This is a genomic window from Spirosoma arcticum (genome assembly GCF_054779955.1).
The window spans coordinates 57,672-166,609 of sequence record NZ_BAAGXG010000013.1 but is presented as its reverse complement, the minus strand read 5'-3'; the positions used below and the strand labels follow the sequence as shown (position 1 = coordinate 166,609).

The window sequence follows — 108,938 nt, the reverse complement described above, 5'->3', positions numbered from 1 at the left end:
AGCCAGGTAAATATAGGCTCAAACGGTGGTTTACTGTTCTCATGCGTTTTTCTGGGTTCGTTCGCCCGCGAACTCGGTGGCGGTTGGGCTGAAAACGCTGACTTTGCGGCTTGCTGCCTGTCGCCCGTGACCTGCCTTACTTATTCTTCTATGTCAAAAAGCCCCTGCTCTTTCAATTTGGCTGTGTAATCTTCCAATGACAACGGGCAGTTTGCCAAATCCATGAAATCAGACTTTTCTAATTTACATTGTCTTTTCATCTGTCCGATCAGCGAATCCCCCAATTCCTTCTCACCGTGACTGATTTTTGTGTATAGTACTACCTTTCCATTATGACGAAACTCCAGATACTTATGGTCATCACTTCGGCTTGAAGAATCTTCAAAGCCTTTCTTCTTCAAATTTTTGTACGTCTGTTTTGCGTCAAGCGTGGGCATGGGTATCAACTTGTTTGATTAAGGCGTTCAGGATTGTTTTTATGGACTGAAGCCGTTTTGTCAGTTCGGCATCGGGCAATGAATTGTAGCGATTGTAGATATACTCAAACTCCTCCGCAAAACTTTGCTCTGCTTCTTCTATTGTTGATCCAGTTCCAACTAAGTCGAGTATTTCACAAGTCATGACATGGTAATCATCCTCTTTTTCGAGCAAGCACCTAAGTGGGCCAAATAGCCTGTAAGTATGTGAGTTGGAGATAATCACATCGGGGGCAAGTGATAGTGATGCCTGCTTGTCAGAATATTCTTCAATAGTTTTTGAATTAACTTTTTTGTCGCCACGATAAGTGGTAACTACCTTTTTAAAACTGACCTCCTGAATTGTTTCTAACTCTTTATTTTCGATCAGAGGTGTTACCAGCTGGTCACGAACCTCTTTAGCAAATGGTCGAATAATATAAAGCGGGATAATATTATCCTTGCCCTCCTTCTGTTTTACATCGACAACATTTACGGGTGAGCCGCCAAAACTGTTAACAAAGTTGTAGAGACCGTCAACAACTTCATTGCGACGGTATGCATCTGGATACAGTTCTCTGACTTTTACAAAGTTTCCTTTTCCAGAAGCCTCAACTAATTCATCAAATTTTTGCCGAACCAATTCACGTTGATTATCAACATCGCCATTAAGAGTTAACTGACGGCGGGGGGTAAATGAGAATTGAGGGACAGCACTGCCAGCTTTAAAGCCAATAAGTTCTATCTTAAAGTTATTTAAATCAATTGTGGAGCCTTCCGAAACATTGACTTTAGCAAGCGTTTGGAGTAAAATTTGAAGGTTTTTAGCTATTTCGACTAAATAGTCAACCGGGAGAGAGTTGTACTTACCAACCTCTCCGCTCACCTGTAAATTAATGGTTTCTTTATCTTGCTCGGACATACAGGGTTAACAAATCTGGGCTATTATTTGTCGTCAAAAGTACAAAAATCAGGCCAGCTACTTGTCGTATGCAAGCTGATCTTGCCCTGTCGGGGCGTTCACCCTGTCGCAAAAACCGGCCCCGCAAACAAAACCTGCCCAACCGAAGCGTTCGCTCTGTCAGCCGAGACCCGGAAGTGGAAGCCTAAACCTGCCTGACCGGGGCGTTCAAATTGTCGCACGAAACCCGCCTTGTAAGCCTGAACGCGCCAAACGCCCAAGTGCAACCTGTCGCAGGTGACCTGGAAATGGAAGCCCGGCATTGACCATCACCCAACGCCCCAGGGGGCTGATGGTGAGCGAGTCACTTGACTGAACAACAGCCGCTTGCACCTTTACACCCCCTGAAGGTTGGGCTGAAAAGTCTCCTTCGGGGCGAGCATCTTGTCAGTGGTGACCACCCCACGCGGAGCGCACACAACGCACGGTCCAAGTCCTTTTATGCCGACAGGCGAAGCTCAACAACGCACAGTCAACTTCTTCTACCGAGCCTTGTCAGACCTTGACTGTCGGGACGCGCGCCCTGTCGCAAGAAACCCGCCCCGCAGACCTAAACCTGCCCAACCGGGGCGTTCAAATTGTCAGCCGAGACCCGGAAATGGAAGCCAAAACTTGCCCACGCGGGGCGTTCAAACTGTCGCAGGTGACCCGCCGAGCGCACACGGCTTATTGCGCTCACCCAACAGATTATTGTGCGCAACATCGCGACATGGCAATCTACTGAAGATCACCTACCTTTCGTGTCGCAAAAGACCAATCAACCTGGTGGTGCGCTGAATGGCTTGTAAAGAAATCGAGTAGCTACCATACTTCCTACTGACTTGCGTAAGATATTAATTAGACGGTATTTACAGCCTGCTGTGCAGCGCGTTTGGGATATAGACGGGTATCCCAATTACTTCTTCGGCGAGGACAAAAACCTCTATCGAATTACGGCGCGGGGTGAACTCCGACGCAATCCGCGCCACCTGAAAGGCTATACACTGGGCTATGTGCTGAAAAGCCGCTTCTATAGCTATGCACAGCTACGTCCGTTGCTACACCGGCACGGAAATACAGATCATCCAATGGTGATTTGACTGTACTGATGTTGTCGGCGGTTGATGACTACCTGTTGACTTCCACCATCAACTCACCAAATACCTTATCCCGCACCTGCAAACTATCAATTACAGCTCAAACGTGATGCCCTGTGCCAGCGGCATAGTCGTGCCGTAGTTAATAGTGTTCGTTTGTCGGCGCATGTAGGCTTTCCAGGCGTCGGAGCCGGATTCGCGGCCCCCGCCCGTTTCTTTTTCGCCCCCAAACGCCCCGCCAATCTCAGCCCCCGACGTGCCGATGTTGACGTTGGCAATGCCGCAGTCGGAGCCGCTCACGGCCAGAAACCGCTCGGCTTCGCGCATGTTCAGCGTGAAAATAGCTGACGACAAGCCCTGCGGTACGCTGTTTTGCTGCACAAGAGCATCGTCTAAGGTGGTGTACCGGAGCATGTACAGAATGGGGGCAAACGTTTCGCGCTGCACCACCGCCCAGTGGTTTTCAGCTTCGGCAATGCACGGCCGCACGTAGCAGCCCGACTCGAAACCCAGTCCCTCTACCAAGCCCGGCTCCACCACAAACCGCCCGCCGGACGCCCGGATTTCGGCTACGGCCGCCTGATAAGCACCGACTGCCTGTTTGTCAATTACGGGTCCAACGTGAAACGACTCGTCCAGCGGACTGCCGATGCGGAGTTGCGCATACGCTTTTTTGAGCCGTTCTTTCACGTCTTCGTAAATGCTTTCCTGCACAATGATCCGGCGGGTGGTCGTGCAGCGCTGCCCGGCCGTACCCACCGCACCGAACACGATGGCCGGAATGGCTAAATCCAGATCGGCATGATCAGAAACGATGATGGCGTTGTTACCGCCCAGTTCGAGCAAACTCCGGCCTAATCGGCTGGCTACGGCTTCGGCTACGGCTTTGCCCATGCGGGTGCTGCCCGTTGCCGACACAAGCGTCACGCGCGGATCGCGGGCCAGCCACTCCCCCGCGTCGCGCCCACCCGTAACCAAGCAGGATACGCCCTCGGGCACGTCGTTGTTGCGCAGCACGTCGCCAATGATCTGCTGGCAGGCTAAGGCCGTCAGGGGTGTTTTTTCGGAGGGCTTCCACACGCAGACATCGCCACAAACCCAGGCCAGCATGGCATTCCACGACCAGACGGCCACCGGAAAATTGAAGGCCGAGATAATGCCAACGATGCCCAGCGGGTGCCACTGCTCCAGCATCCGGTGGGCGGGGCGTTCGGAGTGCATCGACAAGCCGTACAACTGGCGCGACTGGCCCACGGCGAAATCACAGATGTCAATAATTTCCTGCACTTCGCCCAGCCCTTCTTGGAGCGATTTTCCCATTTCGTAGCTGACGAGTGTGCCGAGTTCCCGTTTGTAACGCCGGAACTGCTCGCCCATCTGCCGGACAATTTCACCCCGACGAGGGGCTGGTACGAGCCGCCACTCGGCAAAGGCAGCCTGTGCCGTTTCAATAACGCGGTCATAGTCGGCGCGGGTCGATACGTTGACGCGGGCAATGAGCTGACCATCGGCGGGAGAAAACGAATCAATCGTTTTGTGCGTACCGGCGGGCGCATCCGTAGGCCAAAACTGCTGACCCGTGCTGGTGCCGGGCTTAACGGGCTGGGTGGGCAGGGGAAGAATGGACTGCATACAATTGAACTGTGGTTCGTTGGTAAAAAACAAAGCTACCCGCCTTCCCGAAAAGAATAGGCACGCATACGCAAACTTTTTGGTTGTATATGGGTTGAGAATAGGACTATTCACGGTCAATAAAATCAAACAACGTTATGAACAGCAAGCAAATCATACCCCTGCTCATTGCAGGAATCGCTCTGGTAAGTTTGCGCGGACTTGCACAAACCACCCCAACCGGAGCAGCTACGTCCACAACTTATCCCACGGGAGCCGTTGTCTCCGACTCCCAGCCAACGCCAAACGCATCGCGCAGAAACAACCGAATGACGAAACGTAACAAGCGCAATACCAGCACATCTGATGCAGAAAAAGCCAAGTACAGTCAGAGTTCGACCAGCAATGGCACGGCGGTCAATAACAGCAACTCGACAAATTACAACAGCAACAACGCAACAAATCCTGCTACAGGCGTTGGTAGCGCAACGGCAACCACGGGTACGAACCCCTCCTCCAAACCACCTCGCCGGTAGTATCGGGTAGGCTGGCACTGAGCGGGCGCGGATTCAGACAGTCAGATGGATTGATACTAACAGAAAGGTGTGCAGAGCCAACCGGTATGTTTAGCTGGTCGGCCCTGCTTTTTATTTACACGTTATGTATAGTACACAATTGCGGAATGACCGAATGCACACCGATTTTTTGATTTTCTGCTATATTTGGCCTACTTAAACCAGTCTGCGTGAAACGTCAGTCATCCTTAGTGCCTGAAAGTATTCTGATCGAAAAGCTTACCCAGCGCGATCAGCAGGCCTTTCAGTGGCTCTACGATCAGTATTCGTCGGCTCTGTACGGGGTCGTCCTGCGCATTGTGCGCGATGAGGAGCAAGCACAAGATGTGCTGCAGGATATTTTCGTTAAAATCTGGAAAAATTTAGATGCGTATGACGCCAGTAAAGGCCGATTATTCACCTGGATGCTCAATGTGTCCAGAAATACAGCTATTGATGCCTTACGGGCCCGTAAGGCGCAACCCTCCAGTGCAATCCGAACCGACGAAGACAACGTACATATCATCGACCGGCAGTATAACACACAGCAGCCTAATCCAGAACACATTGGTGTTCAAGAGATTGTAAGCCAACTACGACCAGAACGGAAGCAGCTAATCGACTTGGTTTATTTTGCCGGTTACACGCATGAGGAAGCCGCCGAAGAGTTGAAACTACCCCTCGGTACGGTGAAGACCCGAATTCGGGCCGCCTTGCAGGAACTAAAGCAATTATTTAAATCATGAACGTAACGGAGTATATAGCTTCCGGCATTTTGGAGTCTTACGTCATGGGTGCGGTAAGCGACCAGGAGCGACGTGAGGTCGAATGCCTGTCGTCTGTCTATCCGGAAGTCCGGACTGAGCTTGATGAGCTGTCGGCTGCACTCGAAAATTACGCAATGCTTCAAAGCGTTGAACCACCGGCTGCGCTAAAAACGCGGTTAATGGAGCAACTCGACTTTAACGAATCGAATCAAACGGTTGTCCGGCCTATGCCGGTTGTCCGCAATTCCGATTTCACCTACCGCAGCACCTGGATCGTAGCCGCATCGGTGGGCTTGTTAGTGCTTACTTTTTCGTTTTTTCTGCTTTCCCAACTGCGCTCCAACCAAAACACAATGGCCTCGCTCCGAACGGTCAATGGGTCACTTCAGTCGGAACTTCGCCAACTGCGCGATTTTCAGGTTTATAGCGAACAGCGTCTGGCCATTTTGCAGAAACCCGGTATGCGCGTCATCGAACTGCGGGGTAATGAGAAAGCACCTAAAGGCGATATGTTTGTGTATTGGAACACCCAGACCAAGCAGGTGAGCGTTGATATAAAATCGTTGCCCAAGCTCCCTGCCAACCAGCAGTATCAGCTTTGGTCGCTTGTGGATGGTAAACCGGTGGATGCGGGTGTGTTTGAAGCAGACACGACCAATCCAGTACAGGCACTACAACGTCTGAACCGCTCAATCAGCCGCGCCGATGCCTTCGCCGTCACGGTTGAAAAGCGGGGCGGCAGCCCAACGCCCACCCTCTCAACGCTGCTGGCATTGACGCCGGTCGATGCCTGAACGGCTTTTCCTTTGTATTTGTTTATGAGGTATTGGCGAACGACAGTTCAGCGACTGTGGAGCTGAACTGTCGTTCGCTAATACCTTTGTGCATTCTTCATCCATCAACAACAAACGAATGAAATATACCCTGCTTTTGTTGCTGCCCGCCTGGTTAGCATCGGGCGTTGCTTTGTTAAATGCATGCCAGTCGAGCGCGTCGGATCAGGCTGCGGCCACCTCAACAAATTTGGTTGACGATACCCCGCCGGGCGGACGCCGGGTCGTGAAAACCAACGCCGAGTGGAAAAAACTGCTCACAGCCGATCAGTATGCCGTACTCCGTGATCACGGCACCGAGCGGGCGGGTAGCAGTCCTCTGAACGATAATCATGAGCATGGTACATTCCTGTGCGCCGGTTGCCGCAATCCGCTGTTCTCGTCCGACACGAAATTTGACTCTGGTACAGGCTGGCCAAGTTTCTACGCCCCCATCGCCAAAAATGCGGTTAAGGAAGACCGCGACGTCAGCTACGGTATGGCACGCACCGAAATTCTCTGCAACGTTTGCGGAGGCCACTTAGGTCACGTTTTCGACGATGGCCCAAAACCAACTGGTCTCAGGTATTGCATGAACGGGGTGGCTATGACGTTTCAGAAGAAATAAGTTAAAAGAGTCGTAAGTCGTAACAGTCATAAGTGGCTGACGCGAGCAACTATTGTCGTCAGCCACTTATGACTGTTAAGACTTACTGACTTACGACTATTTTAACCGGTTCACAATCAGCCGGGTTGCTCACGCGACCCGGTTTTTGTGTATCAGATCGGCTTAAAATGCGTTATATTTGAAGCCAGACCACGGCAAGAACGAGTAATTAACGGCTCCGTAACGTAGCACCGTTTGGGGTGTTCAGGATTTTATTGATTAGATCGCATGAGTGAATATAGGGAGCGATTCCGCGCCGTTCGACACGCTTTTGGCACGTTCCGGCGACGAATTCGACAACGCCGGGCGCAATTTGGTGATGTCAGACGCGGAGTTGGCCGACATCTTTACCGCCAAACGGCTAAAATAGCGGGCGAAGAACGAGTTAGTTCATGGACAGCCTCGTACCGACAATACCGTAACCGGCTGCGCTCACTTGTTCACCAGTACATTTCCCCCCAATCGTGGTACTATCCGTACCTGAAAAACGGCACAAGATTTTTTCTGGCCGGGACGCTGTTGCTTGGCGTCTACGTCTTTATCCTCAATTATAACTTCCTGTACTTAACGGGGGCGATGCCCAGCGTGGAAGAACTGCGCAACCCCAAGCTGAATCAGGCCTCCGAAATCTACTCGCAGGATGGCATCATGATCGGCAAGTTCTACGCTGAAAACCGAACGCCCATTAAGTTCGAGAATATTCCTAAGCCACTCATCGACGCCCTGATTGCGACCGAAGACGTGCGCTTTTATAACCATAGCGGCATTGATCCACGGGCTATTGGCCGGGCCGCCATTAGTTTAGGCCGCGACGGGGGCGGTTCTACCATTACGCAGCAGTTTGCTAAAAACCTGTTTAAAACCCGCCGGAAAAACAACACCGGCCTGTTAAACCGGATTCCGTTCGTCAGAAAGATCGTTTACAAATCGAAAGAGTGGCTGATGGCACTCAAACTCGAACGCAATTTCACGAAGCAGGAGATCATCACGTACTATTTCAACACGGTCGATTTTGGCAGCAATGCGTTTGGGTTAAAAACAGCCGCCCGGACGTTTTTCAACAAGGAACCCGACAGCCTGAACGTGCAGGAGGGCGCGGTGCTGGTCGGCCTGCAGAAAGCAACGACAAATTATAACCCACTCCGAAATCCGGACCGGTCGAAAGAACGCCGAAACGTGGTGATTGGCCAGATGGCTAAGTATGACTATCTGACCAAGGCCCAGGCCGACTCCATTAGTGCACTGCCGTTAGTAACCGATTTCACGCCCGAAAATCCGTATTCAGGTCCGGCCAGCTACCTCAAAAACGCGGTGCAGGACTACGTGGAGAAATGGGGCCAGGAAAACGGGTATGATCTTAACACCAGCGGCCTGCGCATTTTCACCACCATCGACTCGCGGATGCAGACGTACGCCGAGCAGGCCACAGGCGAGAAAATGAAACAGTTGCAGCGTACATTCGACAACCACTGGCGCGGGCGCAACCCCTGGACCGATGAGGATGGCAATGAACTGCCGGGGTTCATCGACTCCGTAGCCCAGCGCACCGAACGGTATAAGTCGCTGTCCCGCCGGTTCAAAGATTTGTACCCCGATTCGGTTATGTACTACATGAAGAACAAAAAGTACAAGATGCGGGTGTTTACCTGGGATAATAAGCGCGGTTATGACTCAACCGAAATGACGCCCTACGATTCCATTGCTTATTACAAACACTTTTTGCAGTCGGGGATGGTGGCGATGGACCCGCACACGGGCTACATCCGGGCGTGGGTTGGTGGGCTGGACTACGATTATTTCAAGTATGACCACGTGAAGCAGGGACGCCGTCAGCCCGGTTCGACCTTCAAGCCGTTCGTGTACACGGCCGCCATCGACGACACGCTCATCAACCTCAGCCCCTGCGACCGGATTCAGGACCGGCCCTTCCGGAAAGAGTACCGCGAAAACGGCGAAGATAAAGTGTGGGAACCGCGTAACTCAACCGGCTACTACACCTACTCGCGCATGACCCTACGCCGGGCATTGGCTCGCTCGGTCAACTCCATAACGGCCCAGCTTACCGACGACGTAGGGCCCGAACGTGTGGCCGAGTACGCACACCGGATGGGCATAAAAAGTCGGCTCGACGCCGTACCATCCATCGGGTTAGGGTCGTCGGACGTGTCGCTGTATGAGTTGGTGGGTGCCTATTGCACGTTTGTCAATGATGGTGAAGCCATTGAGCCGTTGATTGTGCAGCGCATCGAAGACCGTGATGGAAACCCCATTGAGACGTTTATCCCGAAGAAACGGCGGGCCATCAGCGAAGAGACCGCGTTTTTGATGCGGTATATGCTACAGGGCGGCTTACAGGAATCGGGGGGTACGTCGCAGAATTTGTGGTCGTTCGATCTGTTCAAAAACCGGAATGAGATGGGCGCTAAAACCGGCACTACCTCCAATAACTCGGATGGCTGGTTCGTCGGGCTGTCGAACAACTTAGTGGTTGGCGCGTGGGTTGGTGGCGACGACCGCAGCATTCACTTCCGCTCGACGGATTTGGGAGAAGGGGCCAAAACGGCCATGCCGCTGGTGGGGCGTTTTCTGGAGAAAGTCTACGCCGACCCGAAATTCAAAAATCTACAGGGACCGTTTCCGAAGCCCACGATTCCAATCAACAAAGAATACATGAACTGCGGTTACTCCGGTGATGAGGAAGAAAGCGAGGAATCGGATTCAACCAGCACGCTGGACGAAGTGACCGACTCGACCTTTGTGCCAACCGCCCCGGCCCCCGACCAGATCCCTCCGTCCGACACGACGGGGACGCAATAAAATCAGTCGAAATCGCACATTACAAGGTAAACTTCTTACGCTGCGGTGACGGTAAAAACCGGCGTTTCCTCAAAGCGCGAAGCAATCACCAGCTCGATGCCACGTGTGTGCGGGGTGAATAAGTCCGTGAGTAGTTGCGGGCAATTATTATCCTTCGATAAGTGCGACAGCAGCACGTGACTCATGTGAGCAGGCTTATGCGCTATGAATAAATCCAACGCCTGCTGATTGGACAAGTGACCTTTACCGCCCCGGATTCGCTGTTTCAGGAAGTGGGGGTAACGTCCGCCCTCTAACAACTGCGCGTCATAATTAGCCTCTAGAAAGGCCGCATGGCATTGGCTGAAATGGTCGATGAGGGGTTGGCAGGGCGCACCAATGTCAGTAAACACCCCTACGGTAACGCCCTGATACGTGATTAGAAAGCTGTGCGGGTCGGCGGCATCGTGCAGTTTGGGAAATGCACGAATGCAAAGCTCACCAATCCATACCGGCTCATACCCCTGCAACGGGCGGATGGGAAACCGCTGCAGGGGTATGAGCGACTGATGGAGTGTTCTGGGCGTAATGTAAACCGGCAATCGGTATTTCTTAGCCAGCCCGGCAATACCTCTGATGTGATCAGAATGCTCGTGCGAAACAAAAATGGCCTTTACCGTTTGGAGGGATAGTCCCAGCCGCTGCATTCGCTTTTCGGTTTCCCGGCAGGAGATACCCGCGTCGATCAAAACGGCTTCGTGTTCGTTACCCACATAGTAGCAATTGCCGTTGCTGCCCGAATTTAAGGAAGTAATAGAAAGTGGCATCGTGGTACAAGGTAACGAATTTCAGGGCTTGTTAACAGCGAAAATTCGCATTCGGCAAGTAGTTTTTCATACCTCGCAGATGTCACTACTCGTACAATAGCCACCTACTTCCCCATGGCCTGTTTATGGCCGCCGTCTCGGCCGGGTCATAATTTAAAAAAGACCGCAGAAAATCAGAAGCTTTGAGATATGAAGCTTATCCAGTATGGTACAATTTCTTAAAAATAGCCACTGAATGGAAAGTAACCTGTTGATTTGTTTCTATATTTGATCTTACTCGTATTGAATGGTTTGAGTAAGATCAGCCGCAACTTAAATAGAATATTGACACAAAACAGCAATCAATGAAACACCAGTACTTCCTCTTTATCTTCATTGTCTTTTTCCAAGTTAGTTGCAGCAAACGCGCTACAGTTCAATTCATGCAAAAAAAGCCAGAACTTACTTCTGCTGACGTGCTGACAGAAATTATGCTCGTCAACAAATCACCACGGATTGTCTTACGAGTTCCAGACACGCGTAAGGGGGTAACGAATACTCAGGGGACCGGTGTGGTGAACCCGGTAGTTATTAAACAAACTGGCAACGGTAGATCAGCCGCTAAAACTCAGTCTATTGAGTCACAGTATGATGAAACATCCCTTTACAATTCTATAGAAAAGCAACTGTTTAAGGAAGGTTTCAGCGTCCGGGACCGGGGGCTGTTTAACGAAGTGCTGGATGGTAGCGGTAGCGTTGATTATTCCAAAATAAGTGTGCTCACTAACACCGATCTGATTCTTGAACTTGTTCGGCTTGATAACCCAGTCGGCTATACAACAAATGTTTGCTATACTGACTCAGATAATCAGCAAAGGCTTATCAGTGAATACCGTGATATGCGAGGTGCATCCGTAGAGTTCAAATTAGTGCACGTAAAGACAAACGAGATCGTTGGCTCATACAAGATTCATTACACACCCTGTTTAGAAGGATGTCGGGGAGTATACAAAAAAGGGGGATCCCGGGGAGTTTTCACAAACTCCCCGTGGCTGAAACCTGGAGAAAAGGCACAACTCAATAGGTTAGATCGGAAAGCCTATCAGAGACTTGATCAGGACGATTTAGAAGTGTTCATGGCTGATGCCACCCACCAGTTAGTGAAAACCATGCGTTAATACTCAAAGTGTAACCTTTATGAAGCAACAATTACTATCTGCATTTTTCTTTTTCGGTCTAACATACACACTTTACGCACAGGACGCTATATACACTGCGAATGGTAACCGACTCAATAACGCCCAACTGACGAACATTACCGAAGACCGTGTTACGTTCACTGTGCAACAAAGTGATAAGCTGAGTACTCACAACTTTCAGCGCCAGAATGTGCTCATTGCTTTCAGGAAAGGCAATTTCTTAATAGTTAATGAGCTAAGCTCTGATTTGGATAAAGCCAAACAGGAACTGCAAACGTTCCTGACAACGACCGTATGGAAGGATAAAGACTACCTAATACAAGCGGTTCCGTTTAAGGTGATCTCTGCAAAGATCTCGTACGAAAACGATGCTATTGTTAACTACGTAACGGACGACAAAAAATCAGCGTCAATTTCTAAGGGCGAACTGATCGCTATTTTTTACAGTGATGGCCGTCACAGTTTAATAAGAGAAGCTTCTGAAGCAACCCCAATATTGGCTGGTGTTAACAAGCAGGACATTGGAGTTTCTAGTGGACAAACTACTTCAGCTAAATCAGCAGCCGTATCGCCTTCCTCAGGACAGCAGCCAGCTACTCAAAAAGAGTCTCAGGCACTTAAACCATCTTTACCCGTAAATGAGCAGGCCTCAGAGACGGGTCCACGATCTAAAGAAGCAGCTCCCGCGCCCCAGGTAAATAAGCTGGTTCTCAGTGACGAACAGTTTCAATACTATCGCCAGAAGGCGCTGGATAAAGTGGAAGAATTTGCTTCCTACCTGAAAATCATCGCGAGCAAATCCTTTTCTGATTATGACAGAAATCAGGCTATCGACCAAGCTGTAAGATTGTTCATGCCAGCTTCTACCATGGAGGTTACGTCCAAGAGTCAACCAGGCGCCCGCCGGTATCCCATACGAACGTACTTGACTAACTTGAAGAGGCTTAATTATAAGTCTGTTGATATTGAATGGACCGAAATACAATACCTTAAAGAATTGTCTCAAGCCGTCGACGGCAACTATTATGGAGTCATCACTGGCCAGCAAACGTTCATAGGCTACGGAACAAACACTCAATATAGTGATGTAACCCAGAAAAATGTTCGTGTTAAGTTGGAGCGCTACACCAAGACCGAAGATGGCCTGGACAATGTAAAATGGGGGTTACTGCTGGGTTCCATTGGCGTGTCGGCTCAACAAGCACCATGAGTACGATTAAGGCAGTAATAATCTGGCTGTTCATTATTCCGCTTCTGGTTCAGGCACAGCAGGCAGACTCTTTGTGCCTCCGGGTACGGGGGGTGTTGATCGATTATGCTACTCACAATCCGCTGGATAATGGCCGATTATTTGCAAAAACCGCTAATGGTAGGGTTACTGTGAGCACTAACGGGGATTCTGGTCAATTTTCAGGTATGCTACCTTGCGGAACGACTGCCTTAGTTGTCGAACGAACTGGTTACCGCTCTCAAATCATTCCCGTTCGGCTTTCAGCAAGCGTAAATGCCCAAACTGTTATGGTTGTGATTCCGCTATTGCCCGTTGACAAGCAAAACCACGATACACCTTACCTTCAAACTGAGCAAACAAGCTATGTACAGCAAGACAGCGCTGCTATCCAATCCAACCAGGATAGTAATCACGTTCAGCACAGTACATTTCTGGTTGCCGATGCCATTCTGAACAAACCACTTCCGGCCACTGTCTGCTTCTTCTACACAAAAACAGGGGAAAAGCGATGCTTAAGCACTAACTCGAAAGGTTGGTTTAATTTTGATTTCAATCAGAAGGACATTGTTGCTGTAGAGGTTAGCTCTATTGGTTATCAGCCTTATGCGGGAAATTTAATCGTGGAGCAGTTGGATGGACGTTCGTTACAGCATCAAATACGGATGCAACGTGAATTAACATTGCTCTCCGTTCGAGCACCGGAGGCAACTCAATGCGAACTTCGTACGAAGACCAAAACGATTCCTTTGTTATCCATACCAGAGGCCCAGGGTCAGTATGCATTATACGACTTAGTACCAGGCGCCTATGAGTTGATTGTCAGTTATCACGAAAGGGTAGTTCGGCAATCAGTTCAACTGGAAGCAGGCCTAAACTTTTTCACCGTTACACAACCTCGTACTGGCACGATAAATACATTGGCTAACAGCGAGGCAACAGTGCCTAAAGTCATGGCTGCTGAAATGACCGCTAGACCAACTCTGTCGCTACCCGATACTATTCCTATGATCTATTTCGAGCAGGGGAGCTATCAACTGCGTATAGACTCGCAGAATGTGTTGAGACAAGTTGCCAGCTATATGAAAAGTCACCCAGCTTATGTGCTCCAAATTACGGGGCATACGGACAACGTTGGTAACCCCCAAATCAACCAGAGTCTGTCAAAGTACCGGGCCCTCGTCACGGCTACTTTTCTAACCAGGCAGGGCGTTTCGGATAGGCAGCTTACTAAGGATGGAGTAGGAAGTAGTCAGCCAATGGCACCTAACGATATAGAAACAAATAGAGCCCTTAACCGGCGGGTTTCTTTAAAATTAACCACTGCTCAATGAGAAAACTTTACTTACCAAAATACCTTTCCTGGCTTGTCTTTTCGCTTAGCGTAACTATTGGGTGCCACCAGGAACCGATATTATCTGCTTCGGCTATTCCACTAACGTGCCAGATCTACGGTGTTGAGAACGTAGACGAAGGAATTCGTGATACGACTACCTATTCATACACCGCTTTTGGTCATTTGAGAGAAAGTGCCTACCGTCAGTGGGTTAATAATTTCTTGACAATTAGTACAAAACAGGATTTTACTTACGACGATAACCACTTCTTAATAACGCAAGTCGACCAAACGACAACCTATACATCCGGTGGTGGTCGAACACAGAATAATAAGGCTTATTCCTATACCTATAATAACGGGCAGATCCAGCAGATAAAGACAACCGATGCTCTATCAGGGCAGGTAATCGACACTAAAGAGTACATCTATTTTGATGGAAAGCTAAAAACGTACACCGAAACCGAAGAGCAAAAAAAAGCTACCTGGGTCTATACATTTGATCAAACAGGTGAGCTAACGCAGCTTATAGGTCCAGGTGCAATGTCAGCCGTTGTGACCAATGGGAAGATTACAAAAAAAACGCTACAAGGCGGTACAATTATCACTTATGAGTTTGATAGTCAAGGTCAGTTAATGAAAGAAACTACCACTTCTAATACCACTCAAACGGAGCGTACGTATGCCTATGACGAGGCTCCATATTGGAACAAAACACAACTTCTGTTACGAGGAATTCCAGCGCCTGATCTGGGTGGTCATACGTTCGTTCATAACGTTGAAAGGGCCACAATCACAAGTACCCAAAACGGCCGTGTCGTTCAGAATAAAAAATTTAATTATCAGCGAACGTACAACAAAGCCGGCTATCCTCTTGGCTATGGTAGAGATGATGGGGCTCGGCAAAATATCATTTACGCTAACTGCCTATGAAAAAGACATTTACTTACTTATTACTGATTATAGCGGTGGCTGGAACACCAGTATTGGCGCAAAAAAACGTCAAGAAAATTTATGTTGCCCGTGTGAACAATAGCGACACGACTATCACCAGACGCGATAGAGATGAAATTACCTTCCAGGCTAAGAGCACCATCACTAATCTGCTCGAATTATTGTCTCTTTTAACATCTACCATTCCGAACGAACCAGAACGGGATAAAATTATCAAAGACAGTTATCTGCCCAATTCTGCTCAGATATTTTACAATGATGCCGTTGTCATAGAAGACGACATTAATCCGACCCGTGTAATATCAAAAAACACTACCGATCTATCCGTAGATCGTTATCTCAAAAATCTGGTCATATTCTACTCTAAGGCTGACACATCAACAATCAAATTCACCAGGGTAGTTACCTCTTCTCTTATTGAGGGCAAATCTTATCTTTATGTCAAGGTGTTCTTTACATCGGTGTTTAGCGGTAAATACAACGATCAGAACAACAATCAGGTTGATGTATCTTATCAGCCGGTGCAACGTGTAGCCGAATTAAGAGCCGAAAAAGCAGGTGGAAGGTGGCGTACGTTCATTGTGCGTCTGGGTTTTCTACAGCCAGATGAAAGATTAACGAATGAAACGAAGCCAGTCATCTCGAACAACTCTGGCCCTAAACAACCCATCAAGGGTAAGCTTTTTCTTTACCGAAGCACGGGAAACACTTCAGATTCTGTAGCTGCTAAATGGGATAAGAACTGGCTCAATATAGTCCGTTCGACCACTGACAATATACCAGTCGGCTTCTATCAACATCGCAAAATTGACAATACCAGTCAGGCTTACGTAAGCATTACGCTGACGAATAAAGACCGGTTACTCGCGTTCAGGCAACCTAATGGCTCAATACTTGCCTTCGGCCAGGTGGTTTCCTCCAATCGATTACTGGCTTGGCTTCAAATTGCAACGGGCGTGGTTGCCTTAGGGGCAAGTTATGCGGGTTACAACTCGCTCCAGAATAGTTACAAAGTGTATAGCGACCGGATAACGACTCTCAATTCCGAGTACGCTATCTGGCAAACATTGACGCAACAACCGGGTGGCAACCCAGCAATTCCCATGACTTTTGGAAGTTACGCTAAGCCGGGTATTTATGCGGTCTATGGGGGGGGCGTATCCGGTAGCGCTCTGCTCGTCAATGGTATAAGGCAGTTAGTGAGGGCAGGGAAATTGAAGAAACAAGCGAGAAAATAAGCCGCTTGATAAGCATATACGAATTAACGTCAAATGAATAGATCAATAAACCGACTCTGTCTGACTGTGATAATCTCCATCATCAGTCTGGTTCTGACAGAAGCGCAAACCGTAACTCTTTACAATGGCGATCCAGCCGGTAATCCAGCCGATGCCTTCGACGGTAACGTGTTTCAGGCAGGAACTCAATTTGGTGATGCATCTATTTATGCCGTATTGGGTGGCGGGGCTAAATCGTTCCAGATTGTATCACCGGGAGAAAGCTTAACTAAAACAGTATCGTCAACTGGATTCTTTACCATACGGCCAACCAGCAACATGGTGGTTGATAATACCAAAATTTTCAGTTTCTCCGGTACGGTTACCGGCTCAGTTGCCATAACGGTTAAGCAGTTGGGCATCGGTTTAGTCGATGTTAACGTGAAAGAGGCAACGCCGGGAGCAGAAATTACCGTTTCTTACGCCACAGGTGCCGGTACATTCCCAGCAGAGCTTGCGGCTGGGAAATTTAAAGTACAATTATTGGATGCTACCGGTAGATTTCTCAATGATCTGCTGAACTCAGCCGATCAGTACGCCGGGCAGGAGAAGGCTGGGGCCAGCCGAGGTGGTCTGCGATCCATTAAAGCAACAATTCCCGCGAACACAGCTCCCGGAACATACCGGGTTCGGGTCATAACCCAAGGCTTAACAACGCCCGTGAGTGGCACGTCAAGTAGTTCATTCATTGTTCGGGACAACACACCTATCATTAATGCGGGCAGCATCGGGACAGGCAGTTTCTGCGCTGGTACAAGCGTATCATTTCCATACTCAACCACGGGAACATTTCCGTCTGGCAACCAATTCAAGGTCCAATTAGTCAATGCGGATGGTACCACATTCCAGGACTTATCCGGAACAAGTCTTACCTCACCAATTCAAGCCACACTGCCTGCTATGCTATCTGCGGGATCGTACCGTTTTCGCATAGCTGCTACAGCAACGAATGTAGCAAGCGCCACCAGTGTAATCAACGTGTCAACCCTGCCAACAATGACCATCTCGGGGAGTTCGACAATCACTACTGGCGCAACGGCTCCCGTTCAATTGACTTTCACGGGAACACCACCCTGGTCATTTACCTACACAGACAACAACGTTGCACGTGCAGCCTCATCATCAGGTAGTTCTGTTACAGTCAGCCCAACCTTTCAGTCTACAACCACGTACGACAAATCATTTATAACAGGGTTCCGGGACAGTGGTTGTGGCACCAGTGGTCTGATTAGTGGATCGGCCCAGATTACCGTTAGGCAAGTAACAATAACCACTGGATCACTGTCCGGTAGTTATTGTCCCGGCAGTGTGGTATCAGTGCCGTTCACAGTCAGCAGTCCTTTGCCAGCTAATGTCATTTATCAGGTACAGATTTCGGATAACAATGGTAATTTCCAGAACGGGCCGTTCATTGGTAGTAGTACAGGAACAAGCTCCGTAACCGCCACGATTCCGCAAACGCTGGCACCCGGTACGGGCTACAGGTTGCGCATTGTCCCTTCTAACTTTGGGTCAGTCGAGTACGTAGTCGGTTCACTGACGATCAGCCGACCTGATGCGCCTAAAGTAACAAATCTGTCTATTTGTTCAGAAGCAACAACGGCCCCGCTGAGTGCTATGGGTACTAACTTGAAGTGGTACACAACCAGTACCAGTTCGCAATCGCTGACCAGCGCGCCTGCACCATCCAGTAATCAATCCAATCTCTACTATGTCAGCCAAACGATAGATGGCTGCGAAAGTACACGCCAACCGATATCGGTATCAGTCGTTGCTGCCCCTGCCGCCCCAATGGTCAGTAGCGTTTCGCTTTGCCAGGGTGGTCAGGGACAATTCTCGACCTCGATTCCCGGCATACTTTGGTACACAGCCCCTACGAGTGGAACAGGATTGGCACAACCACCTACACTTAACAGTCAGACTGCTGGGGAACAGACGGTTTACGTCTCGCAGACAATTAATGGCTGTGAAAGCTCGCGTACTGCCGTGAAAGCCACAGTGTATCCCATTCCGGCAGCACCAACTGTACAAGCGCAGAGTCCACTATGCCAGTTTTCTACCGCCAACTCCCTGACAGCGACCGGATCGGCCCTGACTTGGTACGATCAATCGGGTAAACTACCGGGAGCACCGATACCCAACACGTCGCTTTCAGGAACACTCTCTTATTCCGTCAGCCAGTCCGCTAACACCTGCGAGAGTGCCCGCGCAGCAGTTAGCGTGGTTGTTACGCCTGCTCCGGCCCTGCCAGTTGCCAGTTCTGGGCGATACTGCGTGGGCGAAACTCCCCGCTCATTGAGCGCAACGGGTTCCAACCTGAAATGGTATACATCATTGACGGGAGGTGCGGGTTCATCTGCGTCACCTACCTTCTCTACCCAAACTGCCGATGTGTTAACCTACTACGTTTCGCAAACTGACGCCAATAACTGCGAAAGCCTGCGCTCACCCGTGTCTGTATCGGTTATTGCTGCCCCTGCCGCCCCAACGGTCAGTAGCGTTGCGCTCTGTCAGGGTGCCCAGGGACAGTTCTCAACCTCAATTCCCGGCGCACTCTGGTATACAGCTGCTACGGGTGGAGCCCCATCTTCTCAGCCCCCGGTAGTGAATAATCAGACTGCCGGAGAACAGACTTTTTATGTTTCGCAGACGGTCAATGGCTGTGAAAGCCCGCGCGCTGCCGTGAAAGCTACGATCTACCCAATTCCACCCGTGCCAACCGTACAGACAGCATCCTTGTGTCAAAATACTATTCCAAGCCCCCTAACAGCAACCGGATCAGCTTTAACATGGTATGGCCAGTCGGGTAAGTTAGCCGGTGCCCCTACTCCTACTACGTCATCACCAGGAACGCAGTCCTATTCCGTCAGCCAGACGGCCAATGGTTGCGAAAGTACACGCGCAACCATTAGTGTAATTATTTTACCTGCGCCAGTTACGCCATTAGCCAGTTCCGTACGCTACTGTGTTGAAGAGACCGCCCGCCCGCTTTCGGCAACGGCTTTAACAGGCAACACTATAAAATGGCACACGGCTGCATCGGGCGGACCGTCTACGGTTGATTCTCCCAGCTTTTTTACGGTAGAGCCTAAGATCTATACGTTTTATGTAACGCAAACTGATGCCAACAACTGCGAAAGCCCACGTTTGCCGGTATCGATATCCGTCGTCGCGGCTCCTTCTGCGCCGACGGTCACAGCCAATCAGGTTGTTTGTCAATCGGCTACGGTAGGTCAGCTAACAGCGAGTCCGAATACCGGCCTGATCTGGCAAGGGCCGGGTATTACGAGTAACGGTGAAACGGCACCGATACCGAGTACGTCCCAGCCTGGCACCTTTACGTATCTTGTTGCTCAGAGAGCCGGTAGTTGCACAAGTCCAACTTCGCAGATCGTCTTCACCGTTCGCCCGACACCAGCTAAACCCGTAACCCAATCGACAGCTACCTTCTGCATTGGTACAACGGGTACGCCACTTTCCGCTACCGCAGCAGGTCAGTTAACATGGTACACTAATGCTGACCGTAGCGGCCCGTCCTTGGCTCAGGTAATTCCGAACACCAGTCAGGCGAACATAACCACGTACTACGTCACCCAGAAAGATGGCAATAACTGTGAAAGTCAACTTAGTGAAGTGCAGGTCCGCGTATCGGCAAAGGCAACAGCCCGGCTTACGGGTGACGGTACCGTAAACCCCGGCGATAGTACGGCCATTCGGGTACGATTCACTGGTGATGGCCCCTGGTCATTCACGAACTGGAATGGACAAGTAATCAACACCGCCGACTCGCTTTACGTAATTTGGGAAAAACCAACGACAACCCGAACGTATGTCATAACGAATTTGAACAGTGCTTGTGGCACAGGCGATATCCGCAACAGCTACACATTGACGGTATTAACACCCTTGGGTACTCAATCGGTAATAGAACCGCTGGTACTCAACGCCTATCCTAATCCAGTCACTGGCGATCTGTTCGTAGATTGGCGTTCCCCAACAAAACAACCCATTACGCTTCAACTCATCGATGCAACGGGCAAAATTATTGAGCAGGTCAACCGGTCAATTACCAGCGGTTCACAAACCGAACGTTTTCAGATGAGCAGTCAGCCTCCCGGAATGTATATTCTCAATGTAACGACAACTAACAATGGGAAACTGACACGTCGGATTTTGAAGCAATAGATTACCCATCACTGCCTCTTACATTCAAAAACAACTTCAGTAAGTTCTCTCACACAATCTAAATTTTTTGTAATATGCTAAGTTTCAAGGAGTTTACTTTTCCGCCAGCAGGGCAAGACAATCAAAGGCCATTTGATCCTTCTACACCTACAAAGAAGTTTTGGCTGTATACAAAAAAGAATGAAATGAATTTCGGAATCACATTACCAGGGCTTTGTGAAACCACCGGTTACTCAACGCAAATGTTAGCATTTTTTGGTGTCCTAATCTTAGAGATTGTTCCCACCGTATATGGAATAGCCCAAGGCCTTCTCTGGCAAGCTGTAGTTGCTTCCATTTTTGTAGATATTTTTTTTGCTGTAGTTGCACATTGGTGGCATTATGATATCCTTAGAGCAAAAAATCAATTAGTGATTACTAATGATTCAATAGAGAGTCAAAATCTTAGACGCCAAATTAACAAACACTCCTTTTACACTAATCTGTTTTATTTTCTCATTTTCGTTTCAGGATGTATTAAGTTCTTTTTCTTCTATAAAGCCTACGTATTCTTTGACGCTATAGCAGGTGGAGCGTTAGTCTGTTATTTATTAGGAGCTTTGCTTCACATTACTTACACAGGCTACTTTTTATACACCTCAAGGTTCCATTGGTTCATGCACAATGAATTCAGAAAGTACCTGAATACAAATGCGGAAAGATTTGCAACGCATCAGCCAAATCCTCAGCCAATACAAACAAGTGGTGCAAACATTCAATTTAACACTTTAACAAAAGGTCTTCATAAAATTTATAAAACGTCTGATGGTCAACATTATTTTGAGACATTCGGCATATTGACTGATAAAGAGCTGTCCGAATTTGTAAAAGCGCAACAAAATCCAATAGCACGAGATGTAATAGCAAGGGAGGGGTTATCACAACAACTTTTGAATTTAGGCTTGATAAACGCTGGAGCAGTAAACTTAAGAAATGCAACTAATGGTATAACCAATAATGCCACTTCAAACACTGTTACTGTAATACCAAGCACAAATAACTGAATTCAGTTAACATTCACACTTATGAAACAAATTTTCAGTTACATAACCACTATAATTTCTCTTGTGTTTTGTGATGTCATAATTATTGGATGTGGCAATTCAGGAACAGCTACAGAAAGGATAGATATCAAGATCATTTTTACGGACATACCATCTACGGTCAGTGATGAATCTGGCAAACTGTCTGATGATGCACGCTTTCTGCTAAGTGGTCTAGAAGCCGATCAAAACAAGTGCAAACGTGCCTTTATTCTCAATCCTAAACTTGTACGTCCTGATTTGCACATAGATACTTCTATAAGTACTAAAATAGAAAGATCTTCAATTGCTGCTGCAACATCAACAAGGGATTTCAAACTTGTTCAGCAAAACCTCGAGGAATTGACTTTACCTGATCCAATTTTACAAAAGTCTACTTCCAAAGTAAAGGCAGATAGTTTATTTAATCACTATGTGTTAACCGAGGCAGCTCAAGATTCTCTGCTTATTCTCTTTGAGGAAAAAGCACCTGATTCACTAAAGATTAATGGTAAACGATATAAAGTTTTAGCTAACAGTGGTGAGGTTAGGAACAAAATACTTTCTGTTTTATGTCAGAACCCGAAAGCTTCTTTCGCTTTATTAATTAACCCTCCAGTGATAGAGTCCAAGCCAACGCTTACACTCAGTTTAGAAGTAAATGAGCCGGACTGCCAATCCGGAAAAATAACTTTAACAACTACAGGTGGAGACGGTAGTCCAATCACTTTTAGGAGCCAAGGTCTGAGCAGTAGTCAGAAGGATAATGAATTTGTCATACCTAAAGTGCAACGTAATGGTAAAACGTTCACGTTCCTCGCCACACAAAATGGTGTTGTGGCAAAAGTTGATTATACTACTAAGTGTGTATTTCTTCCTCCACCGCCCCCAAGAAGGCCAATTAGTAATCGTAGTACATTTGGCAATGTCGATAATGGTGATCTATCTATGATAAAAAATAGCGAAGGGTGTGACATCTGCACTCGCTATTATAGTGCCACCGATAAGCTTGGGCGCACTCGACAGGTTACAGAGAAAAACTCAACGTTTTGCTGCCCTTGTGGAAAGACAATTGAGATGAGAGGCCGTACCTACCGCATGGAATGCGATGGAACCGGTAGCAATAGACTTGCACTGGTGGAGTAAAACTGAAAGTCAGTTACGCGTTAAGCGTGATAAATGTGTCACCTGTAACTATATCTGAACGGTTAATTAATCAACTGTACGTTCTAATAATGAGTCCAAACTAATCTGTCCATGAAACGTCTACTCCTATTTTTGCTCTTGTTTGCTTCGAGTGTATTGTCGTTCGCTCAGGTTCATGTACGAGGTTATTATCGAAAGAATGGCACGTACGTCCAATCACACCAACGAACGCGCCCGAACCACACGGTGACAGACAATTACAGCTATCCCGGCAATCACAACCCGAATAAAGGACGGATTACAGGTGGTTCGGTTGAGACCCGTAGTCCTGCGATTTCAACGCCAACAGACTACGGTAATTATATGCCCACCCAGGACACCCCTACTGAATCCAGTACATTGAGGAGAGACAGTAAACCTTTTTCTCCACCCAATGCACTACTAAGTTCAGAACAACTATACGCCGTAGTAGAACCTAATACTGCTTTAAAAGCAGAACCGACTTACACGGCTAATTCAAAATATGCAATACCTAAGGGGACAGTTGTAAAGGTCTCGAAGTACAACGAAAATTATTACTTAGCCGAGGTTGACGGGCGTAACGGATACATATGCACTTGCCAAGTAAAAAAGACGTTTGCTCAGTTAACAGATCAATAAACGCCAAAATGCAAATAGCTCCCTACCGCCTTGTTACATGGGTTGAAGGAGCTATTTGCACTCGTACAATTCACTACAGTCAGTTCTCTCCTATTTCCCCATCACCTGTTTGATGGCGGTTGTTTCGGCGGGGTCATAGGGCGTTCCGTCCTGCTTGTAGACTTCGTGAAACCAGACCGCCGGTTCACGACCGTTGATGTAGGGTTTCTGCCAGCTATCCCACGGCAGAAACGTCTGGGTTTTACCCGCCACGAAGCCCCAATTTATCATGCCGACTTTCACCTTTTTAGCAATGGGCAGGTGCGTTTGAAACTTGCTGTCGACGCCCCGTGCCATAAACTCGGTGCAAATCACCGGGCGACCCATCTTCTGCAATACCGGAATTATTTTTTCGAGCGCATCTGCCGTCGAATACTGGTGGAAGGTGATGATGTCGGAGTTCTCGAACTGCACTTTTTCCATCGGCGTCCACTTGGCCGGGTTGCTCCAATCGTGGCCATCCCAGAGAATCCACGGACCCGACGTTAGCGGCTGAGTCGCTCCGGCCGAACGGCACCACTGGAACACCTGCGGCAACAGACCCGTGATGATGGCGACCTTTTTGGCGTTGTCGAGTTCGATTTTCTTTTCGTTTTTACCGTAATTATTGTCGTTGCAGTTATCAGGCTCGTTCCAGGTGTCCCAGGCTAAAATGCGTTTGTCGTTTTTAAACGCCCCGACCACGCCCTTCACGTAGGCTTCCAGACGCGGATACTGCGATACGTCGGTGAGGGCGTCGGCACCGGGGCTTTGTACCCAGCCCGAGTTGTGAATGCCCGGCACGGGGTCGCGCTGCTTGCCGAGTTTGGGAAACGGGTCCCAGCACGAATCGAACAGCACCAGCATGGGCCGGATTTTGTGTTTGGCGCAGATGCTCAGAAACTCGTCTAAGCGCTTGGTAAAGCCCTGCGGGTCCTGCCAGAGCAAGTCGTGCAGAAACACGCGCATAGTGTTCATACCGATGCTTTCGGCCATGGCCAGCTCTTTGTCAATGGTCTTCGGGTCGAAGGTCTCGGCCTGAAACATCTCCAGTTCGTTGATGGCGTTGGCGGGGGCGTAGTTGGACCCAACCAGAAACGGTTCTTTGGCGTACCAGGCATTGGCTTTTTCAGACGACCAGCGCCCCGGACCGTTCGGCGCTCCGGCCGGTCCGCCGATGCGGGTCTGCGCCAGCGTGACGGTGGAAATAAACAGAAAGACTAAAAACGAAAAGCGTTTCATACGTGGGCAAATGAAGTTGAAAGGTTGTTTATTGACTAAAGACAATTTTCCTTTTGACAGGATTAAACAGGATTTGTTACTTTGTAATCCTGTCGGAAAAACTACTACTTGACCACCGAGAACCGGTACTCTGTCGTCTGTCTGTACGTCTGACCGGGTTTCAGGATTGTACTCGGATAGGTTGGGTGGTTGGGCGAGTCGGGGTAGTGCTGTGTTTCGAGGGCGAAGGCTTCGCGGTAGTTGGTGGCCTTGCCATACTTACCCGTATCGTTGCCGGTAAAGAAATTGCCGCCGTAAAACTGCAAAGCTGGTTCGGTCGTCAGCACTTCCATTTTGATACCCGATTTGTCACCCGTGATTTCTCCGGCTTTTGTCATCGCCGGATTATTCTTTTTCAATACCCAGTTGTGGTCGTAGCCTCCACCGAATGTTAGCTGTTCGTTTTTCTCGTTCACCCGCGACCCAATGGCCGTTGGCTTCCGAAAATCGAACGGCGTTCCGGCCACCGGCACCGGTTCGCCCTGCGGAATGAGACCCTTGTCCACGATTGAATACCGGTCGGCGTCGATCATCAGCACGTGGTTGTTGATGGTGCCGCTTGCTTCGCCGTTCAGGTTAAAAAAGCCGTGACTCGTCGGGTTGTAGGGCGTGGCTTTGTCGGTCGTCGCTGAATAGTCGATGCGCAGGGCGTTGTCGTCCGTGAGCGAGTAAGTTACTTTCGTCGTTACCGTGCCGGGAAAACCGCCTTCGCCGTCTTTCGATACGTACGTCAGTTCGAGCGTTTTATCGCCGGACTGTTTGGCATCCCAGACGTGGGTGTGGAAACCGCTCGGTCCGCTGTGGAGTGTATTACCGTTATTGTTGAGTTCAGTCTGGTAGGTCTTGCCATCGAGCGTGAATTTACCCTTCGCAATCCGGTTGCCAAACCGCCCAACGATGGGTCCGTAGAACGGTTCGTTGGCTTTCTGGTAGGCAGCAACACTGGCAAAACCCGGCACAACGTCGGTTTGCTTACCCATTTTATCAGGCATCAGCAGTCCCACAATCCGGGCACCGTAATTGCTGATAGCGACTTGAATAGCGTCATTCTTCAAGATAAACAGTTCCGCCTTCTTGCCGTTCACCTCACCCGCGAACGAACCTGGGTCTGGAAGTTTTGCGCCGATCATGGCCGTCGTATCGCCGGTGGCAACGGCGATGGAGTCGGTTGCTTTCTGTTCGGTTTTGTTGGTTGGTCCGCAGCCGTTGAGACTGATAAGTACGGCAAGGGCAGCCGGGAAAACGAGTTTGTACATTGAGGGTAGGGGTTGTCTATCAAAAAACGATTTATATCCCGCGTTTATTCGCCCGGCACTGGCATGGGTGTTTTGGGCATTGGCTTACCAAAGTTGGGCGTACCATCAGCATTCCACGCAAAGGGCTGAATGTGCGGAGCGCGTTTGTTGCCGCAGCCGTCCGTAGCCGAGGGATTGGCGTGGTAAATCATCCAGTCCTGATTAGCCGAGCGAAAGAACCCACCGTGGCCAGGTGCCCACACCCCGTTTTCAGAAGCCTGCGTAAACACGGGCTGCTGGCTTTTTGTCCAGCTTTTAGGGTCGGTCAGGTCGCCCGTGCCGGTGTAAGTCAGCAAGCCCATGCAGTAGTCGAGCCAGCAGGCGTTGGCCGAGTACACGATGAACAGTTTATCGTCGTGGCGCAGGAACTCCGGTCCTTCGTTGACTAAGATTACGGGTGGTTCACCATTTTTCTGCCATTCAACGGGCGTTGCGCCGTGCTGCTCCCACGGCAGATCGGGCTGCGAAATCTTGACCCGGTCGCCGTCCAGCGTCCACGGATTTTTGAGTTTGGCAATGTAAATATCCTGCCGCCCATTGGTGGGTCCCTCCCATCCCGACCAGGCCGCGTAGAGCTGACCGTTATACTCCATCACCGACATGTCGATTTCCCAATGGTTTGCTGCATCGCCAATCTTGCCTTTCATTATCCACTCGCCCTGCATGGGATCGGGCGATGGATTTTCGATGACCCATACCCGGTGGCTGAGGTTGTTGAGCGAGTCCGCTGAGAAGTAAACGTACCACTTACCGTTGAACGAATGGATTTCGGGTGCCCACAGTTCTTTGGAATAAGGTTGCCCGGCCGGGGGCGTGTAGATCACCTTGCTCTCGGCGGTGGCGAGGTCGGCCATGTTGCGGGTTTTCCAGAGCGTCAGGTTGCGGCCGGTGGTGTTCATATAATAATACCAACCGTCTTTTTGCAGCACCCACGGGTCCGGACCAGACGACTTGATGGGGTTCGTGAAGGTGCGCTGCGCCAGGAGCGGGACAGCGGGCAGGCTAAGCAACAGGAGTAAATAGAAAAAGCGTTTCATGGGTAAAGGGAGAGTGCAGTATAATTAAGAAGCAGAAATTGACTGAATTCTCACCGGTTGAAGAAGTCAGCGGGCAGCGGAAGGGTCGCAACGTACGGTTTACACGTCCCGCCATTGGGTTTGAGCGCCACTTCCAGCAGGCTATTCGTCGCGGGCAACAGCAGCAACTGTGAGGAGTAATTAGGGCATGGCGTATTGTTAGCTTCGGGCACGGGAACCGGAGCGACCAGTTGAGTCCACGGGCCACGTCTCCCATTTTGCACCATCACAATCCGACCATTATCGGCAGTTACTTTCCCGGCCGCGTCCATTACCATCTGCCCCACCACGATCAGACTGCCATTGGGAGCCACCGCAACCGAAGGCGCATGGGCAAAATGCTGGCCCTTATCCGATTCAATACGGGTGCCGGGGTCGGTGGGGTTACCCCAGTCGAGACCATCGTTCGAGAACCGAATGTACACGTCGCAGCCCAGTCCGCAGATTTCGTAGACCATCGCGTACGTTTTGTCGGGCAGTTGCCGGACGATGGCCATGCCGGGGCGTATTTTTTGGTTAGGCGTGTCGGGCAGAGCTACGTCGCGCACTTCCGCCCCCCATGTCAGGCCACCATCGGTCGATACTTTGTGCGCCAGCAATTGATTGAATCCGTCCGTCCTGTACTGCTCCGTCGAATAATAGGCCACTAACTGCCCCTTCGCATCGACCATGAACTCCGGCTCCCACAGGCCGACGCTTCCCGTCACAAGCGTAGCATGAGCCTGCCACGACTGGCCTCCGTCCGTGCTGCGCCGGATCTTGATAGCCGCATCGCAGCGCGGATCGCGGGGGCACCCCATCGACGGCGACCAGAACAGCGTACCCGCCGGAAACTGACCCAGCGGCTGCGGAAACTCCCAAAGCCCATTGCAACAGTGCCAGGCGCTGGATTCGTCCTGCACCGTTGCCAGCGGTTGCCACGTTTGACCGTTGTCGTCGCTGGTGAATAGAGCCGCGTGTATATCGTTGGTATCGAATGAGGTCAGCAACCGACCCGGAGTCATCCCGGCAGGCTGGTGTTGCAGTTGAATCGTACGCGGGTAAAACGCCTGCTGATTCGCCAGCAACCGGGGCGGAGACGGTTGGGCAGAGGGCAGAGAAGGCGTTTGCGCGGGCGTTTCCTCGCTTTTGTTACAGGCGAGCAGCACAACCAGCACAAACGACCAGCCAAGTGTTCGGGAGTGATTCATCAGGCAACGGGTAGTTGCCGGTGAAAGACAAAATTGGCGTTGTTTATCCCTTTACAGCTTCTCCCGGCTCGAAACAGTGGTGACCGAAGCAGGCGTCGGGGTTGGCGTCTTAGGTTCCTCAACGGGCGGAACAGGAGTTAGGCCGGGGGCGTTGCGTTTGCTGCCGAAGAGCCGGTTGAACGAACGGGTGTACAGAAAACTCAGCCCACCACCCGTCGAAATTGTGCTGTTAAGGCTATTTTGGCTCAGTACACTCTGCTGATTCCGGTTGTACACTTTGGCCCGCAGCCGACCGTCGGGGGTGATAAAATACTCAAGAGTCCATTCACCGAGCAGACTGGCTGCGTTAGTCTGGCTTTGCCCATACGTAAATCCACCGTCGCGGCTAATGCGGAGCCGGTCGTTCAGGAGCCGGTACGAAAATCGCAACTGGAGATTGTTGAGCAGGTTTTCGTTCTGAATGCTACCCGTGAACCCACCAAACGACACGCCAACGTCCAAGTTCTCGCTCAGGTTCGATGCTAACCGGCTGATCTGGTTTGAGAGCAACTCACTCACGCTGTTGGCCACGCCCGTGTTCACCTGCCCCTGATCGAACAGGCCCGCTCCCTCCGGCAGCAACTGATTGAACAGCAGCACACTGCTAACCTGCCGGGTCAGTTCCTGCTCGTTGCTCTGAAGCCGGGCCTCAAATGCCGTAACCGCCTGCCGAAACTCGGACGACGACGGGTACTCTTTCACATCCAGGTCGTAGTTGATGGCGGGCGAACCTAAATCACCGTTGAGTTTGATGAGTAGATTGACTGGATACCGACGCGTCTGATCAGCACTTTTGGTCGCGTTCGAAGTTGATCCGTTGGCCAGCAGCGGAGCCAGCGAGGTGTATTGGGTGTACGCGGCCGTTACGTCCAGCAACGCGCCGTACGGGTCGCCGGTCCAGGTAATGCGGCTATTGGGCTGAATCTGAAACCGTTTATTGATAATATTCTGGAACGTGAAGGTGTAGTCGCCTTTCAGAATCTCGTAGTTGCCCGTCATCGTAAAATCACCCTTCGTATCCACCTTCATGCCCAGCCGTCCCTGTCCGTAGGCTTTAATGATATCGCCAGTCTGACGGTCCAACTGGATTTCGCAGTAGGCATCCGGTGTAATGTCGAAGTTAAAATCCATCTGAATCCTCGACAGGTCGATCTCGGATGCCGTCGTGACCCGGCCTGGATTGGTCTGGGTTGACCGGGCATCGGGATCAGCCGTACTGGCCGTTTGACCGGTCGATCTATCCCGGCGATTAACGAATCGAATCTTGTCATCGGAAGCGACGGATGTAGCGCCATCCAGTGGAATATAAATCCGGGTTCCTCGGTTACTGGCAACGTTGGCGCGAATCACTAAGTTATCGATGGGGCCATAGAGTTCGGCCTTCCCCGTCACCACGGCCTGCCCGTAGAACAACTCATTGTCTTTGGCCGTCGTGTTCAGAATTCGGAAGCTTTTAAAATCAGCGTCGAAGCCCAGCGTAAAGTACCGGAATCCGTCGTGGTAAACACCCCCGCGCAGTTGAGCCGTGTTGCCTTCGGGGTCGCGCAGGACCAGCCGCCGGGTGATGATTTCGTTTTCGCCGAAGTACACGGTATCATCGAACGCAAAGTCGGCCTTCAGGTAATCGAACCGCCCACGCCCGCCCCGCACGGCCACCTCACCAACAAGCACCGGAGCCGAGGGCGTACCCGAAACGGCCACCGTACCCGCAGCCGTGCCGCCGAGGTTCGAGAATAGCCCCGTCGTAAACGGCTCCAGCGTGTTTAGATCGGCGTTGTTGAGGTTTGCCGTCAGCGCCAGTGGGTTCGTTTTTCGCTGGGGGGTGTAGTTACCCGCCAGCGTCACCACGTCCGCGCCATTGCGGTTCACGTTCGCGTCGACGTTGAGCCGTTTTGTTACCTGATCCCACTCAACCCGACCCCGCACGTCGCCAATCAGCGTCTTCTCATACGACAGGTCGCGCACCAGCAGTTGACTCTCAATGATGGGGGTCTGATACACGTCGCGAACCGACAGCTTGCCGTTCAGCGTTCCGCCGAGAGTGGTATTGAGCACCGGATTCAGGGATTCGAGCAGGAAGTTGCGGGCTTCGAGGTTCAGGCTCTGCACCGAGTCGGGCGAGAGTTTTCCCGAAGCCAGAATAACCTGGTTCTGATTTAGTACCGACAGGTTCAGGATGGTGTATTCGTCACCAACTTTCCGGACAATACTCTGCGGATTAAGCACCCAGTCGCCATCCAGCACCCGCAGGTCCGACCGACGGAAGCTCAGGTCGATGGCGTCGCCCTTAAAGCGCAGTTCACCGTTCAGATCGGCCCGATTGGGGCTGTTGGCCTGCTCAATGCTGCTTGTGAACGTGATATGATCAACATCCCACGAGGCTTCGGCCTGCAAATTACGCGTTGGCACGAGTGAACTCAGCGCCTGCCGCTGCGACGATAGAATCGCCGACGCCAGCACGGACTCGCCATAAGTTTGTTTAGAGGTCGTCAAATCCAGATCGCTCGGCCCAAATCCCAGCGTCCCAAACCGCATGGAGTCCGTTTTGACGGTAGCCGTCAGGAATTGCGTATTGTCGGCCGTGAAACGCCCCTCCACCCGCGTTTGGGGAGCCACGTAAACCGACGGGTCCAGAAACGTGAGCAACGGGCGGGCGTCTTTAGCAAGAAATTGATAATCAACTCCGTAGCGCTGGATCAGTGCATCCGACTGCTGCCGTTTCTGATCGTAGTACGTTTTCATCCTGGCCGCATCACCCGCAAAAAAAAGTCCGTATTCCCGCGCCAGCCGGGTCAGGTCGCTAACGGTCTGCCGGGGCTTGAAGTTACCCTGTAGGCGGGCCGTCAGAAAATCGGAGTCGAAGTCAAAATACCGCTGTGTACCCAGCGAGTCGGACGCTGTAGCTGAGCCGCTAATGCCGCTCGTCTGCCGTTCGATAGACGATACGATCGAGAGCGTATCGATGGATAGATTGCGTCCGTTCAGGCTCACGGTGGCATTACGAAAGTACGCATTGCCCACGATGTCATCGAGTTTATTACCGTCTAACTGCACATCCAGATTCGTGCGAATCGCTAATGAATCGGTCAGGTAGCCCAGTGCCCGCAGATCGGCGTGCTGCACCGCACCGCGCAGATCGAAGCGATTGCGGGGGCCACGCAGATCAAATTCACCATCGACGGCGAACGCCAGATTAGGGTCGCGCAGATCGACGTGTCCGTGGAAGAACGCTTTTTGCAGGTTCCCTTCGAGCGTCACGCCCCGGTAGTCGTATCCTTGCCAACCAAACCGGCCGAGCCGCCCATCAACGTCTACACTGGCCCGTTCCAAATCAGTACCCCGGCCCACGATACGGCCCTCACCATCGAGTTTGCCAAACTGGTCGGGCCGGTCAATCAGTTGACCAAGATCAAGGTTTTCGCCCCGTACCGTCGCTGCGTAAGTCGTCTGGTCAGGCTGGTTGGCCCATTTAAGTGCTAAATCACCCGCTACGGTACCGATAGCCGTACGGAACTGGCCTTTGGTCTTGAAATCATCGAATGCCCCGGCAAACGTCGCGTTAAACGCGACCGTACCTAATTTCTGAATCGTGTGATTAAACGACGTGTCGGGGTAGTACTGCCGGATATCGGCCATTGTCACAACCGAGGGCGTAAACGCAAAATCAACCGTTGTTTTGTCAATGTCGGGCAGTCCCTTCCACGCCATGTCGCCCGTCAGCCGACTGCGGCCGTTGGTGCCAAAGCGCAGGTCGGTATTGCGGAGCCGGAAGTTCTCAACGGTACCCGTGAAAATACCGCTCAGCAACCAGGTTTCATTAAGGCCGCGCAGGTAGCTTGAGAAGTAGCCAAGGTCTTTCGACCGCACTTCACTGTCGCGGAGCATGGCCCGCATGACCACCCGACTGTTAAAATGCCCAAATGCGGATGGGCGGTCGTAGAAAAACGTCAGTTCATGGCGAATCACCGAGTTGCCGATATGGGCGTACAGCTTCGCCAGTTTCATGTTGGTATTGCAGTACAGAAAATCCGTGTCCAACTGGCGAATTTTCAGGCGCGAATCCCGGTCCACGCCCGACAAGCCCTTAACGTCGAACGCAACCGTGTCGCCCAAAACGAGCAGATTTTTAACGTCCGCGTTGAGATGCTGGAGCGTAAAGTGGTTGTAATCAAAGTTTTTGGCGTTGCGCATGAACGGTTCACGCGGATCGTGGAGCGTGTAGGTGCCTTCGGCTAAGGTCACGCGGGCCACCGTGAAGGGAACGTTCTGATTGGGTACGCTGGGCTTGGTCGGGTCGGAGGTAAGTTCCTGAATGCGGGCAATGAACTCGTCGAGGTTGGTGTCGCCGGTCTTCGGATTCTTAATCATCCGCACGTCGGGCCGGTAGAGCACTACCTCATCTAAATGCAGATTATGCGCCGATGAGTCGATGAGGTTTTGCAGGTTATAATCCGCATCGAGCCGCCCGACCGTAATCATCGACCGTCCTTCCCGGTCTTTGATGCGCACGCCTTCGAGCGTCAGCGAGTCGAACCACTTAATCGAAACGCCGTCGATGGCAACCGGAAACTGGAGTTTGTCGGATACCCGCCGGGCCACTTCCTGCGCAATGCGCGTCTGCACCGCCGGAATTTGCAGACTCAGCAATACACCCAGCGTCAGCACGGCTACCGTCAGAAAGAGGTAGAGCAGCGTTTTAAGAACTATGGCGAAAAGCTGACGCATCCAGGGCGGAAAGGCCTAATTTACAACAATTACGGAAAAATAAACGCAGTTTGGACCACTAACGAAGGGAACGGTTTAGTAACCGGTTCCATTATATACCCTACAGAATTCCTCCTTCAATAGTTTTAATACGGTGACTATTTTAGCCATTGAGTCTTCCTGCGACGAAACGTCGGCGGCTGTTCTGACGGACGGGCACATGCGGGCGAACGTCGTGGCTACGCAGTTGATCCATGAACAGTACGGGGGCGTGGTGCCCGAATTAGCATCGCGGGCGCATCAGCAGCATATTCTGCCCGTTGTGGAACGTGCCCTGTCCGACGCAAAAACAGCAAAATCAGACTTGTCGGCCATTGCCTTCACGCGGGGGCCGGGTTTGCTGGGGTCGCTGCTGGTGGGTACCTCGTTTGCTAAAGCAATGGCGCTGGGTCTGAACATTCCACTCATCGAGGTCAACCACATGCAGGCCCACGTACTGGCTCATTTCATTGACGCGCCCCACCCGACGTTTCCATTTCTGTGCCTGACCGTCAGCGGGGGCCATACGCAAATCGTGCGCGTTGATGGACCGCTCGACATGACCATCATTGGCCAAACGCAGGACGACGCCGTGGGCGAAGCCTTTGATAAGTCGGCCAAACTGCTGGGGCTGCCCTACCCCGGCGGGCCGCTCATCGACAAGTACGCCCAGGGTGGTAATCCGCTGGCGTATCGGTTTCCAATGGGCGACATGCCGGAGTTGAATTTCTCCTTTAGCGGCATTAAAACGGCCATTCTATATTTCCTGCGCGACAATACAAAAGCCAACCCGGATTTCATTGCGCAGCATTTGCCCGATATTTGCGCCAGCATTCAGCACACGCTGGTCCAGATGCTCCTGACAAAACTAAAACGGGCGGCCCGCGAAACGGGCATCCGCGAAATTGCCATTGCGGGGGGTGTATCGGCCAACAGCGGTCTGCGCACCACCCTGACGCAGCTCGGCGCTGAACAGGGCTGGACCGTGTATATCCCGCGTTTTGAGTACTGCACCGACAACGCGGCCATGATTGCAATGGCCGCCCGGTTCAAGTACGAGCAGGGAACGTTTACGCCCCAAACCGTTAGTCCGATGCCGAGAATGAGTATATGAGTAAGTTGGTCAGTTAGCCAGTCACTGACCGACTCACTGACCCACCGACTGACTAACTTACTGACTATGCTAACCCTCTCCCACCTCTACATTTACCCCATCAAATCGCTCGGCGGCATCTCCGTATCCGAAGCGGTTGTTGAGGAGAAAGGCTTCCGGCACGACCGGCGGTTTATGCTCGTTACGCCCTCCGGCGATTTTATGACCCAGCGGACCAACCACCACATGGCCCTGATCGACGTAGCTATCGACCCAGACCAGACACTGCGCGTGTGGCACCGCCACCGGCCCGACAACGTACTGGTTCTGCCACTGACCGTTTCGCCGGACGCAGCGGACGAGGCCCTATCCGTGTCGATCTGGGACGACGAGAATGTACCGGCCTCCTTGGTCAGCCTGGAAGCCGACCGCTGGTTCTCGGACGCGCTGGGCAAACCCTGCCGATTAGTTTTTATGCCCGACAGCACCCGTCGGCCCGTTGATCCAGCCTACGACCATCCCGACGCCCAGGGCCGACCATCGGCGGTTAGTTTTGCCGATGGCTACCCGTATCTGCTTATCGGGCAGGCCTCGCTCAACGATCTCAACCAGCGGTTGCCACAGCCCATCGCGATGGCTCGGTTCCGGCCCAATGTGGTTGTTAGTGGGAGCTTGCCCTATGACGAGGACGCCTGGCAGCAGTTCAGGATTGGCGATATGAATTTTTACGGAGTGAAACCCTGCGCCCGTTGTGTACTAACCACGATTGACCCCGCAACGGGGCAGAAAGGCCAGGAACCACTCCACACACTGGCGCAGTACCGGCGGTGGAAACACAAAATCCTCTTTGGCCAGAACGTGCTGGCCGACGCAAACACGAACGGCCGGTTGCGGGTTGGTCAGGCAGTGGAGATCATCAGCCGGGTTGAGCCGTGGCTGGTCCCATCCGCAATAGAGACTCATTAGAAACGTACTTGCTGTGCTCACGTCTGTTCGTACTGCTTATTACCTGAGTCTTCCCGTCGTGATGGGTGCTGTTCTCTCCAATCGGATGGCAACCCGGCTGTCCGACGTTGCGCCCGTTCACTGGGCCACGCCCATTGTGCTGGCACTGGCCGTATTCGTTATTTACACTACCGACCGGCTGTTAGACATCCGGCAGCCGAACCGCCCACCCACCAACCGCCACCGGTTTCACCATCGGTATACTACATTACTCTGGTGCGTAGTGGCTGGAGCAACCGCGTTGGGGTTGATCCTGACGTTTTTCCTGCCGGGCAGCGTTATCAGGTTTGGATTCGTGCTGGGTGGCATCTGTGGGGCCTACGTCGTGACCGTATTTCGGCTTCCGGCGTGGCATCCGGCTCTATTGCTGAAAGAGCCGTTGGTTGCCTTACTTTTTTCGGCGGGAATCTGGGGCAGCGTGTGGGTACAGCGGCCGGTGGTAAGCGGCATCGAGATTACCGAAGCGCTTATGTTCGTTGGCATTGCCTTTCAGAATCTGATTTTATTTGACGTGATGGAGAAACGGGAATTATTAGGCGTAACTCATTCCGGCGCAGCAACGTTTTCATTAGCGACCGCCTGGGGCGACGAACGCTGCGACACCCTCCTGCGCTGGCTGACCTTCGGCGTAATAGCCAGTGGGTTTGTGCTGTGCTTCGTCATTACCAATCGTTTCGCCCAACGGTCGGCCCTGATGCTGGGGCTGATGAGTCTGGCGCTCTACGGTATCCAGCGCTATCCGGCTTACTTTCTCAAACACGAACGCTACCGCTGGCTCGGCGACGGCGTGTTCTGGCTCCCGGCGCTGGTGTTGTAGTAGTCAGTGAGTTGGTCAGTCATTGACTCACTGACTGACCAACTCATCTCCCCGCCATCAGCTTAGCCTTCACCGTCTCTTTAACCTCGCGCTGGGTTAAGATATTGAGCAGGATTTCGGTCATGTACGCTCGTTTATTAAAGACGATATCATGGCGATTTTCGGGCAGCAGAAACTGCTTCACGCGGGCGTTAACCAATTGTTTCTGGGCGAACAGCACATTGGTTGGGTAAACCAGCTCATCGCGCTGACCATGAAGCATAGTAATGTTGGCCCTGATCTTGGGCCAGTCGGGCAAAATTGCTTCCAGTGCCTGCCGGTGGGCTAACTTCTCATCATTAGCCAGCCGTAATAACGTCGGCACGACCCAGCGGATCAGAGGGCTGTCGGCAAAGTAGCTGATTGGGTAAGTGCGCTCCAGACCGGGACCCAGCGCCGATGATACAAACAGCACATGATTGACCCGGCCGGGATTATTCATCGCCAGCCGCGCCGACACCGACCCACCGTACGACGAGCCGACGATCAGTAGAAATGGAGCTTTCTTGTACCGGTTAATGAGCGGCTGCAGGAATGCAGCCTGCCGCACAATCGACGTTTCGACCCAGCCGAAGTCCGAATAGCCGTAGCCCGGCCGGTCGACGGCCACCAGCCGGGCGCGGTTCAGTAGTGTCGTGTCTTTGAAAAACGCATTGAAGAAAGACAAAGAACTCGGAGCGCCGTGTACGAACAGAACCACCGGCAGTATCGAATCACTGGGCGACGTAGTTTCCATGAATCGGATTGTGCGCGGCTCCGATTCCCCGGTGGGATCGGCAATCCGGTAGCGGTGAATGGACGGACGAATGCGCTGCCCTTTAAATTCGGTGATTAGTTCTCCGTCGGTTTGGCGAAAATCGATGAACCAGGCAACGCTCAGCGTGCCGATTGCCCCTATCAATAACGTGAGTGAAGTCCAGCGGAGGACGCGTAAAAAAAGCTGCATAGCTGAATTGTGTACAGCTATAACTGCAAATTATCGGCCAAAGGTTTTAGAAGAAGCCGAAAGGTTCGTATCCGGGAAACAGTTGTGTATAGTGAAGCGTTTTAGGAGAAACTCAAGGACACAACGGTTATGAACGAACAAACAAGCGCCCCGCAAATCAGCGAAACCGACCTGGACCGCCCGAACCCGGCCAGCCCTGGTAATACCGACATCAGTTCATTCGCCACCCGACAGGAAACACTCGATGGCTTACAGGCCAATGACGCCGAGAAAATGACAACCGACGAAGCGAATGAACTGAGCACCGACGAAGGCGAATAACGTTTTCTAAGTTCAGGCGTGTGTTCGCGAACGCAACGCGGGCACTCCGACGTATATCATTTATTTTAGACCCTAAAGCAACTGATTTACAACCGTTGGGAACCTGAAAGGAAATAGACAATAAACTTTTTCGAGTTATCGGCTTGCATCGACACGCCAAACCGCCTACTTTTGTGCCACGATAAAAGAAAACAGCAACACGGTCCGCCGTTGCGGTTGACTGACAATCGAAATGGTTCGGTAGTTCAGTTGGTTAGAATACCTGCCTGTCACGCAGGGGGTCGCGGGTTCGAGTCCCGTCCGGACCGCCAACAAAAAAGCACTTATCATTTCTGGTAAGTGCTTTTATCAGTTTAGGGGTGTCTTTGCTATTCGTCTTCCTTTTCTTCAGTCTTCTTCTTGGCTTTGTTCGGGTCGCGCTTCACGACTAATTCGCCATCTTTTAGCCGCTTCGAAACGGCAATGAACGGGCCGGAGACGATCTGTTCGCCCGGTTTCAGGCCCGACACAATTTCGATGTTCTCAAAATCGCTGATGCCGGTTTTCACCTCGCGCCGGGTTGCTTTGCCACCCACGTTCACAAACACGATCTCTTTAACTTTCTCTTTCTTTTCGGGCTGATCGGCCGGTTTTTCGTCAACCGATCCGTTTTGTCTATCTTCGTCTTGAGGGGTGTCCGTCTCGGAACCGCGTGTGGTCACGGCTGCAATCGGTACAGCCAATACGCCCGGCTTCCGGTCGGTGATGATCTCGACGGAGGCCGTCATGCCCGGCTTAAACGGATAGCCTTTCTTGCCTCTATCGGCCAGCAGGTCGGCGTATGAGTTGTTCAGTATTTTCACCTTCACCTCAAACTCGGTCACTGCATCGGTCGAGAGAGCGGCAGCGGCCCCCGACGAACTCGTCAGGCCATTGGCCGTATTGGCAATTTCATAAACGACGCCTTTGAACTTGCGCCCGGCGGTGGTGTACGAGTCCACTTCAATATCGGCGGTGTCGCCCAAGTTAGCCCGCACAATGTCGTTTTCGTTGACGTTGACGCGCACTTCCATGTTTTGCAGGTTGGCAATGCGCATAATCTCCGTACCGGCCATTTGCGACGTACCCACGACGCGCTCACCCAATTCGACGTTCAGCTTAGACACTGTTCCATTGACAGGGGCATAAATTGTTGTCTTGCGCAGGTTTTCGCTGGCATCGCGCAAACCCGCCTGCGAACTTTGAATGTTGAACTGAGCCGCCCGCACGTTGGCGCGGGACGCTTCCACTTCCTGCTTCGCCACGTTGTAGTTGGCTTCGCTGGTCTCGAAATCAGCCGATGATATAACCTTATCGGCCAATAGTTTACGATTGCGCTCGAAGTCGGCTTTGGCCCGAATCAGCCGCGCTTCGGACTGCGAAACGGATGCTTTCGACTGCTCCAACTGCGCCCTGCTGGAGTTGACCGTAGCCTGTGCCCGCGAAAACAGCGACTCATAGTTGTCGGGCCGGATACGAACGAGCAGTTGCCCGGCCTTAACTGGATCGCCTTCGTTGACATAAAGGCCAATGATTTCGCCCGATACGTCGGGACTGATTTTAACTTCTACCTGCGGCTGAACGCGCCCCGACGCCGTAACCCGCTCGGTAATGTCGGCACGTTTGACAAGGGCAAAATCCACTTCGGTCGATTTTGGCTTACCAATTATGCCTGTTTGCTTAGCGGCTACCAATCCCCCCACGAGCAAAACGACGAGTCCACCCAGTATCCACCAAATTCGGTTTGATTTCTTTTTCATAATCGTGAATGAGCGAATGAGTGAATGAGTGAATTAAACTAAACAGCTATCGCACCAGCAATTATTCGCTAATTCACTCATTTGCTCATTGACCATTAAAAGCCAAGCGGTTTGTTTTGGTAAAAATCTAAAATTTTGGTTCGGAATACGTAATCATACTTGGCCTGCACCAAACTGGCACGGGCGCGATCGAGATTCGTTTTGGCAATGCTATAATCGGTTGCGTTGATGGCACCGGCGTTTAACCGGCTTTCAGCGACCTGAAACGCCCGCTCCAGCGATGCTACCTGCGCCTGCGTAGCCCGGTATCGGTTGGCTCCGGCCCGCATGTTGGTGTAGGCCGTTTCAATCTGCTGGCGTAAGGTCAGACGCGTGTTCATGGCAGTAAGTTCGGCATTCTGCTGCTGAATTTTAGCCGTTGTAATCCGGTTCCGCGACAAGTTACCCTGAAAAATAGGCACCCGCAAAAACAGCGAGAGCGACTGGTTGAAATTGTTGCGAAGCTGGTCGATATACGTAACATCAAGCGTATTGAAACCGGGCGAAGCTCCGTACACAGGCTGCTGAGCACCATTTTGATCCGTGAAGTAAGCCACAATCTGCTGCGATTGCTGAATTGTCCCGTTGGGCACTTGTTGCTGGTTAGCCGCGCTGGAATAAATACTACTCAGGTTACCGTTCAAACTCAGTGTTGGATATAGCCCCCCTTTTGCCACCTGAACGCCCAATGCGGCACTTTTGACCCGCAAATCAGCCCCTTTTACCTCAGGCAGGCTGCCAACGGCTACGTCGAAGATTTGCTGAACTGACTCAGCGTAAAGATTTAAATTAGGATCGGGCACAACGATGGGTTCTACCTCGAACGCCTGATTGATCGGTACATTCATCGACTGAAGCAATGACACTTTCGCCAGATCGAGCGTATTCTGCGCGTTCACAATGTCCAGTTCGTTATTGGCCAGCGTTGCCTGGAGTTCCAGCAGGTTTGCTTCGGGAAGTGAGCCAGCATTCACCAATTTTTGGGTTCGCTCGATCTGCGCTCGTGCCACGTCAGCCTGACGCTGGGCAATTATCAGTTGTTCCGTACCGGTCAGCGCGTTCAGGTAGTTTTGCGCCACCGTCAGCGACACATTATTGTTAGTAGCCGTTAACTCCTGCTGACCCGCCTGAAGGGCTAATTCGTTTTGCTTAACGGTATTGCGCAAAGCCATGCCGTTATACAGCGTTGCCGACGCGTTCAGTTGGTAACTACCCGACAGGATTGTCTGCTGCACAAAATCATTATTCTGTATGTTAATGCTTCGTCCCCCGTTGAGACCCTGATTGGCCTGGAAATTGGTCGTTGGCAGCAGATTCAACCGCGACTGGCGCAATTGCAAATCGCTGTTGGCAACGGTCAACTGCCCCTGCCGAATCTGAATGTTGTTCTGCCGGGCGATGTCAATGCATTGCTGTAAACCTAACCGGGTCGATGCGTTTGCCCCGACACCGGGCGATACCACGCCGGGCGACACCACCGCGCCGGGACTGGGTGTTCCGTTATTTTGCGCGTTTGCCGATATAGTAACCGTCAGCAACACGGCTACCACTACCCGAGTCTGTTTCCACGCCAATTGCATATTCATCATTTTTTGATAGTTCAATGTTACAAACTTACCTTCGGCCCGGCTACCGTTTTAGGATAAACGGCGCAAACAGAGCATGTTTTTGGTTTATAATTCGGATACACTGGCGGAAACTGATTTTCAACTTTTCGCCAGCGACCGTGCCTTTCGATACGGTGATGGCCTGTTTGAAACAGTCCGCTACGAACGGAACCGGGTTTGGTTTTGGCCCGCTCACTACGCCCGCCTAACGGCGGGCATGAAGGCGCTACACCTCAATTTACCACCTGACGTCAACGAAGTCACTGTCCATCAGTTGATTACGAACCTACTGGCGGCTAACCATCTGAACGATCAACCCGCCCGCGTTAAAATTCAGGTTTGGCGACAGACCGGTGGGCTTTATACGCCGACAACTAACGAGGCCAACATCCTGATAACGGTCCAGCCGGGGCGCCCTTTTTCCATCACCGAACGGGCCAGTGTGGGCATCTACAAAGATACTCGCCTAACGTATTCGCCGTACTCCGCTTTCAAAACGTTGAGTTCACTTCCCTACGTGATGGCGGGTATAGCGAAAATAGAACAGGGTTTAGACGACGTTATTCTGCTCAATGCCAGCCCGGACGATTACCTCGCCGAATGTCAGGCGTCCAACTTGTTTTGGTTCAATAACGGCGTACTCTACACACCCGCCATCGAGACGGGTTGTGTAAACGGCATCATGCGCCAACACATTTTGCGAATAGCGGCTTCCGTCGGGCAAGCGGTCGACGCTGGATTTCACAAGTCCCACGTGCTGTCATTGGCCGAAGCCGTTTTTTGCTGTAATGTGAGCGGCATCCAATGGATTCGGTCCATCGAAACCATAGGCACCTACCCTGCCGGTCACCAACGAGCCGATGCGCTCTTTACAGGACTGCTTTAGCGGGTACCAGCCAGCCGTCTTTCAGCCGCACCACGCGCGAACCATATTCAGCGTTCAGCTCGGAGTGGGTCACCTGCACAATGGTGACGCCGTCTTTCTGGTTCAGCTCGCGAAACAGTTCCATGATGTCGCGGGCCTGATCGGAGTGCAGATTTCCGGTGGGTTCGTCGGCAAAAATGACGCTTGGCTTAGCCGCTAAGGCGCGGGCAATACCAACGATCTGCTGCTGCCCACCCGATAGCTGTGCGGGAAACAGATCTTTTTTAGCCACCATGTTGAAGCGGTCGAGCAGTTCGGCCACGCGGCTTTTGCGCTCCGATCCGCCAACGCCTTTGTAAAGCAGGGGCGTTTCGATGTTTTCGTACACCGTCAGTTCGTCGATCAGGTGATAAGCCTGGAACACGAAGCCAATCTGCGTCCGGTGGAGTTCGGTACGTCGTTTCTCGGTTAGCTTCTGCACGGGCTGATCCTCGAACAAATATTCGCCTTCGGAGGGTTCTTCAAGCAGGCCCAAAATGTGCAGCAGCGTGGACTTACCCGATCCCGATGGTCCCATGATGGACACAAACTCGCCCTGCATGATGTCGAGGTCGATGTTGCGCAGGACGTAAACCCGACCGAACCCGGCGGGGTAAAACTTAGCGACGTTGCGGAGTTGAATCATAATTAGTTAATTTTGAAAGCGAATCTGCACCGTAAAAATGAGCAGTGTACGTACATTTTCCGGCAGTACCGAGGCACGTCGGTTGCGGTTCTCAAGGTCATCGACGAGAATCAGCAGCAATACATCAAGTGCCGTGCCACCTTTTGTTTGTGTCTGTCTGCCAGTAACTTACTTACACTATCACCTTTTAGCAGCGTCCGATAGCGGACAATAGATACGACAAAACCGGACACTTTTTCACCTGCGGATGCAACACTGTCGCCTTCTTTCACATCTTCTTCTAAAACGTTAACTCCCTTTTAGTCATGAAAGCACTACCCCTCCTATTTATTTTGTTCACGGCCAACCCAAACAGCGCTGACTGGAAGAAAGATCGCGCCGTTTCCAGTTTCCAGGGTCTGAACGTCAGCAGCGGCATCGACGTATACCTGACGCAGGGCAGTTCCGAAAAACTGACGTTCGACGTGAAAGGCATTGATGAAGATGCCGTTAAGAGCGAGGTTCGCAACGGCGTCCTCCGGCTTTACATCGACCGCAAAGGTGCAAATTTGAACTGGGGCCGCAACACCTCCGTGAAAGCGTACGTAACGTTTCGCCAGCTAAACGACCTGCGGGCGGGGGGCGGCTCCGACGTGCTGGGGCAGGGAACGCTGTCGTTCGGCGACCTGAACGTGGAAGCGGGGGGTGGCTCAGAGGTGACGTTAACGCTTAAAGCCGACAAACTGAACGCATCGGCATCGGGCGGAGCCGACCTGAAATTAGACGGTTCGGCCCGGACGCTCAATGCAGATAGCTCCGGCGGTTCCGACCTCGATGCCCGCAAGCTGACCGTTGATGTCTGCAACGCCAACTCATCGGGCGGCTCGGAAGCATACGTTAACGCAACCCGTGAATTAAGCATGAAAGCGTCGGGCGGCTCGGATATCTACTATTACGGTTCGGCTAAGGTAATTGCGAAAAGCGAATCCGGCGGGTCAGACATCACGCACAGAAATTAAAGAGCGAAAGAGTGAATGAGTGAAAGAGCGACAAAATTATTCAATTGCTCATTCACTCTTTCGCTCATTCACTCTTTCGCTCATTCACCCTTTCGCTCCATTGACACCAACCATCGGCATCCTTGGCGGAGGACAGCTTGGCCTCATGCTCCTACAGGCGGCCATCGACTGGAATCTCCGCGTTCACGTTCTTGACTCTGACGCGGAAGCGCCCTGCCGCACCCTCTGCACCCAGTTCACCCAAGGTTCACTGACCGACTACGACACCGTTTATCAGTTTGGGCAGGGCGTCGACGTGCTGACCATCGAGATTGAGCGGGTCAACGTCGACGCCCTGGACGCCCTCCAACGCGAGGGTAAACGCGTGTTTCCCCAACCATCCGTGATTCGCGTCATTCAGGACAAGCGACTGCAAAAACAGTTTTACCGCGATCACGGCCTGCCCACCGCCGACTTCGTACTGACCGACAACCAGGCCGACGTAGCCCGAGTGGAAGCCGGTTTTTTTCCCGCCTTTCATAAACTCGGCCGCGATGGGTACGATGGGCGGGGCGTTCAGCGAATTGATTCCGTTGCCGATGTTGGGAAGGCCTTCGACGCACCGGGCGTTCTGGAACGCGCCGTCGATTTCGAGAAAGAGCTCGCCGTTATCGTAGCCCGCAACGAACGGGGTGAGATGCAGACCTTCCCGACCGTGGAGATGGTATTTCACCCCGAACTTAATTTAGTCGATTATCTCTTTGCCCCCGCCGAACTTACCCAACAAATCAATCAGCAGGCGCAGGACATTGCCCGCCGGACGGCTGATGCGCTGGGAATTGTAGGGCTGCTGGCGGTTGAACTGTTTCTGGATAAGGCCGGTAACGTATTGATTAACGAAGTAGCCCCGCGCCCGCACAATAGCGGCCACCACACCATGCGGGCCAACGTTACGTCGCAGTTTGAGCAGCACTGGCGGGCGATCCTGAACTACCCACTGGGCGACACAACCGCCTACCAACCGGCCGCTATGGTCAACCTTCTCGGCGAAGACGGTCACACCGGCCCGGCCGTTTATGAAGGACTGGAAACGCTGCTGACCCTGCCCGGTGTTTTTCCGTTTCTCTACGGCAAAGCCCTCACCAAACCGTTCCGCAAAATGGGCCACGTCACGGTGATGGATGATTCACTTGATACATTGGGGGAGAAAGTTGAGCGCGTGAAGGCGGGTATTCGGGTGATCTCTACGTAGAAACCACATTCATCAGCGTTCCGATGCCGTCGATGGTGATGCTGATTTCATCGCCGGACCGAAGCGTGAAGTCGTCGGGCGGGACGATACCGGTGCCGGTCATCAGGTAGCAGCCATCGGGAAACGAGCATTCGCGAAACAGAAACGACACGAGTTCGGTATGCTGGCGTTTCATCTGACTAATGGCGATGCTGCCGGTAAAAACGGCCTGGTATTCACGGATAATTTCGAGCCGGATCTGCGTCTCGGGCGCGATGGGTGCTTCGGGCACGTACAGGCAGGGGCCGAGGGCCGCACTGCCATCGTACGTTTTGGCCTGAGGCAGGTAAAGCGGATTTTCGCCTTCGATACTGCGTGAACTCATGTCGTTGCCGCAAGTGTAGCCCACTATTTTCCCTCCCGACGTAATAAACAGCGTCAACTCCGGCTCCGGTACGTTCCAGTCCGAGTCGGCCCGGATGCGGACGTGGGCACCTGGTCCCACAACGCGTTCGGCGGTGGATTTAAAAAACAATTCGGGCCGCTCTGCGTCGTACACCCGGTCGTAAAAGTTATCCCCTCCTGATTTTTTGGATTCTTCCATGCGGGCGTCGCGGCTGCGCAGGTACGTTACGCCCGACGCCCATACTTCCTGGTGACCAATAGGAGCGAGCGGCTGGGTTTCGGTCCAGGCCCGGTACTCGTCGGAGGGTGATGCGTCGGCTAAGCGTTGCTCCAAAAAATCATATAAATCGTCGCGGTTAACTAAGGTATCCCAATTGTCGGATAAGGCGAGGTAAAATTGGGTCGGTCCGTCGTTACGGTGTGATTCGACGACGATACCAGAGCGGGTTTTGTAGAGTTTCATAATCGGGTTCAGAAAAATTTTTCAATGATACACTTGTTTTACGTAAAAGTATTATCGTAATATTGCGATTGATATGGGACTGACGAAAACTGAAATATTCACCGACCACCAAAACCGGGTGGGCGATCTGGCAAAAGCCTTCGCGCATCCGGCGCGGGTGGCGATCCTGCAACTGTTAGCCGAGCGCAAAGCCTGTGTCTGTGGCGACCTTGTCGACGAGTTACCGCTGGCGCAGGCGACCGTTTCGCAACACTTGAAAGAACTCAAGCGCATCGGTATTATCAAAGGCGATATTGACCCGCCCCGCGTCTGCTACTGCATCAACGAACCGGTTTGGAACGAAGCCCGGCAACTCTTCGGGCAGGTGTTCGACGCGTTCGTGATTGCAGGAAACTGCTGCTGACTTTTTTTACCCAAATCAATCGTATTATTACAATAAACCAATAAACTCATGAATACTGCTGAAGAACTTAAAGAAATCGTCCGCCAGAAGTACGGCGAGATTGCCCAAAGCGACACTCAAGGCGTTGCCGTTGATTGCGGCTGCGGCCCATCGTCCTGCTGCGGACCCTCCAGTCCGGGACCTGCCAACACGGATACGACTTACACCATTCTGATGAATGATGAGTACGCTACCATCAAGGGATATTCAGCCGAGGCCGATCTGGGGCTAGGCTGTGGGTTGCCGACACAGTTTGCCCAAATTAAACCCGGCGACGTGGTGGTTGACCTCGGTTCGGGCGCCGGTAACGATTGTTTTGTGGCTCGCGCCGAAACAGGCGAAACTGGCCGTGTGATTGGTCTCGACATGACGCCTGCCATGATCGACCGCGCTCGTAAAAACGCTAAAACGCTCGGCTACACCAACGTCGAATTTGTGTACGGCGACATCGAAGACATGCCCATGCCCGATAACCTCGCCGACGTAGTGGTAAGTAACTGTGTGATGAATCTCGTGCCGGACAAGCAAAAAGCGTTCGCTGAGACGTACCGGATTCTAAAGCCGGGTGGTCATTTCAGTATCTCCGATATTGTCTTGATTGGCGAACTACCCGCCGGGTTGCAGCAGGACGCCGAACTCTACGCCGGGTGCGTGTCGGGGGCCATTCAGCAGGATGAGTACTTGCGTATCGTGGCCGAAGCGGGTTTCAAAAACGTGCTAATTCAGAAACAGAAAGTAATTAGCCTGCCCCAAGAATTACTGCTCAACTACCTGACGGCGGATGAAATTCAGGCCTATCAACAGGCCGGACGGGGCATTTTCAGCATTACCGTATTCGCCAGGAAATAATTTATGAAGCGAATCTTAGTACTCTGCACCGGCAATTCCACGCGTAGCCAAATGGCCCACGGTTACCTACAGCAATTTGCGCAGGGCCAGGCCGAGGTGCTCAGCGCGGGGGTTGAAACGCACGGGCTGAACCCGAAAGCAGTGCAGGTGATGGTCGAGGATGGGGTCGACATCGGCCACCATACGTCTAACGTAGTCGATGAATACGCCGGTTTGTCCATTGACTATGTTATCACCGTTTGCGACAGTGCCGCTGAGCGCTGCCCAGTCTGGATTGGCCGCACCCACCGGACGCACCACAACTTCACCGACCCATCCAAAGCCACTGGACCCCCCGACGAAGTGACGGCGTCGTACCGGGCCGTGCGCGACGAAATCAAGGCATTCAGCCAGCGCTTTATTAACGAACACATCGGGTGATAACTGAACCAGCCAACCGAACCACCAACAGTCCAACGCCCCGTCTGTCCTTTTTGGACCGCTACCTCACGCTCTGGATATTCGGGGCGATGGCGGTGGGCGTAGCAATTGGGTATCTGTTCCCCCAAACCGAAGGGTTTATCAACCAGTTCAACGTTGGCACAACGAACGTGCCGCTGGCCGTTGGTCTGGTGCTGATGATGTATCCGCCTTTAGCCAAAGTACGGTACGAGGAACTGCCAAAAGTGTTCAGCAACCCGAAGATTCTGGGTCTTTCGTTAGCGCAGAACTGGGTTGTCGGTCCGCTGCTGATGTTTGGGCTGGCGGTTATTTTCCTACCCGACAAACCCGAATACATGACCGGTCTGATTATGATTGGCATTGCCCGGTGCATTGCGATGGTCATTGTCTGGAACGACCTGGCCAAAGGCGACCGGCTCTATGCAGCCGGGTTAGTGGCCTTCAACAGCATTTTCCAAGTCTTATTTTATTCAATCTATGCGTACGTGTTCATTACCGTACTACCGCCCCTGCTGGGTTTGAAAGGCTACGACGTGAACATTACCATTGGCGAAGTGGCGTGGAGCGTATTCATTTACCTTGGCATTCCATTTCTGGCAGGCATGATTTCCCGCTTCGTACTAACGCGGCTATTCAGCATACAATGGTACGAGCAAACGTTTCTGACCGCCGTTAGCCCCATCACCCTCATCGCGCTCCTGTTCACCATCGTGGTCATGTTCAGCTTAAAAGGCGGGATGATTGTCGCCATTCCGCTCGACGTATTGCGGATTGCTCTGCCGTTGACCATATATTTTGTGATCATGTTTTTCTCAGCTTTCTACCTATCCAAGCGGGCCGGAGCCGACTACGCCAAATCGACCTCGCTGGCCTTTACGGCTGCGGGCAACAACTTTGAACTGGGCATTGCCGTCGCTATCGCTGTATTCGGCATCCATTCGGGGGCTGCTTTTGCGGCTGTCGTGGGGCCGCTCATTGAGGTACCCGTGCTCATTTTGATGGTCAACTTCGCGTTGAAGCAGCAGGCTACTTTTTCTGCTCGAAACCAGTTATCTTAGTAGGCTATGAACTACTAAACATGCTGCAAAAAACCCGAGGTATTGCTCTCAGCTACATTCGTTACCGCGAAACGTCCATTATTGCCCGTGTTTATACCGAAGAGTTTGGTTTGCAAAGCTACATTGTCAACAGCGTCCGCACGGCCAAGAGCAAAAACAACCGCATTGCCCTGTTTCAGCCGCTGACGCTGCTGGAGATGGTCGTTTACTACAAAAACGACCGCGATCTACACCGGATGTCGGAAGTGAAAACCAGCCACCCCTTCCAGAGTTTACCGTTTGAAGTAGCCAAATCGACCATTGCGATGTTCGTGACGGAGATGCTCAACAAAGTACTGAAAGAAGAAGCGGGCAGCCCACCGCTATTCCGCTTCCTGGTCGAGTCGGTGCTGTTTTTGGAGGAAGCCCGTCAGCATTACGAGAATTTCCACCTCGCTTTTCTGCTCAAGCTGTCGTTTTTTCTGGGCTTCGGACCCGAAAACGCCCGCGAGTTTGAGAGCCAGCTTCGCGAAAACTCGTATCCATTCCTGCCCGACGACGAGATGGAAACGGCGCTTAACATCATGCTGCGCCAGCCACTGGGTTCGCCCATTAGACTGGCCCGTGCGTCCCGCAACGACCTTTTAGACGCTTTAGTAGCGTACTATCAGATTCATCTGGACTCCATCGGCGAGGTAAAGTCGCTGCCGGTACTGCGCGAAGTGCTGGGGTAAAGTTCTGTCAACTCGTCCTCAATCAACGACGGATTACTCGGCGACCGGGCTGCTTTCCGCCACAACGGGCGTTTCGCGGATGAACTTCGTGTAAAAACCCCCACCAATTAGTACCATTGTCCCAGCGACGACGATGGGCAAATAAACGTTGATCGTGTCCATATAGGCGGCAATGACGGGTGGCAGGGCGAAAGCCGCCGACAGCACTGACTGGTTGATGCCTAATGTCCGGCCCTGCTCGGCCGGACTGCCACTCTGCGAAACCAGGGCCGTCGAGTTAGGCGAGGTCAGCCCCTGAAACAAGGCCATAAACGGCACCACCAAATACAGCTGCCAACTCTCATTGGGCAGCAAAAACAGCCACAGCGCCAGCCCAAGGCCGAACACGCTGAACCGCAGAATTTGCGCCGGTGCGTAGGTGTTGGCCACTCGCCGAACAACCGTTCCCTGCATCAGCGCGATCCACAAGCCGACGTAGGCGAAATAGCGGCCAATGTGCGTCTGGTCGAAGTCGAAAACCTTAATCAGAATAACCTGGAAAAACTGCGTGTAGAAGTTAAAGCCGAGGGCGTAGAAAAACACGCCTAAGAACAGGATGCGTAGGCGAAAATCACCGAAGGCAGCCCGCAGGTTCTGGACGCCCGTCAGCATTGTGACCCGGCGGTTAATGGGCGTTTTCAGCGTTTCGCGAAACATAAAAATCACCAGTCCGATGTTGAGCAGCGACAGACCCGCAGCCGCCAGGAAGGGCGTTGTGAAGTTGAACCACGACACCGTATTCGGGTTCGCCAATTCGCCCCCCAGTGCCGGGCCAATGATGAACCCGATGCCAAAAGCCACGCCAATTAAGCCGAAGTTTTTGGTGCGCGATTTGTCATCACTGATGTCGGCAATGGCCGACTGGATGACGGAAATGTTAGCGCCACCAATGCCGTAGATCGTGCGGCTCACAAACAGCAGCGGTACGTTTTTGAGGTAAATTCCCAACGCAAAAACCAAGTAACCCACCAGCGTCAGCACCAGCGAACCCAGCAGCACTTTCTTGCGGCCATGCCGGTCCGAGAGGGCACCCAGCAACGGACCGCTAAAGAACCCGGCGATGGAAAATACGGCGATGAGTACGCCCAGTAGCAGCGTTCGCTGATCCTCGGAATAGCTAACGGGCAAAAAATCGGATTCGGGCCGGAGCAACAGCGGGGCAATAATTGGATTGGCAATGCCGACGCCCACCAGATCCAGAAATACGGTGAAAATGATGGTAAACAACCGCCGTCGGTTAGCGGCTGACTGAGCAGGGTCGGGTGGATTCATGAAGTCGCCTGTCGGAGATGCTCAAAGGATAACTGCCGCCACCCCCGAACGGTTACGAATGATTTTTTTTTGTTGAATGATTAAACGATGCGCTCCTCTATCTGTCCGATCAAAAGGATTTAAGTCCGTTGAACTGCCTTGACAATTAAAACTTTAGCTATATTTCATCCGTTCTCAGTTCGGACGTTTGTCATTTCTGATTCCACTTATAGAACTTGCGCGAATTAATCGTATAGTATTCTCAACTGAACGAAACAGCTACCCATGATCGTCTGGAATGCCGACACAGCCCGTCACCTGCTTGCCCGTACGTTGTTCGGTTACAGCCGTGGCAATCTTGGAAAAGCACTTTCGTATAGCTCAGTCGACGCATTCGTCGATGGCGAGTTATTGGCCGACCTGCCCACGCCCGAACCTCCCGGCACCTGGGTTACGGAAACACCCGTTCCCAACAACGGCTCGGTCGATGGACAGCGGTATGCCGCCCTCACCGCCTGGTGGCTCAACCGGATGCTGACCGAAGGCACGTCGATGCGCGAGAAGATGGTGCTCTTCTGGCATAATCACTTCGTGTCGGACCGGGCCAAAGTGAATTATCCGCAGCACATGTACCAGCAGAATGCGCTGTTCCGGCAGCATGCGTTCGGCGATTTCCGGCAGTTTACCAAAGACGTGACCATCGACCCGGCCATGCTCATATACCTCGATGGGCGGCAGAGCAACAAGAACGCGCCCAACGAAAATTACGGCCGCGAACTGATGGAGTTGTTCACCCTCGGCATTGGCAACTACACCGAAACGGACGTGAAACAGGCCGCCCTGGCCCTGACCGGCTGGCGCGTCGATGGGCTGAAATCGGTCTTTAACAAAGCCGGTTTCGCCGATGTCTCCAAAACATTTCTGGGACAAACGGGCAACTTCACCTACACTGACATTGTCGACATCATTCTGACTAAAGACGCAACTGCTGAGTTTATCTGCCGGAAGCTTTACAAGGAGTTTGTGTTCTACAAACCCAACGACGCGTTTGTGAAACAGATGGCGACCGAGTTACGCACAGCCAACTACAACCTGCGGACGGTCCTGCGTTTCCTGCTCACCTCCGACGAGTTTTACAAACCCGAATATCGGGGCGCCAAAATCAAAAATCCGGTTGAACTGGCCGTTGGCTCGCTTAAGTTCCTCGACATCGCCAAACCAGATTTCGCCTACGTAGCCGATACCGGGCGCATTCTACAGCAGTACCTGTTCTACCCGCCCGACGTGGCGGGGTGGCCGGGTCAGCGCGACTGGATCAGTTCCAACACCTACCCGGCGCGGGGCGGCTACTCCGATTCGTTAGTGAACGGCCGCCGGGCTAATGGTCAGAACCTATCGTTCAGGGTAGTACCACTCGATTTCGCCCGCAGCTTCAAAAGTGCGGAGAACGCCCCCCAGTTCGTCAACGATGTCAGCAACCTGATGCTGGTGGTTCCACCCACGGCCACGAAAAGTAAACTGCTGTTAGACACGCTTTTAGACGGCACCGTTGCCGCCAACTGGTCGACCAACACGCCAATGGCCGACGTTCGCATCCAGAAATTCCTGAAGGCGCTCATGCGGCTGCCGGAGTATCAACTCACCTAATTAATTAGTGAATGAGTGAATTGGTGAATGAGCGAATCGATTCGCGGGATGTATCCACTAATTCGCTCATTTATCAATTCACTCATTGACCATGAACCGCAACGACTTTCTACGACAATTGGGATTGCTGACCGGTGGGGTGGCCTTCGGGGTGCAGGGTATGCCGGTGCGGGCCTACGCTCACAACCCGCTGATGCTCGATCTGGACGGGACCAATGGCAATATCCTGGTGCTGGTGCAGCTCTCGGGTGGTAATGATGGGCTGAATACGGTGGTGCCGTTCGAGAATGACATCTACTACCAGAAACGCCCGACCATCGCCATCCCGAAGGATAAAGTACTGAAACTAACGGGGCAGATGGGGCTGAATCCGGCCATGAGTGCGTTTCAGGAATTGTACGGCGACGGTCAGCTAAGCATTGTGCAGAACGTTGGCTATCAATCGCCCAACCGGTCGCACTTCCGTTCGACCGACATCTGGCTATCGGGTTCCGACGCCAACGTGTATGAAGACGAAGGCTGGGTGGGACGGTACCTGACCAAAAAGTTTCCGGCCTATCCCCTCACGCTACCCGAGCAGCCGTTGGCCGTTCAGTTGGGATCGGTGGAGTCGATGCTGCTGCAAAGTCAGGCCGGGTCAATGGGGACCGTGTTCGACAACCCCAACGCATTTTACGAGCTGGTGAAAGGCTCCAGCGCCGATACTGACGCCATCCCGAATACCGCTGCGGGTGAGGAACTGAAGTTTCTAAAGCAGATTGCGGCTCAATCGATTCAGTACTCGGATATCATCAAGAAAAAGGCCGACATCGGCAAAAATGTCGTAACCTACCCGAATACGGGACTCGGCAGGCAATTAGCCATTGTAGCCGAACTCATTGCCGGAGGACTGACAACGCCCGTGTACCTGACAACGATTGGTGGTTTCGACACCCACGCCAACCAGGTCACGGCGGGGAACACGATCAGCGGTCAGCACGCCACGCTGCTTAAAACTGTGGCCGACGCAGTGGCGGCTTTTACTAAAGACTTAGCCAAGCAAAACCTCGGCGACCGCGTGACGGTGATGACGTTTTCGGAGTTTGGCCGACGCCTGAACCAGAACGGCACCACCGGCACCGACCACGGCACGGCGGCTCCCCTGTTTGTGGTGGGTAAAACCGTGCGGGGCGGCATCGTTGGGATGACCCCCGATCTAAAGGACCTCGATGGTAGCGGTGATGTAAAGTTTAAAAACGACTTCCGGCAGGTGTACGCCAGCGTCCTGCGCGACCACCTCGGCGTGGATGCCGCCACGACGCAGGGTATTTTGGGCCGGGAATTTGAGACACTGCCCATCTTCCGTCAGTCACCCGCTCTGGTTGTGACGGAAGGCACGTTCGCGCTCAGCCAAAACGCACCCAATCCCTTCGTGGACGCGACCGAAATTCAGTTTACGCTCAACCAGGCGCAGAACGTCCGCCTGACGGTGTATGACCTGCAGGGCCGCGAACTCAGCATCCTGCGCGAAGGCCGGTTCGACGCGGGAAACTATATAGTGCCGGTTAGTGGGGCTGGTATGTCGGCGGGGCACTACCTGTACAGCCTGCAAACCGACAGCGGCCGGGCCGTGAAGCGGATGGTGAAAGGGTAATTCGTTATCTTTACTGAAAAGCAACAAGGACTATGGTAGCAGTCGACAATTTGGCGGAGTACCTGCTGGCGCAGATCAAAACGCAGGATGTGGTACGGGTAGCGGCTTCGGAAGCTGAGTACTTAGATATTGCCCCAGAATTTCCGGGGAAGTTAGAATACCACAACGGCGAAATTATAGCGATGAGTTTAGCAACAGCCTTCCACGAGTTAATCGTGTTGTCCATTGGTCGTTTATTGGCTAATTATTATTTCGACAAAGATTTTCTGGTTACGAGCAGCAATGCCGGACTTCAGATACTCCGGCCGAACGGTAATTATTACCAGCCCGATCTGATGGTGACGCAGGGCGAATGGGTTTTCAAGCCAAACTCTGCCTGCATCATCACGAATCCGTATCTGCTGGTCGAAGTGCTGTCTCCATCGACCATGAAGTACGACAAGGAGGATAAGCTGGAATATTATAAAGACCTGCCGAGCCTGAAATACGTTGTGTATGCTGCTCAAAACCGGCCTTATCTAACAATTTACGAGCGCACCGATCAGCCCGACGTCTGGCTCAATACGGATTACCGAACCCTCGACAGCGTTGCCAAACTCGGCGACCTAACCCTGCCGCTGAGCGAGATCTACCACAAAATTAAGTTTCCCGCAAACCAATAAGGCGGCCCATCTCTTATTGGTTTATGAATCAGGAAAAGCAATTTCACGACTTACCCCCCCGCCGTCAGGAGCAACTGATGGCCTTCGACCGGCTGCTGACCATCATGGACGAACTGCGCGAGCAGTGTCCCTGGGACCGCAAACAAACGCTGGAAAGCCTGCGCCACCTGACCATCGAAGAAACCTACGAACTCTCCGATGCCATTCTCGAAAATGACCTGCCCGAAATCCGCAAAGAACTTGGTGATATTCAACTACACCTGATTTTCTACGCCAAAATCGCGTCAGAAATGGATCGCAGTGCAAGTGGCTGGTTCGACATGGCCGACGTGCTGAATGGCATTTGTAACAAGCTCATCAGCCGCCATCCGCACATCTACGCCGACGCCAATGGCAGTAAAGTCGTTGCCGAAACCGAAGCACAGGTGAAAGCTAATTGGGAGCAACTTAAACTTAAAGAGGGTAATAAGTCCGTGCTGGGTGGCGTACCGGGATCGTTGCCTGCGCTGGTAAAGGCCATGCGGATTCAGGAGAAGGCGCGGGGCGCGGGCTTCGACTGGGACGAGAAACAACGGGTTTGGGAAAAGGTCGAAGAAGAAATGCAGGAGTTCAAAGCCGAATTTAATGCAGACATGGGCGAACCTGTTAATCAGCAACGGGCTGAGGGCGAATTTGGCGATTTGCTGTTCTCGCTCGTCAACTACGCCCGCTTCATCGACCTTAATCCCGAAACCGCGCTCGAACGCACAAACAAAAAATTCATCAAACGCTTTCAGTACATTGAAGAGCAGGCCAAAGCCAACGGCACCACACTGGCCGAAATGACACTGGCCGAAATGGACGTGTACTGGAACGAAGCGAAAACAGTCTGAACCAAGATTTGCAGGATTAGATTGGTAAATAGGATTAAACAAAATTTCGCGTTGCGTCAGCAATCCTGTTCAATCAATCTAATCATGCAAATCCTGGTTCAGGCACCTATTTTATATGAGGATTGCATTTATCACGGACCTCCACATCGGGGCTGAGGGCGAAAAACCGATGGGCGTCGATGTCCGGCAGAATTTTTTGCAGGCGCTGGGCTATCTGGAATATATACGCCCGAACTGTCTTGTCGTAGGTGGCGATATTTGTTACTCAGCGGGTGACCCGGCTATTTACACCTGGGTGAAGGAGTTGCTGAACGCGCTGCCATTTCCGCACTACGTTATTTCGGGGAACCATGATGATTCGGCAATGCTGGCCGAAATCTTCAACAAAACCCACGACCTCACTGGTGCTGAATTATACTACGCCCTGCCACTGGAAGGCCACCCGGCCTTGTTTCTGGACTCATCGAAGGGCACCCTGTCGAAGGCTCAGTGGACGTGGTTGCGCGAGTACCTCTTAGCCCTGCGCGACAATAACCTGCTCCTGTTCATGCACCACCCACCCCTACCCGCCGACGTCGAGTTTATGGATACGCAGTACCCATTTCGGCAGAGTGAGGAATTTCTTGAGTTGGTGCGCGACCTGCCCTGCCACCTTACAGTCGTTTGCGGCCATTACCACGTCGACAAAGTTGTGCAGCGCGGGAACCTGCTGGCCTTACTAACCCCCTCGACTTTCTATCAACTGAAACACGATACGCCCGGCTTCGCCGTCGACCATTACCGCATCGGCATCCGCGAAATCAACCTGACCTCCCACGGCACCACCAGCACCGTGCATTACGTAAAATAACGATTTTCTTCCTGTCAACTAAAGGCGAACGTCTTGTCTACCTCTGTTCATCCGGCTGAAGGTAGGTTAGCGGAGTGCAGAAATGGGTACGGCGTCCATGTCGGTGAATTCTTTGTTCTCGCCCGCCATACCCCAAATGAATGAGTAATTGCTGGTGCCGCAGCCGGAGTGAATAGACCAGGGCGGAGAGATAATAGCCTGCCGGTCAGCTACAATCAGGTGACGCGTTTCGGTCGGTTGACCCATCAGGTGAACCACGCGCTGGTCGGTGGGCAGGTCGAAATAGAGGTAAGCTTCCGACCGCCGGTCGTGGGTGTGGGCGGGCATCGTGTTCCAGACACTACCAGGTTTAAGCACCGTCAGGCCCATGACCAACTGGCAGCTTTCCACCCCGTCGTTGTGAATGTATTTGTAAATGGTCCGTTGATTCACCGTCTCCGGGCTACCCATATCAACCGGCGTGGCCTCCGCGCTGGTCATCAGCCGGGTTGGGCATGACCGATGCGCCGGAGTCGAGAGCCAGTAAAACTGCGCGGGCTGGTTGAGGTCGCTACTGCCGAACGAAACGGTTTCGCAGCCCTGCCCTACGTACAGGCAATCGAGCTTAGCCAGGTCGTAAGCGACGCCCCCGGCCGTAACGGTGCCGGAACCGCCTACGTTGATAATACCAATCTCACGCCGTTGCAGAAAGAAATTGGCCTTTAGTTCGCCGTAATTGAGTAAGTCGAGGGACTGTTGGGTCGGCATGACCCCGCCAAGAAACATCCGGTCGTAGTGGCTGTAGGTAGCCGTTACCTGCCCGGGCTGAAATATTGTTTCGATGAGAAATTCGTCGCGCAACTGCGCTGTATTGGCCAAAGGCAGCGCCAGGGGGCTGCTGGCGTAGCGTTGTTCCGCTTCGGACAAAGACGGGTTAACCTGGCCGTTGGCGGCTGTTGGCTGGGCTGATGAGATCATGGCAAGATTGGGTTAAGGTTGAGTTGGGGATTCACTACTATTACCGCATGGAATAGTTCGGCGCTTCTTTCTGAATCTGGATGTCGTGGGGGTGGCTTTCACGAACACCGGCGGAGGTAATCTTCACAAATTTGGCCTGCTGCAACGCGGGAATGTCGATGGTTCCGCAGTAACCCATGCCCGCTTTCAGGCCGCCAACCATCTGATAAACAATCTCTGAGACTTTCCCTTTAATTGGTACACGACCAACGATACCTTCCGGCACGAGCTTTTTAATATCGTCCTCAGCGTCCTGGAAGTAGCGGTCTTTGGAGCCGTCTTCCATCGCTTCCACCGACCCCATACCCCGGTACGTTTTAAACCGGCGTCCTTCGTAGAGCACCACTTCGCCGGGTGCTTCTTCGGTGCCAGCCAGCAGCGAGCCAATCATCACCGTGCTGGCCCCGCCCGCGAGTGCTTTGGTGATGTCGCCCGAGAAACGGATGCCGCCGTCGGCAATGACCGGAACGCCCGTGCCCTGCAACGCTTTGGCCGATTCATACACGGCCGTCAACTGCGGCATTCCAATCCCGGCAATGATGCGCGTGGTACAGATGCTGCCCGGTCCCACGCCCACTTTCACGGCGTCGGCCCCGGCGTCGGCGAGGGCTTTGGCCCCTTCGCCCGTGGCTACGTTACCGGCAATGACCTGTAGCTTGGGGAACTGCTGTTTAATGCCCCGCACCGCGTCGATAACGCCCTTTGAGTGACCATGCGCCGTATCGACGCTAATTACATCGACGCCCGCTTTGACGAGGGCCTCGATACGGCGGTGCAGGTCGGGGGTAACGCCCACGGCGGCACCCACACGTAACCGGCCCAATTCGTCTTTGCTGGCGTTGGGGTGGCTCTTCTTCTTTAAAATATCTTTGTACGTAATCAGCCCGACCAACTGATACTCATTGTTGACGATGGGCAGTTTCTCGATGCGGTACTGCTGCAGAATGCTCTCGGCTTCTTCGAGCGTTAGTCCTTCCCGCGCCGTAATGAGGTTGTTTCGGGTCATAATGCCGGTAACGGGCTGCGACAGATCACTCTGAAAACGCAGATCGCGGTTGGTCAGGATACCCACCAGTTTATTGCCATCGTCCACAACCGGAATGCCACCGATTTTGAACTCGCGCATAATTTTGAGCGCATCGGCGAGGGTGGCCGTTTCGAGGAGCGTAATGGGGTCGATAATCATTCCGCTCTCCGAGCGTTTGACCTTACGGACCTGATCGGCCTGAGCTTCCACGCTCATGTTTTTGTGAATAATGCCAATACCGCCTTCCTGCGCCATGGCAATAGCCAATGCAGATTCGGTAACGGTGTCCATTGCCGCCGACAGAAGCGGAATGTTCAGTTGAATGGTGCGGGTAAGCTGGGTGACGGTTACCGTGTCACGCGGGAGAACTTCCGAATAGGCGGGCAGAAGCAGTACGTCGTCGTAGGTGAGAGCCTCGTAGAGAAACTTGCTGGTATCTAAGCTCATGGCAAATAAACAGGGGAGGTTATTTGCCGGACAAAAGTACGCAGAAAATCTGAACCGGGATTAGTCTGATTAGAATGATTAACCAAGATTCTGGAAGTTATGATTGAATCCTGAAAATCAGTTTAATCAGTCTAATCCTGGTCCTAAATCAATTTGATGCTGATGGCTTTCCCACTGGCACCGACGCTGAATTTGCAGTCGCCAAACTTGGGAGCCGACATCACCGGTTTGAAATTATTGCTGAATCCGTAGGGTTCCTTGGGAATACCGAACATGCGCTTGTCCATTTTGCCGTTGCCGTTTTCGTCGTGATACACCGCAATGGCGTAGTCGCCCGGCTCGACCGAAAACAGCGTTTGAACGGATTTGCTGCCTGCATTTACTTTTTTGCTGTCGGCGGGTTTGCCTTCGGGAAAGTCTTTTACGGAACGAAATAAAGCAACGTAAACGGCCCCTTTCGATACACGAAGGTTCTGAATGTCAACCGTCAAACTGATTTTTTTGGGCGAAGCTGGGGGAGCCGACAAAGACGCGAACAAGCTGAGTATCGAAAGGAAATGGAGCATAGACTAAAGGTTTCTGTAAAAACGGATTTATCTTGCAATTATGATAGCCCAATCGCCCCCGCCACCAAAACGATGGATCACCAAACCGTTTCCTGATTCAACGGAACAACGGACGGCTATTGAGTCGCTGACGGGTTCGCTCGGTATCAGTCCATTTTTGGCGGCTCTGTTAGTGCAGCGGGGTGTGCATAGCTACGACGACGCCCGGACGTTTTTCCGGCCCGAAATCGGTCATCTGCACGATCCATTCGGGATGAAGGATATGGACCGGGCCATTCTGCGCCTGAAATTGGCTATGACCCCCGGACGGGCCGAAAAAATCTTGATTTACGGTGATTATGATGTAGATGGTACAACCTCGGTAGCTTTAGTGTATGGCTTCCTGAAAAACTACCACCCGCACATCGACCATTACATCCCGGATCGCTATAAAGAAGGATACGGCATCTCGCAACAGGGCATCCGGTGGGCGGCCGATAATGGTTTCTCCCTCATTATTGCCCTCGACTGCGGCATCAAGTCGGTGGAGCGCGTGGCCGAAGCCAAAGCGCTGGGTATCGACTTCATCATCTGCGACCACCACCGCCCCGGCGACCAACTGCCCGACGCAGCGGCCGTGCTTGATCCTAAACGTGACGACTGCCAGTATCCGTACAAAGAACTGAGCGGCTGTGGCGTCGGGTTTAAACTGCTGCACGCGTTTTGTTTGCACAACGGCATACCACTGAGTGAGTTGTACCCGTACCTCGATCTGGTAGCCGTCAGTATCGCTTCGGATATTGTACCGATCACCGGCGAGAACCGCGTGATGGCCTACTACGGCTTAAAATACCTTAACGCAACACCGCGTACCGGCCTGAAAGCGTTAATCAAAATAGCGGGTTTTTCGCAGGAACTGACGATCACGAATCTGGTATTCGGCCTGGGGCCGCGCATCAATGCCGCCGGTCGGATAAAACACGCCAAAGCGGCTGTGCATTTGCTGCTGGCGGAGTCGGACGTGGAAGCCGACGATTTTGCGATGGCCATTAACAAGCACAACAACGACCGCAAGACGTTCGACAGCAGCATGACCGAACAGGCACTGGACATGATTCGGCAAAGCGAGACGATGCGCAGCGCTAAATCGACGGTGCTCTTCGACGCCACCTGGCACAAAGGCGTCATTGGGATCGTGGCGTCGCGGTGCATCGAGCATTTTCACCGCCCCACCATCATCCTGACGCAATCGCACGACAAGGCAGCCGGGTCGGCGCGGTCGGTGCCGGGCTTCGACGTGTACGAAGCCATTGAAGAATGCGCCGATTTGCTGGAGCAGTTCGGTGGGCACACCTTCGCGGCTGGCATGACGATGGCTGTGGCTAATATTGATGCGTTTCGGTTAAAGTTTGAGGCCGTCGTGTCGCGCCGGATCAAAGAGGAAGACCTGACGCCGTTGATCGACATTGACCTGCCCGTGGATTTCAGCGAGATCGACGCCAAATTTGTCCGGATTCTAAAGCAGATGGGGCCGTTTGGACCGCACAACCCACAACCGACGTTCATGACGGAGGATGTTTACCTGGTAAACGAGCCGATCATCATGAAAGATAAACATTTGAAGATCAACGTGCGCCAGAGCCGGACCGGGCACACCATGACGGCGGTGGGTTTCGGTTTCGCCCACTGTGCCGGGCAGTTGCAGGCGGGTAAACCGTTCTCGATTTGCTACCAGGTAGAGCAGAATTTTTACAACGGCAACGTATCCCTACAGTTGATGCTGAAAGATATTCGGTGCGACTGATTAATTATGATTCTAAGAACCGAAAATCTAATCAAAAAATACGGGTCGCGGTTAGTTAACAACAACGTGTCGTATCAGGTTGAAACGGGCGAAATCGTGGGGCTTCTCGGTCCAAATGGCGCTGGTAAAACCACGTCGTTCTACATGGCCGTTGGCTTAGTAAAGCCCAACAGTGGCAAGGTTTTTATCGACGACAAAGACGTAACCGACCTGCCCATGTATAAGCGGGCACGGCTCGGTTTAGGCTATCTGGCGCAGGAAGCGTCCGTTTTCCGGGACTTATCCGTTGAAGAGAACGTGTTGGCGGTGCTGGAAATGACGGATTTGCCCAAGAAAGAGCAAAAGGAGAAAGTTGAGCAATTGCTGGAGGAATTCAGCCTCACGCACGTGCGCAAGAGCAAGGGCAAGGTGCTCTCCGGGGGTGAACGGCGACGCACCGAAATTGCCCGCGCGCTGGCGGTTGACCCCAAATTCATTCTCTTAGACGAGCCTTTCGCGGGCGTCGACCCGATTGCCGTTGAGGATATTCAGAGCATCGTCGCCAAGCTCAAGCACCGTAACATTGGCATCCTCATCACCGACCACAACGTCAACGAAACGCTGTCCATCACCGACCGGGCGTATCTGCTCTTCGAAGGGAAAATTCTGAAACAGGGGTCCGCCGAAGACTTGGCCAACGACGAGCAGGTCCGGCGACTGTATTTGGGACAGAATTTCGAGCTAAAGCGTAAGGTGTAACCGCCTGCCTTGCCCATCGCAACGGGTAGGTGTGTAGTGTGCTCAATAAAGTTTTTACCGTTCGTACAGAAGTAAGGAGGTTTGTTAGCCGGCGCTAATTAGTATTACGAAGTATCCCAATCTTCGTAATACTAACGCTTCAGTTATGAACAAACTTGCTACCATTCGGGCGCTCGGTTGGTTAATCGGCTTGCTCCTGCTCTTCTCCTGGAACCTACAGGCGGAAGTGAACCCGGACCGAATTGCTCCCCCTCATCCGGTTCAGTCTAATAAGACCTTCAAGTTACTAACTCCGGCTGACGACCTTCCCCCGCTCAGCGGGACAGCCACCGTTGGGGTACTTTTTAGCTACCCCTTGCCCGACTTGCTGCCTTTCGAAGGCATCAACCGCACGGTCAGCGTCTCCGTGACGGGGCTGCCCGCCAACGGGCTGCGCTTGGGTGGGGTCGGCTCGGCGTTTAGCATCGCGGGCACGCCTGTCACAGCGGGGGTGATGAGCTTGACCTGGGTCAACACCGAAACTGTCGGCGGCAGCGGCCGCACCGCCTGGCGAGCTATCACCATCACGGTCAACCCTCCGCTTCCCCCCATCAGCCTGACGGCCACCGTTGGGGTGCTCTTTACCAGCGTGCCGCTGCCCTTCCTGATACCTTTAGAAGGCACGACCTCCGTCACTGTAACGGGGCTGCCCGCCAACGGACTGAGCCAAAAGGCAGGCTCCTCCGCTGGGTCGATCATCGGGGGGACGCCCCTCACCTCCGGCGTGATGAATCTGACCTTAGTCAACTCCCAAACGCCCAGTGGCAACACCGCTTGGCGAGCCATTACCATCACCGTTAACCCTCCGCTTCCCCCGCTCAGCGGGACAGCCACCGTTGGGGTGCTTTTTAGCTTCAATTTGCCTTTCCTGATACCCTTGGAAGGCACGACCTCCGTCACTGTAACGGGGCTGCCCGCCAACGGGCTGAGGGTTCAAACTGGTCCGACCATCGGGGGGACGCCCCTCACCTCCGGCGTGATGAATCTGACCTTAGTCAACTCCCAAACGCCCAGCGGCAACACCGCCTGGCGAGCTATCACCATCACGGTCAACCCTCCGCTTCCCCCCATCAGCCTGACGGCCACCGTTGGGGTGCTCTTTACCAGCGTGCCGCTGCCCTTCCTGATACCTTTAGAAGGCACGACCTCCGTCACTGTAACGGGGCTGCCCGCCAACGGACTGAGCCAAAAGGCAGGCTCCTCCGCTGGGTCGATCATCGGGGGGACGCCCCTCACCTCCGGCGTGATGAATCTGACCCTGGTCAACTCCCAAACGCCCAGCGGCAACACCGCCTGGCGAGCCATTACCATCACGGTTAACCCTCCGCTTCCCCCGCTCAGCGGGACAGCCACCGTTGGGGTGCTTTTTAGCTTCAATTTGCCTTTCCTGATACCCTTGGAAGGCACGACCTCCGTCACTGTAACGGGGCTGCCCGCCAACGGGCTGAGGGTTCAAACTGGTCCGACCATCGGGGGGACGCCCCTCACCTCCGGCGTGATGAATCTGACCTTGGTCAACTCCCAAACGCCCAGCGGCAACACCGCCTGGCGAGCTATTACCCTCACCGTTAACCCCGCACCGGGGACACCACCAACGAACAGTCCACCCGTTGCGCCCGGCATTCCCAGTCAGATGGCAACGGTTGGCGTGGCCTTCAGCTATACGGTACCAGCCTTTACTGATCCCGACGCAGGCCAGACGTTGACCTACTCGGTTGCGGGCTTGCCTGACAACGGGTTGAGCTTCAACCCGGCCACGCGCGTCATCAGTGGCACGCCCTCGACCTCGGGCACCTTAGGGGTGACCATCACCGCCAACGACGGCAACGGCGGCTCGGCTTCAGCCAGCTTCACCATCACCATCAGTCCGGCACCAGGGGGCGCTCTGACGCTGCTGGCTCCGACCTACAACTGCGCTACGGGAGCGTTTACCTTCAACACCAGTGGGGGCGACGGCTCCCCCATTACCTTTGCCGCTATTGGCATCACCAGTCCGACGACTAATCCCAACCAATTCGTCGATGTGGGTCTGCGCACCGCTGCCGATGCGCCCCTGATTACGCTGTCGGCCAATCAGAACGGCACACTCGTGACCTACGTGTGGAACATCCGCGCTCAATGCCCAGTCGGGCCAGGCACTCCACCCGTCAATCCACCCAGTGGTGCGCTCACGCTGCTGGCCCCGACCTACAACTGCCAAACGGGTGCGTTTACCTTTAACACCAGCGGGGGGGATGGTAGTGCTATTACATTCTCGGCCATCGGCATCACCGGGCCAACAACCAACCCCAACCAGTTTGTCGATATCGGGTTGCGCACAGCGGCTGACGCACCCTTAATCACGCTGTTGGCCACTCAAAACGGCACAACTGTGACCTATGTGTGGAACATCCGCGCTCAGTGCCCGGTCAGTCCGGGTACTCCGCCCGTCAACCCACCAACAGGTTCTGCTTTAACCTTACTGGCGCCGACTTACAACTGCGCTACGGGGGCCTTCACCTTCAACACCAGCGGAGGCAACGCCACCCCCATTGAGTACCGGGCCGTGCCGGGCATCACCGACTGGACGACCAACCCCAACCAGTTTGTCGATGAAGGCTCACGAACGGCCAGCGACGTACAGCCCTTCCTGTTACAGGCCCGTCAGGGCGGGGTGGTTACCACCTTAGTCTGGGATCTAAAAGCGGCCTGTGGTCGGGCGCGACTGGGGGCGGCTGAGCCGGAGCGTAGCCTGCGGGTGGTGGTGCTGGGCAACCCGGTGGTGGGCGAGACGGTGCCCGTTGAGGTGAGTGGGGCTGAAGGCCAGCCCTTGCGGGTGTCGGTGACCAACGCACAGGGTCGGCCGGTGAGTGAGGAGCGCATTGATCAGGCGGCTGCTACTGAGCGGGTGCGGGTAAAGCTGGGCCGTTCAGCGGGCGTGTATCTACTTCAGGTCAGCAGCCCCGACCAAACCAAGGTCGTGCGGGTGCTAAAGACTGAATAACAGAACACCCGGCACACAACGTACGAAAAAGCCCGCATCATCAGGATGCGGGCTTTTTCGTACCCAGATTACATAATTAACTACTTATTTGTCAGCAGTATAATCTACAGATTCTGTAGGTAAGAGACTTTTGTTTGCCATTTTGCTACGCTTAATAAATGGATAGCAAATTTTTGTCAGTGAAAGTCTGATTTAATCATATAATAGACTACACTTGCCGCAGTCTTAACAACCCAAACCTTTTGACAGACATGCAAAAGATATACACGCTTCGGGCAATCGGCTGGTTAGTCAGCCTGATGTTCTTCACAACCAGCCTGTACGCGCAGGTGAGAACCCGGCACATACCGTCGGGCGGTACCGCACTCAACCAGTTTGGTGCGTTTGGTGCGCAGTCAGCCATTACTACATTAGAACTGGCCAGTGTTGATGCCACCCGACTGATAGCTGAAGATCAGCGGGAGCAAAAAAACGGCCGCCCACCCAGAGTCGCCGTTCCGCAGGATGCCAGTGTGGATGTTCGTAGTTCCGGGACGGTTTCGGAACGCAACGGATATCGAGTGTATCAGTTTGAAATACGGTCGCCGGGGGCGGGCGCGTTGAGCGCCAAGTTCGACCGGCTTCAATTAGCCGAAGGCGCGCAGGTATTCCTGTATAACGCGTCTCAAACGGACCTGATCGGACCGATTACCAGTCAGCAGAACATCAGCAGTGGTAATTTCAGCACAGGCCACGTTGTTGGCGACCGGCTCATCATTGAGCTTCAGGAGCCCATTGCTGTAGCCGGGCAGAGTCAGTTGCATGTGGTGAGCGTCTCTAATTTCTATAACCCCAGAGGACCATTTGGCGGTTTACGCCCTGCCGGTGCCTGCGAAAATAACCAGGCTTGTTTCCCGGCCTACCAGTCAGAGGCTGAAGGGGTGGCACTCATTCGGGTCGACGCCGGCGCGTTAGGCACATTTATTTGTACGGGGGCAACCGTCAACGACGCCCGGCAAAGTTTCCGCTCGTTTTTCCTGACTGCCTTCCACTGCATCGACTTCGATGCCGATCAGACTATTGACGCTAATGAGTCCGGTTCAACACCGAACTGGGTTTTTTACTTTAAATACCAGAGTCCAGACTGCGTAGCGAACACCGACGACAATGTGTACGTAACCATCAGCGGGGCAACGTATCGCGCGGGTGGTGCCGCTTCGGACTTCAACCTGCTGGAGTTAAATGCGCAGGCACCCCAAAGCGAAAACATCTCGTTCCTGGGCTGGGACCGCAGCAGTGCTTTATCCAGTACTACGTTTGGCATTCACCACCCCAATGGCTCTCTGAAAAAGATTTCATTTGGCGGGGCTACCACAACCGTGGGCGTTACCTATGGGCCAGGGGGGTACAACACCGGTGCCGGCACGTCGTTTCTACAGCTTAGCTGGAACGACGGCGTCACCGAAGGCGGATCGTCCGGTTCGCCCCTGTTCGACGTGACGTCCCGGCGTATCGTTGGTCAGTTACTGGGTGGTTCGTCGTTTTGTACACCCCCTTCGGCTCAGAATGCCCCCGATCAGTACGGTCGGTTCTTCACGTCCTGGACGGGGGGCGGCACTGCCTCGACCCGGTTGAGCAACTGGCTGGACCCAACGGGCATCAGCGGCAACACGACCAATCTGGCCGTACCTACCGTTAGCGGACCCGCGGCTTTTACCAACACCGGCTCGTTTGCCCTTAACACGCTCGACGCGTCGATCACATCATGGTCCATCGTTGGCGTAAATGGCCTTGCTTTTACGGCCGCCAGCGGTTCGGGGAATGTTGCTAACCTTACATCCGTTGGCAATGCGTCGAACGTGGTTATTCGGTTCACGGTCAACGCGGGGCAGAGTTATGCCGTCGAGTTTACCAAAACGTTTAACGTCACCACAGCCGCGCCCACTAACACGCCCCCATCGCCACCCGCCGGTGGCATTCCGAATCAAACGGCTACCGTAGGCGCGGCTTTCTCCTATCAGGTGCCCGCCTTCACCGACCCGGATGCGGGCCAAACATTGACCTACTCCGTAACGGGTTTGCCCGCCAACGGGTTGAGCTTTAATGCAGGCACCCGCACCGTCTCGGGTACGCCCTCGGCTTCGGGTACGGTGGGCGTGACCGTAACGGCCAACGATGGCAACGGCGGCACGGCTTCCTCCAGCTTCACCATCACGGTCAATGCAGCCCCGGTGGTGCCACCAGCCAACACGGCCCCAACCGTAGCCAGCGCCATTGCCCCCCAGTCGGGTACGGTGGGCGTGGGCTTCAGCTTCAGCATCCCGCCCGGCACCTTCACCGACGCTGAAACGCCCGGCAGTTTGGCCATCTCGGTGGGTCCTCTACCACCGGGGCTGAGCGCGTCGGGGGGGCTTATTACCGGCACCCCTTCCGCATCGGGCGTCAGCACGGTGACCGTCACGGCGACGGATCCGGGTAGTCTCTCCGTCAGCACCACCTTCCAGTTGACCATTGATCCGGCCCCAGTGGTGCCACCGGCTAACACGGCCCCCACCGTGGCCAGCGCCATTGCCCCCCAGTCAGGTACGGTGGGCGTAGGCTTCAGCTTCACCATTCCGGCCAGCACCTTCACCGACGCTGAAACGCCGGGCAGTCTGGTTGTATCGGTAAGTGGCTTGCCAGCGGGACTGAGTGCATCGGGTAGCGTCATCAGCGGTACCCCGTCGGCATCGGGCGTAAGCACGGTAACGGTGACAGCCACCGATCCGGGCAGCCTGTCGGTCAGCACCACCTTCCAGTTGACCATCAATCCGGCTTCGGTGGTGGTGCCCCCTACGGGACCCTTCAGCATTACGGGCGTGACGACGATCAGTTGTACGACGCTTTCGGCGGGTCAGCGGCAGGTCAGTTTTACCCCCCAGTACGCGGGGGCCAACGGGCAGCCCATCTCTTTCTCGGTGGCCAACGAACTATCGCCCACTACGGCACCGGGTCCCTACACGCTCAATTTGTTTACCGACAACCCAACGATTACGCTGAAGGCCACCCAGAGCGGCACGGCGGGCGAAGCCAGTTTTGCCTACAATTGGTTAGCGGCTTGTGGTGGGGTTACTCCCCCAGCCAATCAGGCTCCAGTGGTGGCCAACAGCATACCGGCCCAATCGGGTACGGTGGGTGTAGGCTTCAACTACACCATTCCACCCGGTACCTTCTCTGATCCGAACGGCGATGCGCTGACGGTGTCGGTGGCTGGTTTGCCAGTGGGACTGAGTGCATCGGGTAGCGTCATCAGCGGTACCCCGTCGGCATCGGGCGTAAGCACGGTAACGGTGACAGCCACCGATCCGGGCAGCCTGTCGGTCAGCACCACCTTCCAGTTGACCATCAATCCGGCTTCGGTGGTGGTGCCCCCTACGGGACCCTTCAGCATTACGGGCGTGACGACGATCAGTTGTACGACGCTTTCGGCGGGTCAGCGGCAGGTCAGTTTCACGCCCCAGTATGCGGGGGTCAACGGGCAACCCATCTCTTTCTCGGTGGCCAACGAACTATCGCCCACTACGGCACCGGGTCCCTACACGCTTAATTTGTTTACCGACAACCCAACGATTACGCTGAAGGCCACCCAGAGCGGCACAGCGGGGGAAGCCAGTTTTGCCTACAATTGGTTGGCGGCCTGTGGCGGGGGGAGCACACCACCAACTCCCGGCTCATTCGCTATCACAGGTGTAACGACAATCAGTTGCACGACGCTTTCGGCGGGTCAGCGGCAGGTCAGTTTCACGCCCCAGTACGCAGGAACCACCGGTCAGCCCATTAGCTTCTCGGTGGCCAACGAGCTGTTGCCCACCACGGCACCAGGTCCCTATACGCTTAATTTGTTCACCGACAACCCCATCATTACGCTGAAGGCCACCCAGAGTGGCACGGCGGGGGAAGCCAGCTTCGCCTACAACTGGTTGGTGGCCTGTAATTCGGGGAGTGCCAGAATAGCAGCTTCAGCGGGCCGTGAAATGTCTCTGAGCGTGTCGGTGCTGGGTAACCCGGCGGTGAGCGAGACGGTTCAGGTTGAAGTACGCGGTGCCGAGGGCCAGCCGTTGCGGGTGTCGGTGGTCAACCTTCAGGGAGGCTTACTGACCGAGGAGCGTATTGAACAGTCGGCGGCCGTTGAGCGGGTCAGTGTGAAACTGGGCCGTTCAGTAGGCGTGTACCTGTTGCAGGTGAGCAGCCCCGGCCAGACAAAAGTGGTACGGTTGCTGAAGAGCGAATAGCAGAACAGCACTGCACAACAACGCAGAAAGAAGCTCGAATCGCCCTGATTCGGGCTTCTTTGTTTGGTGAGGAAATTTAATTCTTCAAGACGTCTTACGCGCAGATGGCTCGTCTAAACCAAGTGGTTTGTCCCTCAAATGGATGCCTGCTCGACCGTTCATTTCGCCAACGTAAACGCCCACACGGTTTTGCCCGTTGCGCCAATGAGTAACGCCGTTTTACCGCCCAGCCGTACCGTTGCTGCATCACGCACGTCGCCGGTCCAGAGCAGGCCAGATTCAGACATGGGCACGTAAGCAAACTGCCCCTTACCCCGATTCAGAAATAACTGCCCCCGGTTGGCGTCGGACTTGCCAATGCGAACGCGGTTGTGCTCGCGGTTGCCGCCAATGACCAGGTCCAGCAACCCATCGGCGTTTACGTCCGCAGCCGCGAGCGCGAAGGCGGTGGTAAACTGCGCTTCGGCAGGTAGCGGTTGCACCACAAACCGGCCCAATGCTTCGGCCGTTTGATCGTTGCGGAACAGCACGGTTCGTAGTTCGGTGGCGTCGAGCTTTTGTGCGGTGCCTAACTCATCCGGCGCGAACAGGTCTGTGACTGTGGCTTTTGAATAGCTGGCATAATCCGTAAACTTCCTACGCAGACTACTAACCTGATCCAGCATCTCATCGCGGGCATTGAACGGATACAGGGCTGCATGCTCGTAGCTGGCCAGCACGGGCAGCGACGCCCGGAACCCAGCCGGTCCGTCGGCAGAACCTTTAAAGCCGTAGAGCATTAATGGTCGGTCCGGCGTGGCCTGAAACTGACTATTTTGTCCGGCATTGGCCACCAGAATATCGGAGTCACCGTCGTTATCAAAATCACGAGTCAGCAGTCGGTTCCAGCAGCCGGTTATCGCAGTTAACCCGTTGGCGAGCAGTTGCAACCGGCCGTTCTGGTGCGTGAACGCCCGCACCGGGCCAAAGTCGGTGGCTACGATCAGTTCCGGCCGACCGTCGCGGGTGAGGTCGGCGAAGGCGGCATCGGTTACCATCCCAAGTTGCGCCAAAGCCGGTTGTTGACTCGTCACATCCGAGAATCGACCGCTGCCATCGTTCAGCAGCAGGTGGCTGACCGGCATTTCGGGATAACGGCCTGGCACGACCCGCGCCCCAACAAATACATCGCTGTCACCGTCACTATCCACATCGGCGACCCGAACGCACGATGCACTCACGCGCACATCGGAAAACGTCGCAGCTTTCGTCAACGTACCTCGTCCATTATTGAGGTATAATCGGGTTTGCAGGCGCGAATCATTGGCGGGCAATTCATAGCCCGCGCTGACGACGATCAGATCTAAATCCCGGTCGCCGTCAGCGTCGAACCATTCGGCCCCGGCGTCTTCACAAGCGTTATCGGTCAGCAACGCGGGCTGAGCCATTGGCACCAACCGTCCTGCTTTCTGAACCAATACCTGACCGCCCTGACCGCGACCGCCACCCACAAACACGTCATCCAAACCATCGCCGTTTACGTCGCCAACGGCAAAACGCGGGCCCGTTTGCGAAAGCATGTACGGCAGCAGGGGCTGAATTTTAAAGTCGTTGACGGCATCCTCCCGGTGGGTTACATCAAGCAGATGGGCGGTTTGCCAGTACGGTTTTGGCACGGGCGGCAACGGTGTTTGAGTCCTTGGTGCGTACGACACTGTCAGTTGGCCTCCGGCAGCGGATCGAACGAGCTGCGTCTTGCCATCGGCCCACCGCACCCGCACCGAATCTACCCGCGACGCCGTTCCCAGCCCGAACAGCAGCGGCCCGTACATGGCCGACTGGAACCCCCGCACCGGCTGAAACTCCTGCACCTGCATCCGGCCTCCCGCCCAAATGCTTACCCGCGAACCAACCAGCGTAGCGGGGTTCGGGCATTGTAGCCGAACGGTCAGGTAATGGTTGGCAGCCGTTTTATCGGCGTGATTTTGATAAATGCCCGCTTCGGCATTGACGTTGTTAATGACTAAATCCAGGTCACCATCGTTGTCCAGATCGGCATATACTGCCCCGTTCGATTGCGTCGGTTCATCGAAACCCCAGTCGGTGGTTTTGTTCTCGAAACGTAAGGATGAACCAGCCGATGTATCGGACTGCGCGTCGGCGGACCGACTTCTGAAGATGTAATTTGGCTCGTTGATGGTGGGCATTTTCGCAATCACTGCCATTTCGTCGGTGGGCTGACCGGTTTCTTTGGCTTTCAGTTGCTCATCCATTGTGAACTTCAGAAACTCCATATTCGTGTAATCGCGGGCGTAGCCGTTGGTCACGAACAGGTCTTTCCAGCCGTCGTTGTCGAAGTCGGCGAATAGGCCCGCCCAACTCCAGTCGGTGTTCGACACGCCCGCCAACTGACCAACCTCGGAAAATATGGGCGTTGTGGATTTGCCAGAGTCGCTGGGTGCCTGATCTCCCACGTTCAACTGCACCATGTTTCGCATGGTCTGGTGGTGGAAACCAGCCCGCAGCAGTTGTTCGTATTTATCGTAGTTATCGTCGCCAGAGGTTAGTTTGATGCGCTCGTTGCGTTCGGGCAGCATGTCGAGCGTGAGCAGGTCCATCCGTCCGTCGTTGTTGATATCGGCCGCGTCGCTGCCCATCGAATACAGCGAGGTGTGTCCCATCGCATCGCGCACCGACTCCCGAAACTGCGGTGCGCCGTTGCGCCCGTTCTGTTGGTTGATATACAGGTAATCGTTCTCGTTGTAATCGTTGGAGACGTACAGATCAGGCCAGCCGTCGTCATTAAAATCGCTCACGGCCACGCCCAGCCCGAAACTCAGCACGTTGGAGACCAGCCCCGCCTGCGCCGATACGTCGGTAAATTTTCCGTTTTGGTTTTGATACAGCTTACTGGTATAGTCGGGATTCGCCTGTTGTTTATAGCTGCCAATCATGCGGCTGAATCCGGCAAACTCCTGCACCGAATGATTCAGTAGAAAGCAGTCCAGATCACCATCGCGGTCATAATCGAAGAAAGCCGCCTGCGTCGAGTAGCCGGGGTCATCCAAACCGTAGTCGGCGGCTTTATTGGTAAATGTCAAATTCTTATTGTTGACAAAAAGCAGGTTACGCCGGAGTTTTGGATTACTGGCGACTGAGCGGCAAACGTACATATCAAGCCAGCCGTCGGCGTTGATATCGACTAATGAAACGCCTGTGTTCCACCCATCAGCCGCAGCCACGCCCGCTTTGTCGGTGATGTCTTCAAATTGTAGCGACGAACCGCCTAAATTGCCTTTGTTAATATATAATTTATTGGATTTCAGATTACCGGTAAAGTATAGATCAATCAGTCCATCGTTGTTGAAATCCCCGGCCGCCACGCCCCCGCCATTGTAGAAGTAACTGTATTTCAACACATTGAACTCCGCTGACTCCTGTAGCGCGTTGTTGAACGTAACATTCGTTTTCGATGACGACAGCTTCTCGAACAGTGTGTCTTTGTGCCGACAGGCCGATAGCGATACGATCAAGAGAATGATGAACAGGTTCTTCATATAAAAAGGCTAAACACAGAGGAGCAGAGAAAGCGCAAAGATCGCGGAGAGAATCTTCTCTGCTATCGCTGCATAATCCTCTGCTCCTATACCGGTCCGCCGGTGCGGTTTAAACAAAAATCAGTTTTTATCCCACCACAACGGCGTACTCACCTTATCGGGACCACCCAGCAGACTTTCGGCCGCTTTCACCGCTTCGCCATTGGTGTCGCGCTCCAGTAGCAGGAACGGGATCCGGCGGGGCCGCTGACCAGCCGTCAGATCAGCGTTTTCGTTGTTGGCCACGGGGTACAGCGTCGGGAACTTGGTCCGGCGGTATTCAGCCCACGCTTCAATGCCGTCGGGATACAACGCCAGCCATTTTTGCGTACCGATCTGCTCGCGTTGCAGCGCGGGAGTTGACGCCCACTTGATGGGCGCGTTCGACAACGCAGGTGACTGCAGGCCGTCGTTGGGGGCAACGGGTGTCTTTTCGGAGTTGACGTAGGCCGCAATAGCCGCTGCGTTCGTGACGCCCCACTGCGTCATGGACGCGGCAATGCCTTTCTCGTAGAAGTCTTTGGCCGTGCCGCCCATAGCCCAGCCATTCAGCGCACCCTCAGCCCGCAGAAAATAAGCTTCGGCGCTGTGCATGATGTTTTGTGGTGTGGAGCCAATAGACGTCCAGGCGGCCCCTCCCCCCGACACCCAGCGCGTTCCCACGTTGGAGGTGGCGTTATTGCCGTTGGCCGCGGTACCAAGTTGAGCCGGAGTCAGGCCGTTCCGCAGTCCTTCAACCGCTCCCGTAGCGGTAGTAGGCTGAAAATAAACCGTTGAGCGCGGATCTTCGTAGCCTTTCAGGGCCGACTCCATGGCTGAACTCATTCGGAACTCGTTCCAGATAGCAATGCGCGAGAGGCCGTTGAAATCGTTGGCCGGTTCGCTTTTCACCATCAGCGCGTCGTCGGCAACGGCTTCCAGCACCCCACCCGCCACGGCCGCTTCAGCCTGCGTTTTGGCAACCGCTGGCGTAACGGCCGATACACGCAGGGCCAGCCGCAGCCGCAACGTGTTGGCAAACTTGATCCATTTGTTCACATCACCAGCATAGAGCAAATCGAACGTGCCGAAAGGTTTCTCGGCGGTTTTACCCTTCAGCACCGTCGTGGCCGCATCGAGCTTTTTGAAGAAATCTTCGTAGATTTTATCCTGCGCATCGTACTTCACCGACCGGGCGGGCTTACCCGCATCGAAGTAGGGAATCGGACCGTAGTAATCCGTCAGGCGGTGAAAACTGTACACCCACCAGATGTCGGTCAGGGCGCGTTCGGCGGTTCCCACCGCGTATCCGTCTTCCAACGACCGTAGCTGCGGCACCGTCTGGGTATAAATCGACGTCCAGCCCCCCTGAAGCCAGTCGAACCGGATTACGTTCCGGTCGGACGGAAAGTACGTGGCCGAGGTCGCATAGTACTGGCTGTACAGGTCGGCAAACAGGTTCTGGGCGATCTGGTAGGTGCCGCCCGCGTAGGACGAAGCCGACTGCGCCTTGGAAAACAGGTACGGTAACTCAGTGCTGGTGAGCGTAACGAGTTTCGTGTTATCCGTATTGATCTCCTGAAACTTATCGGTACAGGCCGACAAACCAAGCACCGACGCCATTGTCAGACTGCCAGCAATCGTGCGTTTTAGTAGTAAGTTCATGGTTATTTCTACGATTAGAATGATAGTTGGAGATTGACACCGACCGAGCGCGAAGCCGGTACGTTGCCGTATTCGACGCCCTGAAAATTACCCGCGCCCAAACTGATGTCCGGGTCGAACGAAAGCCGACGCTCCGGTACGCCCGGCAGATCGAGAATGGCCTTGCCGCGGTACAGGAAGAACAGGTTCCGCGCCACCGCCGACAGCCTCGCCCGTTTGATGAAGTTGCCGGAGAAGTTAAAATTGTAGCCCAGCGTCAGTTCACGAAGCCGCACGTTGGTCGCGTCGTAGGTAAAGAACTCACCCCACGAATAACGACCGCCCGACACCGTAGTCCAGAACGTTTCGGCGTTGATGGCTTTGGTGTTGGTTTCGCCCGTGGCCGTTACGGCGGGCAGCACCCAGCCACCCTCGCGGTAAGCCGTCGTGTAGGCTGAGTTGCCGTCGAACGCCAGATTCGCTTCCGTTCCCGACGTGATAACTCCGCCAAACCGCCCGTCGAACAGGACACCGAGCGTGAAACCCCGGTAGTTAAACGTGTTCTGGAATCCCATCAGAAACTTAGGGTTGAAGTTGCCCACCGCTACCTGCGCGGTGGTGACAACGGGCTTGCCGACGGCGTCGACCACAAACCGGCCCTGCGCATCGCGCTGCCACAACTGCGTTTCGATGTCGCCGTACGCACCACCCTCCGCGACCACCGGCGTGGACGTTCGCCCGAAACCACCCGCCAGCGGAGCCTTTTTGATGTCGGGATGCAGCGAGATAATTTTGTTCACATTGCGCGAGAAGTTCAGCGTCATGTCCCAGGTGAGGGCGCGGCCGGTGATGGGCTTCGCCGTCAGCGCCACTTCGATACCCGTGTTCTGAATATTACCCGAGTTCACGTACTGCTCAGAGAACCCCGATGCTGGCGCCAGGCCTAACCGAAGCAACTGGTTGATGGTGTTAGTCTTATAATACGTGAGGTCGATACCGAACCGGTTCTGCACGAACCGCCAGTCGATACCAATTTCGAGCGAATTGGTCAATTCTGGCTTCAGATCAGGAATGGCCTGCGTTGCGTCGCGCTGAATGAATCCGCCGACGCCACCCTGCTGAAACGAGTACGTCTGAGCCAGCAAATAGGGCGAAGCATCGTTACCAACGCGCGTGTAGGCCGCCCGGACTTTGGCAAAGCTGATCGCGTCGGGCAGCTTCAGCATGTCCGACAGAATGGCAGTCAGACCCACCGAAGGGTAAAAATACGAGTGGGGCGCGGGCAGCGTACTCGACCAGTCGTTGCGGGCGGTCAGGTCCAGCACCAGATAATCGCGGAACGAGAACGTCGAACTTACAAACACGCCGTTCACCTGCCGCTGCGACAGCAGTTGCAGACCCGCGATCGGTTGCAGCGAACGGGCAAAGGTCAGGTCGAACTTGTTTGGAATCTGCAACCCATTGGCCGTGGCTCCGACGATCTGGTTAAATCGCTTCGAGAATTGCCCGCCAACAGTATAGTTTACCTTCAGGTCTTTAGTGATCTGGTTGTTGCCCTGGGCGAACAGGTCGATATTTTGTTCGAGATTTTCGGTATCGAAGGCCGTGAACGTACCGCCATTGCCCGCAAATAGGAGCGTCCGGTTGTAAAACCGTTGCAGGTTGCGGTCGAAATACCGGTCCACGCTGATGCGGCCCGTCAGTGTCAGCCAGTCGGTCAGTTTGTAGTTGGCCAGCCCCAGCAGCGTAATGCGGTTGCGTTTCTCGTTGTTGATGACGCGGTTGATGGTCCAGTACGGGTTCATGTAGATCGACGATGAGGTCCAGTACGTTGGCTCCCCGGTGGGCGTTTCGAACGTCTTGATAGACTCCAGGTCCACGCTGCGCGGAATTTTGTAGATGTTCATGACAATGCCACTTTCCTCGCCCACCTTGACCTTGTTGCCAATATCCTGGAGCATGTAGGTGATCTTGCCCTCGGTCGAAAACCGGCTGCTGATCTGGTTGCTCACGCGCAGATTGAGCGTGTGGCGGGTCAGGTTGTTGTTCGGAATCAGGCCCTGGTTGTAGTTGTGGGTGTACGAAAAGTACGTCTGCATTTTGTCCGTACCGCCCGTTACGCCGATGGAATTGTTGGTCGACGTGCCCCGGCGGAAGAAGTCGCTCACGTTGTTGGGGTACGTTTGGCCCGCTGCGCCCCAACTGCCACTGGCGGTCGTATTCGAGACGCCCCCCGCCCCCTGCGTGTAGGTATTCTGGAGATCGGGCAGCAATAGTGGCGATTCGCTCACCACGCCCGAGTTGACATCGACCGCTATCCGACCGGCTTTGCCACGCTTCGTCGTGATAATCATGACGCCGTTGGCCGCCCGCGACCCGTAGAGCACCGACCCGGCTGCGCCTTTCAGCACGTTGACCGACTCGATATCGTCGGGGTTGATGTTGGCCGCGCCGTCGGAGCCGTTGTACCCCCCAAAGTCGTTTCCCACCTGCGTACCGTTGGTAGAGTTGTCATACACGACGCCATCCACCACAATCAGGGCGTTGTTGGTGCCGTTGAGCGAGCGATTGCCGCGCAGCGTTACCCTGGCCGCACTGCCCACGCCCCCCGCGCCCTGCACCACCTGTAAACCCGCAATCTTACCCGACAGCGTGTTGACGAAGTTGGCGTCCCGAACCTGCGTCAGCTTAGCACCGTCGATCTGCTGGGCTGCGTAGGTGAGGGTTTTGGCGCTCCGCTCGATGCCCAGCGCCGTTACCACCACTTCGTTCAGCAGGCGGTTATCGGCTACCATTTGTACATCCAACTGACTCAGCGCATCGGTAAACGGGACCTCCTGCGAAGCAAACCCGATGGATGAGAATACGAGCGTGCCGGTTGGGCCGACGCTAAGCCGGTAGGTTCCTTCGGCATCGGTGGTGGTGCCCCGCGTGGAGCCTTTAAGCTGCACGTTTACGCCGGGCTGACCCTGCCCCCGGTCGTCGCGGACGGTGCCGCTGAGCTGCCGGTCCTGCGCCCGGAGCGGCCCGGTTACCAGTAGAAGGACCAGGATACATCGTAGTAGGTGTCTGTACATAGCATTAAAATTGGATTAGGTGGTTACTAAGAATGGGTGCGCGAAATTTTATTTAGCGGTCAATTTGCAAAATTTAATAGAGGCAAATGATGTACAGACATTTTATTTTTCTGAGCTTTTCAATGATTACCAATGATTCGCATTTTTTCGCTGTATTGTGAAATTTCGATGTGCTGATTCGGGCGTTTCGTTTATCAATTTTCAGGTATCACCCCCGAATCAACCTGTGTTCCCGCGTCAACCGTGATGATGTAAGCTCGTCCACCCTCCCGTTCAATTTCTTCGGCAACGGCCTCCGGATGTTGGGGGGCGTAAGCGAACATGCAGCCTCCCCCACCCGATCCGTTGATTTTACCACCCAGCGCCCCCGCCTGCATGGCGGCTGTTAGCATCCGGTCAATTTTGGGCGTCGATATGCGCTTGGCATCCCGCAGGTTATCCTGGTGTTTGTTAAGTAATGCGCCAAACGTAGCATCGTCCATGACCGGCGCGTTGAGCAGATCGAGAGCCTCGCGTAGAATGTCGCGGTCCGACAGGTTGCTCAACAGTAGACTCCGTTCATCGGCGGTGAGCAGGTGGGCGTAGTCAGTAGCCGATTCCAGCGGAGCCGTGTGCAGATCGAAGGCCGGGTGGTACGCCCGAATTTTTTTAAGCGCATCCAGCATTCCAAATTTTACGTGTTTCAGGATACCCAGCGTGTCTTTCGGTTCGCGCGAGTCGCCCAGTACGAACGCGCCGAGCGTTGGCCGAAGGTGTCTAATCTGAATAGCAGGCTGCGATTCTAAGTAAATAACGTCGCCCACGGCCGTGGCATAGTGATCCATCATGCCGCCTGGCTCGCCAAATTCCAGCACCTCGGCCCGGTAGGCAATGTCGGCAATGGCTTCGTGGCTGCGGGTCAGGGGTTCGTCGGCCAGTTGCAACAGCAGGTTGACCCAGCTAACGATCAGTGCCGACGAACTCGACGTTCCGGCATTAATCGGGATCGTACCCCTGACCGTAACGTCGAACCCGGTAGAAAAGGTGGCCCCCTCCTCGCGACGCAATACGTTGACAGCACTTCGGAAGTAATCGCGTTTTGTTACGTACACCAGCGGGCCGGTCAGGTCGAACGATTCGGTATGACCAACATCGGGCAAATGAATAACAACCCGCTGGTCGGACCGGGGAAGGGCCGTTAGGTAGATTCGCTTTGAGATGGCCGCAGCAATGACGGGTAGCCCCAGGTAGTCCTGATGTTCACCGAACAGGCACACCCGGCCGGGCGTTGAAACGGATCGTGTTTTATGGGTAAGCATTTATCTCTGGGTGAAGGGCATACTAATTCCCCACGTCTGAACGGGGCCGCCCGAGCGGGCGTGGGCTGATAATTAGCTTGCGCAATTTGTCAGTTTATTGCCGTATAAAAAATTTCTCTTCATTTCATTGTTTGGGGGCCGACCACCCCTTTACTTTGCGTTACAAAGTACTTTAGTATTTATGCAACACTCATTATCTCCCTTCACCCGTGCGCTGGTGGAGCAGCCTGGCCAGATGAAGCCTGGCAAAGGACTCATTGCACTGGCGGGCCTGACGGTGGCTGGGTTGAGCTTAGTAACGGCGCGGGGTCTGCTGACGGGCAACTGGTGGTTTTTCGTGATGCTAACCTGGAACCTGTTCCTGGCGTTTTTCCCGCTGGGCGTCGTGCTGGTGCTGCGCGATCTGCGGGCAGTCGGCTTTATGAATCGGTGGCTGCTGGCCGCGGGACTGGCGGTCTGGCTGGCGTTTTTGCCCAACGCACCCTACATCATCACTGACCTGTTTCATATTAAAAGCATTCAGGATTCGCTGCTCTGGTTCGACACGATCACGCTGTTTCTGTTTGCCCAAACGGGTTTACTGGCGGGCTTATATTCCGTCCTGATCGTTCACCGGATGCTGCGTCCACTTGTGGGGCCGTGGCAGACGTGGGCGCTTATGCTGGGTAGTCAGATGCTGTCGGGTTTCGGCATTTACCTCGGTCGGTTTGGGCGGTGGAACAGTTGGGACGTGCTGACTAAACCGTTTGCTTTGGTCGATGCGTTGGCAACGGTGTACCAAGACCACCTGAGCTTCAAACTAACGCTGGCTTACGGATTCGTGCTGGCGGTGCTGTATGTGGCTTTCCACTGGTACGTCGACTATGATAAACGTCAGTAAAGTACTGCGCAGCTTCCGGTTTGCGGGGCAGGGCATTGTGGATTTATTTCGGTACGAAAACAACGCCAAAGTACATCTGCTCATTGCCGGGCTGGTAATCGCCGTTGGGTTCTGGTTGCGGTTGAGCCGCGTGGAATGGGCAATTATTCTAACGCAAATTGGGGTAGTCTGGGCGGCCGAAGCAATGAACACGGCTCTGGAAAAACTCTGCGATTTTGTGTCACCGGGTTGGCATCCGCAGATAAAAGCCATCAAAGACCTGTCGTCTGGTGCGGTGCTGATTGTGGCCGTCATCGCTGTTATCGTGGGCCTGCTGGTACTGGGCGGGCGGGGGCTTGAATTAATGAATAATGGACAATGAATAACTGCTCCGCGTAGCAATATCAACGGAGAACCGTACAAACGACAAACCACAAACTTAACCCCATGCACGAATCGCGTGAACATTTACAAACACTGACGGAGATCCGCAGCCTGATGGAACGGTCGGCCAAATTCCTGTCGCTGAGCGGCCTGTCGGGTGTGTCGGCAGGAATCATTGCGCTGGTGGGCGCGGCCGTCGTCTACGGTAGGCTACAAACCGACTGGTTCCGCATCCTGAGCTATGACCGGCTTGAACTGTATGACAACTCAGCCCACGCGGACATCGAACGCTTCTTAGTGACGGTAGCCCTTGCCGTGCTGATGGCGGCTCTGCTGGCCGGAACGTATTTTACCGTTCGCAAGGCGCGTCGGCAGGGCCTGACCGTTTGGAATGCCAGTTCCAAACGGCTGCTGTGGGCCATGGCTGTGCCACTGGCCACGGGGGGCATATTTTGTTTAGCCCTGCTCTATTACAATTTGATCTGGTTGGTGGCCCCGGCAACACTGATTTTCTACGGATTAGCGCTGCTCAACGGCGGCAAATACACCCTGCGCGATGTTGAGTCGCTGGGCTACTGCGAAGTTGTTCTGGGATTGGTGTCGCTCTTCTGGCCGGGCTACAACCTGCTGGCGTGGGCCCTGGGGTTCGGCGTCCTGCACATCGCCTACGGTTTGGCGATGTATTACAAATACGAACGAAATGCTCCGCATGAGAGACCTGCTGGCTCAGTTTAATAAGGCATTCGAGAGCAAAGCGCGGCTGAATATCATGTCGGTCCTGATGGTCAACGACACCCAAAGTTTCAACGCGCTCAAAGAACTTCTCGGCCTCACCGACGGCAACCTCGCCACGCACCTGCGGGCGCTGGAAGAGTCGGGCTACGTAACGGTGCAAAAGCAGTTCGTCGGCCGCAAACCCAACACAACCTACTCCGCCACCCCCACCGGCCGACAGGCGTTTTCCGATCACCTGAACGCGTTGGAGGCCTTTATCAGGAATTTATAAAAATAGCTTAGTGGTTCGTACGGCTGGATGAACACTATGAATAAAGGGGCTTTGTTCCACTGAATTCAGTGGAACAAAGCCCCTTTAGTAACAAAGAATGGCAACCCTCACTTACGGATTCACGGGCGCATTGGTCGGTTGCGCTATGATTGCGCAGTTAATGATCACCCGCGTGGGTTTCAGCCCCGCTACGTACCCGTTGGGCTGGCCGGTGTTATCGGGAATGTTAGTCACCAAGCCGTCTTTAACTAACTGAGTCAGTTGTTCAATGCTTTTGACGCGGGTGCGCTTACCGGCCTGGATGGCCTGTGGCGTCCACATGTAGATGTGAGCGTCCCACATGGGACTGTAGTTATTTCCATATTGCTTTTTGTTATCCGGGCCAAGTGGGAAGACGTTGATCGGATCGGCCTGATTACCATCCAGGATGGTTGAATTAAGTCCCTGGCGATTGGGACTGCTGTTACCCGTTTCTCCGTTGGCTAAGGGGGCAAAGCCCAGCAAGGCCGACTCATCGGTCGGAAAACTCCGACCAAATTCGGGCAGATTAGCCAGCCTCGGCGCATAAATACCCCGTTCAATAGTAGCCGCCCCCTTATCGGACGATTCGGTCACTAAATGATAAAAGAAATTGGCCCCAGCATGGAAGCCGTCCAGCAACTCCATCACGACGGTGTACTTCTCATAGTCGATACTCATCAAGTGATCGTGGGTGCCGGTGCCATTGGCAATGATGGACACACTCAGTACGGAACCGCTGGGCATCACGACCAACGGTGAGTATTGGGCATCCCCGACGGCACCAGGCTGGGCCACCGACGGTGGGAAGGTCATGGGGTCGGGACCCGGCTTGACAATTCGCTCGGGACTGAAATCAACGTCGCCTTTAAACTTAATCATGCCATTTTCCAGGGTCACGTTCTGCGCTCCCTCGGTATCGCGGCCAAAAACGAGCTTTGGGGCGAAGTTCACGCCCAACAGTTTAGCCACGTAGAAGTTGGCCGCTTCGGTAATGATGTAGTAGGTTGGGTTGCCGCTGGGTCCGATGCCTTTGTAAAACGGCAGCGTGACCGTGGGCTGGGGTGCGTTGAAGTTAATGGCCAGCGCACTGGGGAAGAACACGTTCTCCTCCGGGGTAAACCGAACCGCCGTCCGCGCGTTCTTTGCCGAGGCCGTGCTGACGCCGGTTTGTTTGGCGACCGTAGTGAGGAGGAGGTCCGCTTCGCTCAGGGCGGCCTGCTCGTCCAGGCTGCCCTTCTGCTGGCTGAGGGCGGGAGTATGTTGGGTGGCTTCGCGGCTGCAGCCGGTTAGGAACAGGGCAGCGAGACCAGCGCTCAGGAGATATTTGACGGGTGATTTCATAAACAATACTGGTTTTAAAATGAAAAATAAGGGAGTGTGCCAATGCGTTGGACACAAAAGAAAAAGCCGGAGGATACCGATAAGGTTATCACAGAAGTGTAACATTTACAGCGGGTTGGGCAAGCCGATTGGGCTAAATACGCCTGTCACCATCCGCGACGAGCGGGTGGCTGAAGCATACAAACCAGTGCGGGAGGACGGCGACCGTCTTACGAAAGATGAGTGGCTAAACGGGCGCGGCATACACCGGCAACGCAAACGAAAAACGTATGCTGCCGTCGGCCCGTTGCTCAACGAATAATTCGGCTTGGTGCAGGCTCAGAATCTTACGGACGATGGCCAGTCCCAGCCCGACGTTGGGTGGCCGGACCGACGCGTCGCCTTTCAGATACGCCCAAACTGGCTCAGGGATCGCATGAGCACCGTTCAGGACCGACGCCATCAATAATTCCGCCTTTTGTTCTAAGGCTACCTGTACGAAACTGCCGTCGGGCGCGTACCGAACGGCGTTTTCGACTAAGTTCTGAATCACCCGCTCCAGCATACCCACGTCGGCGTAGCAGGGCGAGGGCAGGTCGCAGTTGAGGCACTCAAAGGCCAGGTTTTTGCGCTGGGTCAGCAACTCAAACTTGGCAAATACCTCTGTGACGAGATCAGCCAGCATAAACGGCTCACGCTGAAGTGGGGCCTCCTTCGCGTCTAACTTCGACAACTCAAACAGTTCATTGACGCGCTTAATCAGCGTCCCGGTACTTTGGAGGATGACGCCGACGTACTGCTTGGTTTGTGCGTCGTTCAGGTCCGGCTTCAGTGCCAGCGTTTCAGCATAACCGTGAATAGCCGCGATGGGCGTTCGCAGGTCGTGCGAAATATTAGCGACCAGATCGCGCCGAACCTGCTCCGACCGCTGCAGATCGGCGATGGTGCTGGCCAAGCGGTCGGCCATATTATTGAATGTATCGGCCACCTGCGCTACCTCGCTCGATGACCGCGCCCGGATTCGGGCCGCGAAATCGCCCCGGCTGAACTGACTAATGGTCTGGACTACGTTGCGCAGGTTGCGGGTTTGGTAGTAAAACGCCAGCAGACCAATGGCCAAAGCCGCCAGCAGCGTAATCAGCATGGTTTTGAATCCCCATTGCAGCACGTAATCCTGCCGGAGGGTTGCCATTGCCGATCCGTACTCTTCGCTGCCCAGAATGACGTATACGTAGCCCTGCAATTCACCATTGCGAATGACCTCGGCTGCCGAGAAAATCTTGGTTTCCCGTTCGTTCCGGGGATCGTCGCCTTTGATGTACGCCTGCCCGTGTGTTTGAATAAACTGACGAACCGGAACCAGCGACACCCGGCGCAATTTTATTTTTTCGTCGGGGGCGTGATATATTAGAATTGTACCGACAGAATCAAGCAGGTACACTTCGGCGCTGGGGTTGGTGACCATGGCGTTGAAGAAAATTTCATCGGCCCCGCGCCGGTTAACTTCCTGGTCGATAAACGGTCGGGCAAATTTGGCGATGTGCGCGGCTACCTCATTATTCAATCGCTGGTAGGTGGCTTCAAAATACCGATTAGCCGAATAAACCGTCAGGTAGCTGTATACAGCCGCCAGCAGCGTAAGCACCAGCAGGAACGTGAGCGCCAGCCGCCCGAACAAGCTTATATACACCCGGTTCGTGGTAACAGCACCGTTCATGGACGGAATGATGGGGGGTTTACTCATACGGTTTCCGGTTGATCTGATTCAGCAAAACGATACCCAATACCCCAAGTCGTCAGGATATAAACGGGATGGGAGAAATCCGGTTCAATTTTAGTACGCAGCCGATTCACGTGCGCAGTGACGGTGTGCTCATAGCCCTCAAAGGTGTAGCCCCAAACCCGACTCAGCAGTTCTTTACGGCTGTAGCTTTTGCCGGGGTGTCTGACCAGCAAACTCAGCAACTCAAACTCTTTGGGCGTCAGTTCAACGCGTTTGCTGCCGAGCAGTACGCTCCGTTTATCCCGGTCGATGGTCAGGCTTTTGTACTGGTAAACGGCCGGTTCAGATGGTGCTGCGTCAGTGCGGCCGTGGTCGGCCCGGCGAAACAACGCCTTCATCCGCGCCATGAACTCCTGCACACCGAACGGTTTGGTTAAGTAGTCGTCGGCCCCGGCTTCCAGCCCCAGCACTTTATCGCCCTCTTCTGATTTGGCAGTCAACATCAGAATCGGCGTAATGGCGTCCTGCTCCCGAATGCGTCGGCAAATCTCGACGCCGTTCATACCGGGCAGCATCACGTCCAGAATACAAAGGTCAACCGAATGCTCAGCCAGCCAGGCCAGTCCTTCCCGGCCCGACCGGGCGACCGTCAGGGTTGCGGGCAGATCGTGCAGGTGAATTCGCACCAGGTCAACGAGGGCAGCGTCGTCTTCGACAATTAAAACCTGTTTCATCACGGCATCAGAGTCAAGTGGGCTATTTCAACGGCACCCGTACGCACAAAGGTCATTTCGGATAACAAACCTGGCAACAACGCCCAGAAAACGTTATACTTTCGTGATAACCTTCCCGCTGAAGGTGGGTCTTCTCCGGGAGGTTTCACAATTGGCAACCGGCGTATTAAATTTGATCAGCTGGGTAGCAACGAGCGGTGAAACACCTATAACCACCATCCTCACTGGCCTGACAGCGCGAACTGCGCCAGGTACACCAGCGCCCCAGCGACGTAGCCGATCAGGGCCAGCCAACTGATGGTACGCAGATACCACCCGAACGCCAGCCGCTCCATGCCCATCACGGCCACACCCGCTGCCGACCCAATCAGCAGCAAACTACCGCCCGTACCAGCACAGTAGGCCAGAAATTCCCACAGTTTAGCGTCGGCGGGGTAGGTTTGCAGGTCATACATGCCCATGGCAGCCGCCACAATCGGTACGTTGTCGACCACGGCTGACACCAGCCCGATCAGCAGCACAATCACGTCCAGATTACCAACCGACCGGTTCAGCGATTCGGCCAGCCCGCGCAAAACTCCCGTTGCTTCCAGCGCTCCAACGGCCAGCAGAATACCCAGAAAAAACAGGATGCTCGGCGCGTCGATGCGGCTCAGCGCGTAAGCCGCCGTAAATTTATGCCGCTCGGCTTCGTCCTTGTCGCTGTGCAACAGTTCGGATGCCACCCAGATGCACCCCAGCACGAGCATCATGCCCATGTACGGCGGCAGGTGGGTAACCGTTTTGAAAATGGGGACGAACACCATTCCGCCCAGCCCAATGGCCAGCATAGTTCGGCGTTCGCGTCGGGCGGTGGGTGTCACATACGGGCGGCTGATTCCCTGCTTAGCTGTCTGTCGGGCCACCTGCGTTTCGGGTTTGTAACGCAGGGTCAAAATCGCGAGGGGCACTACCAGCGCCACCGAACTGGGCAGCAGCAGTTCGCGGATGATGTTACTCGTCGTAACCTGCCCACCAATCCAGAGCATCGTCGTCGTCACATCGCCGATGGGCGACCAGGCTCCCCCCGCGTTGGCCGCTACGATAATCATACCGGCAATGACCCGGCGCTGCTCGGCATTGCGGATCAATTTGCGGGCCACCGACACCATCACAATGGCGGACGTGAGGTTGTCGAGGAGGGCCGACAAAAAAAAGGTCAGCCCGCAGATTACCCACAGCAGAACACGGGTGTTGCGGCTGGCAATGCGGTCGGTAATGAGGGTAAACCCGTCGTGCGCGTCGATTAACTCCACAACGGTCATGGCCCCCAACAGGAAAAACAGAATTTCGGCAATGCCGGTCAGGTGTTCGCCAAGCTGATGGCCAACCGTTTCGGCGTTGGCGTCGGACAGCGCGTACACCGTCCAGCAGACGATCCCCATGATGAGCGCCGTAGCCGTTTTATTGATTTTTATAGCGTGTTCGAGCGTAATGAGCAGGTAACCGGCAACGAAAAGAATGAGCAGGGTCGTAATCATAGATCAGGAAACCGAAGCCGTCCGTTTTTTGTCATGCAATCAACAGACCAACGGCAAAGGAACAACAAAATAAGGAACGGCTGCCTCGATGGTGGCCCGGCATCCCGATGGTTCGGTACTACACACTTGGCAATAAACCGCAGATTCATTCTTTATATTCCCACCCTCGGACCCGACGGCATGGCGTTGTTTCCGTTCATTTTGGTGCGGCAGCCCAACCCCGGCCCTACCCTGCTCAACCACGAACGGATTCACCTGCGCCAGCAGGCGGAACTGGGTGTTTTACCCTTTTACCTGTGGTACGTCGTTGAGTATGGCATCCGTCGGTTTCAATACCGCGACGGGTATGCTGCTTACCGCAACATCAGTTTCGAACGCGAAGCCTTCGCCAACGACAACGACCTTACTTATCTCGAAAGCCGACGTTTCTGGGCGTTCTGGCGGTATTTAGGGAATGAATAATGTAGAATGGGTAATGCATAATGAAGCTATGCCGCGCTTCATTATGCATTACCCATTCTACATTATTCATTACTCACTCCCCGCCGAACACCCGCGACCATCACTAAGGACGAGAGCACGACAATCAGTACTGGAATGCCCTCACGAAACCCAAGCAGCCGCAAGTCTTCGGGGATGTTCAGGTACAGCAAAATCGTAATCAGGCCACGGGGGGCAATCCAGAGCAGCGGATTCGACCGGCCCCGAAACGTGATTCGGAGCGTCAGCCAGCGCCAGGTGATGATTAAAGCAACGAACAAGGCGCTGACAATCAGCGCGTCGGTGTCGATCAGGGCGCGGGGCACGATGGAATAACCCAGAATCAGAAAGAAAAACGTTCGTACCACAAAACCACCCTCGGCCGTCAGGTTTTTGAGCTGCTCCAGTTCCTTCTCGAACAGATCATTTTTTAGGACTAAGCTCAGCCGCCCCCGAACGAACAGCTCGGTATTATTGAGAAACAACCCGAAAATAAGGATCAGCAGCAGGGAGGATAAGTGGTTGAATTCGGCGATGGCGTAGACCAGAAACAGGACCGAAATGATGGGCAGGAACTTGATACGGTGGTTAATCCGGCCAATCAGATACAGCAACAGAAAACAGCACACCAGCGACAGCAACGCCATAATCAGCGTGTCGCGGGTGAACATCCAGACGGCGCTCCAGACCGAATAGCGGCTCAACAGCAGAAAATTATAGGCCATAACGCCCAGGATACCCGCAAAAGCCGACTCATACACCACGAACTCCCGCTGCCCCAGCGACAGGTTAGCCACGGCGGGAATGGCCACCGCACTGCTGATGATAGAGAATGGCAGGGCTGCAATCAGGCAGTGGTAAAAAGAATCGTTCAGGAGCAGATAGAGCGCACTGGCCAGGAGCAGCGTGGCCCCGGCAATGGACAGCAGCGAGGCCAGCAACGTCCGGCGCAAAACACTCAGCTTTTCGGTGTGCAGTTCGAGGTCAAGCCCATTTTCGAGAACAATCAAAATCAGACCAAGCGTACCAAGCGTCGGCAGAAACGTGTCGACATACGGCACCTGCACGACGAAATAGTTTATTGCCTGCCGCGTGAGCATTCCCAACAGCAGCAACAGCAGCACCGATGGCATGTTGAACCGGCTGCTGAACAAGTCGAATGCGTAGGAAATGAGCACCGACAAACTCAGCACAATAATCAGAATTGAGGAATCCATGCGGCAAGATAAGGTGAAAAGAGAGTCGTAAGTCGAAGAGTCGGTAAGTGGTAAGTGGCTGACGCCAGCTACCACCCGCGTCAGCCACTTACCACTTACCGACTCTTCGACTTACGACTTTTTAGTCAACCATCTCCGTTGCGATCTTAGCCGACAGCAGGCAGAGCGGAATACCCCCGCCCGGATGTACACTGCCCCCCACGAAATACAGATTGCTGAACTCGTGCGAGAAGTTGGCGTGGCGCAGGAAAGCCGCAAACCGGTTGTTGGAGCTGTTGCCGTACAAGGCCCCCTGCGCCGACGATGTCCGGGACTCAATGCTGCGCGGGTCCAGCACGGCCTCCGTCTCAATCAGCGGCTCAATGTCGACACCCAGCACCTGACTCAGTTTACGGATGACGTTCTGGCGGGCGCGGTCAATGACGGCATCCCAGTCCTGCCCCGTGTTGTTGGGCGCGTTGAGCAGAATAAACCAGTTTTCGCAGCCGGGTGGCGCGTCGTCGGGCTTGTGTTTCGAGGTGATATTGAGGTAGATCGTTGGGTCGTCGGACAGTTGCTGCTGGTTGAACAGGCTGTCGAACTCAGCCCGGTAGTCGGTGCTGAAGAGAATGTTGTGGAGAGCCAGTTCAGCAAAATTCCGCCGGATGCCCCAGTAAAAGATCAGGCCCGAACTCGATTTAGGTTGCCGCAGAATCCGCTCCGGTTGCCGGGCATTGGGCAGCAACTTCCGAAACGTGCTGACCACGTCCATGTTGGAAATAACGAGGTCGTAATTCCCCTCACCCCCGGCCCCTCTCTCTTGGGGAGAGGGGGGAAGGCCATCCCGTAGTCTGCCCCCCTCTCCCCAAGAGAGAGGGGCCGGGGGTGAGGGCACACTATTCACCCCAACCACCCTATTCCCGTCCGTCACAATCTCGGTTACGCGGGTGTTATAGTGGAAATTTACGCCTAACTCCTCAGCCAGCGTAACCAGACTATCTGTAATGCTCACCATGCCGTCTTTCGGAAAAAACGCACCGATGTTGAATTCCAAGTGCGGAATGATGTTCAGCGTGGCGGGCGTTTGATACGGGTCAGAGCCGTTGTAGGTGGCGTAGCGGTTAAAAAGCTGAACCAGTTTAGGATGCCGAAACCGCCGTTCGTTGGCGCCATTCATGGTACTAAATACCCCCAGTTTGGGCAAGTTGAAATACCCACGCAGGGCATCGCGGTTGAGCCACGTAGCCGCTTTGTGGAGCGACCGGTGCAGAAACAGTTTTTCAGTAACGTTGTACTTAACGGCACTATCGGACAGGTGTTTGCGCAGGTGTTCGGCGGGTTCGCCCAGCACGGTTTCCACCTCGCGTCCAAATCGTTCAAGGTCGGCCCAGGCGGTCAGACGGGTGCCGTCGTCCCAGAAGTAGCGGCAGGTTTCATCTAATTTGACGTACTGAAAATAATCGGCCGGGTTGCGTCCGGCCAGTCGGAACAGGTCATCGACTAAGTGCGGCATAGTGAACAGCGACGGACCCGCGTCGAACCGATAGCCATTTTGTTCAAATGTGGAGAGTTTACCGCCCGGATACGCGTTGGCTTCGTACACATCAACGACATAGCCTTTAACGGCCAGCCGAATCGACGCAGCAATACCGGCAATGCCAGCCCCAATAACAGCAGCGGTTTTCACTTCTTAATGAATAATGTAAATACATAATGATAAGCCGGACAACTCCCCCACAGTTCATTATGCATTAATCATTTTGCATTATTCATTCCTTATTTCCGGGCGTAATAATACAGGTTCACCGACGACGCGTTCGCTTTCTCGCTGATTGTGAAATAGCCTTTACCGTCCTTGTCGAAACAGACGGCTTCGCCCTGCGGCTCCACCCGATACGGCAACTGACGGCTGTTTCCGTTTTGCAGCGCGTCGGCAATGGTCTGACCCGCGTTGCGTTTCCAGTAGGAGATAGCCGTATAGGTGCGTACGACAATTTCGCTGCCATCGGGCGAAATGGCCGCGCCCGTGACGAACGTTATGGGTAGTTCGCCATACGCCTGCGCAACCGTTATCTCGTTGACATTTTGTGGGTACGCTAACCGGTAGAGCCGCACGTTGGGTTCCCGCTTGGTGATGATGTAAATATCCTTCGTTTGCGGGTCAACGAACATCGCTTCGGCGTCGCGGGGGCCGTCGGGGTAACGAAAGTTGATGCGCTCAACCTGCGTAATGGGCGTTTGCAGGGTAGCGGGTTCGGGCAGCCGGTAAATCTGACTGAATGAATATTGGGAGCTATTATCGCCAATCTCGCCAATGTATAAATAGTTCGTTCCCTCTTTTGGTCCCGGTCCCACTGCCAGTTCTTCCCAGTCGCGGTTACTGATCGCAGGCACACTGATCTTGCCTTTTATCTTACCATCATACCCCAGCAGGGCCAGTTCAGCCGGGCTGCCACTATCCTGATTAATCCACACGTTGCCGGGCTGACTGCGGCTGTCGACCATCCCCGACGCTTCATCGATTTGGCCGGGCGGCACAGCATTTACGGTGGGGTCCGACGAAAATTGAGCAACGGCTACACCGGGCACGCTGAGTTTGCAGGAGTTCAGAATAAGTAAGCCAATCAAAAAAACGGAAATGCGCATGAAAATTAGGTTCGGTTGATTCAGTCGCTAAAGTAACGACGAAACCGGCCGAATCGGGTGTAAATTAAGTTTGTGGTTTGTAGTTTGGTTTGTGGTTGGCTGACGCGCCAGTATTCGCGCGTCAGCCAACCACAAACCAAACTACAAACCACAAGCCCACAAACTGGCCTTACGCAGGCAGCAAAATTCGGAACGTAGCACCCTCACCCGGTCGGCCCACGGCTTGGATGTGGCCGTTGTGATTCTCAACTACTTTTTTAACGATGGCCAGCCCGATGCCCGTACCCTGGTAATCGCTCCGGCTGTGCAGTCGTTGAAACACGTGGAAAATCCGTTCAGCCTGATACGGCTCAAAGCCGATGCCGTTGTCGGAAATTTCGATCAGGTGAAACAGCCGGTCGGCGTCGCCAGGCGGGATTGAAATACCAGCGTCGCGGCCCGGTATCAACCGGGTTGTGACCGCGATAAAGGCGCTGCGCTGCGCCGGTGTGCCGGATTCGCCCGGTGGACGCGGTTTCACAAACTTCAGCGCATTGCTGAGCAAGTTCTGAAATAACTGCCGCAGTTGACCGGCGTCGCCCGCAACGGTAGGCAACGGATCAATCGTCAGGGTTGCTTCCTGGTGAGCAATAGCCGTTTCAAGGTCCTCAACTACGTTGCCCACCAATTGGTCAAGATCCACCGGCACGATGGCGTCGCGCTTCGTGGTGACCCGCGAGTAGGCCAGTACGTCCTTGATAAGCACCTGCATCCGGGCCGCTGCCGACTGCATTCGCCGGATCATATCGGCACCCTGTTCGCCAATGATGGGTCCGTATTGGGTTTCAATAATGTCGCCGAAGGCCTGAATTTTACGCAGCGGCTCCTGCAAATCATGGCTTGCTACGTAAGCAAACTGCTCTAAGTTGGCATTGGAACGCTGCAGGTCCACCACCGACGCTTCGAGTTGCTGCTGTAGTTTTTTTAGGGGCGTATAATCACCAAACGTAACCAGTATCTCATCCCCCGTTTTGGTAACCATAATGTCGAGCCAAACGTCGATGCCACTACCATCGTAATGAATATCGAAACGCTGGGCTTCGCCCGTCAGGTACGTTTTCCGGTACGCGTCAAACAGCCCATTGGTCTTGTAATCGGGAAACCAATGGCTGCCCAGCGCGCCAATGACCGCTTCCGGCTCCTGCCCCACATAGTTGGCCAGCATTCGGTTAGCCAACCGGAAGCGAAAATCGACAACCTCACCGGTCTCGTTCCGAACGGGGCTAAACAGGAATATACCCGTCTGCGAGGTGTCGATAACGGTCTGAAGCTCAGCCGCTGACCGCTCCACAAGTTGGGCCGCCCGCTTCATCACCGAGATATCGGTGAAGGTCACCACAAACCCATCGCCCAACTGCTGGGCCGATATATCGAGCCAGAAATCCAGCCCGTCGTAGTTATAATAAGTTTCGGTACGGCCTGGCTCACCCGTTTCGGTTGTGTTGACGTACAAACCGAACGTACCCGCGTCAACATTACCAGGGAACAGTGTCAGCAGGGTGTTTCCCCGCATGGTTTCTACCGGTACGCCCAAGATTCGCTCACAGGCTTCGTTAATGGTGGCAAAGTAAAAATCGACGATGGTGCCCTGTTCGTTGCGGATCGACTCAAACGCAATAATGCCGCTGTTAGAACTATCCAGGACGCTGGTTAGCAGGCTGGCCTGCCGCTCAACGGCCTGTTGGGTTCGTTTCAGGTCGGTATAATTAGTGAACGTGACCAGCACGTCGTCGCCTAACTTAACCGACTTCACGTCGAACCACACGTCGAAGCCGTCTACGTTGTAGTTCGTATCAAAGCGCTGCTCCTCGCCGGTGCTGAGTGTTCGTTTGTAGCGCTCGAAGGTATCCGTTTCGCGGTAGCTGATAAACCACTCCGACGCCAACGCCCCCGCAATCGCATCGGGCGTTTGGCCAACCAGCGCGGCCACCATTCGGTTGATGGTTTTAAACCGAAAGTCGATGAGATCCCCCATATCGTCAAAGACCGGGCTAAACACAAAAATGCCCGTCTGCGAATTGTCGATAACCGCCTGCAAATCAGCGCGGGTTTGCTCAATGGCCTGCCGCGCCTGCCGAATTTCCGTGGTGTTGGCGAAGGTCAGAACAACCCCGTCGCCCTGCTTCGCGACCGACACGTTGAACCAGCCTTTAAGGGTATCATCTTCGTAATAATATTCCCTCAGTTGCGGCTGTCCCGAGAGTAGCACCTCACAATAGAGCACAAAGAAGCCGCCTTTTTTGTAAGCAGGATACACCTCCAGCATGGTTCGCCCAACCGCTTCCGCAGGCCTCGCTCCAGTGAGCCGCTCAACGGCCCGGTTAGCCGCCAGAATCTGGAAGTCACTGATTTCTTGCTGATTATTGTAAACTGGTTCGAGCAGCAGCACCCCGTTAATGGCACCGTCGAGCATGTTCTTCATTAAAACCGTTTGCCGTTCATTTTCCGTAATTTGTTGTTCGAGAGCGTGTTGTGTCCGCTTGACGTCCGACACATTAGCGAACGTGATGACCAATTCCTCGTCGGCCAGTTTACGGGTTCGAACTTCCACCCAATGATCCAGCCGACCGTCGTTGTAGTGCGTTTCAAACGTTTGCGGTTCGCCCGTTTCTACCGTTTTAACGTACGCGTCAAACAGCCCGGAGGAGCGCAGTTCGGGGTGCAGTTCCAAATCGCTCCGACCAATGAGCTGCTCTACGGTCGAGTGAACGATCAGAGCCGCCTGCTGATTGGCCGAAATAATTCGAAAATCAACAATGGTCCCTTCCGCATCCCGAACGGCGCGCTCGGCCACAATGCCGTTTGAGGAAGCGTCCAGCACGTTGTTCAGAAAATTGGCCTGCCGCTTATTTATTTCGGCCTGATGTTCTGTTTCGAGGGCACTTTGTTTCTGCCGGGTGATGTCGATGCCCGTCACCACCACGCCATCATTTAGTTTCGTGATAGCGGTGTTGTACCAGGCCCGCTGCGCATCCGGGTAAAATTGCTCCACCTGAACCGGCTCACCGGACTCGATAACGCGGCAAAATACATTGAACTGCCCCCCCTGCCGGGAGTTGGGATTAATGGTCAACAACGTTTTGCCAATCGGGTCCACGCCTAACCGGACCATCGCATCACGACGGCCCTGCTCATTGACTAACAGCACCTTGAAGTCCTGAATGTGTCCAGCCTCGTCGCGGATTGCTTCGTACACAAATGTGGTGTTCAGCGTCGTATCCAGGATGCTGTTCAGGAGTATTTGCTGGCGTTCATTGGCCAACGCAACCTCTTTGCTGGCCGTAATGATGCGGGTAATGACGAGCACCCCATCGCCCGATTTGGCCTGCGTAATTGACAACCATTCATTCAGCGTTTGATTATAATACTCGAGTTCGCCCGACTGCCCCGTTTCAACAACGCTCTTCAGCCACGTGAATACGCGTTCGGACGTGTCGTTGTTCTGCCAGTTATCGTGCCGAACCGACGCACCCACCGTTGCCTGATACCCGTTCAGTATACTTTCACGAACGGCCGGATTGGCATAATCGACCACAAAATCGACAAGTTGCTGATCTACTTCGTCGAACACCGGCCGAAAATACAGAACGCCATCAGGGAGCGCGTCGAAGAGCTGAAAAAACGAGAGTTGAGTTGGCTGATCGGTGAGCATGTATAGAAACAGACGTAACGTTGACAAGTAGTTGATTCGGTTTCAACCGTTGGGCAAGTTACCTATTTCTGCTTTACACGGCCCTCCACACCGGGTGCTTTTGCCGATTACTTCAATTGCTGCCCGTTTCGACGTACTTTTATCCCGCATACAAACCGTCGACTCAACCCATGATACGCCAACAAACGCCCGCTCACTGGAGCTTTCTGCTGCTCGTTTTCTTGTTCACACTCACGGCTGCCCACGCTCAGAACGCAACCGGTTATCAAACCCCGCCCAAGCCGCTGGCCGACCTCGTGACGGTGCCGCTCACGCCCGGCGTTAGTGTGACGGGCAAAGGCGACGTGATGCTCATTCTGGAACAGGCCTCCGCCCCCACCATCGCCGAACTGGCCCAGCCGGAACTCAAATTAGCCGGTTTGCGCATTAACCCGGCTAACAACGGTCCCAGCCGGGCACGCTACATCACCGGCCTGAAACTGAAGCGGATTGGTCGGGGCAGTTCGACTGACGAAACGGTTGTCAAAGGTCTACCAGCTACGCCGTTGATTAGCTACGTGCAGTGGTCGCCGGATGAAACCAGATTTGCCTTCGCCAACTCGACCGACAGCCGGATTGACCTCTACATCGCCGACGTCGCCACGGCCACGGCGCAACGGGTTGGCACCGTAGCACTGAACGCCGTGATGGGCACGCCGTTCCGTTGGCTGTCAGATGGGAAGAGTCTGGTCGTAAAAGCCATTCCAACCGGTCGGGCGGCAGCTCCCGAGGTAAGCCGGGTGCCAACCGGCCCCACGTCGCAGGAGAATCTGGGCCGCAAATCGCAGGCTCCCACCTATCAAGATCTGCTCAAAAACCCATCCGACGAGCGGCAGTTCACTTACTACGCTACGGCGCAGGTGATGCGGGTGAACTTCGACGGTCAGGCTACCGCCATTAGTCAGCCGGGGGTCATTCTCTCCGCCGATCCTTCGCCCAACGGACAGTACGTGCTGGTTGAGACGGTTCACACGCCGTTTTCGTACGTCGTGCCGGTGCGTCGCTTTCCAACCAGAACCGATGTGTACGCCATTGGCGGCACCTTGGTTAAAACCCTGAACGATGGTCCCCTACAGGACAACGTGCCGTACAGCCCCGATGGTGCGCCCACCGGCCCGCGTGATTTTGCGTGGCGGGCCGACGCACCCGCTTCGGTTTATTACACCGTAGCCCAAGACAATGGCGATCCAAAAGTGAAAGCGGCCATTCGGGATAAAGTGTTTATGACAGAAGCGCCGTTTTCGGCCCAGCCCAAGGAAATTTACGCGGCAGCCTATCGCTTCGAGGGTTTCGAGTGGGGCAGCGAGACCATTGCGCTCGCGACGGAGCAGTGGTGGCAAACCCGCAAAACAGTGTCGAAAATGCTCAATCCCCAAACGGGGCAGGCTACCGTGCTGTTTGATCGTTCGTTCGAGGACCGCTACACCAACCCCGGCCAACCCGATACCAAACGCAATCAATACGGCCGGGAGGTGCTGAACCTGCTGCCGAACAACGAAATCCTGATGCTGAATGCGCAGGGAGCCTCGCCCGAAGGTGACCGCCCGTTCGTTAGTTTGCTGAACCTCAGCACTAAAAAAACCCGCGAACTCTGGCGGTCGGCAGCGCCCTATTTTGAGCGCCCCATCGCCGTACTGGACGCCACCCGGCAAACCATCCTGACCACCCGCGAAACGCCCGACGAAAGCCCCAACTACTACGTTCGTAACCTGAAGGCCCGCATCGCTCCGGTAGCGGTAACGAACTTTCCGCATCCGTACCCGCAACTGAAGGGCGTTCAGAAAAAGCAGCTTCGCTACAAACGGGCCGACGGTGTGGACCTGACGGCTACGCTGTATCTACCCGCCAACTACAAGAAAGAGCAGGGACCACTGCCGACGTTTCTGTGGGCGTACCCCGCCGAGTTCAAAAGCAAAGATGCCGCCGGGCAGGTGTCCGGCTCACCGTATCAGTTCAACCGGATCAGCTACTGGGGCGCGGCTGCCTTCGTGACCATGGGCTACGCCATTCTCGACAACGCCAGCATTCCCATTGTGGGTGAGGGCGACAAAGAGCCGAACGATACGTATGTGGAACAACTCGTGGGTAGCGCCAAAGCCGCCATCGACGAAGGCGTTCGGCTGGGCGTTGTCGACTCGACCCGCGTGGGCGTGGGTGGCCACTCCTACGGCGCGTTTATGACGGCGAACCTGCTATCCCACAGTAAATTGTTCCGGGGTGGCATTGCCCGCAGCGGAGCCTATAACCGAACGCTGACGCCGTTTGGTTTCCAGAACGAACAGCGGACTTACTGGCAGGCCCCGGAGGTGTACAACAGCATGTCGCCGTTTATGAACGCCGACAAAATGAAGTCGCCCCTGCTGCTGATCCACGGCGAAGCCGACAACAATACCGGTACGTTTCCCATTCAGTCGGAGCGGTACTACAATGCCCTGAAAGGCTTCGGCGCGACGACGAAATTAGTGTTTCTGCCCTACGAAAGTCACGGCTACACAGCGAAAGAATCACTGCTGCACATGCTATGGGAAATGAACGGCTGGTTAGACACGTACGTCAAAAACCCGAAGGCGGCTGCTCCAGCAAGTCAGGCCGGAAAGTTAGGGGGTGGCAAGGAGTAGGCGGGTGTTTGGGTGTTTGTGTTCTACCCCAACCCCACCCCTGCCCGCCCGTGGCGAACCTCCCAACGCGTAAAAACGTTATGACAGAAGGCGATAACGCTAAACGCCCTCTCCTTTTTGAATGCTTTACCCAACTACCTTAGAATCCAAATTAGGTTTCGATAAAATCCGCGAACTCATCAAGCAAGCCTGCATCAGCCCGCTGGGACAGGATTATGTGGATCGGGTTCGCTTTTCCGATAGTCACGCGCTGATCGACAAGCTGCTGCGTCAGACGTACGAGTTTAAGCAGATCGTTCAGTACGAAACAGATTTCCCGCAATCGAACTACATCGACGTCCGGGAACACCTGAGCCGCGCCCGCGTGGAAGGCTTAGCGCTGACCGAAGCCGAGTTTTTTGATTTAAAACTGGCTCTAAAAACCGTTCAGGATTGCCTGCGCTTTCTCGAAAAACGTGAGGACGACACCGCCTTCCCGTATCTCACGGAACTGGCGGGTCCGGTCGGCGTCGACAAGCAGTTGATGGCGGCCCTCGACCGCGTCATCGATGACCGGGGGTTGGTGCGCGACTCAGCCTCACCCGAACTGTCGAGTATCCGTCGTCGTATTATCAGCGAGCAGGCTAATCTCCGCAAGCGGCTCGATACCATCGTGCGGCAGGCCCGGCAAAACGGCTGGATTCCCGACGACCTCAATCTGACGGTGCGCGGGGGGCGCTTGGTGATTCCCATTGCCGCCGAGCACAAACGCAAGATCAAGGGCTTTGTGCACGACGAGTCGCAGACGGGCCAAACGGTGTTTCTGGAACCCGCCGAAGTCTTCGACGCCAACAATGAAGTGCGCGAACTCGAATACGCCGAACGGCGCGAAATCTACCGCATCCTGCTGGCACTAACCGACCAGGTTCGCCCCCACCTCGACGGTTTGAAACGAGCGGTGGGCTTTTTGGGGCAAATTGATTTCATCCGGGCCAAGGCGAAATTAGCCGTTCAGTTAGACGCCGGGATGCCCATGTTTCACAACCGGCCGGTGGTAAACTGGACCAACGCCCGCCACCCACTGCTGTATTTATCGTTCGTCAAGCAGGGTAAGAAGGTAGTACCGCTGGGCCTCGAACTCAATGAGCAGCAACGGATTTTAATTATTTCCGGTCCCAATGCGGGTGGCAAATCGGTAGCGCTGAAAACCATCGGCTTGATTCAGTATATGCTGCAATGCGGTCTATTGGTGCCCCTCGCCGAGCATTCCGACGTGGGAATATTCCAGAATCTGTTCATCGACATTGGCGATGAGCAGTCGCTCGAAAACGACCTCAGCACGTATTCGTCGCACCTGACGGCTATGAAGCAGTTCCTGATTGGGGCGCACAAGCGGACGCTGTTCCTGATCGACGAATTTGGCACGGGTACTGAGCCGGGGCTGGGTGGGGCCGTGGCGGAGTCGATTCTGGAAGACCTCAATAAGTCAGGCGCATACGGTGTCATCAATACCCACTACACCAATCTGAAAGTGTTTGCCGACAAAACGCCGGGCTTAATCAACGGAGCCATGCGCTTCGACGGTGAACACTTAGAGCCGCTGTATCAGCTCGAAACCGGGCGGCCGGGATCGTCGTTTGCGTTTGAGATCGCCCAGAAAATCGGCTTGCCGAAGGGCGTTATCGACCGGGCGAAGGAGAAGTTGGGCAACCAGCAGGTGAACTTCGAGAAGTTGCTAAAAGAGCTGGACATCGAGAAGCGCGTTTTCTCGGAGAAAAACCTTGAGATCAGCATCAATCAACGTAAAGTTGCCCAGCAACTCGCCGAGTACACGGCCTTGAAAACAAGATTGGACAACGAGCAGAAGCAGCTCATTAACGACGCCAAGCAAAAGGCCAAAGCGTTGGTACAGGAGGCTAATCAGCGTATCGAAAGCACGATTCGTGAGATCAAAGAAGCCAAAGCCGAGCGTGACACCACCCGGCTGGTTCGGCAGGAGCTGGAGCGGTTCGAGCAGAAAGAACTAAAGCCCGAGGTGATTGTCCCGGTTGAGAAGCCGAAACCCGCCGAGCCGGAATTTGAGACGGATGGTGGCGTTATCGGCTTAGGCAGCTACGTCCGCATCATCGGCCAGACTACGGCCATCGGCGAGGTACTTTCATTGCGCGGCAAAGACGCCGAAGTCCGCATTGGTGATCTGAAGACGACTATTAAGCTAAACCGGCTCGAAAAGGTCAGCCGGAAGACGTTCAAAGAAGCCACCGACGTGCGCGACGACCGGCCCCGCAGTCAGGGCATGGACCTGAACGAGAAGATGCTGAATTTCAGTTTCAACCTCGACATCCGGGGTAAGCGGGGCGAAGAAGCCATTGGCGAGGTGGATCGCTTTTTCGACGACGCGCTCATGCTCGGCTACCCCGAACTGCGCATCGTTCACGGCAAAGGTGACGGTATTCTACGCACCCTCGTGCGCAATCACCTGCGTGGCTACAAGCAGGTCGGCAAGATGGAAGACGAACACGCCGACCGGGGTGGCGCGGGCGTAACGATTGTGAAGATGAAGTGAGGGTAAATGCGTAGTATTGTCACTTGACTATCAATAACGAAAGCCATGTCCGTAACCGTCGTAGCAGCACCCAAAAAGCGGAAAAAGCCGGGCGTACCGTCGTACCTGATCCACGAAACGCTCAATGGACGCCCGCTGTATCGCCGGGGATACCGCGATGTACTATCCGGCAAGAAGAAACCCGCCGAAATTATGGGAAGTAGCTCTATTCAAGCCATGCTCGTGTCAATGATCCATGGTTTTTTGTTTATGACTATTAACCGGAAGCAGTATCTGCTGGCGACTAATGAGTCAGGCGTCCATCTTGACCGGGGCAGCAACCTCTCAAACGATATTGCCATCTTCGACAGATCCAGCAATCTTACCCTCACCAATAAATACTTCACGACGCCCCCGAAGATCGCTATTGAAGTAGACGTTAACATTGAGCCCGAGGAGTTTGAGGGGAAAGAATCTGGTTACGTCTACGAGAAAACTGAGCGGCTCCTCGACTTCGGCGTGGAGCGGGTAATCTGGATTACGACCCAGCCCCGCAAAATCTTCGTGGCCACCCGCACCGCCCCTTGGACCACTCAAAACTGGGACGCCGACATACATGTGCTGGATGATGTCGTGCTGAATCTGGCGGGGTTGTTGACGGAGGAAGGCATTGAGTTTTGAACGGCTGCGCCTGGGCGGACGAAAACTCAGTTCGTACACTTACTTCGTGGAAATTCGCAATCTTATCTTTGTTACAGCAGTAAGTTACCTCTCCTTCCGACTCAATCTATGAAAAACCCATACGTTCTGACGGCGATTCTGCTTGGTTGCCTGTATACATCCGGCTTTGGACAAACCAGCAATAAGAACAAAGCCAACGATTGGCGGGCTGTTTCGGTGGCGCAACACCAGAAAGGTAAATGGTTAGTTGGAGCCGGACCAACGCTGATTGGCGCGACGGCCAAAGTCGGCAGATTCGTGGCCAACCGTACTTGGATTGGCGTAGAGGGCGAAGGGCACGCCCTTCTATCTGACCGTCTCGAAGCAGGGGTTTTCGCCCGCTATTATTTGTGGAACGGCGGTGTCATTTCTGGTTTCTCCGTACTTGGCGTGTCGTACGGCCGTTTTCAGGAGTGGGACTGGGATACTGACAATGAGAAGCCCGGCAGTCCTGAATTGTACCGAAGCGTTAAGTTAAATGCTGCCTTTGGTCTTGAATGCTTACTCGGCCGACGTGTATCACTGGAAGGCGTTGCCAAAGTCGGACGACTGACTAAAGTAAACTGGTTTCAGCCGAGTTTTCAAGGATCAGTGAACGTGTATTTGGGGAGGTAGTTATTCTTGGACGGCATAGGCGTTACGGAGCAATGTCAATTTCGTAGATCGACGGCCACATCTTGCCGGTGATGTACACTTTTTTACGTTCTGAATCGTAGGCGATGCCGTTCATTTCGAGCGATTTGGGATGCTTCGTTTTTGCGTCATTCACTAACGAACTCAAGTCCATCCGGCCGGTTACGTCTCCGTCTTTAGGGTCGATTTTCACGAGCGTATTCGCCGACCAGACGTTGGCGTACACGTACCCATTGATGTATTCCAACTCGTTCAGCTTGTCGACCGGCACCCCGTTTTCGGACACCTTAAGCACCCGAACGGGACGCAGCGAATCGGGACTCAGGTACGTTAGTGCGTTGGTGCCATCGCTCATAATCAGGTGGCGACCATCGGTGGTCAATCCCCAGCCTTCGTTGTTGTCGAATGCAAACTGACCGATTCGCCGGTACGTGTTTACGTCGTAGATAAAGCCGGTTTTATTTTTATACGTCAGTTGGTATAGCTTACCGTTCAGGATGACGATGCCTTCGCCAAAATAGGCGCGCCGGTCCAGTTCGGCTTTTACGTCGATCTTGCCGGTTTTTACATCGACAATGCCGAACTGCGATTTGGTTTGCGGCAACTCGTCCGGCGACCCCGTGCTTTCAACTAACTGCCCGTTATGAACCAGCAGCCCTTCCGTAAACGAAAGCGTATCGTGCGGCAGCGTGTTCGTTACGGAATAGCTAATTAAGGCAGCTTCGATCCGGTCGGGCGAACGCTCTTCTTGTTTGGTCGCGTTGTCGCAGCCGATCATACATAGCAGGAGACTGATTAGTACAAATTTCATAGTCACTTTTACTCGACCAATACTACCTCAACCATCCTCTTAACCGTCTGTATTTCCTCCGCCATCAACTGTTCCGTAATGCGCCGAAATAGGGCCACACCGGTGCCGATCAATTCATCAGGGAAATCATAATCGGGATTGTGCAGGGCGGGCGTCGTCTCACCAGCGCCCAGCCCGAACATAGCTCCCGGATAACGCTGGGTGAACCAGCCAAAATCCTCGCCAAATTTAAACGGGGTTTGTTGCTGTGTGATTGTCAAGCCGTTTTTGGTGGCGGCCTGCACGACTACTTCGTTGCAGAAATTGTTGTTCGTCGTGGCCGGAAAAAAATCGAACCATTCAGTTTCGTAACGCAGTTTATGACTATCGCAGATGATGGCTAAGCATTCGTTCATGGTCGTTACGATCTCCTCCATGCGGCTCGTGCGCCAGGTGCGGAGCGTGAGGTGCAGTTCGCCGTAACCTGCCGAAATGCCATATTGTTTTTGACCCATGAGCACATGAACGGGCGTAATGAGTGCGAAGTCGGGACTTGTCTTATCGAGCTGGGCAAACTGGTTGAACGATTGAATTAACTCAGCAATGGCCCGCGCCGGGTTTACGCCGTTTTCTGGCTCGGCCGCGTGCGATTCTTTGCCAAACAGCGAAATGGCGATGCTCTGTACCGTAGCGCTGAACTGCCGGGGTTGCCACAGAAGCTGGTGCAGTGCAAAGCCCGGTATGTTGTGGAGGGCAAACACGTAGTCGGGCTTAAGCCGGGCAAAACGTGGATCGTTTAAGACGGCTTCAGCCCCTTTGGCCGTTTCCTCGGCCGGTTGAAAAAGCAGAATCACCGTCCCCGCCCCAAACGCGCATTGGCCCAACCACGGAGCCAGCCCGGCCACAACGGCCATGTGTCCGTCGTGCCCACATTTGTGCGCTACACCCGCCGTAACCGACCGGTGCGCGAATGTGTTGATCTCCTGTATCGGCAGCGCATCCAACTCACACCGAAATAAGATGGTTGGCCCGCCCGGCCCGAACCGGTATACTGCTGCCACACCATGACCACCGAGGTTCTCGACAATCTCCGTCGGTGCGTACTGATTAATGAAGTCAACGATCCGGCGGGCGGTCTGTACTTCCTCCCCGGCTACTTCGGGATGCTGGTGCAGGTCGTGGCGGAGGGCAAGTAGTGGTTCAATCACAAGTCAGTCAAGTCAAGTTGTACACGGAAGATCAAGGTAGTATTTTGTCGATAAGTATGGGTAAGAATGCGGAAAAACAAGCATGAAAAAGCCGGGGTGTTGCTCCCCGGCTCTAAATTTACTGATTATACGATTAGCTGCTCAACTCACGAAAGACCCAGCACCTTCTTGTTGAACTCGTCGTCGGCACCCGTTCCGGCGAAGTCATCGAAGGCGCGTTCGGTGACGCGGATAATGTGATCGGCAATAAACGGCGCTCCTTCGGCGGCTCCCTGTTCGGGGTGTTTGATGGCGCACTCCCACTCCAGCACGGCCCAGGAATCGTAGTCATACTGCGCGAGTTTACTGAAAATTCCCGCGAAATCGACCTGCCCGTCGCCCAGCGACCGGAACCGACCGGCCCGCTGGACCCAGCCCTGAAAACCGCCATACACGCCCTGCTTACCCGTTGGATTGAACTCGGCGTCTTTCACGTGGTAGGCGTAAATCCGCTCGTGGTAGAAGTCGATAAATTGCAGGTAGTCCAACTGTTGCAGTACGAAGTGACTCGGGTCGTAGTTGATGCCCGCGCGGGGGTGGTTACCCACTTTGTCCAAGAACATCTCGAACGTGATGCCGTCGTGCAGGTCTTCGCCGGGATGCAGCTCGTAGGCTACGTTCACACCCGCTTCGTCATAGGCATTCAGGATCGGCAGCCAGCGGTTGGCGAGTTCGGTGAAGCCCGTCTCGACCAGCCCCGCCGGGCGCTGCGGCCACGGATACACGAAGGGCCACAGCAACGCGCCGGAGAACGTAGCGCTCGCTCCAAGACCAAGATTTTTGGACGCTTTGGCCGCCATCATCAGTTGATCGACCGCCCAGGCCTGCTGGTCTTTTGGTTTACCCGCCAGTTCGGCCGGACCGAAGCCGTCGAACATAGCGCCGTAGGCCGGATGAACGGCCACCAATTGCCCCTGCAAGTGGGTGCAGAGTTCGGTGATTTCGACACCGATGTCAGCCATGCGGCCCTTCAGCTCGTCGCAGTACGTCTGACTTTCGGCGGCCTGTTTGAGGTCGATGACGCGCGGGTCCCAGGTGGGAAGCTGAATGCCTTTATAGCCGAGATCGGCCATGTAACGGGCAATGGAATCGAGGGAATTAAATGGTTCGGCGTCGCTCATAAACTGAGCGAGAAAGATGCCGGGGCCTTTCATTGTTTTCATGCAGCAGAGCCGAGTTTAGTTGTTACAAGATGTGATAAAGTTCGAGCACACCACGTGCATCGAAATCTTTGTCAAGGAGAAAGTCGCAGATGGCATTGAAATTGATCTCAAGCATGTCCACAACCTGATCATTAGTAAGATTTCCAGAGCGAATCAGAATCACTTTCGGTGGCCAGCCTCGTACTTGATTCAATAATTCATAATCCTCATCGTACGTGATAACTGTAAAACCGTTTGTTTTAGCCACGTCCCAAATCAGCACGTCTTCTTTTGCTTCTAACCGCAACCGTTTAGCGGCCTGACTTTTAGGAAACAAATGAAGAATACGTTTTACAATGCGATACGAAATATTCTCGTCGAAAAGCAGCGCGAACGAGTGTTCGTTCATGGTGAGACAACAATTTTAACATTTCGCTCCCGGTCAGCCGCAAACGCCAGACAAGCCAAGATCTGCTCACGAGTGAGTTCGGGAAAGTCTTCAATAATTTCTTCATGCGACATACCTCGGGCAAGCCACCCCAACACGTCGCCTACAGAAATTCGGGTCCCGGTAATACAGGGTCTGCCGAACCGGATGTTCGGGTTGATCGAGATAAAGTTGCGATAGTCTTCCATGTTTTCGGTTATCTTAACGTAACAGCAAGTTAGTGTTTTCTCACACCTCCACCCACGCCTGCTTCCGGTTGCTTTCCAGGATCTTCTCGCAAATCAGCAACTCGCGATAACCGTCGGCAAAGGTCGGAAACGTCGGGTTTTCGGGCTGCTTTCCGGCTGCCACGGCCTCGTACACCTCCCGGAACAGCTGCTTCGACGTATCGGGAAACCCTTCGTTATGCCCGCCGGGAAACGAGATCACCGACCGCGCTTCGGGGTAGGCCAGCGACGGGTCGCGCATGAACGATTCGTTGGAGCCGTCGCGGTTGCCCATCCACATTTCGTTGGGTGCTTCGGAGTTCCAGTGCACCGTTTTCTTCGATCCCGAAATTTCTAATTTCATCTGGTTCTTGCGCCCCGCCGATACCTGCGACACGGTGATAACGCCCCGGTTACCATTGTCGAACCGCAGCAGCACGTTGGCGTGGTCTTCCGTGCTGATCGGCACGTCGGCGTAATCCTCCGGCTGAAGCATTTTGCCCGAATAGGTCTCAACGGGTTTCAGTGGCTTCTTGCGGGTCTTGTGGATGGTGTTGAAGTCGGCCATGACGGCTACGGTTTTCAGGCCGGTGATGTATTCTAAGCTGTCCATCAGGTGCGAACCAATGTCGGCAATGGCCCGTGAGTCGCCCGATTTGTCGGGTTCAAGCCGCCAGTTATAGTCGGTGTCGTAGAAAAGCCAGTCCTGCAAATACGAGCCGATGACGCTGTACACCTCACCCAAATCGCTCTTCTCGCGCATGGTCTTCATCTGCCGCACCAGCGGGTAGTAGCGCAGATTAAAATGCACGGCGTTAACTAAACCCGTTTGCGCAGCTAATTCCACCAATTCTTTGGCTTCGTGCAGGTCTTTAGCCAGTGGTTTCTCGCACACCACGTGCTTGCCAGCCAGCAGAGCCGCCTTCGACTGGCTGTAGTGCAGGAAGTTGGGCGTGCAGACGTGTACCACCTGAATGTCGTCCATCGCGAGGAGTTCGTCAAACGTGCACGACCGCTCGATTCCGAGCTGGTCGGCCTTTTGGCGGGCGAGTTCGGACGAGACTTCGCAGAGGGCAATGACGTTCGTGTTGGGGAGCCGACGCAGGGCTTCGATGTGGGCAGGCCCGATGAATCCGGTGCCAACGACACCAATTTTGATTTTTTGCATTGGGGGTTTGGGGACAAGGGTAAACTGGTGATACGGCACCCCGACGGCCACGTCCGGGTGTAAGAAATTTTGTCTTTGTTCGCCCGGACGTGGCCGTCCAGGATACCGTCACTCAATAAACTTGGTCCATTTTTGCTCGGATGCGTTGGAGGCCAGCACGGTGTCAATGAACGCTAAGCCCCGGACGCCGTCGTGCACGCCCGGAAAATCGTAGATTGGGTCAGCATCGCGGCCTTCCATGTGCGCTTTCACGCCAAACGCAAAGTTGCGATAAACGTTAGCGAAAGCCTCGAAGAAACCTTCGGGGTGACCCGCCGGTAACCGAATATGCGCTTTGGCCGACGGCGACATCTCGCCCACGTTGGGTCGAATGAGCCGCTGCCCTTCCTGGGTTTTGTAATAGAGCGTATTCGGGTCCATCTGCCGCCATTCCAGGCCACCGAGTTCGCCATACACGTAGATTTTAAGCGAGTTTTCTTCGCCGTTACTGATCTGGCTGGCGTGCAAAACGCCCTTCGCCCCACCCTCGAACCGCAGCAGCACGTTGCCATCGTCGTCCAACTGGCGACCCGGCACGAAGGCACTCAAGTCGGCGCACAGTTCGCTAATTTTCAAGCCCGTCACATACTCAGCGAGGTTTTCGGCGTGGGTGCCAATGTCGCCCATTGCCCCGGCCGCACCCGATTTTGCGGGGTCCGTCCGCCAGATCGCCTGCTTGTAATCGTTGTGTTCTTCGGCTTTGGAAAGCCAGCCCTGCGGGTACTCGACCACGACTTTGCGGAGCTTACCAAGTTTACCGTTCTTAATCATGTCGCGGGCTTCTTTCACCATCGGGTAGCCCGTGTAGTTGTGCGTCAGCCCAAATACCAGTCCTGATTTTTCCACAACCTCCGCAAGCTCTTTGGCTAATTGAAGGGTCAGCGTCATGGGCTTGTCGCAGATGACGTGAAAACCGTTTTCCAGCGCCATTTTGGCGGGCGGAAAGTGCATGTGATTGGGCGTCACGATGCTCACAAAATCCATCCTTTCGCCTTCGGGCAGTTCTTTTTCGGCCAGAATCATCTGCTCAAAACTGGCGTAGACCCGGTTGTCGGGTAGGTAAAGCGCCTGACCCGTGGCTTTGGATTTTTCGGGTGATTGGCTGAACACGCCACAGACTAATTCAATTTCGTTGTCGAAACCGGCGGCCCGGCGGTGAACCGCCCCAATAAAGGCGTCGAGGCTGCCGCCAATCTGGCCCATTCGCAATTTTCTATGCATTGGTGTCTGAGTTGAGTACATTAAGAATACGGTACTGTTGTCTTGAACGCGTTTTCTGGGTGAATCAGTGCTGAATGGTTTAACAGACGAGACGGGTAGTCAAGGCAGATTGACAGTTGACCTACTCTATTTTTGACGGCCGAAAATTAGCGGTTTTCCATTATTTTTCGGAAATTTTGCACAAATTACAGTGCGCGAACGGGGAGTTTACCCTTCCCTTTGCCTTATGTTCGTTAATAAAATCGAAAACTCACTAAATTCTCTCCCGCAGAAATGAACCCAACGATCAACCAGTCAATCACTTCAGCGGTCAATCCGTCGCGCCTATTCCTGGCGAGTTGCTTCGCCCTCATTACCACGGCCTTCTCATTTAGCATCCGGGCTGGTGTTCTGCCGCAGGTGGGCGCTGAATTTGGACTGACTGCCACGCAGTTAGGTTTTATCAACTCCATGTTCTTTGTTGGCTTTCCGGTCTCAATGATCATCGGTGGTTTGGTTTACCATTCTGTGGGACCAAGAATAATCATGATGGTGGCCTTCGTCGCTCACACGTTGGGTATTTTGCTCACTATTTATGCCGGTGGCTACGCCGGTCTATTAATCTCCACGTTTTTCATCGGCTTTGGCAATGGCTGTACGGAAGCCGCCTGCAATCCGATGATTGCTGATATGTATTCCGGCTCAACCATGAACAAGATGCTGAACCGGTTCCACATGTGGTTTCCGGGGGGGATTGTCGTGGGTAGTTTGGTCTCCAAATTTATGACGGATGCCGGTTTGCCGTGGCAGGCTCAGATTTGGGTTATTATGATCCCTACGGTAATCTACGTATTCCTGTATTTTGGGCAGGCTTTTCCGCAGCCAAAAGTAGAGGGCGTAACATCAATCGCCAAAAACTTTCAGGCGATGCTTACCCCGCTCTATATCTCTATCTTCCTCTTGATGGCCCTGACGGCCATTACTGAATTCGGACCGCAGCAGTGGTCAAGTCTTATTTTGAGCAAGAGCGGTGCCAGTCCCATGCTGATCCTGGCGTTGGTAACGGGCCTGATGGCCGTGGGTCGGTACTTCGGCGGACCCATTATCCACCGGCTCGATCAAACCGGCGTGTTGTTGGGGTCTGCCTTTTTCGCCACAATCGGCATCTATCTGTTGAGTACGCAGACGGGGTCTATGGCGTACGTTGCCGCTATTTTCTTTGCCATTGGCGTCTGCTATTTCTGGCCGACCATGATTGGCTTTGTGGCCGAACGAATTCCGTTGAGTGGAGCACTGGGTATGTCGATTGTTGGCGGAGTAGGCATGTTTTCAACCGCTATTTTCCAGCCCATTATCGGGCGGTGGATTGACGGAGAGCGTGTTGAAAAAGCGACCACGGGTCTCGCCGGGGATGCCTTAGAATTGGCCGCCGGTCAGGCTACCTTGGCCAAGATGACGACCTTTCCTATTATCTTAATTGTTGCGTTCACCATCTTGTTTTTCATGATGCGCAATCGCAGACCTCCAGGCCACGCCGACGAAAACGCTGTGCTGCAACAGCCGCAGTTGTAACTGTCTGAGACTGTTTCGGACGTGAAAAGCGCCCCGCAATCAGCCGATTGCGGGGCGCTTTCGTATAGACAACTACATAGCTTTATTCAGAAACGCTCGTTTATTGTCACTCATTTCTGCGCTCCTCGCGTTTTTCTTGTCGTTCCTCTTTTTTCTCTTCGCGCTTCTCCTGCCGCTCTCCTTTCCGCCCGGCCCGTTCGGCATCTTTTTTAGCGTCAGCTTTCGCACTGGCTTTGGCGGCAATATCCTTGAAATCGGCCAATGTTCCTTTTATTTGGGCGTTTAGTTTACTGTTGCTGAATATAGCACTGCCTTCTTTATCAATGATCTTGCAGCGAAAATTAACGACGTAGGGCGTTGTTTCTTTCTTAAATAGCATTTCGTCAACTAAGCTCAGCACGTTACCCGGCTTCATTGTTACCGGAAACACGACGGGCGTGGTTGACTGCGCTTTAATCAGAATCGGCTCCGGCTGGTCACCTTCGGAGATTTGTTTACCATCAATCGAAATGGAATAATGCGTGTCGGTAATGTTGTACGGAAATTTATTCTTGTTGAGAATACTCACCTTCGTGGCTACGTCGGTACGCTTCAGGCCCACTTTGCCGAAATCAATAGCATCAATCTTGATTTCGGGTACGTAGTAAGTTGGTAGGCGCTTCGTAACGGTTGACTTAAACGTACGTTCG

At 53.9% G+C, this 108,938-nt stretch carries 83 protein-coding genes and 1 tRNA gene (1 of these 84 only partly in view); 46 read left to right on the top strand and 38 right to left on the bottom strand.

The window, feature by feature from the left end:
- Positions 1 to 140 precede the first annotated feature (140 nt).
- Complete coding sequence (locus ACYVHB_RS25010) at positions 141 to 437, bottom strand: type II toxin-antitoxin system HicA family toxin (RefSeq protein ID WP_461054548.1); 297 nt, start codon at positions 435 to 437, stop codon at positions 141 to 143.
- Positions 424 to 1,377, bottom strand: a complete 954-nt coding sequence (locus tag ACYVHB_RS25005) for a hypothetical protein (protein ID WP_461054547.1) — start codon at positions 1,375 to 1,377, stop codon at positions 424 to 426. The genes ACYVHB_RS25010 and ACYVHB_RS25005 overlap by 14 nt, the downstream gene beginning before the upstream one ends.
- 860 nt (positions 1,378 to 2,237) lie before the next feature.
- Between ACYVHB_RS25005 and ACYVHB_RS25000 the strand changes: the two genes are divergently transcribed.
- Positions 2,238 to 2,495, top strand: coding sequence for a hypothetical protein (locus tag ACYVHB_RS25000; RefSeq protein ID WP_461054546.1), 258 nt, complete (start codon positions 2,238 to 2,240; stop codon positions 2,493 to 2,495).
- A gap of 90 nt (positions 2,496 to 2,585) precedes the next feature.
- Here ACYVHB_RS25000 and amaB read toward each other — a convergent pair whose 3' ends face one another.
- Positions 2,586 to 4,124, bottom strand: coding sequence for an L-piperidine-6-carboxylate dehydrogenase (gene amaB / locus ACYVHB_RS24995; protein ID WP_461054545.1), 1,539 nt, complete (start codon positions 4,122 to 4,124; stop codon positions 2,586 to 2,588).
- Between the two features lie 137 nt (positions 4,125 to 4,261).
- Between amaB and ACYVHB_RS24990 the strand changes: the two genes are divergently transcribed.
- From ACYVHB_RS24990 to ACYVHB_RS24970, 5 genes are all read left to right on the top strand, one after another.
- Positions 4,262 to 4,639, top strand: coding sequence for a hypothetical protein (locus ACYVHB_RS24990; protein WP_461054544.1), 378 nt, complete (start codon positions 4,262 to 4,264; stop codon positions 4,637 to 4,639).
- Positions 4,640 to 4,848: 209 nt separating this feature from the next.
- The gene (locus ACYVHB_RS24985; protein ID WP_461054543.1) at positions 4,849 to 5,403 is read left to right on the top strand and encodes an RNA polymerase sigma factor; all 555 of its coding nucleotides are present in this window, start codon (positions 4,849 to 4,851) and stop codon (positions 5,401 to 5,403) included.
- The gene (locus ACYVHB_RS24980) at positions 5,400 to 6,218 is read left to right on the top strand and encodes an anti-sigma factor (RefSeq protein WP_461054542.1); all 819 of its coding nucleotides are present in this window, start codon (positions 5,400 to 5,402) and stop codon (positions 6,216 to 6,218) included. The genes ACYVHB_RS24985 and ACYVHB_RS24980 overlap by 4 nt, the downstream gene beginning before the upstream one ends.
- Before the next feature lie 118 nt (positions 6,219 to 6,336).
- Positions 6,337 to 6,864: a peptide-methionine (R)-S-oxide reductase MsrB gene (gene msrB, locus ACYVHB_RS24975; RefSeq protein WP_461054541.1), complete on the top strand. Its 528-nt coding sequence runs from the start codon at positions 6,337 to 6,339 to the stop codon at positions 6,862 to 6,864.
- 267 nt (positions 6,865 to 7,131) lie between these two features.
- Positions 7,132 to 9,720 (top strand): penicillin-binding protein 1A, encoded by a 2,589-nt coding sequence (locus ACYVHB_RS24970; RefSeq protein ID WP_461054540.1) that lies wholly within the window; start codon positions 7,132 to 7,134, stop codon positions 9,718 to 9,720.
- 35 nt (positions 9,721 to 9,755) lie between these two features.
- Here ACYVHB_RS24970 and ACYVHB_RS24965 read toward each other — a convergent pair whose 3' ends face one another.
- Positions 9,756 to 10,526, bottom strand: a complete 771-nt coding sequence (locus ACYVHB_RS24965) for an MBL fold metallo-hydrolase (RefSeq protein WP_461054539.1) — start codon at positions 10,524 to 10,526, stop codon at positions 9,756 to 9,758.
- A 344-nt stretch (positions 10,527 to 10,870) separates the two neighbouring features.
- Between ACYVHB_RS24965 and ACYVHB_RS24960 the strand changes: the two genes are divergently transcribed.
- The 8 genes from ACYVHB_RS24960 to ACYVHB_RS24925 all read left to right on the top strand — a co-directional run bounded on the left by ACYVHB_RS24960 (position 10,871) and on the right by ACYVHB_RS24925 (position 22,891).
- Positions 10,871 to 11,683: a hypothetical protein gene (locus tag ACYVHB_RS24960; protein WP_461054538.1), complete on the top strand. Its 813-nt coding sequence runs from the start codon at positions 10,871 to 10,873 to the stop codon at positions 11,681 to 11,683.
- Positions 11,684 to 11,702: 19 nt separating this feature from the next.
- Positions 11,703 to 12,914, top strand: a complete 1,212-nt coding sequence (locus ACYVHB_RS24955) for a hypothetical protein (RefSeq protein WP_461054537.1) — start codon at positions 11,703 to 11,705, stop codon at positions 12,912 to 12,914.
- Positions 12,911 to 14,266 carry an OmpA family protein gene (locus ACYVHB_RS24950; RefSeq protein ID WP_461054536.1) on the top strand — a complete coding sequence of 452 codons (1,356 nt, stop codon included), beginning with the start codon at positions 12,911 to 12,913 and terminating at the stop codon, positions 14,264 to 14,266. The genes ACYVHB_RS24955 and ACYVHB_RS24950 overlap by 4 nt, the downstream gene beginning before the upstream one ends.
- Positions 14,263 to 15,201 carry a hypothetical protein gene (locus ACYVHB_RS24945; RefSeq protein ID WP_461054535.1) on the top strand — a complete coding sequence of 313 codons (939 nt, stop codon included), beginning with the start codon at positions 14,263 to 14,265 and terminating at the stop codon, positions 15,199 to 15,201. The genes ACYVHB_RS24950 and ACYVHB_RS24945 overlap by 4 nt, the downstream gene beginning before the upstream one ends.
- Positions 15,198 to 16,460 carry a hypothetical protein gene (locus tag ACYVHB_RS24940; protein WP_461054534.1) on the top strand — a complete coding sequence of 421 codons (1,263 nt, stop codon included), beginning with the start codon at positions 15,198 to 15,200 and terminating at the stop codon, positions 16,458 to 16,460. The genes ACYVHB_RS24945 and ACYVHB_RS24940 overlap by 4 nt, the downstream gene beginning before the upstream one ends.
- Positions 16,461 to 16,493: 33 nt before the next feature.
- Positions 16,494 to 20,684, top strand: a complete 4,191-nt coding sequence (locus ACYVHB_RS24935) for an Ig-like domain-containing protein (RefSeq protein WP_461054533.1) — start codon at positions 16,494 to 16,496, stop codon at positions 20,682 to 20,684.
- Between the two features lie 74 nt (positions 20,685 to 20,758).
- The gene (locus tag ACYVHB_RS24930) at positions 20,759 to 21,727 is read left to right on the top strand and encodes a hypothetical protein (protein WP_461054532.1); all 969 of its coding nucleotides are present in this window, start codon (positions 20,759 to 20,761) and stop codon (positions 21,725 to 21,727) included.
- A 21-nt stretch (positions 21,728 to 21,748) separates the two neighbouring features.
- Positions 21,749 to 22,891 (top strand): RING finger protein, encoded by a 1,143-nt coding sequence (locus ACYVHB_RS24925; RefSeq protein WP_461054531.1) that lies wholly within the window; start codon positions 21,749 to 21,751, stop codon positions 22,889 to 22,891.
- 750 nt (positions 22,892 to 23,641) lie between these two features.
- Here ACYVHB_RS24925 and ACYVHB_RS24920 read toward each other — a convergent pair.
- The 5 genes from ACYVHB_RS24920 to ACYVHB_RS24900 form a co-directional block, all read right to left on the bottom strand.
- Positions 23,642 to 24,811 carry a cellulase family glycosylhydrolase gene (locus ACYVHB_RS24920; RefSeq protein WP_461054530.1) on the bottom strand — a complete coding sequence of 390 codons (1,170 nt, stop codon included), beginning with the start codon at positions 24,809 to 24,811 and terminating at the stop codon, positions 23,642 to 23,644.
- 104 nt (positions 24,812 to 24,915) lie between these two features.
- Positions 24,916 to 26,106 (bottom strand): aldose epimerase family protein, encoded by a 1,191-nt coding sequence (locus ACYVHB_RS24915; RefSeq protein WP_461054529.1) that lies wholly within the window; start codon positions 26,104 to 26,106, stop codon positions 24,916 to 24,918.
- A 44-nt stretch (positions 26,107 to 26,150) separates the two neighbouring features.
- Positions 26,151 to 27,182: a glycoside hydrolase family 43 protein gene (locus ACYVHB_RS24910; RefSeq protein WP_461054528.1), complete on the bottom strand. Its 1,032-nt coding sequence runs from the start codon at positions 27,180 to 27,182 to the stop codon at positions 26,151 to 26,153.
- Positions 27,183 to 27,232: 50 nt separating this feature from the next.
- The gene (locus tag ACYVHB_RS24905) at positions 27,233 to 28,411 is read right to left on the bottom strand and encodes a sialidase family protein (RefSeq protein WP_461054527.1); all 1,179 of its coding nucleotides are present in this window, start codon (positions 28,409 to 28,411) and stop codon (positions 27,233 to 27,235) included.
- Between the two features lie 51 nt (positions 28,412 to 28,462).
- Entirely contained in the window at positions 28,463 to 33,175 is a 4,713-nt protein-coding gene (locus ACYVHB_RS24900; protein ID WP_461054526.1) for a translocation/assembly module TamB domain-containing protein, read from the bottom strand.
- Between the two features lie 133 nt (positions 33,176 to 33,308).
- Between ACYVHB_RS24900 and tsaD the strand changes: the two genes are divergently transcribed.
- From tsaD to ACYVHB_RS24885, 3 genes are all read left to right on the top strand, one after another.
- Positions 33,309 to 34,307: a tRNA (adenosine(37)-N6)-threonylcarbamoyltransferase complex transferase subunit TsaD gene (gene tsaD, locus ACYVHB_RS24895; RefSeq protein WP_461054525.1), complete on the top strand. Its 999-nt coding sequence runs from the start codon at positions 33,309 to 33,311 to the stop codon at positions 34,305 to 34,307.
- A gap of 66 nt (positions 34,308 to 34,373) precedes the next feature.
- Positions 34,374 to 35,252, top strand: coding sequence for an MOSC domain-containing protein (locus ACYVHB_RS24890; RefSeq protein WP_461054524.1), 879 nt, complete (start codon positions 34,374 to 34,376; stop codon positions 35,250 to 35,252).
- Positions 35,253 to 35,265: 13 nt separating this feature from the next.
- Complete coding sequence (locus ACYVHB_RS24885; RefSeq protein ID WP_461054523.1) at positions 35,266 to 36,108, top strand: UbiA prenyltransferase family protein; 843 nt, start codon at positions 35,266 to 35,268, stop codon at positions 36,106 to 36,108.
- Positions 36,109 to 36,151: 43 nt separating this feature from the next.
- Here ACYVHB_RS24885 and ACYVHB_RS24880 read toward each other — a convergent pair whose 3' ends face one another.
- Positions 36,152 to 37,093, bottom strand: coding sequence for an alpha/beta fold hydrolase (locus tag ACYVHB_RS24880; protein WP_461054522.1), 942 nt, complete (start codon positions 37,091 to 37,093; stop codon positions 36,152 to 36,154).
- A 129-nt stretch (positions 37,094 to 37,222) separates the two neighbouring features.
- On the opposite strand from ACYVHB_RS24880, the gene ACYVHB_RS24875 reads away from it, so the two are divergent.
- Both ACYVHB_RS24875 and ACYVHB_RS24870 read left to right on the top strand, forming a co-directional pair.
- Positions 37,223 to 37,414 (top strand): hypothetical protein, encoded by a 192-nt coding sequence (locus ACYVHB_RS24875; RefSeq protein ID WP_461054521.1) that lies wholly within the window; start codon positions 37,223 to 37,225, stop codon positions 37,412 to 37,414.
- Between the two features lie 234 nt (positions 37,415 to 37,648).
- A tRNA-Asp gene (locus ACYVHB_RS24870) sits at positions 37,649 to 37,725 on the top strand.
- 57 nt (positions 37,726 to 37,782) lie between these two features.
- Here the strand turns inward: ACYVHB_RS24870 and ACYVHB_RS24865 are convergent.
- The gene (locus ACYVHB_RS24865; RefSeq protein ID WP_461054520.1) at positions 37,783 to 39,192 is read right to left on the bottom strand and encodes an efflux RND transporter periplasmic adaptor subunit; all 1,410 of its coding nucleotides are present in this window, start codon (positions 39,190 to 39,192) and stop codon (positions 37,783 to 37,785) included.
- A gap of 95 nt (positions 39,193 to 39,287) precedes the next feature.
- On the bottom strand, positions 39,288 to 40,820 hold the full coding sequence (locus ACYVHB_RS24860; protein WP_461054519.1) for a TolC family protein: 1,533 nt from the start codon (positions 40,818 to 40,820) through the stop codon (positions 39,288 to 39,290).
- Positions 40,821 to 40,893: 73 nt separating this feature from the next.
- Between ACYVHB_RS24860 and ACYVHB_RS24855 the strand changes: the two genes are divergently transcribed.
- Positions 40,894 to 41,724 carry an aminotransferase class IV gene (locus ACYVHB_RS24855; RefSeq protein WP_461054518.1) on the top strand — a complete coding sequence of 277 codons (831 nt, stop codon included), beginning with the start codon at positions 40,894 to 40,896 and terminating at the stop codon, positions 41,722 to 41,724.
- Here the strand turns inward: ACYVHB_RS24855 and ACYVHB_RS24850 are convergent.
- Positions 41,708 to 42,388: an ABC transporter ATP-binding protein gene (locus ACYVHB_RS24850; RefSeq protein ID WP_461054517.1), complete on the bottom strand. Its 681-nt coding sequence runs from the start codon at positions 42,386 to 42,388 to the stop codon at positions 41,708 to 41,710. The two genes, ACYVHB_RS24855 and ACYVHB_RS24850, sit on opposite strands and share 17 nt — an antisense overlap.
- 305 nt (positions 42,389 to 42,693) lie before the next feature.
- Here ACYVHB_RS24850 and ACYVHB_RS24845 point away from each other — a divergent pair, with 305 nt between their 5' ends.
- Entirely contained in the window at positions 42,694 to 43,386 is a 693-nt protein-coding gene (locus ACYVHB_RS24845; RefSeq protein ID WP_461054516.1) for a head GIN domain-containing protein, read from the top strand.
- Between the two features lie 100 nt (positions 43,387 to 43,486).
- Complete coding sequence (locus ACYVHB_RS24840) at positions 43,487 to 44,617, top strand: 5-(carboxyamino)imidazole ribonucleotide synthase (RefSeq protein ID WP_461054515.1); 1,131 nt, start codon at positions 43,487 to 43,489, stop codon at positions 44,615 to 44,617.
- On the opposite strand, the gene ACYVHB_RS24835 is transcribed toward ACYVHB_RS24840, so the two are convergent.
- Positions 44,610 to 45,464, bottom strand: a complete 855-nt coding sequence (locus ACYVHB_RS24835) for a fumarylacetoacetate hydrolase family protein (RefSeq protein WP_461054514.1) — start codon at positions 45,462 to 45,464, stop codon at positions 44,610 to 44,612. The two genes, ACYVHB_RS24840 and ACYVHB_RS24835, sit on opposite strands and share 8 nt — an antisense overlap.
- 73 nt (positions 45,465 to 45,537) lie before the next feature.
- On the opposite strand from ACYVHB_RS24835, the gene ACYVHB_RS24830 reads away from it, so the two are divergent.
- From ACYVHB_RS24830 to recO, 5 genes are read left to right on the top strand one after another with little or no spacing between them, the layout of a single operon-like run.
- Entirely contained in the window at positions 45,538 to 45,867 is a 330-nt protein-coding gene (locus ACYVHB_RS24830) for an ArsR/SmtB family transcription factor (protein WP_461054513.1), read from the top strand.
- Between the two features lie 48 nt (positions 45,868 to 45,915).
- Positions 45,916 to 46,755 (top strand): arsenite methyltransferase, encoded by an 840-nt coding sequence (locus ACYVHB_RS24825; RefSeq protein ID WP_461054512.1) that lies wholly within the window; start codon positions 45,916 to 45,918, stop codon positions 46,753 to 46,755.
- 3 nt (positions 46,756 to 46,758) lie between these two features.
- The gene (locus ACYVHB_RS24820; protein WP_461054511.1) at positions 46,759 to 47,175 is read left to right on the top strand and encodes an arsenate reductase ArsC; all 417 of its coding nucleotides are present in this window, start codon (positions 46,759 to 46,761) and stop codon (positions 47,173 to 47,175) included.
- Positions 47,172 to 48,254 (top strand): ACR3 family arsenite efflux transporter, encoded by a 1,083-nt coding sequence (arsB, locus tag ACYVHB_RS24815; RefSeq protein ID WP_461054510.1) that lies wholly within the window; start codon positions 47,172 to 47,174, stop codon positions 48,252 to 48,254. Before ACYVHB_RS24820 ends, arsB begins: the two co-directional genes overlap by 4 nt.
- A 20-nt stretch (positions 48,255 to 48,274) precedes the next feature.
- Complete coding sequence (gene recO / locus ACYVHB_RS24810) at positions 48,275 to 48,967, top strand: DNA repair protein RecO (RefSeq protein ID WP_461054509.1); 693 nt, start codon at positions 48,275 to 48,277, stop codon at positions 48,965 to 48,967.
- 33 nt (positions 48,968 to 49,000) lie between these two features.
- Here recO and ACYVHB_RS24805 read toward each other — a convergent pair whose 3' ends face one another.
- Positions 49,001 to 50,278 carry an MFS transporter gene (locus tag ACYVHB_RS24805; protein ID WP_461054508.1) on the bottom strand — a complete coding sequence of 426 codons (1,278 nt, stop codon included), beginning with the start codon at positions 50,276 to 50,278 and terminating at the stop codon, positions 49,001 to 49,003.
- Between the two features lie 264 nt (positions 50,279 to 50,542).
- On the opposite strand from ACYVHB_RS24805, the gene ACYVHB_RS24800 reads away from it, so the two are divergent.
- From ACYVHB_RS24800 to ACYVHB_RS24780, 5 genes are all read left to right on the top strand, one after another.
- Complete coding sequence (locus ACYVHB_RS24800; RefSeq protein WP_461054507.1) at positions 50,543 to 51,904, top strand: DUF1800 domain-containing protein; 1,362 nt, start codon at positions 50,543 to 50,545, stop codon at positions 51,902 to 51,904.
- A 91-nt stretch (positions 51,905 to 51,995) separates the two neighbouring features.
- Positions 51,996 to 53,537: a DUF1501 domain-containing protein gene (locus tag ACYVHB_RS24795; RefSeq protein WP_461054506.1), complete on the top strand. Its 1,542-nt coding sequence runs from the start codon at positions 51,996 to 51,998 to the stop codon at positions 53,535 to 53,537.
- Between the two features lie 32 nt (positions 53,538 to 53,569).
- Positions 53,570 to 54,199, top strand: coding sequence for a Uma2 family endonuclease (locus tag ACYVHB_RS24790; RefSeq protein WP_461054505.1), 630 nt, complete (start codon positions 53,570 to 53,572; stop codon positions 54,197 to 54,199).
- A 23-nt stretch (positions 54,200 to 54,222) separates the two neighbouring features.
- Positions 54,223 to 55,071, top strand: a complete 849-nt coding sequence (gene mazG, locus ACYVHB_RS24785) for a nucleoside triphosphate pyrophosphohydrolase (protein WP_461054504.1) — start codon at positions 54,223 to 54,225, stop codon at positions 55,069 to 55,071.
- Positions 55,072 to 55,186: 115 nt separating this feature from the next.
- Positions 55,187 to 55,921 (top strand): metallophosphoesterase family protein, encoded by a 735-nt coding sequence (locus ACYVHB_RS24780; RefSeq protein ID WP_461054503.1) that lies wholly within the window; start codon positions 55,187 to 55,189, stop codon positions 55,919 to 55,921.
- Between the two features lie 66 nt (positions 55,922 to 55,987).
- On the opposite strand, the gene kduI is transcribed toward ACYVHB_RS24780, so the two are convergent.
- From kduI to ACYVHB_RS24765, 3 genes are all read right to left on the bottom strand, one after another.
- Positions 55,988 to 56,878 carry a 5-dehydro-4-deoxy-D-glucuronate isomerase gene (gene kduI, locus ACYVHB_RS24775; protein ID WP_461054502.1) on the bottom strand — a complete coding sequence of 297 codons (891 nt, stop codon included), beginning with the start codon at positions 56,876 to 56,878 and terminating at the stop codon, positions 55,988 to 55,990.
- Positions 56,879 to 56,918: 40 nt separating this feature from the next.
- Positions 56,919 to 58,391 (bottom strand): IMP dehydrogenase, encoded by a 1,473-nt coding sequence (guaB, locus tag ACYVHB_RS24770; RefSeq protein ID WP_461054501.1) that lies wholly within the window; start codon positions 58,389 to 58,391, stop codon positions 56,919 to 56,921.
- Between the two features lie 143 nt (positions 58,392 to 58,534).
- Entirely contained in the window at positions 58,535 to 58,957 is a 423-nt protein-coding gene (locus tag ACYVHB_RS24765) for a DUF2141 domain-containing protein (protein ID WP_461054500.1), read from the bottom strand.
- 40 nt (positions 58,958 to 58,997) lie between these two features.
- Here ACYVHB_RS24765 and recJ point away from each other — a divergent pair, with 40 nt between their 5' ends.
- The 4 genes from recJ to ACYVHB_RS24745 all read left to right on the top strand — a co-directional run bounded on the left by recJ (position 58,998) and on the right by ACYVHB_RS24745 (position 68,750).
- The gene (recJ, locus tag ACYVHB_RS24760; RefSeq protein ID WP_461054499.1) at positions 58,998 to 60,740 is read left to right on the top strand and encodes a single-stranded-DNA-specific exonuclease RecJ; all 1,743 of its coding nucleotides are present in this window, start codon (positions 58,998 to 59,000) and stop codon (positions 60,738 to 60,740) included.
- 6 nt (positions 60,741 to 60,746) lie between these two features.
- On the top strand, positions 60,747 to 61,478 hold the full coding sequence (gene lptB / locus ACYVHB_RS24755) for an LPS export ABC transporter ATP-binding protein (protein WP_461054498.1): 732 nt from the start codon (positions 60,747 to 60,749) through the stop codon (positions 61,476 to 61,478).
- Positions 61,479 to 61,623: 145 nt separating this feature from the next.
- The gene (locus ACYVHB_RS24750; RefSeq protein WP_461054497.1) at positions 61,624 to 64,500 is read left to right on the top strand and encodes a putative Ig domain-containing protein; all 2,877 of its coding nucleotides are present in this window, start codon (positions 61,624 to 61,626) and stop codon (positions 64,498 to 64,500) included.
- 251 nt (positions 64,501 to 64,751) lie between these two features.
- Positions 64,752 to 68,750, top strand: a complete 3,999-nt coding sequence (locus ACYVHB_RS24745) for a putative Ig domain-containing protein (protein WP_461054496.1) — start codon at positions 64,752 to 64,754, stop codon at positions 68,748 to 68,750.
- A 158-nt stretch (positions 68,751 to 68,908) separates the two neighbouring features.
- Here the strand turns inward: ACYVHB_RS24745 and ACYVHB_RS24740 are convergent, their stop codons facing one another.
- From ACYVHB_RS24740 to ACYVHB_RS24725, 4 genes are all read right to left on the bottom strand, one after another.
- On the bottom strand, positions 68,909 to 72,286 hold the full coding sequence (locus ACYVHB_RS24740; RefSeq protein ID WP_461054495.1) for a VCBS repeat-containing protein: 3,378 nt from the start codon (positions 72,284 to 72,286) through the stop codon (positions 68,909 to 68,911).
- Positions 72,287 to 72,406: 120 nt separating this feature from the next.
- Positions 72,407 to 73,969, bottom strand: coding sequence for a SusD/RagB family nutrient-binding outer membrane lipoprotein (locus ACYVHB_RS24735; RefSeq protein ID WP_461054494.1), 1,563 nt, complete (start codon positions 73,967 to 73,969; stop codon positions 72,407 to 72,409).
- A 14-nt stretch (positions 73,970 to 73,983) separates the two neighbouring features.
- Positions 73,984 to 77,025 carry a SusC/RagA family TonB-linked outer membrane protein gene (locus tag ACYVHB_RS24730; protein WP_461054493.1) on the bottom strand — a complete coding sequence of 1,014 codons (3,042 nt, stop codon included), beginning with the start codon at positions 77,023 to 77,025 and terminating at the stop codon, positions 73,984 to 73,986.
- 194 nt (positions 77,026 to 77,219) lie between these two features.
- Positions 77,220 to 78,323: a mevalonate kinase family protein gene (locus ACYVHB_RS24725; RefSeq protein WP_461054492.1), complete on the bottom strand. Its 1,104-nt coding sequence runs from the start codon at positions 78,321 to 78,323 to the stop codon at positions 77,220 to 77,222.
- A gap of 235 nt (positions 78,324 to 78,558) precedes the next feature.
- Here ACYVHB_RS24725 and ACYVHB_RS24720 point away from each other — a divergent pair, with 235 nt between their 5' ends.
- The 4 genes from ACYVHB_RS24720 (at position 78,559) to ACYVHB_RS24705 (ending at position 80,572) form a co-directional block, all read left to right on the top strand.
- A complete protein-coding gene (locus ACYVHB_RS24720) occupies positions 78,559 to 79,203 on the top strand; it encodes a DUF1361 domain-containing protein (protein WP_461054552.1) in 645 nt (214 codons plus the stop codon).
- The gene (locus ACYVHB_RS24715; protein ID WP_461054491.1) at positions 79,187 to 79,564 is read left to right on the top strand and encodes a diacylglycerol kinase family protein; all 378 of its coding nucleotides are present in this window, start codon (positions 79,187 to 79,189) and stop codon (positions 79,562 to 79,564) included. Before ACYVHB_RS24720 ends, ACYVHB_RS24715 begins: the two co-directional genes overlap by 17 nt.
- A 65-nt stretch (positions 79,565 to 79,629) precedes the next feature.
- Positions 79,630 to 80,301 (top strand): hypothetical protein, encoded by a 672-nt coding sequence (locus ACYVHB_RS24710; protein ID WP_461054490.1) that lies wholly within the window; start codon positions 79,630 to 79,632, stop codon positions 80,299 to 80,301.
- On the top strand, positions 80,276 to 80,572 hold the full coding sequence (locus ACYVHB_RS24705; RefSeq protein WP_461054489.1) for a winged helix-turn-helix domain-containing protein: 297 nt from the start codon (positions 80,276 to 80,278) through the stop codon (positions 80,570 to 80,572). The genes ACYVHB_RS24710 and ACYVHB_RS24705 overlap by 26 nt, the downstream gene beginning before the upstream one ends.
- 111 nt (positions 80,573 to 80,683) lie before the next feature.
- Here ACYVHB_RS24705 and ACYVHB_RS24700 read toward each other — a convergent pair whose 3' ends face one another.
- The 4 genes from ACYVHB_RS24700 to nhaD all read right to left on the bottom strand — a co-directional run bounded on the left by ACYVHB_RS24700 (position 80,684) and on the right by nhaD (position 85,890).
- Positions 80,684 to 81,934: a DUF7482 domain-containing protein gene (locus ACYVHB_RS24700; RefSeq protein WP_461054488.1), complete on the bottom strand. Its 1,251-nt coding sequence runs from the start codon at positions 81,932 to 81,934 to the stop codon at positions 80,684 to 80,686.
- A gap of 226 nt (positions 81,935 to 82,160) precedes the next feature.
- Positions 82,161 to 83,657, bottom strand: coding sequence for a sensor histidine kinase (locus ACYVHB_RS24695; protein ID WP_461054487.1), 1,497 nt, complete (start codon positions 83,655 to 83,657; stop codon positions 82,161 to 82,163).
- Positions 83,654 to 84,370, bottom strand: coding sequence for a response regulator transcription factor (locus ACYVHB_RS24690; RefSeq protein WP_461054486.1), 717 nt, complete (start codon positions 84,368 to 84,370; stop codon positions 83,654 to 83,656). Before ACYVHB_RS24690 ends, ACYVHB_RS24695 begins: the two co-directional genes overlap by 4 nt.
- Before the next feature lie 221 nt (positions 84,371 to 84,591).
- Positions 84,592 to 85,890: a sodium:proton antiporter NhaD gene (nhaD, locus tag ACYVHB_RS24685; RefSeq protein WP_461054485.1), complete on the bottom strand. Its 1,299-nt coding sequence runs from the start codon at positions 85,888 to 85,890 to the stop codon at positions 84,592 to 84,594.
- A gap of 180 nt (positions 85,891 to 86,070) precedes the next feature.
- On the opposite strand from nhaD, the gene ACYVHB_RS24680 reads away from it, so the two are divergent.
- The gene (locus ACYVHB_RS24680) at positions 86,071 to 86,352 is read left to right on the top strand and encodes a hypothetical protein (protein WP_461054551.1); all 282 of its coding nucleotides are present in this window, start codon (positions 86,071 to 86,073) and stop codon (positions 86,350 to 86,352) included.
- 62 nt (positions 86,353 to 86,414) lie between these two features.
- On the opposite strand, the gene ACYVHB_RS24675 is transcribed toward ACYVHB_RS24680, so the two are convergent.
- From ACYVHB_RS24675 to ACYVHB_RS24660, 4 genes are all read right to left on the bottom strand, one after another.
- Complete coding sequence (locus ACYVHB_RS24675; protein WP_461054484.1) at positions 86,415 to 87,587, bottom strand: sodium:proton exchanger; 1,173 nt, start codon at positions 87,585 to 87,587, stop codon at positions 86,415 to 86,417.
- A 121-nt stretch (positions 87,588 to 87,708) separates the two neighbouring features.
- Positions 87,709 to 89,253: a phytoene desaturase family protein gene (locus ACYVHB_RS24670; protein ID WP_461054483.1), complete on the bottom strand. Its 1,545-nt coding sequence runs from the start codon at positions 89,251 to 89,253 to the stop codon at positions 87,709 to 87,711.
- A gap of 89 nt (positions 89,254 to 89,342) precedes the next feature.
- Positions 89,343 to 90,212 (bottom strand): PE-PGRS family protein, encoded by an 870-nt coding sequence (locus tag ACYVHB_RS24665; RefSeq protein ID WP_461054482.1) that lies wholly within the window; start codon positions 90,210 to 90,212, stop codon positions 89,343 to 89,345.
- Between the two features lie 169 nt (positions 90,213 to 90,381).
- Positions 90,382 to 93,930, bottom strand: a complete 3,549-nt coding sequence (locus tag ACYVHB_RS24660) for a PAS domain-containing protein (RefSeq protein ID WP_461054481.1) — start codon at positions 93,928 to 93,930, stop codon at positions 90,382 to 90,384.
- A 143-nt stretch (positions 93,931 to 94,073) separates the two neighbouring features.
- Between ACYVHB_RS24660 and ACYVHB_RS24655 the strand changes: the two genes are divergently transcribed.
- The 4 genes from ACYVHB_RS24655 to ACYVHB_RS24640 all read left to right on the top strand — a co-directional run bounded on the left by ACYVHB_RS24655 (position 94,074) and on the right by ACYVHB_RS24640 (position 100,419).
- Positions 94,074 to 96,560: a S9 family peptidase gene (locus tag ACYVHB_RS24655; protein ID WP_461054480.1), complete on the top strand. Its 2,487-nt coding sequence runs from the start codon at positions 94,074 to 94,076 to the stop codon at positions 96,558 to 96,560.
- A 121-nt stretch (positions 96,561 to 96,681) separates the two neighbouring features.
- Entirely contained in the window at positions 96,682 to 99,105 is a 2,424-nt protein-coding gene (locus tag ACYVHB_RS24650) for an endonuclease MutS2 (protein WP_461054479.1), read from the top strand.
- A 45-nt stretch (positions 99,106 to 99,150) separates the two neighbouring features.
- Positions 99,151 to 99,765 (top strand): Uma2 family endonuclease, encoded by a 615-nt coding sequence (locus ACYVHB_RS24645; protein ID WP_461054478.1) that lies wholly within the window; start codon positions 99,151 to 99,153, stop codon positions 99,763 to 99,765.
- A 108-nt stretch (positions 99,766 to 99,873) separates the two neighbouring features.
- Positions 99,874 to 100,419 (top strand): hypothetical protein, encoded by a 546-nt coding sequence (locus ACYVHB_RS24640; protein ID WP_461054477.1) that lies wholly within the window; start codon positions 99,874 to 99,876, stop codon positions 100,417 to 100,419.
- Between the two features lie 22 nt (positions 100,420 to 100,441).
- Here the strand turns inward: ACYVHB_RS24640 and ACYVHB_RS24635 are convergent, their stop codons facing one another.
- The 7 genes from ACYVHB_RS24635 to ACYVHB_RS24605 form a co-directional block, all read right to left on the bottom strand.
- Positions 100,442 to 101,248, bottom strand: a complete 807-nt coding sequence (locus tag ACYVHB_RS24635; protein WP_461054476.1) for a glutaminyl-peptide cyclotransferase — start codon at positions 101,246 to 101,248, stop codon at positions 100,442 to 100,444.
- 8 nt (positions 101,249 to 101,256) lie between these two features.
- Entirely contained in the window at positions 101,257 to 102,435 is a 1,179-nt protein-coding gene (locus tag ACYVHB_RS24630) for an amidohydrolase (RefSeq protein WP_461054475.1), read from the bottom strand.
- A 146-nt stretch (positions 102,436 to 102,581) separates the two neighbouring features.
- The gene (locus ACYVHB_RS24625) at positions 102,582 to 103,637 is read right to left on the bottom strand and encodes a sugar phosphate isomerase/epimerase family protein (RefSeq protein WP_461054474.1); all 1,056 of its coding nucleotides are present in this window, start codon (positions 103,635 to 103,637) and stop codon (positions 102,582 to 102,584) included.
- A gap of 22 nt (positions 103,638 to 103,659) precedes the next feature.
- The gene (locus tag ACYVHB_RS24620) at positions 103,660 to 104,025 is read right to left on the bottom strand and encodes a DUF5615 family PIN-like protein (protein WP_461054473.1); all 366 of its coding nucleotides are present in this window, start codon (positions 104,023 to 104,025) and stop codon (positions 103,660 to 103,662) included.
- Entirely contained in the window at positions 104,022 to 104,252 is a 231-nt protein-coding gene (locus ACYVHB_RS24615; RefSeq protein ID WP_461054472.1) for a DUF433 domain-containing protein, read from the bottom strand. Before ACYVHB_RS24615 ends, ACYVHB_RS24620 begins: the two co-directional genes overlap by 4 nt.
- A gap of 40 nt (positions 104,253 to 104,292) precedes the next feature.
- Positions 104,293 to 105,438 (bottom strand): Gfo/Idh/MocA family protein, encoded by a 1,146-nt coding sequence (locus ACYVHB_RS24610; RefSeq protein ID WP_461054471.1) that lies wholly within the window; start codon positions 105,436 to 105,438, stop codon positions 104,293 to 104,295.
- A gap of 108 nt (positions 105,439 to 105,546) precedes the next feature.
- On the bottom strand, positions 105,547 to 106,680 hold the full coding sequence (locus ACYVHB_RS24605) for a Gfo/Idh/MocA family protein (protein ID WP_461054550.1): 1,134 nt from the start codon (positions 106,678 to 106,680) through the stop codon (positions 105,547 to 105,549).
- Positions 106,681 to 106,971: 291 nt separating this feature from the next.
- On the opposite strand from ACYVHB_RS24605, the gene ACYVHB_RS24600 reads away from it, so the two are divergent.
- Complete coding sequence (locus tag ACYVHB_RS24600) at positions 106,972 to 108,249, top strand: MFS transporter (protein WP_461054470.1); 1,278 nt, start codon at positions 106,972 to 106,974, stop codon at positions 108,247 to 108,249.
- Positions 108,250 to 108,355: 106 nt separating this feature from the next.
- Here ACYVHB_RS24600 and ACYVHB_RS24595 read toward each other — a convergent pair whose 3' ends face one another.
- Positions 108,356 to 108,938 carry the 3' portion of an LEA/WHy family protein gene (locus ACYVHB_RS24595; RefSeq protein ID WP_461054469.1) on the bottom strand. The gene runs 458 nt beyond the window's last position, so the window shows 583 of its 1,041 coding nt (coding positions 459-1,041); its start codon lies beyond the right edge, outside the window; it ends in the stop codon at positions 108,356 to 108,358.

What these genes read in the sequence shown, in the direction of transcription:
- ACYVHB_RS24625 (WP_461054474.1), bottom strand. Translation starts at nt 103,637, where the DNA reads ATGAAAACAATGAAAGGCCCCGGCATCTTTCTCGCTCAGTTTATGAGC.
- ACYVHB_RS24645 (WP_461054478.1), top strand. Translation starts at nt 99,151, where the DNA reads ATGTCCGTAACCGTCGTAGCAGCACCCAAAAAGCGGAAAAAGCCGGGC.
- ACYVHB_RS24990 (WP_461054544.1), top strand. Translation starts at nt 4,262, where the DNA reads ATGAACAGCAAGCAAATCATACCCCTGCTCATTGCAGGAATCGCTCTG.
- ACYVHB_RS24900 (WP_461054526.1), bottom strand. Translation starts at nt 33,175, where the DNA reads ATGCGTCAGCTTTTCGCCATAGTTCTTAAAACGCTGCTCTACCTCTTT.
- ACYVHB_RS24700 (WP_461054488.1), bottom strand. Translation starts at nt 81,934, where the DNA reads ATGAAATCACCCGTCAAATATCTCCTGAGCGCTGGTCTCGCTGCCCTG.
- ACYVHB_RS24910 (WP_461054528.1), bottom strand. Translation starts at nt 27,182, where the DNA reads ATGAAACGCTTTTTCTATTTACTCCTGTTGCTTAGCCTGCCCGCTGTC.
- ACYVHB_RS24765 (WP_461054500.1), bottom strand. Translation starts at nt 58,957, where the DNA reads ATGCTCCATTTCCTTTCGATACTCAGCTTGTTCGCGTCTTTGTCGGCT.
- ACYVHB_RS24790 (WP_461054505.1), top strand. Translation starts at nt 53,570, where the DNA reads ATGGTAGCAGTCGACAATTTGGCGGAGTACCTGCTGGCGCAGATCAAA.
- ACYVHB_RS24825 (WP_461054512.1), top strand. Translation starts at nt 45,916, where the DNA reads ATGAATACTGCTGAAGAACTTAAAGAAATCGTCCGCCAGAAGTACGGC.
- ACYVHB_RS24710 (WP_461054490.1), top strand. Translation starts at nt 79,630, where the DNA reads ATGCACGAATCGCGTGAACATTTACAAACACTGACGGAGATCCGCAGC.
- nhaD (WP_461054485.1), bottom strand. Translation starts at nt 85,890, where the DNA reads ATGATTACGACCCTGCTCATTCTTTTCGTTGCCGGTTACCTGCTCATT.
- kduI (WP_461054502.1), bottom strand. Translation starts at nt 56,878, where the DNA reads ATGATCTCATCAGCCCAGCCAACAGCCGCCAACGGCCAGGTTAACCCG.
- ACYVHB_RS24820 (WP_461054511.1), top strand. Translation starts at nt 46,759, where the DNA reads ATGAAGCGAATCTTAGTACTCTGCACCGGCAATTCCACGCGTAGCCAA.
- ACYVHB_RS24715 (WP_461054491.1), top strand. Translation starts at nt 79,187, where the DNA reads ATGATAAACGTCAGTAAAGTACTGCGCAGCTTCCGGTTTGCGGGGCAG.
- ACYVHB_RS24640 (WP_461054477.1), top strand. Translation starts at nt 99,874, where the DNA reads ATGAAAAACCCATACGTTCTGACGGCGATTCTGCTTGGTTGCCTGTAT.
- ACYVHB_RS24610 (WP_461054471.1), bottom strand. Translation starts at nt 105,438, where the DNA reads ATGCAAAAAATCAAAATTGGTGTCGTTGGCACCGGATTCATCGGGCCT.
- ACYVHB_RS24740 (WP_461054495.1), bottom strand. Translation starts at nt 72,286, where the DNA reads ATGAAGAACCTGTTCATCATTCTCTTGATCGTATCGCTATCGGCCTGT.
- ACYVHB_RS24845 (WP_461054516.1), top strand. Translation starts at nt 42,694, where the DNA reads ATGAAAGCACTACCCCTCCTATTTATTTTGTTCACGGCCAACCCAAAC.
- ACYVHB_RS24705 (WP_461054489.1), top strand. Translation starts at nt 80,276, where the DNA reads ATGAGAGACCTGCTGGCTCAGTTTAATAAGGCATTCGAGAGCAAAGCG.
- ACYVHB_RS24965 (WP_461054539.1), bottom strand. Translation starts at nt 10,526, where the DNA reads ATGCCACTTTCTATTACTTCCTTAAATTCGGGCAGCAACGGCAATTGC.
- ACYVHB_RS24605 (WP_461054550.1), bottom strand. Translation starts at nt 106,680, where the DNA reads ATGGGCCAGATTGGCGGCAGCCTCGACGCCTTTATTGGGGCGGTTCAC.
- ACYVHB_RS24915 (WP_461054529.1), bottom strand. Translation starts at nt 26,106, where the DNA reads ATGTACAAACTCGTTTTCCCGGCTGCCCTTGCCGTACTTATCAGTCTC.
- ACYVHB_RS24935 (WP_461054533.1), top strand. Translation starts at nt 16,494, where the DNA reads ATGAATAGATCAATAAACCGACTCTGTCTGACTGTGATAATCTCCATC.
- ACYVHB_RS24950 (WP_461054536.1), top strand. Translation starts at nt 12,911, where the DNA reads ATGAGTACGATTAAGGCAGTAATAATCTGGCTGTTCATTATTCCGCTT.
- ACYVHB_RS24925 (WP_461054531.1), top strand. Translation starts at nt 21,749, where the DNA reads ATGAAACAAATTTTCAGTTACATAACCACTATAATTTCTCTTGTGTTT.
- ACYVHB_RS24800 (WP_461054507.1), top strand. Translation starts at nt 50,543, where the DNA reads ATGATCGTCTGGAATGCCGACACAGCCCGTCACCTGCTTGCCCGTACG.
- msrB (WP_461054541.1), top strand. Translation starts at nt 6,337, where the DNA reads ATGAAATATACCCTGCTTTTGTTGCTGCCCGCCTGGTTAGCATCGGGC.
- ACYVHB_RS24655 (WP_461054480.1), top strand. Translation starts at nt 94,074, where the DNA reads ATGATACGCCAACAAACGCCCGCTCACTGGAGCTTTCTGCTGCTCGTT.
- ACYVHB_RS24805 (WP_461054508.1), bottom strand. Translation starts at nt 50,278, where the DNA reads ATGAATCCACCCGACCCTGCTCAGTCAGCCGCTAACCGACGGCGGTTG.
- ACYVHB_RS24745 (WP_461054496.1), top strand. Translation starts at nt 64,752, where the DNA reads ATGCAAAAGATATACACGCTTCGGGCAATCGGCTGGTTAGTCAGCCTG.
- ACYVHB_RS24720 (WP_461054552.1), top strand. Translation starts at nt 78,559, where the DNA reads ATGAAGCCTGGCAAAGGACTCATTGCACTGGCGGGCCTGACGGTGGCT.
- ACYVHB_RS24850 (WP_461054517.1), bottom strand. Translation starts at nt 42,388, where the DNA reads ATGATTCAACTCCGCAACGTCGCTAAGTTTTACCCCGCCGGGTTCGGT.
- ACYVHB_RS24940 (WP_461054534.1), top strand. Translation starts at nt 15,198, where the DNA reads ATGAAAAAGACATTTACTTACTTATTACTGATTATAGCGGTGGCTGGA.
- ACYVHB_RS24620 (WP_461054473.1), bottom strand. Translation starts at nt 104,025, where the DNA reads ATGAACGAACACTCGTTCGCGCTGCTTTTCGACGAGAATATTTCGTAT.
- ACYVHB_RS24855 (WP_461054518.1), top strand. Translation starts at nt 40,894, where the DNA reads ATGTTTTTGGTTTATAATTCGGATACACTGGCGGAAACTGATTTTCAA.
- ACYVHB_RS25010 (WP_461054548.1), bottom strand. Translation starts at nt 437, where the DNA reads ATGCCCACGCTTGACGCAAAACAGACGTACAAAAATTTGAAGAAGAAA.
- ACYVHB_RS24750 (WP_461054497.1), top strand. Translation starts at nt 61,624, where the DNA reads ATGAACAAACTTGCTACCATTCGGGCGCTCGGTTGGTTAATCGGCTTG.
- ACYVHB_RS24730 (WP_461054493.1), bottom strand. Translation starts at nt 77,025, where the DNA reads ATGTACAGACACCTACTACGATGTATCCTGGTCCTTCTACTGGTAACC.
- ACYVHB_RS24920 (WP_461054530.1), bottom strand. Translation starts at nt 24,811, where the DNA reads ATGAAACGCTTTTCGTTTTTAGTCTTTCTGTTTATTTCCACCGTCACG.
- ACYVHB_RS24675 (WP_461054484.1), bottom strand. Translation starts at nt 87,587, where the DNA reads ATGGATTCCTCAATTCTGATTATTGTGCTGAGTTTGTCGGTGCTCATT.
- ACYVHB_RS24880 (WP_461054522.1), bottom strand. Translation starts at nt 37,093, where the DNA reads ATGCAGCTTTTTTTACGCGTCCTCCGCTGGACTTCACTCACGTTATTG.
- ACYVHB_RS24650 (WP_461054479.1), top strand. Translation starts at nt 96,682, where the DNA reads ATGCTTTACCCAACTACCTTAGAATCCAAATTAGGTTTCGATAAAATC.
- ACYVHB_RS24695 (WP_461054487.1), bottom strand. Translation starts at nt 83,657, where the DNA reads ATGAGTAAACCCCCCATCATTCCGTCCATGAACGGTGCTGTTACCACG.
- recJ (WP_461054499.1), top strand. Translation starts at nt 58,998, where the DNA reads ATGATAGCCCAATCGCCCCCGCCACCAAAACGATGGATCACCAAACCG.
- ACYVHB_RS24600 (WP_461054470.1), top strand. Translation starts at nt 106,972, where the DNA reads ATGAACCCAACGATCAACCAGTCAATCACTTCAGCGGTCAATCCGTCG.
- ACYVHB_RS24635 (WP_461054476.1), bottom strand. Translation starts at nt 101,248, where the DNA reads ATGAAATTTGTACTAATCAGTCTCCTGCTATGTATGATCGGCTGCGAC.
- recO (WP_461054509.1), top strand. Translation starts at nt 48,275, where the DNA reads ATGCTGCAAAAAACCCGAGGTATTGCTCTCAGCTACATTCGTTACCGC.
- ACYVHB_RS24955 (WP_461054537.1), top strand. Translation starts at nt 11,703, where the DNA reads ATGAAGCAACAATTACTATCTGCATTTTTCTTTTTCGGTCTAACATAC.
- ACYVHB_RS24905 (WP_461054527.1), bottom strand. Translation starts at nt 28,411, where the DNA reads ATGAATCACTCCCGAACACTTGGCTGGTCGTTTGTGCTGGTTGTGCTG.
- ACYVHB_RS24970 (WP_461054540.1), top strand. Translation starts at nt 7,132, where the DNA reads ATGAGTGAATATAGGGAGCGATTCCGCGCCGTTCGACACGCTTTTGGC.
- mazG (WP_461054504.1), top strand. Translation starts at nt 54,223, where the DNA reads ATGAATCAGGAAAAGCAATTTCACGACTTACCCCCCCGCCGTCAGGAG.
- ACYVHB_RS24680 (WP_461054551.1), top strand. Translation starts at nt 86,071, where the DNA reads ATGGCGTTGTTTCCGTTCATTTTGGTGCGGCAGCCCAACCCCGGCCCT.
- ACYVHB_RS24830 (WP_461054513.1), top strand. Translation starts at nt 45,538, where the DNA reads ATGGGACTGACGAAAACTGAAATATTCACCGACCACCAAAACCGGGTG.
- ACYVHB_RS25005 (WP_461054547.1), bottom strand. Translation starts at nt 1,377, where the DNA reads ATGTCCGAGCAAGATAAAGAAACCATTAATTTACAGGTGAGCGGAGAG.
- ACYVHB_RS24960 (WP_461054538.1), top strand. Translation starts at nt 10,871, where the DNA reads ATGAAACACCAGTACTTCCTCTTTATCTTCATTGTCTTTTTCCAAGTT.
- ACYVHB_RS24865 (WP_461054520.1), bottom strand. Translation starts at nt 39,192, where the DNA reads ATGAAAAAGAAATCAAACCGAATTTGGTGGATACTGGGTGGACTCGTC.
- ACYVHB_RS24780 (WP_461054503.1), top strand. Translation starts at nt 55,187, where the DNA reads ATGAGGATTGCATTTATCACGGACCTCCACATCGGGGCTGAGGGCGAA.
- amaB (WP_461054545.1), bottom strand. Translation starts at nt 4,124, where the DNA reads ATGCAGTCCATTCTTCCCCTGCCCACCCAGCCCGTTAAGCCCGGCACC.
- ACYVHB_RS24725 (WP_461054492.1), bottom strand. Translation starts at nt 78,323, where the DNA reads ATGCTTACCCATAAAACACGATCCGTTTCAACGCCCGGCCGGGTGTGC.
- ACYVHB_RS24615 (WP_461054472.1), bottom strand. Translation starts at nt 104,252, where the DNA reads ATGGAAGACTATCGCAACTTTATCTCGATCAACCCGAACATCCGGTTC.
- ACYVHB_RS24860 (WP_461054519.1), bottom strand. Translation starts at nt 40,820, where the DNA reads ATGATGAATATGCAATTGGCGTGGAAACAGACTCGGGTAGTGGTAGCC.
- ACYVHB_RS24690 (WP_461054486.1), bottom strand. Translation starts at nt 84,370, where the DNA reads ATGAAACAGGTTTTAATTGTCGAAGACGACGCTGCCCTCGTTGACCTG.
- guaB (WP_461054501.1), bottom strand. Translation starts at nt 58,391, where the DNA reads ATGAGCTTAGATACCAGCAAGTTTCTCTACGAGGCTCTCACCTACGAC.
- ACYVHB_RS24980 (WP_461054542.1), top strand. Translation starts at nt 5,400, where the DNA reads ATGAACGTAACGGAGTATATAGCTTCCGGCATTTTGGAGTCTTACGTC.
- ACYVHB_RS24875 (WP_461054521.1), top strand. Translation starts at nt 37,223, where the DNA reads ATGAACGAACAAACAAGCGCCCCGCAAATCAGCGAAACCGACCTGGAC.
- ACYVHB_RS24795 (WP_461054506.1), top strand. Translation starts at nt 51,996, where the DNA reads ATGAACCGCAACGACTTTCTACGACAATTGGGATTGCTGACCGGTGGG.
- ACYVHB_RS24835 (WP_461054514.1), bottom strand. Translation starts at nt 45,464, where the DNA reads ATGAAACTCTACAAAACCCGCTCTGGTATCGTCGTCGAATCACACCGT.
- ACYVHB_RS24890 (WP_461054524.1), top strand. Translation starts at nt 34,374, where the DNA reads ATGCTAACCCTCTCCCACCTCTACATTTACCCCATCAAATCGCTCGGC.
- ACYVHB_RS24930 (WP_461054532.1), top strand. Translation starts at nt 20,759, where the DNA reads ATGCTAAGTTTCAAGGAGTTTACTTTTCCGCCAGCAGGGCAAGACAAT.
- lptB (WP_461054498.1), top strand. Translation starts at nt 60,747, where the DNA reads ATGATTCTAAGAACCGAAAATCTAATCAAAAAATACGGGTCGCGGTTA.
- ACYVHB_RS24945 (WP_461054535.1), top strand. Translation starts at nt 14,263, where the DNA reads ATGAGAAAACTTTACTTACCAAAATACCTTTCCTGGCTTGTCTTTTCG.
- ACYVHB_RS24735 (WP_461054494.1), bottom strand. Translation starts at nt 73,969, where the DNA reads ATGAACTTACTACTAAAACGCACGATTGCTGGCAGTCTGACAATGGCG.
- ACYVHB_RS24665 (WP_461054482.1), bottom strand. Translation starts at nt 90,212, where the DNA reads ATGCGCATTTCCGTTTTTTTGATTGGCTTACTTATTCTGAACTCCTGC.